The 114304-nt window shown below is 64.5% G+C and carries 103 protein-coding genes (1 of these 103 cut by a window edge); 57 read left to right on the top strand and 46 right to left on the bottom strand.

Annotation, left to right across the window (positions count from 1 at the left end; translation table 11 throughout):
- A protein-coding gene (gene pdeM, locus K3F49_RS16950; protein WP_234682096.1) for a ligase-associated DNA damage response endonuclease PdeM crosses the window boundary here: on the top strand, positions 1 to 339 show its 3' portion. 333 nt of this gene lie to the left of the window's left edge; 339 of the gene's 672 nt are visible here — the last part of the coding sequence; its start codon lies off the left edge, out of view; it ends in the stop codon at positions 337 to 339.
- Positions 340 to 766: 427 nt separating this feature from the next.
- Here pdeM and K3F49_RS16945 read toward each other — a convergent pair whose 3' ends face one another.
- Positions 767 to 1627, bottom strand: a complete 861-nt coding sequence (locus K3F49_RS16945; RefSeq protein WP_234682513.1) for a LysR family transcriptional regulator — start codon at positions 1625 to 1627, stop codon at positions 767 to 769.
- Positions 1628 to 1736: 109 nt separating this feature from the next.
- Here K3F49_RS16945 and K3F49_RS16940 point away from each other — a divergent pair, with 109 nt between their 5' ends.
- Complete coding sequence (locus K3F49_RS16940) at positions 1737 to 2645, top strand: DMT family transporter (RefSeq protein WP_234682095.1); 909 nt, start codon at positions 1737 to 1739, stop codon at positions 2643 to 2645.
- 40 nt (positions 2646 to 2685) lie between these two features.
- On the top strand, positions 2686 to 3459 hold the full coding sequence (locus K3F49_RS16935) for an MBL fold metallo-hydrolase (RefSeq protein WP_234682094.1): 774 nt from the start codon (positions 2686 to 2688) through the stop codon (positions 3457 to 3459).
- A 135-nt stretch (positions 3460 to 3594) separates the two neighbouring features.
- Here K3F49_RS16935 and K3F49_RS16930 read toward each other — a convergent pair whose 3' ends face one another.
- From K3F49_RS16930 to K3F49_RS16915, 4 genes are all read right to left on the bottom strand, one after another.
- Positions 3595 to 4365: a TIGR02186 family protein gene (locus K3F49_RS16930; RefSeq protein WP_234682093.1), complete on the bottom strand. Its 771-nt coding sequence runs from the start codon at positions 4363 to 4365 to the stop codon at positions 3595 to 3597.
- Positions 4362 to 5279, bottom strand: coding sequence for a sulfite exporter TauE/SafE family protein (locus tag K3F49_RS16925; protein WP_234682092.1), 918 nt, complete (start codon positions 5277 to 5279; stop codon positions 4362 to 4364). The genes K3F49_RS16930 and K3F49_RS16925 overlap by 4 nt, the downstream gene beginning before the upstream one ends.
- Positions 5280 to 5643: 364 nt before the next feature.
- Positions 5644 to 9135 (bottom strand): tetratricopeptide repeat protein, encoded by a 3492-nt coding sequence (locus K3F49_RS16920; protein WP_234682091.1) that lies wholly within the window; start codon positions 9133 to 9135, stop codon positions 5644 to 5646.
- Positions 9136 to 9384: 249 nt separating this feature from the next.
- Positions 9385 to 10311: an alpha/beta hydrolase gene (locus tag K3F49_RS16915; RefSeq protein WP_234682090.1), complete on the bottom strand. Its 927-nt coding sequence runs from the start codon at positions 10309 to 10311 to the stop codon at positions 9385 to 9387.
- Positions 10312 to 10392: 81 nt separating this feature from the next.
- On the opposite strand from K3F49_RS16915, the gene K3F49_RS16910 reads away from it, so the two are divergent.
- A complete protein-coding gene (locus tag K3F49_RS16910; RefSeq protein WP_234682089.1) occupies positions 10393 to 10791 on the top strand; it encodes a MerR family transcriptional regulator in 399 nt (132 codons plus the stop codon).
- Between the two features lie 103 nt (positions 10792 to 10894).
- Here the strand turns inward: K3F49_RS16910 and K3F49_RS16905 are convergent, their stop codons facing one another.
- Positions 10895 to 11485, bottom strand: coding sequence for a PadR family transcriptional regulator (locus K3F49_RS16905; RefSeq protein WP_234682088.1), 591 nt, complete (start codon positions 11483 to 11485; stop codon positions 10895 to 10897).
- A 216-nt stretch (positions 11486 to 11701) separates the two neighbouring features.
- On the opposite strand from K3F49_RS16905, the gene K3F49_RS16900 reads away from it, so the two are divergent.
- Genes K3F49_RS16900 through K3F49_RS16885 form a run of 4 tightly spaced genes read left to right on the top strand, consistent with a single transcriptional unit; the run spans position 11702 to position 17405 of the window.
- Entirely contained in the window at positions 11702 to 12085 is a 384-nt protein-coding gene (locus K3F49_RS16900) for a nuclear transport factor 2 family protein (RefSeq protein WP_234682087.1), read from the top strand.
- A gap of 37 nt (positions 12086 to 12122) precedes the next feature.
- Entirely contained in the window at positions 12123 to 13913 is a 1791-nt protein-coding gene (locus K3F49_RS16895) for an acyl-CoA dehydrogenase C-terminal domain-containing protein (protein WP_234682086.1), read from the top strand.
- Positions 13914 to 13961: 48 nt separating this feature from the next.
- Positions 13962 to 15170 (top strand): acetyl-CoA C-acetyltransferase, encoded by a 1209-nt coding sequence (locus tag K3F49_RS16890; RefSeq protein WP_234682085.1) that lies wholly within the window; start codon positions 13962 to 13964, stop codon positions 15168 to 15170.
- A gap of 18 nt (positions 15171 to 15188) precedes the next feature.
- Positions 15189 to 17405: an FAD-dependent oxidoreductase gene (locus K3F49_RS16885; protein WP_234682084.1), complete on the top strand. Its 2217-nt coding sequence runs from the start codon at positions 15189 to 15191 to the stop codon at positions 17403 to 17405.
- Between the two features lie 447 nt (positions 17406 to 17852).
- Here K3F49_RS16885 and K3F49_RS16880 read toward each other — a convergent pair whose 3' ends face one another.
- Together K3F49_RS16880 and gstA are read right to left on the bottom strand one after the other, a co-directional pair.
- A complete protein-coding gene (locus tag K3F49_RS16880; protein WP_234682083.1) occupies positions 17853 to 18161 on the bottom strand; it encodes a hypothetical protein in 309 nt (102 codons plus the stop codon).
- 224 nt (positions 18162 to 18385) lie between these two features.
- Complete coding sequence (gstA, locus tag K3F49_RS16875) at positions 18386 to 19000, bottom strand: glutathione transferase GstA (protein ID WP_234682082.1); 615 nt, start codon at positions 18998 to 19000, stop codon at positions 18386 to 18388.
- Positions 19001 to 19126: 126 nt separating this feature from the next.
- Between gstA and K3F49_RS16870 the strand changes: the two genes are divergently transcribed.
- The 3 genes from K3F49_RS16870 (at position 19127) to K3F49_RS16860 (ending at position 21796) form a co-directional block, all read left to right on the top strand.
- A complete protein-coding gene (locus K3F49_RS16870; RefSeq protein WP_234682081.1) occupies positions 19127 to 19624 on the top strand; it encodes a MarR family winged helix-turn-helix transcriptional regulator in 498 nt (165 codons plus the stop codon).
- A 99-nt stretch (positions 19625 to 19723) separates the two neighbouring features.
- The gene (locus K3F49_RS16865) at positions 19724 to 21094 is read left to right on the top strand and encodes a glutamate--cysteine ligase (RefSeq protein WP_234682080.1); all 1371 of its coding nucleotides are present in this window, start codon (positions 19724 to 19726) and stop codon (positions 21092 to 21094) included.
- A 111-nt stretch (positions 21095 to 21205) separates the two neighbouring features.
- A complete protein-coding gene (locus K3F49_RS16860; RefSeq protein ID WP_234682079.1) occupies positions 21206 to 21796 on the top strand; it encodes a PAN domain-containing protein in 591 nt (196 codons plus the stop codon).
- Positions 21797 to 21803: 7 nt separating this feature from the next.
- Here the strand turns inward: K3F49_RS16860 and K3F49_RS16855 are convergent, their stop codons facing one another.
- The 4 genes from K3F49_RS16855 to K3F49_RS16840 all read right to left on the bottom strand — a co-directional run bounded on the left by K3F49_RS16855 (position 21804) and on the right by K3F49_RS16840 (position 25343).
- The gene (locus tag K3F49_RS16855; RefSeq protein WP_234682078.1) at positions 21804 to 22370 is read right to left on the bottom strand and encodes a nucleotidyltransferase family protein; all 567 of its coding nucleotides are present in this window, start codon (positions 22368 to 22370) and stop codon (positions 21804 to 21806) included.
- Between the two features lie 125 nt (positions 22371 to 22495).
- Entirely contained in the window at positions 22496 to 23272 is a 777-nt protein-coding gene (gene lepB / locus K3F49_RS16850) for a signal peptidase I (RefSeq protein WP_027533065.1), read from the bottom strand.
- Entirely contained in the window at positions 23269 to 24696 is a 1428-nt protein-coding gene (gene tldD, locus K3F49_RS16845) for a metalloprotease TldD (RefSeq protein ID WP_234682077.1), read from the bottom strand. Before tldD ends, lepB begins: the two co-directional genes overlap by 4 nt.
- Before the next feature lie 113 nt (positions 24697 to 24809).
- Complete coding sequence (locus tag K3F49_RS16840; protein WP_234682076.1) at positions 24810 to 25343, bottom strand: invasion associated locus B family protein; 534 nt, start codon at positions 25341 to 25343, stop codon at positions 24810 to 24812.
- 439 nt (positions 25344 to 25782) lie between these two features.
- Between K3F49_RS16840 and coxB the strand changes: the two genes are divergently transcribed.
- From coxB to K3F49_RS16795, 9 genes are all read left to right on the top strand, one after another.
- A complete protein-coding gene (gene coxB, locus K3F49_RS16835; RefSeq protein ID WP_234682075.1) occupies positions 25783 to 26637 on the top strand; it encodes a cytochrome c oxidase subunit II in 855 nt (284 codons plus the stop codon).
- An 87-nt stretch (positions 26638 to 26724) separates the two neighbouring features.
- Positions 26725 to 28353, top strand: coding sequence for a cytochrome c oxidase subunit I (gene ctaD, locus K3F49_RS16830; protein ID WP_234682074.1), 1629 nt, complete (start codon positions 26725 to 26727; stop codon positions 28351 to 28353).
- Between the two features lie 65 nt (positions 28354 to 28418).
- Complete coding sequence (locus K3F49_RS16825; protein WP_234682073.1) at positions 28419 to 29363, top strand: heme o synthase; 945 nt, start codon at positions 28419 to 28421, stop codon at positions 29361 to 29363.
- Positions 29364 to 29370: 7 nt separating this feature from the next.
- On the top strand, positions 29371 to 29535 hold the full coding sequence (locus tag K3F49_RS16820) for a CoxF protein (RefSeq protein ID WP_148754405.1): 165 nt from the start codon (positions 29371 to 29373) through the stop codon (positions 29533 to 29535).
- 5 nt (positions 29536 to 29540) lie between these two features.
- Positions 29541 to 30188: a cytochrome c oxidase assembly protein gene (locus tag K3F49_RS16815; protein WP_234682072.1), complete on the top strand. Its 648-nt coding sequence runs from the start codon at positions 29541 to 29543 to the stop codon at positions 30186 to 30188.
- 63 nt (positions 30189 to 30251) lie between these two features.
- Complete coding sequence (locus K3F49_RS16810; RefSeq protein ID WP_234682071.1) at positions 30252 to 31148, top strand: cytochrome c oxidase subunit 3; 897 nt, start codon at positions 30252 to 30254, stop codon at positions 31146 to 31148.
- Positions 31149 to 31226: 78 nt separating this feature from the next.
- On the top strand, positions 31227 to 31628 hold the full coding sequence (locus K3F49_RS16805) for a DUF983 domain-containing protein (protein WP_234682070.1): 402 nt from the start codon (positions 31227 to 31229) through the stop codon (positions 31626 to 31628).
- Entirely contained in the window at positions 31625 to 32389 is a 765-nt protein-coding gene (locus K3F49_RS16800) for an SURF1 family protein (protein WP_234682069.1), read from the top strand. Before K3F49_RS16805 ends, K3F49_RS16800 begins: the two co-directional genes overlap by 4 nt.
- 109 nt (positions 32390 to 32498) lie before the next feature.
- A complete protein-coding gene (locus tag K3F49_RS16795; protein ID WP_234682068.1) occupies positions 32499 to 32864 on the top strand; it encodes a nuclear transport factor 2 family protein in 366 nt (121 codons plus the stop codon).
- On the opposite strand, the gene K3F49_RS16790 is transcribed toward K3F49_RS16795, so the two are convergent.
- On the bottom strand, positions 32861 to 34198 hold the full coding sequence (locus tag K3F49_RS16790; protein WP_234682067.1) for a histidine kinase: 1338 nt from the start codon (positions 34196 to 34198) through the stop codon (positions 32861 to 32863). The two genes, K3F49_RS16795 and K3F49_RS16790, sit on opposite strands and share 4 nt — an antisense overlap.
- An 86-nt stretch (positions 34199 to 34284) precedes the next feature.
- Here K3F49_RS16790 and K3F49_RS16785 point away from each other — a divergent pair, with 86 nt between their 5' ends.
- The 5 genes from K3F49_RS16785 (at position 34285) to K3F49_RS16765 (ending at position 39547) form a co-directional block, all read left to right on the top strand.
- On the top strand, positions 34285 to 34929 hold the full coding sequence (locus tag K3F49_RS16785; protein ID WP_234682066.1) for a response regulator transcription factor: 645 nt from the start codon (positions 34285 to 34287) through the stop codon (positions 34927 to 34929).
- Positions 34930 to 35450: 521 nt separating this feature from the next.
- Positions 35451 to 36869 (top strand): threonine synthase, encoded by a 1419-nt coding sequence (gene thrC / locus K3F49_RS16780; protein WP_234682065.1) that lies wholly within the window; start codon positions 35451 to 35453, stop codon positions 36867 to 36869.
- A complete protein-coding gene (locus K3F49_RS16775) occupies positions 36866 to 38155 on the top strand; it encodes a M16 family metallopeptidase (RefSeq protein ID WP_234682064.1) in 1290 nt (429 codons plus the stop codon). The genes thrC and K3F49_RS16775 overlap by 4 nt, the downstream gene beginning before the upstream one ends.
- 39 nt (positions 38156 to 38194) lie before the next feature.
- Positions 38195 to 38782, top strand: a complete 588-nt coding sequence (locus tag K3F49_RS16770) for a GNAT family N-acetyltransferase (protein WP_234682063.1) — start codon at positions 38195 to 38197, stop codon at positions 38780 to 38782.
- Positions 38783 to 38902: 120 nt separating this feature from the next.
- Complete coding sequence (locus tag K3F49_RS16765; RefSeq protein ID WP_234682062.1) at positions 38903 to 39547, top strand: hypothetical protein; 645 nt, start codon at positions 38903 to 38905, stop codon at positions 39545 to 39547.
- A 173-nt stretch (positions 39548 to 39720) separates the two neighbouring features.
- Here the strand turns inward: K3F49_RS16765 and K3F49_RS16760 are convergent, their stop codons facing one another.
- The 6 genes from K3F49_RS16760 to K3F49_RS16735 all read right to left on the bottom strand — a co-directional run bounded on the left by K3F49_RS16760 (position 39721) and on the right by K3F49_RS16735 (position 42764).
- Positions 39721 to 40206, bottom strand: a complete 486-nt coding sequence (locus K3F49_RS16760) for a F0F1 ATP synthase subunit B family protein (RefSeq protein WP_234682061.1) — start codon at positions 40204 to 40206, stop codon at positions 39721 to 39723.
- 5 nt (positions 40207 to 40211) lie between these two features.
- Positions 40212 to 40775, bottom strand: coding sequence for a F0F1 ATP synthase subunit B family protein (locus tag K3F49_RS16755; RefSeq protein WP_234682060.1), 564 nt, complete (start codon positions 40773 to 40775; stop codon positions 40212 to 40214).
- A 60-nt stretch (positions 40776 to 40835) separates the two neighbouring features.
- The gene (locus K3F49_RS16750; protein WP_007599451.1) at positions 40836 to 41066 is read right to left on the bottom strand and encodes a F0F1 ATP synthase subunit C; all 231 of its coding nucleotides are present in this window, start codon (positions 41064 to 41066) and stop codon (positions 40836 to 40838) included.
- Between the two features lie 53 nt (positions 41067 to 41119).
- On the bottom strand, positions 41120 to 41869 hold the full coding sequence (locus K3F49_RS16745; RefSeq protein ID WP_234682059.1) for a F0F1 ATP synthase subunit A: 750 nt from the start codon (positions 41867 to 41869) through the stop codon (positions 41120 to 41122).
- Positions 41870 to 41983: 114 nt separating this feature from the next.
- Entirely contained in the window at positions 41984 to 42355 is a 372-nt protein-coding gene (locus K3F49_RS16740; RefSeq protein WP_234682058.1) for an AtpZ/AtpI family protein, read from the bottom strand.
- A 91-nt stretch (positions 42356 to 42446) separates the two neighbouring features.
- Positions 42447 to 42764 (bottom strand): hypothetical protein, encoded by a 318-nt coding sequence (locus K3F49_RS16735; RefSeq protein WP_234682527.1) that lies wholly within the window; start codon positions 42762 to 42764, stop codon positions 42447 to 42449.
- Here K3F49_RS16735 and K3F49_RS16730 point away from each other — a divergent pair.
- Both K3F49_RS16730 and K3F49_RS16725 read left to right on the top strand, forming a co-directional pair.
- Entirely contained in the window at positions 42742 to 43257 is a 516-nt protein-coding gene (locus K3F49_RS16730; protein ID WP_234682057.1) for a hypothetical protein, read from the top strand. The genes K3F49_RS16735 and K3F49_RS16730 overlap by 23 nt on opposite strands.
- 131 nt (positions 43258 to 43388) lie before the next feature.
- Positions 43389 to 43868: a secondary thiamine-phosphate synthase enzyme YjbQ gene (locus tag K3F49_RS16725; protein ID WP_234682056.1), complete on the top strand. Its 480-nt coding sequence runs from the start codon at positions 43389 to 43391 to the stop codon at positions 43866 to 43868.
- 68 nt (positions 43869 to 43936) lie between these two features.
- On the opposite strand, the gene K3F49_RS16720 is transcribed toward K3F49_RS16725, so the two are convergent.
- Positions 43937 to 45640 (bottom strand): MFS transporter, encoded by a 1704-nt coding sequence (locus tag K3F49_RS16720; RefSeq protein WP_234682055.1) that lies wholly within the window; start codon positions 45638 to 45640, stop codon positions 43937 to 43939.
- Between the two features lie 306 nt (positions 45641 to 45946).
- Here K3F49_RS16720 and K3F49_RS16715 point away from each other — a divergent pair, with 306 nt between their 5' ends.
- The gene (locus tag K3F49_RS16715) at positions 45947 to 46618 is read left to right on the top strand and encodes a response regulator (protein WP_234682054.1); all 672 of its coding nucleotides are present in this window, start codon (positions 45947 to 45949) and stop codon (positions 46616 to 46618) included.
- A gap of 718 nt (positions 46619 to 47336) precedes the next feature.
- Here the strand turns inward: K3F49_RS16715 and K3F49_RS16710 are convergent.
- Positions 47337 to 50168 (bottom strand): ATP-binding protein, encoded by a 2832-nt coding sequence (locus K3F49_RS16710; protein ID WP_234682053.1) that lies wholly within the window; start codon positions 50166 to 50168, stop codon positions 47337 to 47339.
- A 196-nt stretch (positions 50169 to 50364) separates the two neighbouring features.
- Between K3F49_RS16710 and K3F49_RS16705 the strand changes: the two genes are divergently transcribed.
- The 3 genes from K3F49_RS16705 (at position 50365) to K3F49_RS16695 (ending at position 52478) form a co-directional block, all read left to right on the top strand.
- Positions 50365 to 50784, top strand: coding sequence for an organic hydroperoxide resistance protein (locus tag K3F49_RS16705; protein WP_234682052.1), 420 nt, complete (start codon positions 50365 to 50367; stop codon positions 50782 to 50784).
- Positions 50785 to 50817: 33 nt separating this feature from the next.
- Entirely contained in the window at positions 50818 to 51849 is a 1032-nt protein-coding gene (locus K3F49_RS16700) for an alpha/beta fold hydrolase (RefSeq protein WP_234682051.1), read from the top strand.
- Positions 51850 to 51923: 74 nt separating this feature from the next.
- Positions 51924 to 52478: a cytochrome P460 family protein gene (locus K3F49_RS16695; protein ID WP_234682050.1), complete on the top strand. Its 555-nt coding sequence runs from the start codon at positions 51924 to 51926 to the stop codon at positions 52476 to 52478.
- A 39-nt stretch (positions 52479 to 52517) separates the two neighbouring features.
- On the opposite strand, the gene K3F49_RS16690 is transcribed toward K3F49_RS16695, so the two are convergent.
- From K3F49_RS16690 to K3F49_RS16665, 6 genes are all read right to left on the bottom strand, one after another.
- Positions 52518 to 56024: a PAS domain-containing hybrid sensor histidine kinase/response regulator gene (locus tag K3F49_RS16690; protein WP_234682049.1), complete on the bottom strand. Its 3507-nt coding sequence runs from the start codon at positions 56022 to 56024 to the stop codon at positions 52518 to 52520.
- Positions 56025 to 56414: 390 nt separating this feature from the next.
- Positions 56415 to 57644, bottom strand: a complete 1230-nt coding sequence (hemA, locus tag K3F49_RS16685; protein WP_234682048.1) for a 5-aminolevulinate synthase — start codon at positions 57642 to 57644, stop codon at positions 56415 to 56417.
- 216 nt (positions 57645 to 57860) lie between these two features.
- A complete protein-coding gene (locus K3F49_RS16680) occupies positions 57861 to 58922 on the bottom strand; it encodes an MBL fold metallo-hydrolase (RefSeq protein WP_234682047.1) in 1062 nt (353 codons plus the stop codon).
- 137 nt (positions 58923 to 59059) lie between these two features.
- On the bottom strand, positions 59060 to 61201 hold the full coding sequence (locus tag K3F49_RS16675) for a methyl-accepting chemotaxis protein (protein ID WP_234682046.1): 2142 nt from the start codon (positions 61199 to 61201) through the stop codon (positions 59060 to 59062).
- 177 nt (positions 61202 to 61378) lie between these two features.
- The gene (locus K3F49_RS16670; protein WP_234682045.1) at positions 61379 to 62101 is read right to left on the bottom strand and encodes an outer membrane protein; all 723 of its coding nucleotides are present in this window, start codon (positions 62099 to 62101) and stop codon (positions 61379 to 61381) included.
- Positions 62102 to 62322: 221 nt separating this feature from the next.
- Positions 62323 to 62643 (bottom strand): hypothetical protein, encoded by a 321-nt coding sequence (locus K3F49_RS16665; protein ID WP_234682044.1) that lies wholly within the window; start codon positions 62641 to 62643, stop codon positions 62323 to 62325.
- A gap of 196 nt (positions 62644 to 62839) precedes the next feature.
- Between K3F49_RS16665 and K3F49_RS16660 the strand changes: the two genes are divergently transcribed.
- Positions 62840 to 63127 carry a hypothetical protein gene (locus tag K3F49_RS16660; protein WP_234682512.1) on the top strand — a complete coding sequence of 96 codons (288 nt, stop codon included), beginning with the start codon at positions 62840 to 62842 and terminating at the stop codon, positions 63125 to 63127.
- An 85-nt stretch (positions 63128 to 63212) separates the two neighbouring features.
- On the opposite strand, the gene K3F49_RS16655 is transcribed toward K3F49_RS16660, so the two are convergent.
- Positions 63213 to 63422, bottom strand: a complete 210-nt coding sequence (locus K3F49_RS16655; RefSeq protein WP_234682043.1) for a hypothetical protein — start codon at positions 63420 to 63422, stop codon at positions 63213 to 63215.
- Positions 63419 to 63592 (bottom strand): hypothetical protein, encoded by a 174-nt coding sequence (locus tag K3F49_RS16650; RefSeq protein ID WP_234682042.1) that lies wholly within the window; start codon positions 63590 to 63592, stop codon positions 63419 to 63421. Before K3F49_RS16650 ends, K3F49_RS16655 begins: the two co-directional genes overlap by 4 nt.
- A 326-nt stretch (positions 63593 to 63918) precedes the next feature.
- Here K3F49_RS16650 and K3F49_RS39645 point away from each other — a divergent pair, with 326 nt between their 5' ends.
- The gene (locus tag K3F49_RS39645; RefSeq protein ID WP_234682041.1) at positions 63919 to 64191 is read left to right on the top strand and encodes a hypothetical protein; all 273 of its coding nucleotides are present in this window, start codon (positions 63919 to 63921) and stop codon (positions 64189 to 64191) included.
- A gap of 18 nt (positions 64192 to 64209) precedes the next feature.
- Here K3F49_RS39645 and K3F49_RS16640 read toward each other — a convergent pair whose 3' ends face one another.
- The 4 genes from K3F49_RS16640 to K3F49_RS16625 form a co-directional block, all read right to left on the bottom strand.
- On the bottom strand, positions 64210 to 65829 hold the full coding sequence (locus K3F49_RS16640; protein ID WP_234682511.1) for an ABC transporter ATP-binding protein: 1620 nt from the start codon (positions 65827 to 65829) through the stop codon (positions 64210 to 64212).
- Between the two features lie 2 nt (positions 65830 to 65831).
- Entirely contained in the window at positions 65832 to 66671 is an 840-nt protein-coding gene (locus K3F49_RS16635) for an ABC transporter permease (protein WP_234682040.1), read from the bottom strand.
- Positions 66668 to 67639, bottom strand: coding sequence for an ABC transporter permease (locus K3F49_RS16630; RefSeq protein ID WP_234682039.1), 972 nt, complete (start codon positions 67637 to 67639; stop codon positions 66668 to 66670). The genes K3F49_RS16635 and K3F49_RS16630 overlap by 4 nt, the downstream gene beginning before the upstream one ends.
- A gap of 198 nt (positions 67640 to 67837) precedes the next feature.
- Positions 67838 to 69388: an ABC transporter substrate-binding protein gene (locus K3F49_RS16625; protein ID WP_234682038.1), complete on the bottom strand. Its 1551-nt coding sequence runs from the start codon at positions 69386 to 69388 to the stop codon at positions 67838 to 67840.
- Between the two features lie 216 nt (positions 69389 to 69604).
- On the opposite strand from K3F49_RS16625, the gene K3F49_RS16620 reads away from it, so the two are divergent.
- The 4 genes from K3F49_RS16620 (at position 69605) to K3F49_RS16605 (ending at position 72834) form a co-directional block, all read left to right on the top strand.
- Positions 69605 to 70237 carry a TetR/AcrR family transcriptional regulator gene (locus K3F49_RS16620; protein WP_234682037.1) on the top strand — a complete coding sequence of 211 codons (633 nt, stop codon included), beginning with the start codon at positions 69605 to 69607 and terminating at the stop codon, positions 70235 to 70237.
- Between the two features lie 268 nt (positions 70238 to 70505).
- Complete coding sequence (locus K3F49_RS16615) at positions 70506 to 71168, top strand: DUF3313 domain-containing protein (protein WP_234682036.1); 663 nt, start codon at positions 70506 to 70508, stop codon at positions 71166 to 71168.
- A 32-nt stretch (positions 71169 to 71200) separates the two neighbouring features.
- On the top strand, positions 71201 to 71770 hold the full coding sequence (locus K3F49_RS16610; RefSeq protein WP_234682035.1) for a DUF2147 domain-containing protein: 570 nt from the start codon (positions 71201 to 71203) through the stop codon (positions 71768 to 71770).
- Positions 71771 to 71994: 224 nt separating this feature from the next.
- Positions 71995 to 72834 carry an alpha/beta fold hydrolase gene (locus K3F49_RS16605; RefSeq protein WP_234682034.1) on the top strand — a complete coding sequence of 280 codons (840 nt, stop codon included), beginning with the start codon at positions 71995 to 71997 and terminating at the stop codon, positions 72832 to 72834.
- Between the two features lie 6 nt (positions 72835 to 72840).
- On the opposite strand, the gene K3F49_RS16600 is transcribed toward K3F49_RS16605, so the two are convergent.
- Positions 72841 to 74406 (bottom strand): winged helix-turn-helix domain-containing protein, encoded by a 1566-nt coding sequence (locus K3F49_RS16600; protein WP_234682033.1) that lies wholly within the window; start codon positions 74404 to 74406, stop codon positions 72841 to 72843.
- Positions 74407 to 74539: 133 nt separating this feature from the next.
- Between K3F49_RS16600 and mddA the strand changes: the two genes are divergently transcribed.
- Both mddA and K3F49_RS16590 read left to right on the top strand, forming a co-directional pair.
- Positions 74540 to 75328, top strand: a complete 789-nt coding sequence (mddA, locus tag K3F49_RS16595; protein WP_234682032.1) for a methanethiol S-methyltransferase — start codon at positions 74540 to 74542, stop codon at positions 75326 to 75328.
- Positions 75329 to 75434: 106 nt separating this feature from the next.
- A complete protein-coding gene (locus K3F49_RS16590) occupies positions 75435 to 75857 on the top strand; it encodes a GFA family protein (RefSeq protein WP_234682031.1) in 423 nt (140 codons plus the stop codon).
- Positions 75858 to 75912: 55 nt separating this feature from the next.
- On the opposite strand, the gene K3F49_RS16585 is transcribed toward K3F49_RS16590, so the two are convergent.
- Both K3F49_RS16585 and K3F49_RS16580 read right to left on the bottom strand, forming a co-directional pair.
- Entirely contained in the window at positions 75913 to 77478 is a 1566-nt protein-coding gene (locus K3F49_RS16585) for a winged helix-turn-helix domain-containing protein (RefSeq protein ID WP_234682030.1), read from the bottom strand.
- Between the two features lie 213 nt (positions 77479 to 77691).
- Complete coding sequence (locus K3F49_RS16580) at positions 77692 to 77769, bottom strand: BA14K family protein (protein WP_234682510.1); 78 nt, start codon at positions 77767 to 77769, stop codon at positions 77692 to 77694.
- Positions 77770 to 78061: 292 nt separating this feature from the next.
- Between K3F49_RS16580 and pcaB the strand changes: the two genes are divergently transcribed.
- Both pcaB and K3F49_RS16570 read left to right on the top strand, forming a co-directional pair.
- A complete protein-coding gene (gene pcaB / locus K3F49_RS16575; protein WP_234682029.1) occupies positions 78062 to 79423 on the top strand; it encodes a 3-carboxy-cis,cis-muconate cycloisomerase in 1362 nt (453 codons plus the stop codon).
- Between the two features lie 112 nt (positions 79424 to 79535).
- Positions 79536 to 80792 (top strand): aminopeptidase, encoded by a 1257-nt coding sequence (locus K3F49_RS16570; RefSeq protein WP_234682028.1) that lies wholly within the window; start codon positions 79536 to 79538, stop codon positions 80790 to 80792.
- A 10-nt stretch (positions 80793 to 80802) separates the two neighbouring features.
- Here the strand turns inward: K3F49_RS16570 and K3F49_RS16565 are convergent, their stop codons facing one another.
- Positions 80803 to 81354 carry a hypothetical protein gene (locus K3F49_RS16565; RefSeq protein WP_234682027.1) on the bottom strand — a complete coding sequence of 184 codons (552 nt, stop codon included), beginning with the start codon at positions 81352 to 81354 and terminating at the stop codon, positions 80803 to 80805.
- A 235-nt stretch (positions 81355 to 81589) separates the two neighbouring features.
- On the opposite strand from K3F49_RS16565, the gene K3F49_RS16560 reads away from it, so the two are divergent.
- Entirely contained in the window at positions 81590 to 82045 is a 456-nt protein-coding gene (locus tag K3F49_RS16560; RefSeq protein WP_234682026.1) for a cupin domain-containing protein, read from the top strand.
- Positions 82046 to 82119: 74 nt separating this feature from the next.
- Here the strand turns inward: K3F49_RS16560 and K3F49_RS16555 are convergent, their stop codons facing one another.
- The 7 genes from K3F49_RS16555 to K3F49_RS16525 all read right to left on the bottom strand — a co-directional run bounded on the left by K3F49_RS16555 (position 82120) and on the right by K3F49_RS16525 (position 89344).
- On the bottom strand, positions 82120 to 83172 hold the full coding sequence (locus K3F49_RS16555; protein WP_234682025.1) for an amidohydrolase family protein: 1053 nt from the start codon (positions 83170 to 83172) through the stop codon (positions 82120 to 82122).
- Between the two features lie 289 nt (positions 83173 to 83461).
- Positions 83462 to 83983, bottom strand: coding sequence for a hypothetical protein (locus tag K3F49_RS16550; RefSeq protein ID WP_234682024.1), 522 nt, complete (start codon positions 83981 to 83983; stop codon positions 83462 to 83464).
- 65 nt (positions 83984 to 84048) lie between these two features.
- On the bottom strand, positions 84049 to 84864 hold the full coding sequence (locus K3F49_RS16545) for an MBL fold metallo-hydrolase (protein ID WP_234682023.1): 816 nt from the start codon (positions 84862 to 84864) through the stop codon (positions 84049 to 84051).
- A 91-nt stretch (positions 84865 to 84955) separates the two neighbouring features.
- Positions 84956 to 86482: a permease gene (locus tag K3F49_RS16540; RefSeq protein ID WP_234682022.1), complete on the bottom strand. Its 1527-nt coding sequence runs from the start codon at positions 86480 to 86482 to the stop codon at positions 84956 to 84958.
- Positions 86479 to 87228 carry an ABC transporter ATP-binding protein gene (locus K3F49_RS16535; protein WP_234682509.1) on the bottom strand — a complete coding sequence of 250 codons (750 nt, stop codon included), beginning with the start codon at positions 87226 to 87228 and terminating at the stop codon, positions 86479 to 86481. Before K3F49_RS16535 ends, K3F49_RS16540 begins: the two co-directional genes overlap by 4 nt.
- Positions 87229 to 87356: 128 nt before the next feature.
- Positions 87357 to 88499, bottom strand: coding sequence for a lysozyme inhibitor LprI family protein (locus K3F49_RS16530; protein ID WP_346657328.1), 1143 nt, complete (start codon positions 88497 to 88499; stop codon positions 87357 to 87359).
- A 92-nt stretch (positions 88500 to 88591) separates the two neighbouring features.
- Positions 88592 to 89344 (bottom strand): transglutaminase-like cysteine peptidase, encoded by a 753-nt coding sequence (locus K3F49_RS16525; RefSeq protein WP_234682020.1) that lies wholly within the window; start codon positions 89342 to 89344, stop codon positions 88592 to 88594.
- A 619-nt stretch (positions 89345 to 89963) separates the two neighbouring features.
- Here K3F49_RS16525 and K3F49_RS16520 point away from each other — a divergent pair.
- Positions 89964 to 95555, top strand: coding sequence for a VCBS domain-containing protein (locus K3F49_RS16520; RefSeq protein ID WP_249794815.1), 5592 nt, complete (start codon positions 89964 to 89966; stop codon positions 95553 to 95555).
- A gap of 76 nt (positions 95556 to 95631) precedes the next feature.
- Complete coding sequence (locus tag K3F49_RS16515) at positions 95632 to 97863, top strand: CHASE2 domain-containing protein (RefSeq protein WP_234682018.1); 2232 nt, start codon at positions 95632 to 95634, stop codon at positions 97861 to 97863.
- Positions 97864 to 98043: 180 nt separating this feature from the next.
- Here the strand turns inward: K3F49_RS16515 and K3F49_RS16510 are convergent, their stop codons facing one another.
- Positions 98044 to 99639 (bottom strand): ABC transporter substrate-binding protein, encoded by a 1596-nt coding sequence (locus K3F49_RS16510; protein ID WP_234682017.1) that lies wholly within the window; start codon positions 99637 to 99639, stop codon positions 98044 to 98046.
- A 211-nt stretch (positions 99640 to 99850) separates the two neighbouring features.
- On the opposite strand from K3F49_RS16510, the gene K3F49_RS16505 reads away from it, so the two are divergent.
- From K3F49_RS16505 to K3F49_RS16445, 13 genes are all read left to right on the top strand, one after another.
- Positions 99851 to 101509 carry an ABC transporter substrate-binding protein gene (locus K3F49_RS16505; protein ID WP_234682016.1) on the top strand — a complete coding sequence of 553 codons (1659 nt, stop codon included), beginning with the start codon at positions 99851 to 99853 and terminating at the stop codon, positions 101507 to 101509.
- A 189-nt stretch (positions 101510 to 101698) separates the two neighbouring features.
- Entirely contained in the window at positions 101699 to 102652 is a 954-nt protein-coding gene (locus K3F49_RS16500; RefSeq protein ID WP_148755905.1) for an ABC transporter permease, read from the top strand.
- A 4-nt stretch (positions 102653 to 102656) separates the two neighbouring features.
- Complete coding sequence (locus tag K3F49_RS16495; protein WP_234682015.1) at positions 102657 to 103559, top strand: ABC transporter permease; 903 nt, start codon at positions 102657 to 102659, stop codon at positions 103557 to 103559.
- A gap of 3 nt (positions 103560 to 103562) precedes the next feature.
- Positions 103563 to 104612, top strand: a complete 1050-nt coding sequence (locus tag K3F49_RS16490; protein ID WP_234682014.1) for an ABC transporter ATP-binding protein — start codon at positions 103563 to 103565, stop codon at positions 104610 to 104612.
- A gap of 10 nt (positions 104613 to 104622) precedes the next feature.
- Positions 104623 to 104820 carry a hypothetical protein gene (locus K3F49_RS16485; protein WP_234682013.1) on the top strand — a complete coding sequence of 66 codons (198 nt, stop codon included), beginning with the start codon at positions 104623 to 104625 and terminating at the stop codon, positions 104818 to 104820.
- A complete protein-coding gene (locus K3F49_RS16480; protein WP_234682012.1) occupies positions 104817 to 106232 on the top strand; it encodes an amidase in 1416 nt (471 codons plus the stop codon). Before K3F49_RS16485 ends, K3F49_RS16480 begins: the two co-directional genes overlap by 4 nt.
- Positions 106229 to 107203 (top strand): ABC transporter ATP-binding protein, encoded by a 975-nt coding sequence (locus K3F49_RS16475; RefSeq protein WP_234682011.1) that lies wholly within the window; start codon positions 106229 to 106231, stop codon positions 107201 to 107203. Before K3F49_RS16480 ends, K3F49_RS16475 begins: the two co-directional genes overlap by 4 nt.
- A gap of 175 nt (positions 107204 to 107378) precedes the next feature.
- Positions 107379 to 107648 carry a GlsB/YeaQ/YmgE family stress response membrane protein gene (locus tag K3F49_RS16470; protein WP_234682010.1) on the top strand — a complete coding sequence of 90 codons (270 nt, stop codon included), beginning with the start codon at positions 107379 to 107381 and terminating at the stop codon, positions 107646 to 107648.
- A 254-nt stretch (positions 107649 to 107902) separates the two neighbouring features.
- Positions 107903 to 109651 (top strand): type I secretion system permease/ATPase, encoded by a 1749-nt coding sequence (locus tag K3F49_RS16465; RefSeq protein ID WP_234682009.1) that lies wholly within the window; start codon positions 107903 to 107905, stop codon positions 109649 to 109651.
- Positions 109648 to 110982, top strand: coding sequence for an HlyD family type I secretion periplasmic adaptor subunit (locus K3F49_RS16460; protein ID WP_234682008.1), 1335 nt, complete (start codon positions 109648 to 109650; stop codon positions 110980 to 110982). Before K3F49_RS16465 ends, K3F49_RS16460 begins: the two co-directional genes overlap by 4 nt.
- A 163-nt stretch (positions 110983 to 111145) precedes the next feature.
- Positions 111146 to 112615: an AMP nucleosidase gene (locus K3F49_RS16455; protein ID WP_234682007.1), complete on the top strand. Its 1470-nt coding sequence runs from the start codon at positions 111146 to 111148 to the stop codon at positions 112613 to 112615.
- Positions 112616 to 112760: 145 nt separating this feature from the next.
- The gene (locus tag K3F49_RS16450; protein ID WP_234682006.1) at positions 112761 to 113390 is read left to right on the top strand and encodes a tetratricopeptide repeat protein; all 630 of its coding nucleotides are present in this window, start codon (positions 112761 to 112763) and stop codon (positions 113388 to 113390) included.
- A gap of 86 nt (positions 113391 to 113476) precedes the next feature.
- Positions 113477 to 113752 carry a DUF1488 family protein gene (locus K3F49_RS16445; RefSeq protein ID WP_234682005.1) on the top strand — a complete coding sequence of 92 codons (276 nt, stop codon included), beginning with the start codon at positions 113477 to 113479 and terminating at the stop codon, positions 113750 to 113752.
- A gap of 63 nt (positions 113753 to 113815) precedes the next feature.
- Here K3F49_RS16445 and K3F49_RS16440 read toward each other — a convergent pair whose 3' ends face one another.
- Positions 113816 to 114298 (bottom strand): CinA family protein, encoded by a 483-nt coding sequence (locus K3F49_RS16440; RefSeq protein ID WP_234682508.1) that lies wholly within the window; start codon positions 114296 to 114298, stop codon positions 113816 to 113818.
- Positions 114299 to 114304 lie beyond the last annotated feature (6 nt).

The following is a 114304-nucleotide window of genomic DNA, read 5'->3' as shown; positions in this document are numbered from 1 at the left end:
AACCACGATCCGGCGTTGCCGCGCGATCTCGGCGGCACCGTTGCCGATGAGGTCGCGATCGGCCCGATCACGTTCCGCCACGAGCCGACCGGCGCGCATGGCGAGATCGCCGGCCATCTCCATCCCAAGGCCCGCGTCTCCGCGCGCGGCCGCTCGATGGAGCGGCGTTGTTTCGCCAGCGACGGCATGCGCGCGGTAATGCCGGCGTTCGGCGCCTATGCGGGGGGCTTAAGCATCCGCGATGCCGCGTTCGCAAAAATCTTTCCGAAGAACGGTTTTGTCGCGCATCTCCTCGGCGACCGCCGCGTCCACGCGATCGCGGCGTCACGGTGTTATTGAGGAAGCGAGCATGCTGCCCTCGCTTCATGATGATTTCGTTTCATCGTACGAGGTGAACTGCGAAGCCCGGCAGATCAACTTCACACAAGGCCTGATCCGAGAGACGCTGCGAAGCGGGAACAGCGCCCGCGCACCATCGTTTTCAATGGTGTCGAGGGATATCAATTCGAGAACGACGCATTCGGAAATATCATCTTCTCATTGGAGGTCGTCTCCGTCGAGCGTGTGTTCACCGACCATGGCTCCAGAATCGCAGAGTGCTACCGTATGGTGGGCGCCCCAGGGCCATGGGCGGCCGATCTGTCTGCTGCGGCGCAGACGCTCACGGCAAGCGGCGTCAAAGGTTTTGTTTTAAGCTCGTCGTACGGCCTCTCCGGCTGGGTGTTGGCCAAAGAAGCTCTGGTCCAATCCGAGTAGCCGGCGCTCGCTAAGCCGCCTTCGCCTGCACGTTCTCGCAAAACTCCGCGAGCCGATCCGCCAGCCGCAGCGTCGCGGAGCTGGCGTTGGGCGCGGCCATTAGCGCCACTTCGGTGCGGTTGATCGGCGCAAAACCGTCCTTGGCCGTCAGCACGCGATGGTCTGATTGAATCGACATCTCCGACAGGATGCTCAGGCCCATGCCGGCGGCGACCGCGGCCTGGATGCCGGCGAGGCTCGATGACGAGTACGACATGTGCCAGGCGCGGCCGGCGCTTTCCAGCGCATGGATCGCGCCGGCGCGGTAGAGGCAGCCGAGCGGAAAGCCGATCAGCGGCACCGACGGTGCGTTGAAGTCGATCGGATGGCTCTTGCTGGTGACCCAGTGCACCTCCTCGGGCCAGATCGCGATGGCGTCCTTGCCGCCGGCCTCGCGCTTGTAGAGCGCGAGATCGAGCTCGCCGCGCTCGAGATCGCGGGCGAGGTTCTTGCTCTGGTCGGCGCGCACGTCGAGCCGCAGGTTCGGATGCGAGCGTGAGAACGCGCCCAGCAGCTTTGCCAGACGATACGCCGCAAAATCTTCGGGGATGCCGAGCCGGACCGCGCCCCCGTCGGGCTCGCGCAGCACGTCGCGCGCTTCTTCCGCCAGCGACAGCAACCGCCGCGCATAGGACAGCAGCCGCTCGCCGGCTTCGGTCGGGCGCACGTCCTTGCCGTCACGGTGCAGCAGCACCTGGCCGACATCCTCCTCCAGCCGCTTGATCTGCTGGCTGACGGTCGATTGCGTGCGATGGACGCGCTCGCTGGCGCGGGTGAAGCCGCCGGCCTCGACCACCGAGACAAAGCTGCGCAGAAGCTCCAGATCGAGCATACCCGCCTCCATTCGAAAATCCACTGATCGCGAGTTAATCATTTAATTTCCAAATGGCAAGCCGGCTCCCTAGATCGAGGGCTCAGGAAATGCCCCCGAAAGAAACGCCATGTCGCTCGCCCCCTCGATGTCCGTCCCCCGCAGCCGCTTCAACACCCTGCCGCTCGCCATCGGCGTGTTTTGCCTGCTCTGGAGCTATGCCTTCGTCGCCGGCAAGATCGGCGTCACCCATTGTCCGCCGCTGATCCTGCTTGCCGCGCGCTTCTCGCTTGCCGGCATTTTGATCCTCGGTGCCACGGCTACCCGCGGCGACTGGTCGTTGTCGTGGCGCGATGTCCTGATCTTTGCCGTGCTCGGCATTGCCAACAACGCGCTCTATCTCGGGCTCGGCTACACCGGCCTGCAATCGGTCTCCGCCGGCCTCGGCGGCCTGATCGTCTCGGCCAATCCGGTGTTCACGGCCGCGCTCGCCGCACTTCTGCTCGGCGAGGGCATGACCTGGCGCAAGGCGAGCGGCCTTCTGCTCGGAATCATCGGCGTCACTCTGATCGTCTGGCACCGCCTCTCGGTCGGCACCGACAGCTTGCACGGCATCCTCTTCACGCTGGCCTCACTGGCCTCCATCGTCGTCGGCACCATCCTGTTCAAGCTGCTCGCGCCAAGGGGGTCCCTGTGGATCGGCAACGGCGTGCAGAATCTCGCCGCCGGCATCGTGCTGACGCCGGTCGCGCTCACCTTCGCCGACATTCATGCGATCGATGTCACCCCAGGCCTGATCGGCGCCTTCGCGTTCCTCGTGCTCGGCGGCTCGATCCTGGCCTACTGGCTCTGGTTTCATCTCCTGAAAGTGTGTGGCGCCACCGCTGCCAGTGCCTATCATTTCCTGATGCCGCCGCTCGGCATGCTGTTCGCGTATCTCGTGCTCGGCGAACATGTCGAAGCGCGTGACTTGCTGGGGATCATTCTGGTGGCGCTCGGCATTTACCTGGTGACGCGACCCGCCAAATCTGTCGCCTAAGTCTGTCGCATAAGCCCGTCGTATAAGAGGAGTTCCCCTCATGCCTGTTTCCATCACCCTGATCGGCGGCCCCACCGCGCTGATCGAGATCGACGGCTTTCGCCTGCTCACCGATCCCACTTTCGATGCGCCCGGTGCTTACGCGTTGCCGCATGTGAAGCTGGAGAAGACCATCGGTCCCGCGGTAAAGGCCGATGCGATCGGCCCGATCGATGCGGTGCTGCTCAGCCACGACCAGCACTCGGACAATCTCGACAAGTCCGGCCGCGACTATCTGCTCAAGGCGCCGCGTGCACTGACGACCGAGGCCGGCGCAAAACGTCTCGGAGGCCATGTCGAGGGCCTCGCGCCCTGGGCGACCGCGCATCTGAAGGACGACGACGGCAACACGCTGACCATTACCGCCACGCCGGCGCGTCACGGCCCGGCCGGCATCGAGCCGCTGTCGGGCGACGTCATCGGCTTCGTGGTGCAATCGAGCCGCAAGGACACGCGCCCGGTCTATATCAGCGGCGACACCACCTGGTTCGACGGTGTCGCCGAGGTCGCGCGTCGTTTCAAATGCGGCGTGGTGATGCCCTTTGCGGGCGCTGCGCAAACCCGCGGACCGTTCCATCTCACCATGGACACCAACGACACCATCGAGACCGCGCGGGCCTTCCCCGACGCGATGATCGTGCCCGTGCACACCGAGGGCTGGGCGCATTTCCGCCAGAGCAGCGAGGATTTGCGCAAGACTTTCGATGTGCTGGGTTTCGGGACACGGTTGCGGCTGCTGGAGCCCGGCGTGCCGACGGTGGTGGAGGCGCCGTAGCTGAGATGTGGCGCACTCTTTCCTCCTCGTCATGGCCGGGCTTGTCCCGGCCATCCACGTCTTTGTTGCCGCGTGTAAGAACGTGGATGCCCGGGACAAGCCCGGGCATGACGGTGGGGCGGCGGTGTGCCTCCCTCAATCCTTCCGAAACACGATCGACGCCATCCATCCCGTCATCAGCGCCATCGCCGCCGTGACGAGGCCATAGACCAGCCCGTTCTGCCGCGCGGTGTTGGCCACGAACTGCTCGAACCCGACCTTGACGATCTCGAACGCGGTCTCGGTCTTGCCGACGAAGGCGCCGTTCGCGAACAGCTTGATCTCGACCTCATAGGTCCCGATCGGCACCTCCGCCGGCAGCGGGATGCCGGTGCGGAACAGCGTCGGCGTCAGGAACGTCACCGCGCTCGCATCCTCGCGATAGAGCCCGCGCTGGGTGCGCAGGCGGATGAAGGCGGAGCGGAACGCGTCGTTCGGCACCACGTCGGCGTAATCGCCGCTGACGCGCTGGGTCAGCAGCACATTGTTGAGCCCGATCTGCTGCCGCCGTGCGATCTCGGGCGAGGTGATGCCGTCGAACGGGCGGTTGGCGAACAGCGCCAGATAGCTCGGCACCTGCAGGAACTGCCGGTAGTCGGTGTTGATCCAGATGCCGAAGGTGCGCTCCTTGCGCCGCGTCACCATGTCGGCGCGCGGGCCCATCACGGTCACCACGAGGTCGTAAGCCGTGCGGTCGGCGGGCGTGGAGGCATCCTTCTCCACCGAGCCGAACAGCACCAGCTCCTCGCCGGAATAGTTTGGCGTCACCGTGACGCGATGGTTGGAGACCGATACGATCAGCCGCTCGGCCCGCGCGGACGCGCCGAGCAACAGGACGAGGAGAGCCGCAGCGAGCGCACGCATCATCCGCTCACCCCCAGCTCACGGATGGTGAAGAGGTCTTCGGGGCGGATCACCAGCTCGACCGCGAAGCGGACACCGACCGAAAGGATCAGCAGGCCCAACAGCAGCCGCAGCTGCTCGCCGCGGATCTTCTGGCCGGCACGGGCGCCGAATTGCGCGCCGGTGACGCCGCCGACCATCAGGATCAGCGCCAGCACGGCGTCGACGAGGTGATTGGTCACCGCATGCAGCATGGTCGCGAACAGCATGGTGACCAGCGTCAGCACCATCGAGGTCCCGATCACCGTCGAGGTCGGCACCCTCAGGAGATAGATCATGATCGGCACCAGGATGAAGCCGCCGCCGATGCCCATGACCGCGCCGATGAAGCCGATCACGATGCCGATGACGACCACCGGGATGACCGACAGGTAAATCTTCGAGCGCTTGAACCGCATCTTCAGCGGCAGGCCGTGAATCCAGTTGTGCGTGCGCCGTGGCGGCACGGCGCCGCGCCGGGTCCGCATCAGCGCGCGCAGGCCTTCGGAGAACATCAGGCTGCCGACCGTGCTGAGCAGTATCACGTAAGAGAGCGCGATCATCAGATCGAGTTGGCCGAGCGCGCGGAGCTGCGTGAAGGTCCACACCCCCAGCGCCGTTCCGGTCACGCCACCGCACAACAACACGCTGGCCAGCGCCGGATCGATCGCACGCCGCCGCCAATAGGTGAGGGCACCGGAAAACGACGAGGCCGCGATATGGCTCGCGACGGAGGCGACCGCGACGGCGGGCGTGATGCCGATGAAGATCAACAGCGGTGTCATCAGGAAGCCGCCGCCGATCCCGAACATGCCCGAGACGAAGCCGACGGCCGCGCCCATCGCCAGCACCAGGAACACGTTGACCGGAAGATCGGCGATCGGAAGGTAGAGCTGCATCGGACCCTCGCTCCGGCGAGACGGATCGATTTCGCGGAGCGCTCGCAGGAAGGGCATGCCGCGCCCTTCAATAGCGGAATTTGGCGCGGGGCGGGACCGGGAAATTTGGGTGTAGTGAATGGGGCGCGTGGGAGTGACGAGATTGGGCGCGCTCGTTGCGACAACGCAGGTGCGCTCCCTCCCCGCTTGCGGGGGAGGGTCGGGGAGAAGGTATCTCCGCAGTGGGACTCTCCCAGAGGAGAAAAGCCCCCACCCGCCGCGCTCAGGCGCGCAAGTGCGCTGCCGAGCGCGTCGACCTCCCCCGCAAGCGGGAGAGGTGCACCGAGCCCGTGGCTCGACCGATCTGACCTCAGGCTATTTCGATTTAATGCGCCGCTGACGCCGACTTCTTCGTTGCGACCGGCTTCGGCGCGGGCTTTCCGGCAGCCTGCGGTGCGCTGTCCCAGCCGCCGGCGGGGGCCTGGACGTTGACGGCGTCGTCGGGCTGCGGCTCGGCGCTGAAGGTCTGGATCGCGAGCTTGGCGGCGGCGAGCGATTGCGGGTCGAGGCGCTTGGCGACGTCGTCGCGCTTGGTCGCCGCGTCCGCGTCGCCCTGTCCGGCCGCCAGCGTGAACCATTTGTAGGATTCGGCGAGGTTCTGTTCGACGCCAATGCCGCGGGCATAGAGGATGCCGAGGTTGAACTGGCTGTCGGCGACGCCGCGATCGGCCGCTTTTCGGAACCACTGCGCCGCGCTCTTGTAGTTGGCGCCGCGTCCGCCGCCGTCGGCATCGAGCACCGCGAGATTGTGCATCGCCTTGGCGTTGCCGCGCTCGGCGGCCTGCGTGTAGTAGCGGCGGGCGATGTCGGCGTCTTTCTTCACGCCCAGGCCCTTTTCATAGAGCGTGCCGAGACGGAAGGTCGCGGGCACCACGCCGGCCTGTGCCGCGCGATCGTACCACTTCGCCGCTTCGTCGTAATTCGCGGCCACGCCCTTGCCCTCGGCAAAGCGCAGGCCGATCTCGTACGCTGCATTCGCATCGCCCTTCATCGCGGCGGTGCGCAGGCCCGGGCCGGCGATGCCGTCAGGCAGCTTCTCGCTCGGCGGCACCTGGACCGTGCCGAGCCGTGCGTGGCTCGCGCCCGACAGTGCACCGGTGACGTCGCTGGAGCGCGCGGGTGGCGCAACGGCGGGAGCGGGCGGAATTTCGACGGAGGCCGTGCCGGCGGAATTCGTCGCGGGCGCCGGTGCGGCATTGTTCTGCGACTGCTTCCCGATCGGCGTCGGCGAGGTCATCGACGGTGTGACCTGCTCGGGCGCGGCGGGCTTGTTCTCGACCGGCGGCGGCGCCTGCGGCGCGGGCTGGCTCGACGTATTTTCCATCGCCTGCGGTGCCGGCGGTGCGCTGCCGCCTTCGAGCAGGTTCATCGCCATCTTGAAGGTGCCGAGCACGATCACGACCACGCTCGCGCCGACCAGCAGCGAGCGGATTTTTGAGGTGATGGTCGAGGCGCCTTCCTGGCCTTGAACCTTGGCTTGACCTTTGTCCTTGGTGCGGGCGGCGATCGCGGCCTTGACGCCGCGGGCGGGCTTCTCCGGCGGTTGCGCGGCGGCGGCAGCTTGCGCGGCGCGGCGCGCGGCCGCGATGAAGCTCGACGACGACACCGGCTCCTTCGGCGGAGCGGGGATTTCGCTGATCGCGCTCTCGGACGCGGCAATGCGCTCCGACGGCGTGGCGGGACGGCCGTTCGGACGCGTGCCGGGCTCGAGCGGGTGATCCGGCGGCAGCTCGGGCGCGATCGCGGCGCGGGCGGGCGCCGTGTGCGGCTCGAGGATCTCGCTGATCGCGCGCGGCGGAACCGGCGCCGTCGGCACCGGTGGCGGTGCAGCGGGCGCCGCGGCATGGAATTCGCGCGGCGCGGCGACGAAGGTGGAATGCGCGTGCTGCGCGGCGGCCGGATTTTGCAGCTCAGGCTTTGGATCGTATTTCGGCTGCTGTGGCTGCGGCTGTTGCTCGCGCGCCATCGGCGCCGGCTCAGCCGGTGCCGCCATCTGCAGGGGCGCAGCCATCGGCATCGGCGCAGGGGCCGGCGGCGCGGTACGCACCGAACGCAGATCGCCCTCGATCATCGAGAGACGATCGACGACATGGCCGAGCGTGTTGTGCACGGCCTCCAGCGAATCCTGCGTGCTGCGGTTGGTCTCGGCCTGGCTGTAGCGGATGTCGGACAGCTCGCGCTTGACGAGGTCGACCATTCCGGAATCGGGAGACGGGGCCGAGCTTCGGCTCTCGGCGAGCGCGGAATAGGTGGCCTGCTGCCGTTCGAGGTGCCGCAGGATGTCGTGCAGCCCGTCCTCGACACGGCCCAGATTGCTGCCGCGTGAATCCGAATTGTTCTCGATCCGCTCCAGCAGATAGGAGACCCGCTGCTCGAGATGCGCGAAGGTCGAGGCCGAGTCGTTGCCGACCTGCATACGGTCGAAACGGTCGGACAGCGCGCGGATCGCGCCTTCCAGATGTTCGGTGCTCTCGGCGGCTTGCGGCCGCTCGCGCGTTTCTAGCGCAGCGGTGAGCGCGGCGATGCGCTGCTCCAGCACGGCGAAGCTGTCGCCGCGGTCCGAGGGGCGATTGACCTGGTCGACCTTGGACGACAGCAGCTGCACGTCCTCGGAAAGCCGCGCCAGCGCTTCGTTGGAGGCGACGTTCGAGACGATGCCGCGCAATGCCGAGATCGCGCCTTCGAGCTGGCGCACCGTCGAAGGGTCGTCATTGGCGCGCAGGATCAGATCGAGCTTGGCGCCGAGATTGCGGATCGCCTCGTCATAGCCGGTGAGCTGCTCGGCCGGCGTCAGCGTGCGCAGCACCTGCTTGATGTCGGCGAGCGCGCGCTCGATGCCTGAGAGCACCTGGCCGTCGGTGCCGTTGGAGCGGGTCTCGTCGATGCGACGGTGCAGCGAGCGGATCTCGTTCTCGATCGATTCGATCGCGCGGCGCGGCATCGCCTCGGTGATGGCGTTGCGGATCTCGGCGAGCTCGGCACGGAAGCCGTTGATCGCCTGATCGGTATGGTCGGGACGCTGCAGCGACTCGATCTGGCTCGTGATCTTGAGCAGATGGCGTTCGAGCGACGAGAAATCCGGCCCTGACTGCGGTGGCGGCGGAGCATAGGCGGGCGCGGGCGGCGCCATCGGTGGCGCATAGGGAGCTGCGCTCGGCGCGATCGAGGGCGCGGCGCGCGGCGGCACCTGACGCGGTACGAATCCGTCGAGCTCGCTCTGCCGCGCGGTGATCTCGGCGACCGCGACGTCGAACGACGCGGGGCTCAGGGGCGGCGAGCTGCGATAGACCTGGGCTGCGGCACGCTCGACCGCATCGGCCTGGCGCTGCCGCGTCTCGACCGGCGCGGGCCGCGGCGCTTGAGGCTGCTGCGCTTGAGGTTGAGGCTGCGGGGGCCGCGAGATCTGCGACAGGCGGGCATCGAGCCGCGAGATCGCGTCGTTGAGCTGCCGGGCGACGCCCTGCTCGCGCGAGACGTCCTGTCGTGTGGCGTCTTGTCGTGAACCGTCCTGGCGTGAACCGTCCTGGCGCGGCGCGGGCTTTGAAATTCGTTCGATCTGCTGGGTGATCGCGTCGAGCCGCTGATGGATGTCGGCGACGTCGCGGCTCTCCTGGCTCGGCATCGGCGCCGAGCGCGGATCGGGACGCTGCTCCTGACGCTGCTCGTAAGGCCCGCGAAAGTTCGGCGCGGCAGGCTCGCCGAGCGTGGAGTTCAGCCAATCGTTGAGTGACATGCCGGCGCGACGCGCAGCAGCTTCGGCCCGCTCCCTGACGGATGGATCGATGCCGTCAACACTCCACGATACGCGCGAATTCATGACTCTGTCCGGTTCCGACTCCGGCGCCCCACCCGGCGCGTCCAGTCTCCCCACACGTGCCGGTTGTTAAGACAATCGGATTTGGCGCGGGTCGTCTGCCTCGAAAACCGACTTTTTCCTGTTACGGTAAATAACGGGTTAAGGAATGCGTCGCCGGTGTCTTAAAGTTGGGCGGCGGGAACCGGGGGGCCGCCCGGCGCTGCGCTCTTCGAACGCAGCGCCGGGCAGCTCGCTCGGACAACTCGAAGATCAGGCCAGGGCGGCCGCCAAGGCGTCCGCAGCGTCCCGCAATGCTTGCCTGCTGCCGTCGAACGGCCATCGCAGGAATTCATGGATCATTCCGTCGTACCGCCGTACGACGGCTTCGACGCCGGCGTCCTGGAGCCGCTGGCCATATGCTTCTCCCTCGTCGCGCAGGGCGTCGTATTCGGCGGTGATGATGAATGCCCGAGGCACGCCCGCCACGCTCGGCGCAAGCAAGGGCGACACCAGAGGGTCGAGCTTCTCCTCCTCGTTGTTGAGGTACTGGTTCATGAACCAGCCCTGCGTTTCGCGGCTGATGTTGCCCCATTTTCCTGCGAACTCCCGGATCGACACGTTTGTTCGCCGGAAGTCGAGATCGGGATAGATCAGCAGCTGAAGGGCGATCTTGGGCGCACCCGCATCCCTCGCCATCAGTGCGACGACTGCGGCCAAATTCCCTCCTGCGCTGTCTCCGGCGACCGCCAGCCGCGAGGCGTCGCCGCCGATCTCGGTTGCATGCTCGGCGATCCATCGGGTTGCCGCGTAAGCTGCGTTGCGCGCGGCGGGATACTTGTTTTCGGGCGCGAGCGGATAGTTGACCGAAACCACGATGTTCCCTGTGGCGTTCGCTAGGGCGCGTGCGAGTCCGTCATGGGTGTCGAGATCGCCAAGCACGAAGCCTCCGCCGTGAAAGAAGACGATGATGGGACGGACCTTGCCGGGAGCCGGGCGATACACGCGAATGGGACAATCGCCTGCGTCTGTTTGGATCGTGTGATCCTCGACTTGCGCGACCGGTTCGGGCTCGCCCAGAGCGCTGGACATTTGCCGCATTCCGGCGCGCACCTGGTCCGGGGACAGTTTGTGTAGATCGGCGAAGCGCGTTCCAGCGAGCCGCTTGAGGTGCGCTTCGACCTGTGGATGCAATGTCATGACGATGATCTCCGAAATTCAATTGACGTGAGGGCGGGGACCGTGCCACTTGAAGTGCAGTTCAAGTCAAGGGGGCATGGGATGCTGTTGGACATCGCCGAGGTCGCCCGCCGATCGGGGCTCGCGCCCTCCGCGCTCCGGTTCTACGAACGGCGTGGCTTGATCGAATCGAGCGGGCGCAATGGCCTGCGCCGCACTTATGATGCGGGCACGCTGGGCCGGCTGGCTCTCATAAGCTGTGCGAGACTGGCGGGGTTCTCGCTCGCACAAATCGGACGATTTCTCGTTGCGACGCCGAGTGACACCGTGCTGCGCGCGCGAATGGCCGAGCGAGCCGAGGAACTCGATCAGGAGATTTCCCGCCTGACCCGCATGCGTGACAGCCTCAGGCACGCTGCGATCTGCACGCACACGCCGCTGGTCGAGTGCCCCGAGTTCAAGGCCCGCATCGAGGGAATCGACCCTTCGCGGACGCCGTGACCCGCGCCGTCGGCCCGATCGGTTGGCGGCCCGGATGTCCGGGATTCAAATCAGGTCTGGGCCCGCCGGGCTGCCTTCGGCGGTGTCTCAGCAAGTCGGATGATTAGCCCTTACCCTCACGCTTGCTGTCCTCGATCGGCAACACAATGGCCTTGCCGCTCATCGTCGACAGCGCCTCGAGCGCCTCTTCGCAAAAGTCCGCGACCATCTGCTCGTGCCGCGCGCCGAGGCGGAGCAGCAGCAGATTGCCGAGGTCGAGCACATCAGATGCCGTCCCTTCGGGAAAACGCTTCTTCAGGATCCGCTCGTAGTTCTCGTGCCGGTCACGGTGATGCTCCAGGCGGTCCATCAGATCGGTGCGGATCGGCTCGATGTCGATGCTGTCGAGGGCATGCAGCCGGACCAGCAGGTCGTCCTTGATCGAGGGCGGGGTGCTCGGCCGCGCGGCCCAGTGCCGCAGCGCTGTTCGTCCTTCCGGAGTGAGCGTATAAATGAGCTTGTTGGGCTTGCCGGACTGGACGACCTCACGGCCCTGGATGTAGCCGCGGTCGCGCAGCTTGGAGAGTTCGCGATAGATCTGCTGGTGGTCGGCCTTCCAAAAGAAGCCGATCGAGGAATCGAATGTCTTGGCGAGCTCGTAGCCCGTCATCGGACGTTCCGTCAGGCATGCGAGGATCGCGTCGCCCAGCGCCATGTGACCTGCCTCCCTGTGACCTTAACCTAGCAGCTTGACTTTATGCGCATCGACGCATATGCGTCAATGTGCATATGGGGTGGTCCCGAGTCGGGCTCGGAACCGACCAGAAAGCCCAGCGGAATCAACCTCCTCGCTACTGTGCATGGGGTTGTTTCCGAGTTTTTGCCAAGATCTTTGATTCAAGGCCTTTGATCCACGGGAGGGACCCTGACAATGACCGGCCTCGACTCCTGGTACGCCTTCATGAAGTCCCACGACCGCAACGCGCTCTGGGACCTGCTCCATCCTGACGCCGTGTTCGAAAGCCCTGTCGTGCATTCGCCGCAGCGCGGGCGCGACATCACCTTCAAATATCTCGCCAGCGCCGAGAAGGTGCTCGGCGGTCCCGGCTTCAGCTATGTCGGCGAGTGGACAAGCGCCGACGGCGCCGTGCTCGAATTCAAGAACGTCATCGACGGCATCGAGATCAACGGCGTCGACATCATTGCCTTCGATGCCGAGGGACGAATCACAAATTTCAAGGTGATGGTGCGTCCGCTCAAGGCCATCAACATGCTGCACCGCCTGATGGCGGAGCAGCTCGCCGCCCAATCGTAGATTTCCCCATTTCCGAGCGCCATGCCGGGAGACCGCAATGCCGATCTATAAAGCCCCCGTCGAAGACGTGAACTTCCTGCTCAACGACGTCTTCCAGATCGACCGCTACGACAATCTCGCCGGCTTCTCCGACGCGTCGAGCGACGTACGCGAGGCCATCTTGGGCGAAGCCGCCAAGCTCGCCGAAGAGGTGCTGCAGCCGCTCAATCGCGTCGGCGATCTCGAAGGCTGCAAGCGCGCCGAGGACGGCAGCGTCACCACCCCGAAGGGCTTCAAGGACGCCTTCAAGCAGGTGGCCGAGGGCGGCTGGCTCGGTCTGTCGGCTCCGACCGAGTTCGGCGGCCAGGGCCTGCCGGTGACGCTGAGCCAGGCGGTCAACGAATTCCAGATCTCCGCCAACATGGCGTTCTCGATGTATGGCGGCCTCACCATGGGCGCGACCGCGGCGCTGATCGTTCATGGCTCGCCGGAGCAGAAGCAGACCTACGTGCCGAAGATGGTGGCGGGCGAATGGACCGGCACCATGAATCTGACCGAACCGCAGTGCGGCACCGACCTCGGCATGCTCCGCACCAAGGCGGTGCGCCAGGCCGACGGCAGCTTCAAGATCACGGGCACCAAGATCTTCATCTCGGCCGGCGAGCATGACCTCGCTCCGAACATCATCCACCTCGTGCTCGCCCGCATCGAGGGCGCACCTGCGGGCATCAAGGGCGTCTCGCTGTTCGTGGTGCCGAAATTCCTGGTGAATGCCGACGGTTCGGTGGGCGCCCGCAATGGCGTCGTCTGCGGCTCGATCGAGCACAAGATGGGCATCCACGGCAATTCGACCTGCGTGATGAACTACGACAGCGCCACCGGCTGGCTGATCGGCGAAGAGAACAAGGGCATGCAGGGCATGTTCGTGATGATGAACGAGGCCCGCCTCGGCGTCGCGGTTCAGGGTCTCGCGCAGTCCGAGGTCGCCTATCAGAACGCGGTCGCCTATGCCCGCGAGCGCATCCAGGGTCGTTCGCTGACCGGCGTGAAGGCGCCGGACAAGCCGGCCGACCCGATCATCGTGCATCCCGACGTGCGCCGGACGCTGCTGTCGATCCGCGCCTTCAACGAGGCCGCGCGCGCCTTCGTGATGTGGACCGCGCTGAAGAGCGACGTCGCCCATCGCTCCGAGGATCCGAAGGATCGCCAGGCCGCCGACGATCACATGGGCTTGATGACGCCGGTGCTGAAAGGCTTCCTCACCGAGTACGGTTTTGCCAACGCGGTGCAGGCGCAGCAGATGTATGGCGGTCACGGCTACATCGCCGAGCAGGGCATGGAGCAGTTCGTGCGCGATGCCCGCATCGCCATGATCTACGAAGGCGCCAACGGCATCCAGGCGCTCGACCTCGTCGGCCGCAAGCTGCCGCGCGACGGCGGCCGCGCCATCATGGCGTTCTTCGGCGAGGTCATGGCCTTCGCCAAGGAGAACGGCGGCGACGAGGCGCTGAAGCCTTTCATCACCCCGCTCTCGGCCTCGCTCGGCCATCTGCAGCAGGCCACGACCTGGCTGATGCAGAACGCGATGGCGAAGCCCGACAATGCCGGCGCCGCTGCGACCGACTATCTGCATCTCTTCGGCTTCGTCGCGCTTGGCTATATGTGGGCGAAGATGGCGAAGGTGACGAATGCCAAGATTGCCGCCAGCGGGGCGACGCCCTATCTCTCGACCAAGCTCGTGACCGGCCGTTTCTTCATGGAGCGGATGCTGCCGGAAACCGCGGCCAATCTCGCGCGCATCCAGTCCGGCTGCGCCACCATCATGGAACTGCCGGCGGAAGCGTTCTGAGCCTGCTTCCGCACTATCAAGATTCGAACAACAGATCAGGAGGGCGTCATGCCTGAGGCATTCATCTACGATCACGTTCGCACCCCCCGCGGCCGCGGCAAGGCGGACGGCGCGCTGCACGAAGTCACCGCCCTGGCGCTCGCCACCGTGCCGCTGAAGGCGCTGAAGGACCGCAACAATTTGCCGGAAGATTCCGTCGATGACGTCATTCTCGGCGTGGTCGATCCGGTCGGTGAGGCCGGCTCCGACATCGCGCGCTTTGCCGCGCTCAAGGCAGGTCTCGGTGAAGCCGTCCCCGGCGTGCAGATCAGCCGCTTCTGTGCCTCCGGCCTCGACGCCGTGAACTTTGCGGCCGCGCAGGTGATGAGCGGCCAGCATGAACTCGTGATCGGCGGCGGCGCCGAATCGATGAGCCGCGTCGGCATCGGCGCCTCCGGCGGCGCCTGGCCGATGGATCCCTCGATGGCGGTCCCAGCTTATTTCATGCCGCAGGGCGTTTCGGCTGACCTGATCGCCACCAAATACGGCTTCTCGCGCGACGACGTCGACGCCTACGCGGTGCAGAGCCAGCAACGCGCGGCGAAGTCCTGGGATGAAGGCCGCTTCAACAAGTCGGTCGTGCCGGTGAAGGACATCAACGGCCTCACCATCCTCGCCAAGGACGAGCACATGCGTCCTTCGACGACGATGCAGTCGCTGGCGCAGCTGCAGCCGTCGTTCACGATGATGGCGCAGATGGGCGGCTTTGACGGTGTCGCGGTGCAGTCGCATCCCGAGATCGAGCGCGTCAACTATGTGCATCACGCCGGCAATTCGTCGGGTATCGTTGATGGCGCCGGCGCCGTCCTGCTCGGCAGCAAGGACGCGGGCGCGAAGTATGGCCTCAAGCCGCGCGCAAAAATCCGCGCGTTTGCCAACATCGGCTCGGAGCCGGCGATGATGCTGACTGGTCCGGTTGACGTCACCGAAAAGCTGTTCGCGCGTTCCGGCATGAAGAAGTCGGATATCGACCTGTTTGAGCTCAACGAGGCCTTCGCCTCCGTGGTGCTGCGCTACATCCAGGCCTTCGACATCGACAACGCCAAGATCAACGTCAATGGCGGCGCCATCGCGCTCGGCCATCCCCTTGGCGCCACCGGCGCGATGATTTTGGGCACCGTGCTCGACGAGCTCGAGCGCACCAACAAGTCCACCGCCCTGGTGACGCTGTGCATCGGCGGCGGCATGGGCACCGCGACCATCATCGAGCGCGTCTAAGGGTAGGGAGCAACCAACATGGCTTACAAGAACTTCAAGGTTGAGACCGATTCCGACGGCATCGCGCTCATCACCTGGGACATCCCGGGCCGTTCGATGAATGTGCTCGACGAGACCTCGACCAGCGAGCTCGACGCAATCGTCAAGGCGACCACGGCTGACGCCGCAGTGAAGGGCGTCGTCATCACCTCCGCCAAGGACGCGTTCTGCGCCGGCGCCGATCTGTCCATGCTCGAAGGCATGAACCAGGCCTACGCAAAGGTCTTCAAGGAGCAGGGCGAGACCGCGGCGAACCAGATGCTGTTCGAGCAGAGCCGCCGCTTCTCGCAGGTGCTTCGCTCGATCGAGACGTCAGGCAAGCCGTGGGCGGCCGCGATCAACGGCCTCGCGCTCGGCGGTGGCTTCGAGATCACGCTGTGCTGCCACTATCGCGTGGCTGCGGAGAATCCCAAGACGCGCCTCGGCCTGCCCGAGGTCAAGGTCGGCTTGTTCCCCGGCGCCGGCGGCACGCAGCGCGTGCCGCGGTTGGTGCCGCCGCAGGACGCCATGACGATTTTGCTCAAAGGCGACCCTGTTACGATCGAGAAGGCCAAGCAGCTCAATCTGATCCACGCCATCGTTCCGGCCGCCGACCTCGTCAAGGCGGCGAAGGACTGGATCAAGGGCGGCGGCAAGGCGGTTGCGCCCTGGGACGAGAAGGGTTTCAAGCTGCCCGGCGGCCCCGTGTTCTCCAAGGCCGGCATGATGATGTTCCCGGCCGGCAACGCGATCTATCGCCGCGAGACCTACGACAACTATCCGGCCGCACGCGCAATCATGAGCTGCGTCTATGAAGGCCTGCAGTTGCCGATCGACGCCGCGCTTCGCGTCGAGTCGCGCTATTTCACTTCAGTGCTTCGCTCGAAGGAAGCGGCCGCGATGATCCGCAGCCTGTTCCTGTCGATGCAGGAGCTGAACAAGGGCGCGCGCCGTCCGAAGGACGTGCCCGCAACCAAGGTGAAGAAGATCGCCGTGATCGGCGCCGGCTTCATGGGTGCGAGCGTCGGCTACGTCTCGGCTCGCGCCGGCCTCGACGTCGTGCTGATCGATCGCGACCAGGAAAGCGCCGACAAGGGCAAGGCGCATGCGCAGAAGGTGATTGAGGACCAGATCAAGAAGGGCCGCGCCAAGCCGACCGACGCCGAGGCGCTGCTCGCACGCATCACGCCGACGGCGGACTATGCTGCGCTGAAGGACGTCGACCTCGTCATCGAGGCCGTGTTCGAGGACCGCAAGGTCAAGGCGGAGACCTTTGCCAAGGCGCAGGAGTATCTGAAGGCCGACGTGATCTTCGCGTCGAACACCTCGACGCTGCCGATCACCTCGCTGGCCGAGGGCTTCAAGGACCAGGGCAAGTTCGTCGGCATCCATTTCTTCTCGCCCGTCGAGAAGATGATGCTTGTGGAGATCATCAAGGGCAAGAACACCGGCGATCTCGCGCTCGCGACCGCGCTCGATTACGTTCGCCAGATCGGCAAGACGCCGATCGTCGTCAACGACAGCCGCGGCTTCTTCGCCAACCGCTGCGTCGGCCGCTACGTCGCCGAGGGCAATGAGATGTTTCTCGAAGGCGTGCCGCCGGCGATGATCGAGAACTGCGCCAAGATGGCCGGCATGCCGGTCGGCCCGCTCTCACTCTCGGACGAAGTCGCGCTCGACCTCGGGCTCAAGATCATGAAGGCGACCGAAGCCGATCTCGGTCCCAACGCCATCAACCCCGATCAGAAGAAGCTGATGGTGGAGCTGGTCGAGAACCAGGGCCGGCTCGGCCGCAAGAACAGCAAGGGTTTTTACGACTATCCCGAGAAGGGCAAGGGTCAGAAGAGCCTGTGGCCGGGCTTGTCCGCGCTGCAGCCGAAGCAGCTCGATCCTGACGCGCTCGACGTCGAGGAGCTGAAGCAGCGCTTCCTGGTAGTGCAGGCGGTAGAAGCCGCGCGTACGGTGGAGGATCACGTCATCACCGATCCGCGCGAGGCGGATGTCGGCTCGATCCTCGGCTTCGGCTTCGCGCCGTTCACCGGCGGCACGCTGTCCTACATCGACTTCATGGGCACGCAGAAGTTCGTCGAACTCTGCCACAAGCTCGAGGCGAAATACGGCTCGCGCTTCACGCCGCCGAAGCTTCTCGAGGAGATGGCCGCGAAGGGTGAAACGTTCTACGGCCGGTTTGCACCGAAGAAGGCAGCTGCTGCCTGATCGATCGCGTTCGCTTGAAACAAGAAGGCCGGATCGTCGATCCGGCCTTCTTTGTTTTCCTGCGACATCATCACGGTTACGTCAGATTGGTTCCCACGTTGTGGAACCGCCCACAAAATCCGGCTAGGAACCGTGCCTGAGTCTCGCTGCCCTTTGTCGCGCAATTGTCATATGCGCGACAAAGCGGCGCCGTTCTTTTGCTCGGCCTTGGCATCACTCTTGCTCACCAGTCGGGTGACGAACCCTGGGACACTTGCCGCTCCATCGGCAAGTTGAAGACGAAATAAGAAAGTATCCTTGATGAACTCTTTGGTGCTGCGAAAGACCGCGCTCGGTCGCGATGTCGCTGCGAAACATGCTGTCGCGTCCACGACCGGCCGCCTCTCGCCGCAACAGAAGCCGGCGCGCCTGCGGCGCAGGGGGCCCGGGCTTTGGGCGGCGTTGGCGTTACTTGTGCTCGCGGCGGATTTTCTGCTCGCCCACCTCGCCTGGCTCGCCGTCGACTTCGTCATGCGGTGATACGTCCCGCGCATACCGCAGATAGGTTGTCGCGAAGTAGGCGAGCTGGGAGACGGCAAGACAGATGGCAATGACGGTCACGCCCGCCATCATTCCGAACGCGTAAGCGCGAAGAATGATCGCCGCGACAACTGCGATTAAGGGCGAAAGCACGACCAGCGCCCAGATCCTGAAAAAACAACCTGTCGCTATTCCCACCACTACGCTTGCAACGATCAGGACGAAGGCAATCGTCAAGTTCAACCCCGATGCGAGTCCGAATAGTCTTTGATCAATCACGCTCGCCCGCTTTGCGGGTGGTGACAAGACAGCACCACTTACATTCCGCGAACAGTAGTTCATAAGTCTAATGGGAGGTACGATGGTCCGGCGAAGGAGCGTCGCGCCGGCGTCGCCTTACAGCCAATAAGAAAGGCCGGATCGTCGATCCGGCCTTTTGGCTCGCTGCATGTTGCGAGCGTTCACGCGGCCTGCGCCAGCCCTTCCTTCTTCAAGGCCTCCTGCACTTTCGGCCGGGCGGCGACGCGGGCCTTGTAGGCGGTGAGGTGGGGCATCGCCGAGAGGTCAAACTTCATCCGGTCGCCCCAGGTCAGCATCGTGAAGAGATAGCCGTCGGCGACCGAGAACTGCTTGCCCATGAGGTAATCGCGGCCGGCGAGCTCGCCGTCGATGTGCTTCAGCTTGCCCATGACGCGGTCCTTGAAGAACGCCTTGGCTTCGTCGTTGAGCGCCGGCGCGAACAGCGGGCCGAAGCTCTTGTGCACCTCGGAGGTAAGGAAGTTCAGCCATTCGAGCAGCTTGTAGCGCTCGGAACTGTCGCGCGCGGGCGCCAAGGCCTTGGCCGGGGCCTTGTCGGCGATCATCTGGACAATGACCGGGCCTTCGGTCACGATCTCGCCGCTGTCGAGGCCCAGCGCAGGGACCTGACCCTTCGGATTGACCTTCAGATAGTCCTCACCGTTCTCGAGCTTCTTGGCCCGGATATCGACCTTGACGAGCTCGTAGGGCAGGTCGGCCTCCAGGAGCGCGATATGGGGGGACAGCGAGCAGGCGCCGGGCGAGTAATACAGTTTCATGGAATTTCCTCCTCTTGACGCTTGGTTGGGGCGAAAGAACGCCTACATGCACCTGCATGCAATAGTCAAGATTGATGCAGGTGCATCGAGTGGGGTAAGAAGCGGACGACGAAGTTGAGCGGCACCATGAAACGCAAACCATCGACCGAGGCAACCAGTGCCTGGATCCGCCTGATGCGGGTGCAGAGCCGAGTGCTCGACTGCGTCGAGCAGGACCTCAAGAAGGCAGGGTTCCCGCCACTGGCCTGGTACGACGCGCTCCTCGAATTGTCGCGCGCGCCGAGCGGAGAGCTGCGCCCGGTGGAACTCGAGCGGCAGATGCTGATCCCGCAATACTCCACCTCGCGCCTGATCGACCGCCTGGTCGACGAGGGGCTAGCCTGCCGGCGCGAATGCAAGATCGACAAGCGCGGCCAGTTCGTCGAGATCACAGAGGCCGGCCGCGAGTTGCAGAAGCGGATGTGGGGCGCCTATTCGGCTGCGATCGAGAAATATGTCGGCTCGAAACTCTCCGATGCCGATGCCGTCAAGCTCAGCGGTCTGCTCGACCGCCTGGGCTGCGCGTGCGGCGAGATGAAACTGCCGCCCGTCGTCAACGTCAACGAAACCTCGCCGTCGCGATGACCGCGCGGCAAACCAGCACGTCCGCGCGCCCGGTGGGTTCGCGGACCATCCCCGTCACCCGCGCGCATTCGATCGAAGCGCTTCTGATTAGAGTTTGATATGGCGCGAGACCAGATCGATATGACGCCGCTGCAATCGCGCGACGAGCTCGTTGCGTGGTTCGAGGCCGGCTGCAAGGACCCGTCCGAATTCCGCATGGGCACTGAGCACGAGAAGACGCCGTTCACGCTCGAAGGCCACCGACCGGTGCCGTACGAGGGCCCGCGCGGCATCGGCGCTCTGCTCGAAGGCATGAAGCTCCTACTTGGCTGGGAGCCGATCATGGAGAAGGGCAACATCATCGGCCTGTACGACGTCACCGGCGGCGGCGCGATTTCGCTCGAGCCGGGCGGACAGTTCGAGCTGTCCGGCGCGCCGGTCGAGAACGTGCATCAGACCCAGAGCGAGCTGATGGCGCATCTGGCGCAGGTGCGCGAGATCGCGACCCCGCTCGGCATCGGTTTTCTCGGGCTCGGCATGACGCCGTCCTGGTCGCGCGCCGACATTCCGGTGATGCCCAAGGGCCGCTACAAGATCATGACCAATTACATGCCGAAGGTCGGCCAATACGGCCTCGACATGATGTACCGGACCTGCACGGTGCAGACCAATCTCGACTTCTCGTCCGAAGCCGACATGGTCAAGAAGCTGCGCGTCTCGCTGGCGCTGCAGCCGGTCGCGACCGCTTTGTTCGCCAATTCGCCGTTCACCGAAGGCAAGCCGAACGGCTTCCTGTCCTTCCGCTCCGAGATCTGGCGCGACACCGACAATGCGCGTTCGGGCATGATGCCGTGGGCGTTCGAGGACGGCATGGGTTTTGAGCGCTATGTCGACTATGCGCTCGATGTGCCCATGTATTTCGTCAAGCGCGGCGACGATTACATCGACGTGTCGGGCTCCTCGTTCCGCGCCTTCTTCGACGGCCGCAACAACAATCTGCCCGGCGAGCGTCCGACGCTGTCGGACTGGGCCAACCATCTCTCGACGATTTTCCCGGAAGTGCGGCTCAAGCGTTACCTCGAAATGCGCGGCTCCGATGGCGGCCCGTGGGGCCGTCTGCCGGCACTGTCGGCGTTCTGGGCCGGGCTGTTCTATGACGACGTCTCGCTCGACGCCGCCTGGGACCTGGTGAAGCACTGGACCGCGCCCGAGCGTCAGGCCCTGCGCGACGATGTGCCGCGCTTCGGCTTCAAGGCGCGGATCAAGGACCGTTATCTGTTCGAGATCGCCAAGGAGTGCCTCGTTCTGGCACATGCGGGCCTGCGTCGCCGCGGCCGCATCGACGCGATCGGCCGCGACGAAACGCGGCATCTGGAGCCGCTCGACCGCATCATCGATTCCGGCCGAACCCCGGCCGAAGAGATGCTCGAGAAGTTCAACGGCGCCTGGAAGGGCTCGGTGGAACCGGCCTATGCGGAATACGCGTTCTAGTTATATCGGCCACGATCAGGATTTGAGCTGTTCATCGCCCATACAGGTTTGCGGCGATCAAATGACCGGCCGAAAAACCTGAGCGCCGTCAATAACTCGAAAGCTGTTCGGATGTGGAAGGGCCGCCTGCCTGGGGCCGTCATGGCCAAGGTCTTGGCAAAGGTCTTGGCATGCGTCGTGACTTGCGCCACGCTGCTGTTGCTCGCTTTTGCGAGCGGGCCTGCGCGCGCCCAGACGGCGTTCGACCGGCCTGGCGGCGATTATTTCAACACGCCGGTCACGTCAGGTGATCCCGAGGATTGCGCGCTGCTCTGCGAGCGCGATCGCAAATGCCGCTCCTGGAGCTTCAGCTATCCCGACATCGACGGCGCCGCTGCGGTGTGCTGGCTCAAGAATACCGTGCCGCCGCGGGTGCCGGGTAGTTGCTGTATCTCCGGCGTGCGCGGCGCCGGCGTGATCGAGCCGCGCGTCGAGGGAGTGGAGACCTCGATCGACCGCCCCGGCGGCGATCTGCGCAATTTCGACCTCAAGGAAGGCGAAGGCGAGGAGGCCTGCAAGGCCGCCTGCACCGCCGACAACAAATGCCGCGCCTTCACCTATGCCCGTCCCGGCTATACGGGCCGCGAAGCGCGCTGTTTCCTGAAAAAGGACATCAAGCCGCCGCGGCGGAAGGCGGGGTTCACGTCGGGTGTTGTGAGGTAGGTTCGGATCACTCGGCGGCAATCACCGTGATCTCCGGCCACAACGCTTTCCATCGCGCCGCCTTCGCGGCGTAGTTCGCCGCAGAAAAATTCAGAGCCGGATTGGGCCGCACGATCAATCCCGCGACGTCGTTGAACCCATGCGGCGCGTAAACCTCATGGCCGTCGTCCGCGCGCATCACGCCGATTTGCGTGTTCTGGGTGAGGAAGCGGTCGATGCCGTCAGTCGCGCGCGTCAAGGGCGGATAGGGCAGGGCGTGCTTGGCCGGGTACCACAGGTGCACGCGTGCCTGATTGCGGGTCTCGATCTTGACTCCGAGATGCCCGAGTCGAGCTTGCACCTTGCGGATCACGGAGTCTTCCGCTTCCCAGGAAGTATTGGGATCGAAATAGAACACGTCGTAATCGGCGATGCCATGATCGATGGCGCGGCCGGTGAGCACGTTCCAAACCGTTTGCACCAGGCATCCCGAGACCAGCCACGCATCAGGCAGCGCGAGGCGGTGGAGCTCGTCGATGATCGCAACGTTGATCGGGTTCTTCAGCGCCAACGCGAGGAAGCGCGCCTCATCCATTGTGCCACTCACGCGCACTTGCGCGCATCATAATCCGTTCGCGCGGCCTTCGATGCCAGCGCGCGCCAGCGCCGCCGCAGAAGCGGCTCGACGGTCGCGCGCCTGGCCTTGGTCATGAGATCGGCTCAGTGCACGGCGGTGAAGAACCGGGCGAGGCGGAAGCCGGAGAGCCAGGTCCACACCGGCTGGCCGCGCATGCCGAGATCCCAGGAGCCGAGCACGGCATCGGCACGACCGACCAGATTGTCGACCGGCAGCAGGCCGACGCCGCCGGAGCGCAGCGGGACGCGGCTGTCGGCCGAGTTGTCGCGGTTGTCGCCAAGCACGAACAGATGTCCGGCCGGCACCGTCACTTCCTGGGTGTTGTCGAGCGGACCGTTGTCGCGCATCTTGAAGATCAGGTGCTTGACGCCGTTCGGCAGTGTCTCGACATAGCGGTAGGCGGGCTCGCTGCCGCCATTGTCGTCCTCGGCGGCACCAACGCCATCCGGCTTGAGCTCGGCGGGGCGATCGTTGATGAAGAGCTGCCCCTGTCGCATCTGGATGCGATCGCCGGGCAGGCCCACGACGCGCTTGACCCAGGCCTGCGAGCGGTCGCCGGGCCAGCGGAAGACCACGACATCGCCAGCCTTCGGCGTCTCAGCGAAGACGCGGCCGGTTTCCGGCAGGTTGATCTGGATCGGCAGCGACGAGGTGCCGTAGCCATAGGGGAATTTCGAAGCCAGCAGGGCGTCGCCGATCAACAGCGTCGGCTCCATCGAGCCCGACGGCACGTAGAACGGTTCGGCCAGCGCGCCCTTGGCGATGAAGACGGCGGCGACGATGCCGGCGAGCTGCACGAGCTGACCGCCCCAACCGCTGCTCTTCCGCTTGGTGCTGACAGTTACTTTCTCAACGCTCATGCGCCCGTTCCACCCACCGTAATGCGTTCCATCAGCAGCGACGGCTGGCCGACGCCGACCGGCACGCCCTGGCCGTTCTTGCCGCAGGTGCCGATGCCGGTATCGAGCGCGAGATCGTTGCCGATCATACGGATGCGATGCAGGTCGGTCGGCCCGTTGCCGATCAGCATGGCGCCCTTCAGCGGCGCGCCGATCTTGCCGTTCTCGATCTTGTAGGCCTCGGTGCACTGGAAGACGTATTTGCCCGAGGTGATGTCGACCTGTCCGCCGCCGAAATTCGCGGCAAACACGCCGTTCTTCACCGACGCGAGAATCTCGGCCGGATCGCGCTCGCCTGCGAGCATGTAGGTGTTGGTCATGCGCGGCATCGGCACATGGGCATAGCCCTGGCGCCGGCCGTTGCCGGTCGGCTTCATGTTCATCAGGCGCGCATTCTGGCGGTCCTGCATGTAGCCGACCAGGATGCCGTCCTCGATCAGCACGGTGCGATTGGTCGGCGTGCCCTCGTCGTCGATCGACAGCGAGCCACGGCGCGAGGCAATGGTGCCGTCGTCGACCACGGTCACGCCCTTGGCCGCGACTTGCTGGCCCATCAGCCCGGCAAACGCAGACGTCTTCTTGCGGTTGAAGTCGCCCTCGAGGCCGTGACCGACCGCTTCATGCAGCATCACGCCGGGCCAGCCGGCGCCGAGCACGACGTCCATCTCGCCGGCAGGGGCGGGAATCGATTCCAGATTGACCAAAGCCTCACGCAGCGCGCCGTCGGCGGCGTCGCGCCAGTTTTTGCTCTCGATGAATTCGGCGTAGCCGGCGCGGCCGCCATAACCCTTGCTGCCGCTTTCCTGGCGGTCGCCCTGGCCGGCGACGACGGAGACGTTGACGCGCACCAGCGGCCGGATGTCGCGATAGCTCTCGCCGTCGGGCCGCAGGATCTCGACGACCTGCCAGGTCGCGCCCAGGCTGACGCTGACCTGCCGCACCCGCGGATCCTTGTCGCGCAGATAGGCGTCGATTTCGGCGAGCAGCTTGACCTTGGTCTCGAAGCCCGGCGCATCCAGTGGATTGTCGTCACTATAAAGCCGCACATTGGTATGCGCCGGCGGGGCTGCAAAGCTGCCGGAATAGCCGCCGCGGACGGCGGCCACCGCGTCGGCGGCGCGAATCAGCGCCGGCAGCGACACGTCGGAGGAATGTGCATAGCCAACGGCGTCGTCCTTGACCGCGCGCAGGCCAAACCCTTGCGAGGTGTCGTAGGTCGCCTGCTTCAGCCGCCCATTGTCGAACATCAGCGCTTCGGTCTGGCTGTATTCCAGGAACAATTCGCCGTCGTCGGCGCCGGCAAGGCCGCGCGCGAGTTCGTTGCGAACCTGGTCGCGGTCGAGATTGGCGCGGTCGAGCAGGGAGGTTGTGGCAGGATTTGTCATGCGTCCGTCCATTATCGGGGGATGTGAGGCAAGATAATGGTTTCGGAACGGTTCCGCGAGGGCGCGCCGCGTCACATTACGGAAACAATAGATTCACCAGCGACTTTCAGCGCCTAAGGCAGCTTGTCATATCCCTCGCCGAGCCCGTTCAGGCTGAGCGGGAAGCCGATGCCTTCCTCAGGCGTCTCGAAGATGATGAAGGTCGCGGTCTTGGCGCTGCGGAGCTGACCAAGCAGCTTGTCGTCCATGACGACCTCGGCGACGCAGCCATTGGGCAGGCAGCGGACGAAGCCGGCGCGGCCGACGTCCTGGTTGTCGAGCTTCAGCCCCAGGCCCGAGGGTAGCAGCACGCCCAAAGGGGCGACCACCCGCATCAGGCGGCTCTTCTGGTCGGCGGTCTTGAGCACGATCACGGTGAGGCCGGCGTTGGAGCGGTCTTCCGCCACCACGCTCTGGATCAGGGCGCATTGCTCGGCCTGGGCGCCCGGTGGAGTGTCGCAGCGGATCTGCCAGTCGCCATGGACGGAGCGCACCGCGCCCTGCGCATGGGCTAGGCCCGGCAATGCAAGGAGAAGGGCGGCGGACAGCAGGCCGATCAGGACCGTGAAGCGGTTAGCCGGCCTTGCCATGCATCTCGAAAGCCCCATCGGGGTCGGTCCCTCTGCTCGCGCGCGCTGGTGGACTGATACGGCAATGACGGCGTCTTGAAGGCAATTCCCAAGCAAATCCCGCGCCGCCTTGGCCCGCCATCGCCGGCACGAATCAGGTTCCTGCGCAACTGTCCGCCAGTGCCTACCGCCGGCAATTCAGCTGTCAAGCCGCGGCATCCCGGGAAACGGTATTTTTGTCTGATCTTGCTGGGAAATATCTTGCGGGTGATGGCTGACAGTGGGGGCCGAAGACTGCATTGCGATAGATCAAGAATTATGGTTTGAGAGGCTTGATTTCGGCGTTTGAGCGATCTGGCCCCAATTCCTCTTAGAGGTATTCTTGCGCGGCGGTTTGTCGGACGGGCGGGTCGAATAAGCATTTCCCGGACATACGGGAATGCACCTGGGGTGATTTCGTAAGGGGAGCGCGAGCGGCATGAGGATGTCGAAGAGTCGGGTGGGCCGGCATTTGCTGGGATTGGCCACCATCGCCTTGGTGGCCGCTGGCATCACGTTGGCGACGGGCGGCGCGGCATTTGCCGAGCTCGGGCAGCCGGAGCCGTGGGAATGGCATCTCCAGGCCTCCGGGTCTCCGGTGATGGACAATATCGTCTGGTTTCACGACTTCTTGTCCGTACTGATCATCGTGATCACACTGTTCGTGCTGGCGCTGCTCGTGGTCGTGGTGGTGAAGTTCAATTCGAAGGCCAATCCGGTGCCGTCGCGAACCACCCACAACACGCTGATCGAGGTGGTGTGGACCCTGGTACCGGTGCTGATCCTGGTCGGCATCGCGGTGCCGTCGTTCCGCCTGCTGTTCCTCGAGCTCGACGTGCCGAAGGCGGATCTGACCATCAAGGCCACCGGCAAGCAGTGGTACTGGTCCTACGCCTATCCGGATAACGGCAAGTTCGAGTTCGACTCGCTGATGGCCCAGGACAAGCAGCCCCGCCTGCTCGGCGTCGACAACGAGATGGTGGTGCCGGTCAACAAGGTGATTCGTGTTCAGGTCACCGGCGCCGACGTCATCCACGCGTTCGCGCTGCCGGCTTTCGGCGTCAAGATCGACGCCATTCCGGGGCGGCTGAACGAGACCTGGTTCAAGGCCACCAAGACCGGCATGTTCTATGGCCAGTGCTCGGAGCTCTGCGGCAAGGACCACGCCTTCATGCCGATCGCGATTCGCGTCGTGAACGACCAGGAGTTCGCCTCCTGGGTCGAATCGGCAAAGAAAAAATATGCGAGCGGCGGCACCAGCATTTTCGCCTCCGCAGCCGGCCCGACGCAGTAAGCGCCGGGCGACGGCTTGACGGACTGAAAGCGACATAAAGGGCGGGACCTCCAAAGGTCCGAATGGGACGCAAGGCAGGATTTGAAAATGGCAACCAGCGCAGCGGCACACGGCGATCACGCGCAAGACCACGGACATGACCACGAGCACGCCCATCCGACCGGATGGCGTCGTTACGTGTATTCGACGAACCACAAGGACATCGGCACGATGTACCTGATCTTCGCGGTCATCGCCGGCATCATCGGTGCCGCGATGTCGATCGCGATCCGTGCCGAATTGATGTATCCGGGCGTGCAGATATTCCACGAGACGCACACCTATAACGTGTTCGTGACCTCGCACGGCCTGATCATGATCTTCTTCATGGTCATGCCCGCGATGATCGGCGGCTTCGGCAACTGGTTCGTGCCGCTGATGATCGGCGCGCCGGACATGGCGTTCCCGCGCATGAACAACATCTCGTTCTGGCTGCTGCCGGCCTCCTTCGCCCTGCTCGTGATGTCGACCTTCGTCGAGGGCGAGCCCGGCGCGAACGGCGTCGGTGCCGGCTGGACCATGTATGTGCCGCTGTCGAGCACCGGTCACCCGGGCCCGGCCGTCGACTTCGCGATCCTCTCGCTCCATCTGGCGGGCGCCTCGTCGATCCTCGGCGCGATCAACTTCATCACCACGATCTTCAACATGCGCGCGCCGGGCATGACCCTGCACAAGATGCCGCTGTTCGTGTGGTCGATCCTGGTAACGGTGTTCCTGCTGCTGTTGTCGCTGCCGGTTCTCGCCGGTGCGATCACCATGCTGCTCACCGACCGCAATTTCGGCACGACGTTCTTCGCGCCCGATGGCGGCGGCGACCCCGTGCTGTTTCAGCATCTGTTCTGGTTCTTCGGTCACCCCGAGGTGTACATCCTGATCCTGCCCGGCTTCGGCATGATCAGCCAGATCGTCTCGACCTTCTCGCGCAAGCCCGTGTTCGGCTATCTCGGCATGGCCTACGCCATGGTCGCGATCGGTGGCATCGGCTTCGTGGTGTGGGCGCATCACATGTACACGGTCGGCATGTCGTCGGCGACGCAGGCCTATTTCGTCGCCGCCACGATGGTGATCGCGGTTCCGACCGGCGTGAAGATCTTCTCCTGGATCGCGACGATGTGGGGCGGCTCGATCGATTTCCGTGCCCCGATGATCTGGGCGGTGGGCTTCATCTTCCTGTTCACGGTCGGCGGCGTCACCGGCGTCGTGCTGGCGAACGCCGGCGTCGATCGCGTGCTGCAGGAGACCTACTACGTCGTCGCCCACTTCCACTACGTGCTGTCGCTTGGCGCGGTGTTCGCGATCTTCGCCGGCTGGTACTACTGGTTCCCGAAGATGACGGGCTACATGTACAACGAGACGCTGGCCAAGGCGCACTTCTGGTTCACCTTCGTCGGCGTCAACCTGGTGTTCTTTCCGCAGCACTTCCTCGGCCTGTCGGGCATGCCGCGCCGCTATGTCGACTATCCGGATGCGTTCGCCGGCTGGAACCTCGTCTCCTCGCTCGGCTCCTACATCTCCGGCTTCGGCGTGCTGATCTTCCTCTACTGCGTGTTCGACGCCTTCATGAAGAAGGTCCCGGCGGGCGACAATCCGTGGGGTGCAGGCGCGACCACGCTGGAGTGGACGCTGTCCTCGCCGCCGCCCTTCCACCAGTTCGAAGTGCTGCCCCGCGTGCAGTAAGCGACAAAACTTCCGCGGCGCTCGTGACGGGCGCCGCGGCTCTACAAAGAAACGAGTAGGTTTAAGTGTCCGTCCTCGATCAGAACGCCGTCGACATCAATCCCCGCATCTCCGAGGCGGAGGTCGGTGATTACCTCGCGCTGCTCAAGCCGCGGGTGATGTCGCTCGTGATCTTCACCGCGCTGGTCGGGATGGCGATGGCGCCGGGACGCTTCCACTGGGTGCTCGCGATCACCTCGCTGCTCTGCATCGCGGTCGGCGCCGGCGCCTCCGGCGCGCTCAACATGGCGCTCGAGGGTGACATCGACGCCAAGATGTCGCGCACAGCCAACCGCCCGATCCCGCGCGGCCGCATCACCCGGCCCGAGGCAATGGCGTTCGGCATGACGCTCGCCTTCTTCTCGGTGATGACGCTCGGCATTCTCGTCAACTGGATCGCGGGCGCGCTGCTCGCCTTCACCATCTTCTTCTACGTCGTGATCTACACGATGGGCCTGAAGCGCTGGACCGCGCAGAACATCGTGATCGGCGGCGCCGCCGGCGCGCTGCCGCCGGTGGTGGCGTGGGCGTCCGTCACCGGTACGGTCGACGTCGAGCCGTTGCTGCTGTTCGCCATCATCTTCTTCTGGACGCCGCCGCACTTCTGGGCGCTGGCGCTGTTCCGCTCCGACGACTATGCCCGCGCCGGCATTCCGATGCTGCCCAATGTCGCCGGCCCCGATGCGACCCGTCTCCAGATCTTGCTCTACACCATCGTGCTGATCGCAGTGGCTGCCGCGCCCTGGGCGCTCGGCTATTTCGACGCCACCTACGGCGTGACCTCGCTGGTGCTCGGCGCCGGCATGCTGGTGCTCGCGATCAACGTGTATGTGCGCCGCGAACGCAGCCAGTCGCTGCGCGCGACGCGAAAACTGTTTGCCTTCTCGATCCTGTATCTGTTCGCGCTGTTCGCGACCCTGCTGGCCGAGGTCGTCTACCGGGCGCTTGCTCCCATGGTTGGGGGCGCATGAGGCAGGAATGGCTGACAAACCCGAGCCAGATGGAATCGTCCTCACCGAGGCGCAAAAGAAGAGCCGCCGTCAGCGTTCGATTGCGATCGCGCTTGCGCTCGGCGTTCTCGTCATCCTGTTTTTCGCTGTCACCATGGTCAAGGGACCGGCGGTTCTAGTTCGGCCAATGTGAGAGAGATGGATCGAGAGCCGACCATATCGCAGGACGTGACCTCAAAGCCGGTGCGCCGTGGTTTGGGTCGCGACGCATTGGTCGCCTCGATCTGCGGCGGCGTCGTCGCGCTCATGGTCGGCGCGTCCTACGCAGCGGTGCCGTTCTACAACTGGTTCTGCCGCGCCACCGGCTTCAACGGCACGACTCAGGTCGCGACCTCGGCGCCAGCCACCGGCCCGATCGCACGCAAGATCGCGGTACGCTTCGATGCCAACGTCGCGCCCGGTCTGCCCTGGAAGTTCGAGCCGGAGCAGACCGAGGTCGAGGTCAATATCGGCCAGGTCACCACGATCTACTACACCGTGACCAACCAGGCCGCGCGCACCACCTCCGGGCAAGCCGCCTACAACGTCGCGCCGCTGACGGTCGGCTCCTATTTCCAGAAGATCAACTGCTTCTGCTTCACCGAGCAGACCATGGCGCCCGGCGAGAAGCGCGAGATGCCCGTGGTGTTCTACGTCGATCCGTCGATCGTCGACGACCACGACAATGACGGGCTCGGCACCATCACGCTGTCCTACACGTTCTATCAGGTGAAGGATCCGGTGGTGAAGCCGCTCGCATTCGGCGATGACGACAAACGCAAGGGAAATCTCCAGCCGCCGGGTTGACGCTCAGGGTTGGAATAAGGGGATAAGTGCCGGACAGGCACGGGATTGAGGAGACAGACCGTAATGGCTACCGCGCAAGGCAAGCATCACGACTACCACTTGGTCGATCCGTCCCCCTGGCCGGTGGTCGGCTCCATCTCGGCCTTCGTCATGGCGGTCGGCGCGATCACCTGGATGCACCACATGGTCTCGGCCGCGCCGATCATCTTCGGTATCGGCACCGTCGGCGTGCTCTACACCATGGCGAGCTGGTGGGGCGACGTGATCAAGGAAGCCCAGTACAAGGGCGACCATACCCGGGTCGTACAGATCAGCCATCGCTACGGCATGATCCTGTTCATCGCCTCCGAGGTGATGTTCTTCGTTGCCTGGTTCTGGGCCTATTTCAACGCCGCGCTGTTCCCGGCCGACGCCGTCCACGCCACCCGCGACGCCGTGTTCGGCTGCGGCCTTGGCACCGCGGCCGGCGCGTGCACCGTGCCGGGCACCTGGCCGCCGCATGGCATCGAGACTTTCGATCCCTGGCATCTGCCGCTGCTGAACACGCTGATCCTGCTCACCTCCGGCACCACGGTCACCTGGGCGCATCACGCGCTGCTCGAGAACGACCGCCAGGGCCTGAAATACGGCCTGATCCTCACCGTCCTCCTGGGCGCGACCTTCACCTGCGTGCAGGCCTATGAGTACAGCCACGCGGCGTTCTCGTTCGGCGGCAACGTCTACGGCGCGACCTTCTTCATGGCGACCGGCTTCCACGGTTTCCACGTGCTGGTCGGCACCATCTTCCTGCTGGTCTGTCTGTTCCGCGCCTATGCCGGCCATTTTACGCCGACGCAGCACCTCGGCTTCGAGTTCGCGGCCTGGTACTGGCACTTCGTCGACGTGGTGTGGCTGTTCCTGTTCCTGTGCATCTACGTCTGGGGCCACGGCGCCGAGGCTATGGCCCACGGCGCACACTGAGCCGCGGTCAATCGATCTGGAAAGGGCGGCCGCAGGGCCGCCCTTTTGCTTTCCGAAACTGTGATAGAGTTGCGCGTCATGAACGAACCTGCCGGCACTCCCGAGTCCCAGCCCACGGTCCTGCAAAGCGCACTGCGCGGGCTCGCCTGTAAATGCCCGCGCTGCGGTGAAGGCAAGCTCTATGCGGGCTTCCTGACGCTCGCGCCATCCTGTGACGTCTGCGGTCTCGACTACGCCTTCATCGATGCCGGTGACGGTCCGGCGATCTTCATCATCATGCTGGCCGGCGCGATCGTGGTCGGTTGCGCGCTCGTCGTCGAGGTCAAATATCAGCCACCATACTGGCTGCATGCAGTGCTGTGGCTGCCGTTGATCCTCGCAACCACGCTTCTCCCACTACGCTCCATGAAATCGCTGCTGATCGCGCTGCAATTCCACCACAAGGCAGCACCTGGCCGACTGGTCGACCGCGCGAAATGAGCGAGCCTGCGCGCAAGCCTCGCGTGGCCGGCTTTGCGCTGTTCACGCTTCTGCTGACCGCGGCCTTCGTCGCGCTCGGTGTCTGGCAATTGCAGCGACGCACCGCCAAGCACGAACTGATCGCCGCACTCACCGAGCGCCTCGCGGCCGCGCCGATCGCGCTGCCGCCGCCTGCGCAATGGGCGGCGCTGACGCCTGCGCGCGACGAGTTTCGCCGCGTCAGCTTCACGGCGACCTATGCGGCTTCGCCGGATGCGATGGTCTACTCGTCCGGCTCCGCCGTGCGCAGGGATGCCTCCGGCCCCGGCACCTGGGCATTCCTGCCGGCGCGGCTGCCGAGCGGCGAGATCGTCGTGATCGATGCGGGGTTCGTCGAGAACACGATGCAGGAGCGCAGCGTCGAGGATCGCGCGGTGAAGAAGCTCGTCACCGGCGCGCCGGTCGCGCTCACCGGCTATCTGCGGTTTCCGGAAGCACCGGGATGGCTGACGCCGGCCGAGAACCTGGACAAGCGGCTGTGGTTCGCGCGCGATCATCTGGCAATCGCAAGCGCGCTTCATTGGGGCGCTGTCGCGCCGTTCTACGTCGACCTCGAGCAGCCGGCTCCCGAGAACAACATTCCACGTCCGGGGCCGCTGGACGTGAATTTGAAAGATGACCATCTGCAATACGCGATCACCTGGTTCGCGCTCGCAGGCGCGGTGCTGATCGCCTTTGTGGTTTGGGTCAGGGGACGGCGAAAGAGCGAAGCGAGTCCGTAGGTTCCCGGTGGGGACCCGGAATCGCCCGGGCTTTATTATTCAGCACATATTCACGAGGGTGGTCCTAAGCCGACCTGAAATATTTTCCGCGGCAAACAGGATTGCTGGCGTGGGCGATTTCGATCAGATGGGACTTGTCGTCGATTGGGTGGATGCCTGCCGCAGGGGCGACCTTGCGATGCTGCTCGACCTCTATGCCGACGATGCCGAGCTGGAATGCACGTGCAACGGCACGCATCTCTATCGCGGCCGGCGCGAGCTCGAAACCTATTGGGGACCGAAACTCAGCGCCTTCTCCTCGGCTGGCTTCGGGCTGGAGGAGATCCATCCCGCGCAGAACGGCATCGATCTCGAATATTCCGTCGCGGGCGCGCTGCGCGTCCGCGCCACGTTCCGCTTCAGCGCGGAAGGCAAGATCTACAGCACGCAGTGCGAGCCGGCGCAGCAGGGCTCGCACGATTGCGGTGCGTGCTAGCCTGTGATCGGGGCGTGGACTTCCCCGAGTGGAAGGCGGCAGCGCACATAGGTTCGTTCGTCCGCCCGCAGCAGTGACAGGGATCCGCTGAGCGCCCGAACGCGCTCGTGCATGCCGGTCAGGCCTCGGCCGAAGACATTGTCGGCGGGAAAGCCGCTGCCATCGTCGGAGACGTCGATCGCGAGGACATCGCCGGCAATCGCGGTCTCCACATGGGCGTTGCGTGCTCCGGCGTGGCGCAGCACGTTGGTCAAGGTCTCCTGGATGACGCGGTAGACGGTCTGGGCCAGCGGTCCATCGATCTCGTTGAGACCGGGATCGATCGCGGCGGTGAGGCCGATATGCGGCGCTTGCCTGCGAAAGTTCCGGAGCAGTGTCTGCACGCTGGCCTCAAGCCCCAATTCCTCGATGTAGAGCGGCCGCAGCCGGTCGAGGATGCGGCGGTTGGTTTGCTGGAGCGCCTCGACCGATCGCATCACCTCCTGCACGGACTTGCCGAGATTTCCCGTCTGTGGTGCGGCCTCGCTCAGCGCGATCGTGCCGGCGCGGATGCTGAACAGCAGCGGGCCAAGTTCGTCGTGCAGCTCGCGGGCGAGATCGCGCCGCTCATTGTCCTGCAGCGACACCAGGCGGTGCAGTAGATCGCGATTGTCCTGGCTCAATTGCGCGAGCGTCGCTGCCAGCGCATTGGCCTCCTCGCAGCTCTGCCGGATTTCCGGCGGGCCTGCGACCGGGATCGGCATCGCATAATCGCCTTGCCGAATACGGGTGAGGCCTGCGCCGAGATTTTGCAGGGGCCGTAGCGCCGATCCTGCGAACAGATAGGCGATCGTTCCGGTCAGCACCATCAGCACCGCAATGAGGCTCGTCAGTGCCAGAAAGCCGATCCACTTCTCGAACAGGTCGGCCGACATGTCGGGCACGAACACGATGTCGCCAATGTGCCTGCCGTCGATGACGACGGGAGACGCCGCGTTCATGTCGGGGATGGCGATCAGGTCCACGAACCATTGCGGCACGCCATGCATATCCCGCAGGCCCTCCCGCACAAGAGGCGAGGGACCCGCCTCCACGGGTCGGAATTGGATATCAGAGGCGGTGCCCAAAGAATTGACAAAGGCGTCAAGCACCTTCCGCGGATTGTCTGACGCGCTCAGGGCGCTGTTGAGCGCGACAGCGACGGTTTGGGTCGAGCGTCGACCGGGCTCGTTCTCGTCGGCCAGTTGGCCGCCCGCGAAGGTCTGGAGCAGCACGCCGCCCATCGCCAGCGCGGCAATAAAGCTCACGCCGAGCGGAAGAAACAGCTGGGTCCTGAACGAGAGTCGGTGCCACATTAGGTCAATTCTAACGCGCATTGGCGGGATTTTCTCTTTCCATTTGTTCCCGCCGGTCTATGAGTCAGAAAACAAGAGAGCGCGCGATGCAAGATACCGCCAAGCCGGCGACCAGGGTCCTGATCGTCGACGATCATCCCGTGGTGCTGTCCGGTTGCCGCACCCTTTTCGCATCCGATCATTCGATCCGGATCGACGAGGCGAGCGACGCCAAATCAGGCCATCGCGCCTATGTCAGCAAGCGGCCCGACGTGACCGTGATCGACATCAGCCTGCCCGATGTCTCGGGCTTCGAGCTGATGCGCCGGATCCGCAAGGACGATCCGGACGCCAAGATCATCATGTTCAGCATGAACGATGACCCGGCCTTCGTGGTGCGCGCCGTGGACCTCGGGGCGCAGGGCTATGTCTCCAAGGGCGACGATCCCCGGATCCTGCTCAAGGCCGTGCGCAAGGTGGTCGCGGGCGATAACTTCATTTCGCCGCAGCTCGCGGAGGCCGTGACGTTCTCGGGCGCTGCGATCAAGGCCAATCCGGCCTCGCAGATGACGCCGCGGGAGCTCGAAATTCTCCGCCTGCTCGGGCGCGGCGACAAGATCGTCGAGGTCGCCGAGGCGCTCGGCATCTCCTACAAGACCGTCGCCAACACCACGTCCCTGCTCAAGCAGAAGCTGGGGGCCAAGAACCACTCCGACCTGATCCGGATCGCGGTGGAAATTGGGATGAACTGACACCGTCAGGGACCGAACCGGTTGCTCCAGGATGCAGCCGGTTCGGCCGACGGATCGGCCCAGCCGCGCATCCGGGCAATGCGTGGACGACGGCTGAAACCTTCCGCCGACACAATGGGCCGACGCGACGTTCGTTCCGTCGTGCGCGTCTATTCGGGAAAAAGAGGCAACAGGACCGAGCGCCGAGCGGCCTGATCGATGGCCCCGCGGGGACATATCGGGAAAAACAGGAACATTCGGCGTTGCGCGCCGTTTTTCTTCTTGACGATTTCGTGACAGGCGACGAAAGCTCGCTCGACTTTTGGGGCCGACCCCCGACACGGAAACCGGGTCTGCACACATCAACGACAGACCTTCCAAGAGAAGGGCTGCGGCATCCGCCGCAGCCCTTTTTCGTTGGGCATGGTGCGGCCCCGGAAAACACTCTATGGTGCCGCGAGCCGCTGGCTGTGAACTAGGAACATCGTGAAATCAAAGGCTTAAGGCCCGGACTCAGGTCGGGCCGGCCTTTGGAGGGCAGTTTGACTCGTTATATCTCGACCCGGGGCGAGGCCCCTGAGCTTGGCTTCTGCGACGTGATGCTGACGGGGCTTGCCCGCGACGGCGGCCTGTATGTCCCGGTGACTTGGCCGCAACTCCCGGTCGAGACCATCGCCGGCTTTTTCGGCCGCCCCTATTGGGAGGTCGCGGTCGACGTGATCCGTCCCTTCGTCGGCGGCGAAATTTCCGACGCCGACCTCGGTCGCATGGCGAACGAGGCCTATGCCACCTTCCGTCATCCGGCCGTGGTGCCGCTGCGCCAGATGTCGCCGCATCAATTCGTGCTGGAGCTGTTCCACGGTCCGACGCTCGCCTTCAAGGACGTGGCGATGCAGCTGATCTCGCGTCTGATGGACCATGTGCTGGCCAAGCGCGGCCAGCGCACCACCATCGTGGTCGCGACCTCCGGCGACACCGGCGGCGCGGCTGTCGATGCGTTCGCGGGGCTGGAGAATGTCGATCTCGTCGTGCTGTTCCCGCACAAGCGCATCTCCGAGGTGCAGCAGCGCATGATGACGACGACGGGCGCAGCCAACGTCCACGCGCTCGCCATCGAGGGCAATTTCGACGACTGCCAGGCGCTCGTGAAGGGGATGTTCAACAACCATCGCTTCCGCGATGCGACCTCGCTGTCCGGCGTCAATTCCATCAACTGGGCCCGCATCGTCGCCCAGGTGGTTTATTATTTCACCTCCGCAGTCGCCGCCGGCGCGCCGGCACGTGCGGTGGATTTCATCGTGCCGACCGGCAATTTCGGCGATATTTTTGCAGGCTACGTTGCCAAGCGCATGGGGCTTCCCGTGCGAACGCTGCGCATTGCCGCCAACGTCAATGACATTCTCGCCCGCACGCTCAAGACCGGCATCTACGAGGTGCGCGAGGTGCACGCCACCGCCTCGCCCTCGATGGACATCCAGATCTCCTCGAATTTCGAGCGGCTGCTGTTCGAAGCCGGCAAGCGCGACGCAGCCGGTGTGCGCCGGTTGATGGATTCGCTGAAACAGTCGGGCCGCTTTGTCCTGCCTGACGCCACGCTCGCTGCGATCCGTGAAGAATTCGACGCCGGCCGCGCCGACGAGACCGAAACCGCGGCTGCGATCCGCGCCGCCTGGCGCGAGGCCGGCGAGCTTGTCGATCCCCACACCGCCGTGGCGCTCGCGGTCGCCGATCGCGACACCACCGACACGACCGTGCCCAACATCGTACTCTCGACCGCGCATCCGGCCAAATTCCCTGATGCCGTGGATGCGGCCTGCGGCCAGCGGCCGCAACTGCCGGCGTGGCTCGACGGTCTCATGACCAAATCCGAACATATGAAGGTCATGAAGAACGATCAGGCCGAGGTGGAGCGGTTCGTGCTGTCGGTCAGCCGTGCCGCGAAACAGGGAGTTGCCGGATGAGCGTCGAAATCTCCAAGCTTGCCTCCGGCCTGACCGTCGTCACCGACAACATGCCGCATCTGGAGACCGCCGCGCTCGGCGTCTGGGCCGGCGTCGGCGGCCGCGACGAGAAACCGAATGAGCATGGCATCTCGCATCTGCTCGAGCACATGGCGTTCAAGGGCACGACCGGGCGCTCCTCGCGCGAGATCGTCGAGGAAATCGAGGCGGTCGGCGGCGACCTCAATGCCGGCACCTCGACCGAGACCACGTCCTATTATGCCCGCGTGATGAAGGCCGACGTGCCACTGGCGCTCGACGTGCTTGCCGACATCCTGGCCAACCCCGCCTTCGAGCCCGATGAGCTCGAGCGCGAGAAGAACGTCATCGTGCAGGAGATCGGCGCGGCCCAGGACACGCCCGACGACGTCGTGTTCGAGCATCTCAACGAGCTCTGCTATCCCGACCAGCCGATGGGCCGCTCGCTGCTCGGCACCGCCAAGACCCTGCGCGCCTTCAACCGCGACTCGCTGCGCGACTATCTGTCGACGCATTACCGCGGGCCCGACATGGTGGTGGCGGCGGCCGGTGCCGTCGATCACAAGCAGGTCGTCGCCGAGGTCGAGAAGCGCTTTGCGAGCTTTGACGCGACGCCGGGGCCGAAGCCGCAGGCCGCCCAGTTCGGCAAGGGCGGCGCCAAGGTCGTGCATCGCGAGCTCGAGCAGGCCCATCTGACGCTGGCGCTGGAAGGCGTGCCGCAGACCGACCTGTCGCTGTTCTCGCTCCAGGTCTTCACCAACATCCTCGGCGGCGGAATGTCGTCGCGGCTGTTCCAGGAAGTCCGCGAGAAGCGCGGCCTCTGCTACTCGATCTACTCGTTCCACGCGCCCTATACCGACACCGGTTTCTTCGGCCTTTACACCGGCACCGATCCCGCCGACGCGCCGGAGATGATGGAGGTCGTGGTCGACATCATGAATGATTCGGTCGAGACCCTGACCGAGGCCGAGATCGCCCGCGCCAAGGCGCAGATGAAGGCGGGCCTGCTGATGGCGCTGGAGAGCTGCTCCTCGCGCGCCGAGCAACTCGCCCGGCACGTGTTGGCCTATGGCCGGCCGCAGACGGTGCAGGAGCTGGTGGCCCGGATCGACGCCGTGAGTGTCGAATCGACCCGAGATGCGGCGCGTGCACTGCTTTCGCGCAGCCGCCCTGCAGTAGTTGCATTGGGCAGCGGCAGGGGTCTGGACACGGCGGTGTCTTTTGCGGAAGGATTGACGAAGGCGCGCGCCAAGGCGCGGCTGCACTAGGAGCCGCGCAACGAGCGCCCCGTCCCGGGAAGCATCACCATGGCCCTCTTTCGCCTGCCATCCAGCGGACCTGCTGCTCTCGCCCCCCGCGGCAACGGGTTGTTGCTGCGGGCGCCGCAGATGTCGGATTTCCTGCAATGGGCGCATCTGCGCGAGACCAGCCGCGATTACTTGACGCCGTGGGAGCCGATCTGGCCGTCGGACGACCTGACCCGGTCCGGCTTCCGCCGCCGCCTGCGCCGCTATTCCGAGGACATCGCGGCGGACCGCTCCTATCCCTTTCTGATCTTCCGCGAGCTCGACGGCGCCATGGTCGGCGGCATCACGCTCGCCAATGTCCGGCGCGGCATCGTCCAGGCCGGCACCATCGGCTATTGGGTCGGCCAGCCCCACACCCATCGCGGCTACATGACCGCGGCGCTGCGGGTGCTGCTGCCGACGCTGTTCGGCGAGCTCAACCTGCACCGGGTCGAGGCCGCCTGCATCCCCACCAATGCGCCGTCGATCCGGGTGCTGGAGAAGTGCGGCTTCTCGCGCGAGGGGCTGGCGCGCCGCTATCTCTGCATCAACGGGGTCTGGCAGGACCATCTGCTGTTCGGCCTGCTGCACGAGGACTTCCGGGGCTGAGGCGGGTCTTCCATACGGCCAAAGTCCAGTTTTTTCCTGCCTTGGGATCGCCGATTTTGGCGATATAACCCGCACCACGCCGGCAATCGGCCGGGATGTTGTCATGGAGTACAGGCGTTCATGAACGAGCTTCGCTCATTGCGGAAAGCGCTGCGGCGGGGTCCGGTGATTGCGCTGGCGCTGTCGGTGTCATTCGCTTCCGTGTCGCCGGTCGCTGCGCAGTCGCTGACCGATCGCTTCAAGAGCCTGTTCGGCGGCAAATCCGACGAGCCGGCCAAGCCGGCGCCCGCGCCGGGCCAGCCGGCGGCCGATGACGACATCGATTGCCCGCAGGTCACGGTGCGCGCCGGAGCGTCCACTTACGGGGTCGGGGCGACAGGCAAGCCAGCCGTCGGCAACGATGTCCGCTTCCAGGCCTCGATCACCAAAATGGCGCGCGAATGCGTCCGCAACGGTGGCGAGATCACCGCGCGCATCGGCATCCAGGGCCGGGTCATCGCCGGCCCCGCGGGCGCGCCCAACACGGTCGAGGTGCCCCTGCGCGTCGCCGTGGTGCAGGGTGGCGTCGGCGAGAAGGTGATCGCCTCGAAGGCCTACCGGACCACGGTCGAGATGTCCGAAGGCGGCAGCGTGCCCTTCACCTTCGTTGCCGAGGACCTGTCCTACCCGGTGCCGTCGGCCGCAGCCGCCGATTCCTACATCTTCTACGTCGGCTTCGACCCGCAGGCCCTGTCGCCCGAGCCGAAAGCGCGGAAGAAGAAGTAAGGCACGCTTTCAGCCGTCATGGCCGGGCTTGTCCCGGCCATCCACGTTCTTTTTGGCGGCCAAGGCGTGGATGCCCGGGACGAGCCCGGGCATGACGATGAGGAAGCATCACGCACAAAACAAAAAAGCCGGCGCTCATCGCGCCGGCTTTTTGATGGGTGAGGCGTCTGCCCTCAGTTCAGCTTCTGGCGAACCTCGGTAATGCCCTTGGCGAGCAGATCGTCGGCGACCTGGCCCTTGACCGACTGCGACAGGATCGTGGAGGCGGCCTGGACGGCGGCTTCCGCGGCTGCGGCGCGAACATCGGCCACCGCCTGGGCCTCGGCGAGCGCGATCTTGCTCTCCGCGGTCTTGGTGCGGCGGGCGACGAAGTCTTCCACCTTGGCCTTGGCCTCGGTCGCGATGCGCTCGGCTTCACTCCTGGCGTTGGCGATGATGTCGGCAGCCTCGCGCTCGGCCGTGGCACTGCGCGCCTTGTAGTCGGCGAGCACCTTGGCGGCTTCCTGCTTCAGGCGGGTCGCGTCGTCGAGCTCGGCCTTGATGCGGTCGGCGCGATGGTCGAGCGCAGCCATCGCCTTCTTGAAGACCCCGAGATAGCCGAACACGACCATCAGAATCACGAAGGCGACGGCGACCCAGAATTCAGGTTCGAAGAACATATCGACTAACCCTTCAAGGACGCATCAACGGCGGCATTGACCGACGCCGCGTCCGGAACCACGCCGGTGAGCTGCTGCACGATGGTGCCTGCCGCATCGGCCGCGATGCCGCGGACGTTGCTCATGGCGGTCGCGCGGGTCGAGGCGATGGTCTTCTCCGCCTCGGCGAGCTTGGCCGCCAGCTGCTCTTCCAGCGCCTTGCGCTCGGCTTCCGCCTGCGCATTCGCCTTGTCGCGGGATTCGTTGCCGATCGCCTGTGCCCGCGAACGCGCCGAAGCAAGCTCGCCTTCATAGGCCTTCAGCGCCGCGTCGGACTGATCCTTCAGCGTCTGCGCTTCGGCGAGGTCACCCTCGATCTTGTTCTGACGCGCTTCGATCGCACCGCCGACCTTCGGCAGTGCGAGCTTGGACACGATCACGTAAAGCACGACGAAGAAGATCGCGAGCGACACCAGCTGCGAAGCGAAGGTGCTGCTCTCGAACGGCGGAAAACCGCCACCGTGACCGCCTTCGGTCTCGGTGTGGGCGCCCGCCGCCGGACTTTTCGCCCCGCCATGACTCTCAGCCATGGAGTTCTCCTGTTGCTGTCATGCGCGCCGCTTCGGTTGAAGCGGCGCGAAAATTCGTCCTCAGAGCGGAACGAACAGCAGCAGCAGTGCGATCAGCAGCGAGAAAATGCCGAGCGCTTCGGTCACGGCGAAGCCGAAGATCAGGTTGCCGAACTGGCCCTGAGCAGCCGACGGGTTGCGAACGGCTGCGGCGAGGTAGTTGCCGAAGATCACGCCCACGCCGACGCCTGCGCCGCCCATGCCGATGCATGCGATGCCCGCGCCGATAAGTTTTGCTGCTGCCGGATCCATTTTAGACTCCTTGGAAGAAAGATTGGGTTTTGGGTGGAAATTCCCCGGACCGCTTAGTGTCCCGGATGAATGGCGTCGTTGAGGTAGATGCAGGTCAGGATCGCAAACACATAGGCTTGCAGGAACGCGACCAGGATCTCGAGAGCGTACAGCGCGATCGTGAGCGCCAGCGGCAGCACGCCGCCGACCCAGCCCAGCGCGCCGAGCGAGAAGCCGAGCATGGCGACGAAGCCCGCGAACACTTTCAGCGCGATGTGGCCGGCCAGCATGTTGGCGAACAGACGGACGCTGTGGGAGACCGGCCGCAGGAAGAACGACAGGATCTCGATGAACATCACCAGCGGCAGGATGTAGCCGGGGACGCCGTGGGGCACGAAGATCGAGAAGAATTTCAGGCCGTTCTTGGCGACGCCGTAGATCAGGACGGTGAAGAAGACCAGGAGCGCAAGCGCTGCCGTCACGATCAGATGGCTCGAGATCGTGAAGGTGTAGGGGATGATGCCGACCAGGTTCGAGACGCACAGGAACATGAACAGCGAGAAGATCAGCGGGAAGAACTTCATGCCTTCCGAGCCGGCCGTCGAACGGATGGTCGAGGCGATGAACTCGTAGGAGATTTCGGCGACCGACTGAAGGCGCCCGGGAACCAGCTGCGTACCGCTGGCAAGCATCAGGAACGAGATGATCGCCACTGCCACCAGCATGTAGAGCGATGAATTGGTGAACGCGATCGTGTGATTGCCGATATGGCCGATCGTGAAGAGAGGCTCGATGTTGAACTGGTGGATCGGATCGATTTTCATCGGCGCGGCATCTCTTGGTCTGCCGGGCGATGCCGGCTGGTCTCGGTCTACCGGCCGGGCCGGCCCGCACCGGCGAAGCCGGCGCGAAAATTCCTCTCCTCGTGTCGGATCAGCTTACGAACCACCGCGCCTTTGACCCGCGCCCGCCGTTCTCACCACATTCACCACGCCGGCCACGAAGCCCAGCAGCATGAACACGATAAATCCGAAGGGCGACGTCGACAGCAAGCGGTCGAAACCCCAGCCAATCCCCGCTCCGACAACGACACCGGCGACCAACTCGGAGGATAACCGGAAACCAAGCGCCATCGCCGAAGCTCTGGCCGCTCTGTCTTCTCCGTCACCTGCGGGTTGCTCGGTCTTGACGTGGCGGCCGCGAAATTCGGACAACCGCTGTTCAAGATTTCCGAGCCGTTCGGAAAGCGCAGCTTCCTCGGGCGATCTATCGCGATCTCCATTCTCGCCGTGTCCCGTGTCTTGAGCCATGCCACGAAGACCAGAAACGCTGCGGTTGAATGGAAACTACGCCCGCCACCCTCAAAAGCCGCGCGGACCATACTGACCGCTCATAATCAAGTCAAGCCAAGTCACGATCGCGTCGTGTTCGTTTATCTATTTGATTTACCTGATGATATTGCCTTGCGCGCCAGCGCTGCACACAGCGTGACGCCGCACCGCAGCAGGTCTCCGCGCGATCCGCCGATATGGCCGACATTTCGCCGCGGCTTTCGGGATCAAAGCGGGCGTCGCCATCGTTGATTCCACGGATGCGGTTTTTGGCAGCGGATTCGAGCGAGCGGGCGGTGCGCCGTCGCCCGCCCGGGTGTAGAATTCCGGGAGGTGCCAGCTTTCGCGGCGTGGCGGAGAGCGCGATGAGACCGGCGAAATCATCCACAAGATCATGGTGTGTTGCGGCAATCGTTGCGGTGACGACGGTCAGCAGCGGACTGGTTGCGGCGCAATCAGCACCGGACGGCGAAAACGGCCGCTACAGCATGACGCCGATCCCCGAGGGCGTGTTGCGGCTCGACACCCGCACCGGCACGGTCTCGACCTGTACCAGGAACGGCACCGGCTGGGCCTGCTACGCCGTGCCCGACGAGCGCTCCGCGCTCGATGCCGAGATCGGCCGGCTCCAGGCCGAGGTAGAAAAGCTGAAGGGGCAGGCCACCGGTCCGACCGTCTCCGGCAAGATCGATGAGGCGCTGCCGAAATCCGATTCCCTGAAGAAGGGCGAGCCAAAGGTCGCCGAGGGCGACCGCAAGCTCGAGATCCCGCTGCCGAGCGACCAGGACATGGACCGCGTGATGTCGTTCCTGGAAAAGGCGTGGCGCCGGCTGATCGACATGGCCAACCGCGTGCAGAAGGACGTGTCGGGGAAGATCTAACGCACGACGCGGTGCCGTAGGGAGCAAAGTGAAGCGTGCCCACCAATGCACGCATCGGCATCGAGAGGGTGGGCACGGCGCACCGCGCCTTTGCCCGCCCCACGGCAGCTTTTCGGAGGTGATAGAGATTCATGACCTCAGTCACATCGCAGACGCGCTCCGCACCATCGACGGTGCGCGCCACGAGCGTCAGCACCGCGACGCTGATGGTGCAGACTTCCGGCTGCGGCTTCATCGACCTCACGGCCGAGGCCGCGCGGTTCATCGCCGACGTTCATGCGCGGGATGGCGCCCTGACGCTGTTCATCCGTCACACCTCGGCGTCCCTGACGATCCAGGAGAATGCCGACCCTTCCGTGCTCGTCGATCTCACCACAGTGCTCGCGCGGCTCGCGCCGGACGATGAGGATGCAGGCTGGACTCACGACACCGAGGGCCCGGACGATATGCCGGCGCACGTCAAGACGATGCTGACGGGGACCTCGCTCCAGGTGCCGGTGCTGGGTGGCGCGCTCGCGCTGGGCACGTGGCAGGCGATCTATCTGATCGAGCACCGCGCGCGCCCGCATCGGCGCGAGGTCGTGCTGCAGTTTATAGGCAGCAACCAATAAAGCCTCAAAAGCAAACCGGCCGCGGATCGCTCCGCGGCCGGTTGTTTTGTCAGCGTCGTGCGACGCGACTACATCTTGGTGATGTCGACATCCTTCGTCTCGGGGACGAAGAAGAAGCCGACCACGGCCGTGATCAACGCGAAGATCACCGGGTACCACAGGCCGGAGTAGATATCGCCGGTCGAGGCGGTGATCGCGAAGGCGGTCGCCGGCAGCAAGCCACCGAACCAGCCGTTGCCGATGTGATAGGGCAACGACATCGAGGTGTAGCGGATGCGGGTCGGGAACAGTTCGACCAGCATCGCCGCGATCGGGCCGTACACCATGGTGACGTAGATCACGAGGATGAACAGCAGCCCGATGAGGGCCGACACCTGCGGACGGAAGATGTCGAACGGGTTCGACATCTTCACGATGCCCGCGTCACCCGCCTTCGGATAGCCCGCCGCCTGGGTCGCCGCGGTGATCGCGGGGTTCGACGTCTTGGCGTCCGTGTAGGGCACTTCCTTGTCGTTGACGAGGATCTTCACCGCGCCCGCCGGTCCCGGAACCGTCGTGTACTTCACCGACGACTGGGCGAGGAAGGCGCGTGCCGTGTCGCAAGGCGCGGTGAAGACGCGGGTGCCGACCGGGTTGAACAGATCGCCGCAGCCTGCGGGATCCGCCACCACCTGCACCTTGACCGTCTCGTAGGCCTTTTCCAGCGCCGGATTGGCGTTGCTCGAGATCATCTTGAAGATCGGGAACAGGGTCAGTGCGCCGATCAGGCAGCCGGCCAGGATGATCGGCTTGCGGCCGATCCGGTCGGACAGTGCGCCGAACACCAGGAAGAAGCCGGTGCCGAGCAGCAGCGACCATGCGATCAGGAGGTTGGCGGTGTAACCGTCGACCTTCAGGATCGATTGCAGGAAGAACAGCGCGTAGAACTGGCCCGTGTACCAGATCACCGCCTGGCCCATGGTCAGGCCGAACAGCGCCAGGATCACGATCTTGGCGTTGCTCCAGGTGGCGAAGGCTTCGGTCAGCGGCGCCTTGGAGCCCTTGCCCTCGTCCTTCATGCGCTGGAACACCGGCGATTCGTTCAGGCGCAGACGGATCCAGACCGAGATGCCGAGCAACGCGACCGACACCAGGAACGGAATGCGCCAGCCGCCCCAATAGGAGCCGGGGGCACCGGCAAAGGCGGCCTCGCCGGTCGCCGAGCGGGTGAACAGGATCACCAGCAGCGACAGGAACAGGCCGAGTGTCGCGGTGGTCTGAATGAAGGAGGTGTAGTAGCCGCGCTTGTTTTGCGGCGCATGTTCGGCGACGTAGGTCGCCGCACCGCCGTACTCGCCACCGAGCGCGAGGCCCTGCAGCAGGCGCAGGCCGATCAGGATGATCGGGGCGGCGATGCCGATTTGGGCCGCGCCGGGCAACAGGCCGACGATGAAGGTCGACAGGCCCATGATCAGGATGGTGACGAGGAAGGTGTATTTGCGGCCGACGATGTCGCCGACGCGGCCGAACACGATCGCGCCGAACGGGCGGACCAGGAAGCCTGCCGCGAAGGCCAGCAGCGCGAAGATGTCGCGCGTAGCCTGGTCGAACATCGGCTTGCCGTCGGCGCCGGCAATGGTGAAGAACTGCGTGCCGATGATGCCGGCCAGCGATCCGTAGAGATAGAAGTCGTACCACTCGAAGACGGTGCCGAGGGACGATGCGAGGATGACGAACCGCTCATCCTTCGTCATGCCGCCGGATCGTACCGACGTTGCAGCTATTGTGGACATCGTGAATGCGCTCCCCGAATCTCGTTTCCTCGCGTCCCGGCTGTCCGGGCATGCCGGATCAATCTGGGTCTTGCCCCCAAGGTAACATCGGCGTGAAACTGGCCCCAATACGACTTTCGGCCTTGCGCACTGACATGCAACTGACGGTGTGGATGGATAGTGCCGCGCCGCGGCGGACGGCTTGCGGATTAACCCCTTTCCCGCAAAGGAATAATGTGCCCTTGCATGCCACGGCCGGTCGGGGAAGAATTGACCATTGCGCCGGTCCGGACTACTGGCGCTGACGTGAACGACAGCATGAGATCGATGAGCGCTCCCTCCACCCATCTGGTCATCGCCGATGACCATCCGCTGTTCCGCGATGCGCTGCGGCAGGCGGTGGCCGGCGTCCTGAGCACGGCAAAGATCGACGAGGCCGGGTCGTTCGAGGATCTGACGAAACTGCTGGAACAGACCTCCGACGTCGACCTGGTCCTGCTCGACCTCTCGATGCCCGGCATCTCCGGCTTCTCAGGCCTGATCTATCTGCGCGCGCAATATCCGGCGATCCCGGTGGTGATCGTCTCGGCCTCCGATGACAGCGCCACGATCCGCCGCTCGCTCGATTTCGGCGCCTCCGGTTTCATCCCGAAGCGGTTCGGCGTCGAAACGCTGCGCGACGCCATCCTCAAGGTCATGGAAGGCGATGTCTGGGTTCCCGCCGATACCGACCTGTCGGCCGCGGCCGACCCCGACATGACGCGCCTGCGCGACCGCCTGGTGACGCTGACGCCGCAGCAGGTGCGCGTGCTGATGATGTTGTCGGAAGGATTGCTGAACAAGCAGATCGCCTACGAGCTCGGCGTCTCCGAGGCGACCATCAAGGCGCATGTCTCGGCCATCCTGCAAAAGCTCGGCGTCGAGAGCCGGACCCAGGCGGTGATCGCCGCCGCGAAGATCGCGGGCGGCCAGTGGAAGCAAGGCACGCCGACGGGGTAGTCCGGGCACAATCGCTTGCGCTGCCCGGCGGGCAAAACACGCCATCGCTGGGTCAACAGGTCTGGCACAAAATATTCCACTTTACCGAAATTCGGATTTGTCGTATGTGTCGCCCATCCTGATCCGGCGAAAAGGGGCGGTCGTACGTCGTCACGAGCCGCGGATCGGGCTGCGGTGGACGCTGGCAGCGCCGTCGCGGATGCGAGTGCAGGGCGGGGCGATGGATTGAGCCGAACCCCGTGAGTGTCTCGCAAGCCGCGTTGTACGAACGGCGCTTGATGTCCGGCGAAGCCTTTTGGCGAAGCCGGAAAGTCCGCGTACGGCAAAACCGTGTGGTCCCGGCCGTCGTCGCTACGGCCAAGTCTTGCGGATGCGGCATTGGCGCCAACCGGCGCGGTGCCGGTGACTTCCGTGAGGTGAGGGAGGCCAGAAGGAATTCGGCTCCCGGGAGAGCACGGCATAAGCCGTCCGACCATCGCGCAGGGAAGGCCGTGTGTTCGGCTTCACCTGTATGCCGCTGTGCAATTCTTTTGCGCTACATGCGCACAGCGGACCGTGGGTGCGAGGTCAGCACCCGGCCTTCCCTGCGCCCTTTGTTTGAAGAGGGCGTGAAACGAAGAGCAAAACTCGGGCGAAACGCGCCGCGAGAAGGCGAAGGCGCGTCTGTTGTTTGAAATGTGAATCGGAGCATGCTGCTGCGCGTCCGGGACACGAGAGACTACAAGCTCTCCAAGATCTCGGTGGCTGCTTTGATATCCGCCGTCTCGGAACCTTCGGCAAAACCTGCGAGCGCCGATTGGAGCAATCGCATGGCTTCGCCGCGGTCGGCGGCAAGCTTGGCGAGATCGATCGCAGCGCGCAGCTCCCAGGCCTTCGCTCCCGTGCGGCGGCCCAGTTCCAGCGCTTCCCTGATTTGCCGTTCCGCTTCCTCGATGTTCGGCTGCGGCCGGGACAGCAGGACCTTGCCCTTCATGCGCAGCAGCTCGGGCATGTACAGATGATCGCCACTCTGTTCGACGAGACGGATCGCGTCGTCGATCAAATGCGCGCTCTGCTCGATCTGTCCAAGCGCAAGGTGGCCGTGCACCAGCGCGATGTCGAAGGTGGTGGTGAGCAACTCGTAGCCGGACTCGTGGAGTTCCTGCAGGCAGCGTCTGATCGTCTCGACGCCGCTCGCGGCGTCGCCGCGCCGGATCGCGAGCTCGCCTTTGACGCCTCGGCCGACCGCGAGATAAGGCCCCATCGAGCGCGATTCGGCATGAGCAATGAAGCGATCGACATTATCGTCCGCGGCGGCGAGGTCACCGGTCCAGAGATCGATCGAGACCGCCCAGATCAGGGCGATGCAGAGCGTGATCGGATGATCCATCTGCGCGGCCTCAGCGACCGTCTGCTGCGCCAGTTGCCGTGCCTGCGCCGGCCGGCCCTGCAGCCACAGCTCGCGCGCCAGCGAGATGCCGGCCCGGTTGCGGTGGTCGAAGCCATAGACCGTGCTGATTCGTTCCGTGCCGGGACCGCGCCAGGCCGCCTCCAGCGTCTTCAGCGCGCCGCGATGCTCGCCGCCCAGATGCAGCGAGACGCCGAGCAGCGACTGCGCGAGAGCGAGCGAGGCGGGATCGCCGAGTGCTTCGGCGACGACGAGGCTCTGTTGCGCATAGCCGAGCGCGGCCCCGAACTGACCGACGCGCTCGTGGAAGATGTGCATCCGGCCTAGCAATTGGAGCTGGTTCGGCGCATCGCCGAGCGTTTCCGCGATTGCAAAGGCTCGGGTCAGGGCGTTGCGCGCGGCTTCGCTGCCACCGCGCGTGAACATCAGGGTCAATCCTAGCGCGGCTTGCAGATGCATTTCTTCAGCACTGCCGCGCGAGGCGGAATCGATCGCCGCCAGGGCTCGCTCGGACCATCGCCGGCATTCGGTCAGCAATGACATCGCGAGGAAAATGGGCGCCGCCGCAGCGGCGAGCGCAATGCCGATGCTGACATCGCCGGTAGGACCAAAGCACCAGTCGAGCGCGGCGCGCACATTGTGAAGCGCCGAGAAATGGATGGCGCGCTCATCGGCGCTCGGCACCGTCGCCCATTTGGTGCCGGCCTGTTGCAGCCATCGCCGGTAATAGCTGGCGTGGCGGCCGGCGAGGGCCGATCCGTCGTCCTCGATCGCGAGCAGATAGGCGCGCGTCGTGTCGAGCAGACGATAGCGCATCATGGCGCCGATCGGTCGCGGCGCGACCATCGATTTGGCGACGAGGCTGTCGATGGCGTCGAACAGAAGCCCGCGGTCGACCTGCTCGTCGGGCACGACCTCGAGTGCGGCGTCGATGGTGAAATGGCCGGCGAAGACCGCGAGCCTGCGCAGCACGAGGCGTTCGAGCTCGGACAGCAGACCGTAGCTCCAGTCCAGCGTGGCCTGCAACGTCTTCTGCCGCGGCGGCGCGGTGCGCTGACCCTGCCAGAGCAGATTGAGGCGCTCGTCAAGCAGCGCTGCGGTCTGCTCCAGGCCATAGGCTTCGACCCGGCCGGCGGCGAGCTCGATCGCGAGCGCCATGCCGTCGAGCTTGCGGCAGATCCCGGCCGCAATGACGGCATTGGAATTGTCGAGCGCGATCTGGGCGCCGCTGGCCTTTGCGCGTTCGAGGAAGAGCTCGAGTGCGGGATAGGTCCGGGCGACCGCGGCCGTCAGCTCGGAATCATCGGGCGGAACGCCAAGCGGCGCCAGCCGGTAGACTTGCTCACCCTCGACGCGCAGCGCCTCGCGGCTCGTGGCGAGGATGTGGACCTGCGGCGCCGCCTGAAAAATCTCCGCCGCGAGTGGTGCTGCCGCCGCGATCACATGCTCGCAATTGTCCAGCACCAGCAACATGCGCTTGTCGTGCAGATGCGCGAGCAAGGCCGGCATCGGATCGTCGGTCTGGACCGGCAGTCCGAGCATCAGCAGCAGTGAGGTGATCACGAGATCGGGATCGCTGACCGCGGCAAGGTCAACGAAGTGTGCGGCCTCGGCAAATGTCGCGAGCAGATCATGCGCGATCGCGACAGCAACAGCGGTCTTGCCGACGCCGCCCGGGCCCACGATTGTGACGAAGCGGGACGTGATCAGCTTGTCCGATACGGTGGCGACCGCGTCGGCACGTCCGACCATCCGCTGCAATCGGTTGGGTAGTTTTACGAGTGGCAATTCCGCCTGCGGTGCGCGGCGTCGCTCTGCCTCAACACCGGCTTGCGAGATCGGCGCCACGAAACAATAGCCGCGGCCCGACAGCGTCGTGATGTAGCGGGCGCCGTCCTTGCCGTCGCCGAGCGCCTTCCGCAGCGCTGCGATGTGGAAGCGCAGGTTGGTTTCCTCGACGCTCATACCGGGCCATACCAGGCCCATCAGGTCCCATTTGCTGACGACCTCGTTCGGCCGCGACATCAGTGCGATCAGCGTATCGAAACTCTTGGCGCCCATCGGCAGCACGACGCCGTCGCGCGTCACCAGCCTCTCATGCGGCGTCACGGTGAATGGCCCGAACGACAATGTTGCTGCCGCAGGCCCGGCCGGATCGGTCATCACGAAATCTTGCCCATTTGCAGAACCGGATAGCCAGCGCGCAGCGATCCGGCAAGGCCGACTTTGCATCGGCATCAGACCGCGTTTGCAGGGCTCGTAACGCGGTTCCCCGTGGGCCTCACAACTTCTCACAACACTAAACGGGTATCCCGGCGTGGGCGCTGATAGTCAGTTTCGTGACGGCAAGGAGACTCTCATGAGCCAAACTGAAAAATTGCTCTACACGGCCCGAACCCACACCGCCGGGGGACGTCACGAAGGTATGTCCCGCAGCTCGGATGGCCGCCTCGACGTGCGGCTGTCGCCGCCGAGCGGCGCGGGCATCGGCACCAATCCCGAGCAATTATTCGCGGCCGGCTGGTCTGCATGTTTCGAAGGCGCGATGGAGATCGCAGCCCGTAAGCGGAAAATCGTGCTTCCAAGCAAAAGCGCGATCGACGCGGAAATCGATCTCGTCCTCGACGCGGGCGCCTACGCGCTCCGAGCGCGCCTCGGTGTCAGCCTGCCCGGCCTCGATCGCGATGTCGCGCGCGACCTCATCAATGAGGCGCACCAGACCTGTCCCTATTCCAAGGCCGTTCGCGGCAACATCGACGTCACCGTCGACCTGATCTGACGATTCCGACAACCATCAACGAGGCAAGAGATCATGACACAGATTATCGACCAGCATCGCCGCCAGTTCCTCGGTGTCGCAGTTGGGACCGTCGCCGTCGGCCTCAGCGTGATCGAGCTCGCGCGCGCCGAAACCGAGACGCCGCGGCCTGCCGCAACCAACGCATCGTTCGGCACGATCAAACAGATCAATGCCGGCGTGCTGAATGTCGGCTATGCCGAAGCCGGCCCCGCGACCGGCCCGGTGGCGATCCTGCTCCACGGCTGGCCCTACGACATTCACAGCTTCGTCGATGTCGCGCCGATCCTGGCGCAGGCCGGCTATCGCGTCATCATCCCCTATCTGCGCGGCTATGGCTCGACGCACTTCCTCTCCAGCGAGACGTTGCGCAACGGCGAGCCGGGCGCGCTGGCCTCCGACATCATCGCGCTGATGGATGCACTCGACATCAAGAAGGCCGTCCTTGCCGGTTTCGACTGGGGCGCGCGCACCGCCGACATCATCGCGGCGTTGTGGCCGGAGCGCTGTCGCGCGCTGGTGTCGGTGAGCGGCTATCTGATTTCCAGTCAGGCATCGGGCAACGCGCCGCTGCCGCCGGCGGCCGAGCTGCAATGGTGGTACCAGTTCTATTTCGCGACCGAGCGCGGCCGCGCCGGCTACGAGAAGTACACGCATGATTTCGCAAAGCTGATCTGGAAGCTGGCCTCGCCGCAGTGGAAGTTCGACGACGCCACCTTCGATCGCAGTGCGAAGGCCTTCGAGAACAAGGATCATGTCGCGATCACGATCCACAACTACCGCTGGCGGCTCGGGCTCGCCAAGGGCGAGACGAAGTACGAGGAGATCGAGAAGAAGCTAGCGGCTACTCCCATCATCAGCGTGCCGACCATCACGATGGAAGGCGACGCGAACGGCGCGCCGCACCCCGATCCCAGCGCCTACGCCAAGAGATTCTCCGGCCGCTACGACTATCGCCTGATCACCGGCGGCATCGGCCACAATTTGCCGCAGGAGGCACCGCAAGCCTTTGCCAAGGCCGTCATCGATGCCGACGGCGGCGCCTGAGCTGCTCGTTCAATGCCTCGGTCCGGCGCTGGCCGGACCGAGGATGCACCGCGATCCCAGCTTGAAGAAGTGCCATGCCGTCAATTGAACCTGAAAAGAAAAAGTTCTCCTACGCCACGGTCATCACGCTGGCCGTGCTCCTGCTCGTCGCTCTGCTCACGTGCGTGCCGTACCTGGCCTCGATCGCGCTGGCGGAAGGACCTGTGGTGACAGATGCGTCGCCAATCTTCGGCGTCACGATTCCTGTGAACTACAAGCAGTGGGAGCTGATCGCGCCGGCCGAGGAGGCCGCACCCCTGAATGAGCTGCGTGCCGTCGTCGGCAACCAGACCGCAATCGATGCCTATCAGGACGGCAAGCTGCCATTCCCCGACGGCACCATTCTGGTGAAGCGCGCCTGGAAGCGCACGCAATCGCCCGACTTCGCCTCTGCGACCATTCCCGGCACTGCCACCACGGTCCAGGTCATGGTCAAGGATTCGAAAAAGTATGCCGCGACCGGCGGCTGGGGCTTCGGCCGCTTCATCAACGGCAAGCCGGTGAACGAGGCGCAGCACCGCACCTGCTTTGCCTGCCATGAGGCCCGCGCGAAGGGCCATGATTACGTCTTCACGCGGCTTGCGCCCTAAGTTGGGAAGACGCACCCGGCCTTCGCTGGCAACGCCGCTTCACTCCGCCGCGACCATCTGCTGCGTCCGCCATTGCCCGAGCAAGGCGCGCAGCGACGCCGGCTTCACCGGCTTGTTCAGCACCGCGATCTTCTCGTCGCGCGCAGCACTCTGCACGGCAGGGCTGCGGTCGGCGGTGATCAGGATCGCGGGGATGTCGCCGAAGCGGCGGCGGATGTCGCGGATGGCGGCGATGCCGTTGCCGCGGTCGAGGTGATAGTCGACGAGCAAGCCGGTCACGCGTTTGCCGACGGCCTCGATTGCGGCGATGGCGCCTTCGGGATCGGCGACCGCGATCACCTCGGCGTCCCAGGCCTTCAACAGCGTCCGCATGCCGTCGAGGATCGCGGCGTCGTTCTCGATGCAGACGATCAGCGCGCCGGAGATCGGCGTACGCGCCAGCGGCGTTGCGCTGGTCACCGCCGCCGTGAGCGTCACGGCTTTCGCCGTCGGGACCGTGACGGAGAACAGCGAGCCGCCGCTGGCATTGGCGTCGATGGCGATGTCATGCTTGAGCACGCGCGCCAGCCGCTCGACGATCGAGAGACCCAGCCCCAGCCCGCGCGCGATCCGCGCGCCCTGCTCGAGGCGGTGGAATTCCTTGAAGATCTCGGCGCGCTTGACCGTGGGGATGCCGACGCCGGTGTCGTAGACGCAGATCCTGAGCGAGGGGTCTTGGCGGCGGCAGCCGACCAGCACGCGCCCGCGCGGCGTATATTTGATCGCGTTCGAGATCAGGTTCTGCAGCAGACGCCGCAGCAGCAGCCGGTCGGACTCGACCGGCAGCGAGCAGGGCACGAAGGTGAGGTCGAGGCCCTTGGCGCGCGCGATCGGCGCGAACTCGATCTCCAGCGAGCGCATCAGATCGGCCATCTTGAAGCTCGAGATCGAGGTCGTCATCGCGCCAGCATCGAGCCTGGAGATGTCGAGCAGCGCGCCGAGGATTTCCTCGATGGCTTGCAGCGATTCGTCGATATTCTCGACCAGCCGTGTCTCCTCGCCGCTGTGCTGGCGCTCGACCAGGCTCGTGACATAGAGCCGGGCCGCGTTCAGCGGCTGGAGAATGTCGTGGCTGGCGGCCGCGAGGAAGCGCGTCTTGGAGATGCTGGCGTCCTCCGCGCTGCTCTTGGCCAGCGCCAGCTCGGAGTTCAGCCGGGTCAGCTCCTCGGTGCGGTCGCGCACCCGCTTCTCCAGCGTCGCATTGGCGCGCTCCAGCGCTTCCGCAGCCTCGAAGGTCGGCGTGACATCGGTGAAGGTGATGACGAAGCCGCCGCCGGGCATGCGGTTGGTGAGCACCTCGATCACCATGTGGCGTTCCGGCAGGCGTTCGAGATAGGGCTCGCTGTCGGTGGTGTAGGCCACGAGCCGCTGCTCGATCATCGCCTCGCGGTCAGCCTGATCCGCGGGATCGCTGACGCCCATGAACTCCAGGATCTCGCGGAGCGGGGTGCCGAACTGGATGAAATGCGGGGGCACGTTGAGGAGATCGCCGAACTGCCGGTTGGAGCAGATCAGCTGCAGATCGACGTCGAACACCGCGATGCCCTGGCGCACATGGTTGAGCGCGGTCTGGAGGATCTCGCGGTTGAAATGCAGTGCTGCGTGGGAATCGTCGAGCAGTTTCAGCGCGGCCCTCGCAGACACGGTTCGCTTGCGCAGCAGCAGCGACATCACGAGGCGCGAGGACGCAGCCCCGATCGACGAGGCGATCAGGTGCTCGGCGTGCTGCAGCAGCTCGAAATCGGCGGGGGCTCCCGACTCCAGCCGCATGTTGCGCCGTGCCGAGAACGCCTCGAACGAATGCCGGGCACGATCGGGCCCGAGATATTGCGCGACTGTGGTCTGGATGTCCTGCACCGTGATGGTGGTGCGCCAGCGCCGGAAATTCGGAGCGATGGGCGCGAGCGTGTTCGGTACGAACAGATCGGCCTGCACCAGCTCGATGGACGAGGGCCGCCGCGCCAGCGACAGCAGCACGTAAGTGAGGATGTTGAGCGAGAGCGACCAGACCACGCCATGCATCAGCGGCGGCAGGTCGGCGCCGAACAGCGCCTGCGGCCGCAGCGCCTCGATGCCGAACGGGCCGTGCTGGAGCAACATTATCCCTGCGGTCGAGGAATCCATGAAGCTCGGGACGAACAACGTGTAGAGCCATACGGCGAAACCGACCATCATGCCGCCGATGGCGCCGCGCGCGGTGGCGCGCCGCCACAACAGGCCACCGAAGAAGGCGGGCGCGAGCTGCGCGATGGCGGCAAAGGACAACAGCCCGATCGCTGCGAGCTGGGTGTTGCCGAGCGCGCGATAGTAGAAATAGGCCATCACCATGATGGCGAAGATCGCAAGCCGCCGCGAGCGCAGCAGGAAGTCGCCGAAATCGGTGGCCCCCGTGCGGCCCTCGGGCCGTCGTTGCAGCACCAGCGGCACCACGAGGTCGTTGGACACCATGATGGAGAGCGCGACGCATTCGACGATCACCATCGCGGTCGCGGCCGACAGGCCGCCGACGAACACGGCGACGCTGAGCAGTCCCGCGCCGCCCTCCATCGGCAGGGCCAGCACGTACATGTCGGGGTCGACCGCGCCGAACGGGAAGCTGACGAGGCCGGCGAGCGCGATCGGGATCACGAACACGTTGATGGCGACGAGATAGAGCGGGAACAGCCAGCGCGCGCGGCTGACCTCGGCGTCCGAGGAATTCTCGACCACGCTGACATGAAACTGGCGCGGCAGCAGCATGATCGCGCACAGCGACAGCAGCGTCATGGTGAGAAAATTGCCGATCGACGGCGAATAGTCGATGGCGCGCACCGCTTCCGGCGTCTTCATCGCGCGCTCGATCAATTCGTGCGGCGAGAACATCCAGAAGGTGACGAAGATGCCGGCGGTGAGGAAGGCGACCAGCTTGATAATGGATTCGGTCGCGACCGCCAGCATCAGGCCGTGCTGATGCTCGGTGGCGTCGGTCTGCCGGGTGCCGAACAGCACGGCGAAGGCGGCCATCGCCAGCGTCACCATCAGCGCCATGTCGCCGAGGATCGGGATGTGGGAGAACGCCTGGTCCTCGCTCAGGATGACTTCGAGCGAGGAGGCGACCGCCTTGAGCTGGAGGGCGATGTAGGGCACCGAGCCGATGATCGCGATCAGCGCCACGGTTGCCGCCACCGCCTGGCTCTTGCCGTAGCGTGCGCCGATGAAGTCGGCGATCGAGGTGATGTTGTGGGCTTTCGCAAGCTGGATCACGCGGCGGAGCACGCCGGCGCCAAGGCCGATCATCAGGATCGGGCCGACATAGATCGCGAGGAAGTCGGTCGAGGTGCGGGTGGCGAAGCCGACCGAGCCGAAGAAGGTCCAGGAGGTGCAGTAGATCGCCAGCGACAGCGGATAGATCAGCCCGGACGCGCGGCCGCGTCCGGCCGGCGAGCGGCGATCGCCGTGGCTCGCCACCAGGAACAGGAAGCCGATATAGCCGAAGGCGGCAGCGATCACGCCCCAATCGTGCAACATGGCGAGCGTGCTTCTCCCATGGCGCGGCAGCGCCCGATCTTCCTAAGCGCGAGGATCGCGCCCGCTCTCATTTTCCCTGCAAATCTAGCGCGTTGGCCGGGGCGAGGCGACAGCGAAATGCCGGATGCGGGCGGGAACTGGGGTTGTCGTTAAGGTGCGTTGCTCCCCGAGGAGTCCCCGTGTGGCACCCCCCTCCCTGACCCTCCCCCACAAGGGGGGAGGGAACGGAGAGAGTGTCGATTGTTGCGGCGGAGACAAGACAGAGTTGGGAGGCAGGTCAACGTGAGACGGGCACACCTGTCTCGCTCCCTCCCCCCTTGCGGGGGAGAGTTGGGGAGGGGGGTAGCTCCGGGCTCGATAGAAAGTTGGTTCGAAGAAGAGGCGAACAGCCTACTCCGCCGCCAGCGACTTCTCGCTGAGCGGCAGGCCGAGGCGGTCCCACACCTGCAACAGCGCTTCGGCGAGCTGATCGATCAGGCCGTCGTCGTGATAGGGCGAAGGCGTGATGCGCAGGCGCTCGGTGCCCTTGGCGACGGTCGGATAGTTGATCGGCTGGATGTAGATGCCGTGATCCTCGAGCAGCATATCCGAGGCCTGCTTGCACTTCTCGGGATTGCCGACGAACAGCGGCACGATGTGGGTGTCGTTCGACATCACGGGCAGGCCGGCGGCGTTGAGGATTGCCTTGACGCGGGCGGCGCGGTCCTGGTGGCGCTCGCGCTCCCAGCTCGAGCTCTTAAGGTGCTTGATCGCGGCGGTCGCGGCCGAGCAGATCGCCGGCGGCAGCGCAGTGGTGAAGATGAAGCCCGGCGCGTAGGAACGCACGGCGTCGATGATCTGGCCGTTGGCGGCGATGTAGCCGCCGAGGCAGCCGAACGCCTTGGCCAGCGTGCCCTCGAGAATGTCGATGCGATGCATGACGCCGTCACGCTCGGCGATACCGCCGCCGCGCGGGCCGTACATGCCGACGGCATGAACCTCGTCGACATAGGTCATCGCGTTATATTTTTCGGCGAGATCGCAGATTTTGGCGAGCGGGGCGACGTCGCCGTCCATGGAATAAAGGCTCTCGCAGGCGATCAGCTTGGGCCGGTTCGCACCCGCCTCCTTCAACAGCGCTTCGAGATCGGCGAGATCGTTGTGGCGGAACACTTGCCGTTCGCAGCCGGACTGGCGGATGCCCTCGATCATCGAATTGTGGTTGAGCTCGTCCGACAGGATCAGGCAGTTCGGAATGAGCTTTGCGATGGTGGCGATGCCGGTCTGGTTCGAGACATAGCCCGAGGTGAACAGCAGCGCCGCTTCCTTGCCGTGGAGGTCGGCGAGCTCGGCCTCGAGCTGCACCAGCGGATGATGCGTGCCGGCGATGTTGCGGGTGCCGCCTGCGCCGGTGCCGACGCGGGTTGCGGTCTCGACCATGGCGCCGACCACCTTCGGGTGCTGGCCCATGCCGAGGTAATCGTTGGAGCACCAGATCACGACGTCGCGTTTGCCCTTCGGTGAATGCCAGACCGCATGCGGGAACCGGCCGGCCGTGCGCTCCAGATCGGCGAACACGCGATAGCGGCGCTCGGTGTGGAGGCGATCGAGGGCGGAATTGAAAAACTGGGCGTAATCCATCGGTGCAACCTGAGACGGAACTGACCAAAAAGAGCGCATATCCTTAGAGCTTTTCCAGCTCCAATGTCTATGCGCTATCCCACATTTGGGCGTGAGGGGCATTTGGGCAAAATGCCCTACCGTGCGATTTGACACTTGATCCCGATCAAGTCCGCGCGACCTCTGATGCTGCCCTGCAGCATCCGCCGAAATGCCGATGTTAGCCGGTACTTGCCCTCAGGTCGTCCTGAACTGGAGCACGCCGTCCTTGGTGTCGGCGGTCAGCCTGCCCTCGACGATCATGTAGTTGACGTGGGCAACGAGCTCGCCGGCGGCAAAGCCCATCTGGTGCTCGTCGAGCACGTGCTTGTTGAACACGACTGGCACCAGCGCGCGCGAGGTCTGCGGCACCTCGCGGCAGGCTTCCGCGATCAGGCGGCAACGCTCCTCATGGTGGTCGGCGAGCTGCTTGATACGCGTCTTCAGTCCGTAGAACGGCACGCCGTGACCGGGCAGCACCAGCAAGTCATAGGGCAGGGTGGTGGTGAGGCTCGCGAGCGAGGCGAGATATTCGCCGAGCGAGTTCTGGTCGGGCTCGACTGCCCACACGCTGACGTTCGGCGAGATCTTGCTCAGCACCTGGTCGGCGGAGAGGAACAGCTTGTCGTCGGCGCAATACAGCATCACCTGGTCGAGCGCATGCCCGCCGCCTGTGATCACCTTGAAGCGGCGCGTGCCGATCACGACCTCGTCGCCATGCGAGATGCGGCGGTAGGACGGCGGCAGTACCGAGACCCGCTTGAGATAATCCTGGCCGCGGCCGAGCAGCTTTTCGGTGAGCGACTCGTCCATGCCGTGGCGGCGGAAGAACAGCCGCTGCGCTTCGCGCCGCTCTTCGGTGCCGCGATTCTGGTGATAGACCGATTGCAGATATTCCACCTGCGACATCACCAGCGGACAGTTGAACCGCTCGACGATCCACCCGGCAAGGCCGACATGATCGGGGTGCGAGTGGGTGACGATGAGGCGCGTGATGTTGACGCCCTTCAGCGGGCCCTCGAACAGTTTTGTCCAGGCCTCGATCGTCTCCTCGTTGCCGAAGCCGGCATCGACCATCGCATAGCCGTCGCCGTCGGCGAGCAGATATATGTTCACATGGTTGAGGCGGAACGGCAGCTTCAGCCGCGCCCACAACACGCCGGGCCTGACCTCGACCACCTCTTCGGGGCCGGGATGCTGTTCCCAAGGATAGCGGAGCGCCTCCGCGGAGGACTGCACGGTGTCGATTTTTGCGTTCATGCTACCGGCTTAAACCCAGCGCGGGCGGGGCGCCAGCCGAAAAAGAACACGCGGCGCGCCTGCATGGCGGTCATTCCGCGTAGTTTTTCCGTAGCCCGGATTACGCTTCGCTCGATCCGGGCTACGGGACGGCGTCCTTATGCCGCCCGCATGTTGTTGAGGAACGCGTCGATCTCTCCGCGCAGCATGTCGGCCTCGCGACGGAGGGCATCCGATGCACTCAGCACTTCGGTCGCTGCCGCACCGGCCTCGGCCGACGCGGTGGAGACGCCGACGATGTTGCTGGAGACCTCGCTGGTGCCGCCGGCCGCATGCTGGATGTTGCGGGCGATCTCGCGAGTCGCCGCGCCCTGCTCCTCGACCGCAGCTGCGATCGTGGTGGTGACGTTGTCGATCTCGCCGATGATCCGGCCGATGCCCTGGATGGCGCCGACGGCCGAGGTCGTGACCTGCTGCATGCTGGCGATCTGGGTGCGGATCTCTTCCGTCGCCTTCGCGGTCTGGCTGGCGAGGCTCTTCACCTCGGAGGCAACCACCGCAAAGCCGCGGCCGGCTTCGCCCGCGCGCGCGGCCTCGATGGTGGCGTTGAGCGCGAGCAGATTGGTCTGCGACGCGATGGTCTGGATCAGGTCGACCACGACGCTGATGCGGCTTGCGCTGTCGGCAAGGCTCTGCACCGTGGCGTCGGTGGCACCTGCCTCTTCGACCGCCTTCTTGGCGATCGCCGCCGAGGTAACGACCTGCTTGCTGATCTCCTCGATCGAGGACGAGAGCTGCTCGGTGCCCGACGACACGGTCTGCACGTTCACCGAGGTCTCTTCGGCGGCCGAGGCGACCGCGTTGACCAGCGCGTTGGACTGATCGGCTGTCGTCGACATGCTCTGCGCGGTCGACTGCATCGAATTGGCCGATTGCGCGAGATTGTCGAGCGCGGAACGCACCGTGCCCTCGAACTCGGCGATCTTCGCCTCCATCTGCGCGGCACGTTCGGCCTTGACGACACGATCCTTGTCCTGCTCGCCCGCAAGCGCCCGGGCTTCGATCATGCTGTCGCGGAACACCGTGAGCGTTTCCTTCATCGCGCCGATCTCGTCGTTCTGACGGGAGCGGACGATCTCGGTGTCGAGGTCTCCGGCCGAGAGCAGCTGCATGGCGCGCTGAAGCTCACGGATGCGGCGCAGGATGTTGCGGCCGACATAGAGCCAGACGAACAGCGCCGAGCCGATCAAGGTAAGCCCGCCCAGAGCCAGCATTGCGGTGGTGGCAAGCGAGATCTCCTGGCGCGCCTGGAAGGTCGACGCGTTAGTCTCTTTCTGCACGCCGTCGACGAGCTGCTGCACGCTGATGCCGAGTCCGACATTGAGCTTGCGGGTCTCGTCCAGGATGGTCTGGCCGTAGTCGATGGAATCGAGCTCCTTCTGGCGGATCTTGAACACGCCGGTCTTGCCCTCGCCGAAGGCGAACAGCTTCTGCACGGCGTCGCGCACGGCCTGCGTCGAGGGAATGTTCGGGAGGTCCTCGAGGTTCGACTTGACGCGGTCGCGGGTCGTCTTGAATTCCTTCTCGATCGCCTCGAGCGTATCGCTGCTGTTGGCGGAGAGCGCAGCCATCATGTCGGCGGCCATCAGATTGCCATTGGCGGAGACGGTTGAGACCTGGGAGACGGTGCGGGCAGCTTCGGTCGCATCATCGGCCGACACTTCCGCGGCACCAAGGATGGCGTTGAGGCGGGTTTGCGCATCCAGCATTGCCGGGCCGGCAGCGCCGACGAAAGCGAGCTGGGCCTTGCGCAGCGCTTCATACTGCTTGTCGTGCAGCGCGCCGGTATCGAGCCGTTCGCGGGCCGCCGAGACCAGGCTCTGCGTGGCTTCGTCGATGCTCTTGGCGGTGTCGCGGAGCGCGTTCGCAGTCTGTTGGTCGGCACCGAGCTCGATGATCTCGCCGAGCTTGGCCATGGCGAGCTGCTGGATGTCCTTCACGCTCTTGGTGCGCTCCTTCAGCGCATCATCACTGGGTGAAGCGAGCAAACCCGGGCCCTGTGCTGCGAGCGTCGCACTCTGCGAGGCAAGCTGAAGGCTGGCGGAGAGGCGCGGGATGTCGCGGCCGCTCAAATCCATCATGGTCGAGCCCAGATGGTTGAACACGAAGCCGGCGCCGGCTGCGATCAGGAGGCCCATGCCCGCGATCACGGCGAATGCCGCCAACAGGCTGCCGCGCAGGCCCCATTTCGGCATTTTGAAACGAGGTTTGAAACGGCCAACGCTGAGACGGATCGCCATCGAAATTCCCCCACACCCGTAATCTTATATTTTCGCAGCCGAGTATCCTTGGCGCGGGTTAAAAAATCGCAAGTTGCACAATTGCTTGGCAAGTTCCGCAGAGCGAAAAAGGAAAGGGCCGGCAGTGCTGCCGGCCCATGATAGCGAAACGGATTTCGAAGGGATTGTCGGGCGCGATCAGTAGCGCGCGACCATCGGGCTCGCCCAGTTGAAGCGATAGTTGACGCCCGCCTTGAAGGTGTGGTCGTCGGTGGTGAAGTTGCCGGTGCCGACCAGCGGACCCGCGGTGAAGTGCGCGTCGCCGAAATTGTAGTACTGGTACTCGGCCTTGGCCGACCAGTTCGGCGCGAACATGTATTCGAGGCCGGCGCCGACGGTGTAGCCGTTGCGGTGATCGCCGGCGATGATGAAGCCGGTCGGAACGCCGCCCACCGTCACCTTCTCGTTGTTGTCGGAATAAGCGTAGCCGCCCTTCACGTAGAGCAGGCCCGGGCCCCAGGTGTAGCCGACGCGACCGGTGATCGAGCCGAGGCCGCGCTGGTCGTTGGTGTAGGCCACGCCGCCCGGAAACACCGCGCCGACGCTGCCGGAGAGCCAGGAATACTGAGCTTCGGCACCGACCACGAAGTTCGGGTTGAACTGCCAGTCCGCACCAGCCTGCAGACCGCCGAGGAAACGGCCGTTGCCGTTGTTGCCGGTGGAGAGGCCGTTGAAATTGTTGTCGCTCGAGAACGCGCCGCCGAGATGCGCGCCGATGTAGAAGCCGGTCCAGTTGTAGATCGGCGCGGCGTAGGCCGGTGCCTTGTTGTAATAGGGGCGGGCGCCGAGATCGGCACCAAGGGCCGGGGCAGCCGCGCTCACCGCGAGCAGCGCAACGGTCGCAAACAGAATCTTCTTCATAGTCTCGAACTCCAACACTAAGGTCCCCGGCAGGCGCGCTGTCCGCGCCGCGTTGGTTTTGCAGATAGCTCGCTTTTGACGAAAATGCTGTCACATCCGTGGCACAGCGGCGCCCAACCTAACTTATTGGGCGCCAAATGATTTTCGTGCTTAATGTCGGCTTAAGAAGTGCTGAAGGAAGGCTTAACTCGCGCGTTGCGGTAACCTGCGCGCGCCTCTCGTTAACCAAGACGCCGCAACACCTCGTTGCGCATCTGCGCACGGAAGGCCGTGCGCTTCGCTGGCCGGTCCTCCACGCGCACGTCGTGGCGATCGAAGACGTCGAACTTTTCCAGGATCGGGTAGCGCTCGCTCGCCATCGCGAGCACGCGCAGCACCTTGGTCGCGGCCAGCGTCGGCCCGCTCACCTCCCAGCGCCGGATCGTGTCGGCACCGCCCTTCTCCGGCAGGGCACAGAGTTTCGCCATGTCGGCCGCGGTGAGCTTGCGCGCGATGGCGTCGGAGAGGTCGGCGCGGAGTTGCTTCAGTTCGGGGCCGGTCATGCTGTCTGCGTCCACGGAAGGCAGTGAAAGCAATGCAGTAGCGCTGATTCGGGTCCATCCGAAGGCGGAGATCGCGCTCGCGAGGACGTGTCGCCGGGGCACCTTCGCGCGCAACCTGTTATGGCCGGGAGCCTATGGACATTTTTCGATGAATGAACAGATGCACTGTGGGACCGCAGCGACGAAGGGACCTGCCATGACAAGCATCAAACCTGCCATTGCCGCACTCATCACGATTGCCCTGCTTTCCGCTCCTTTTGCAGCTGAAGCGAAGAAGCACAGATCCGGCCGGCATTACACGACCGACGTGATGGCTCCAGCCTATGGAAGCTCCGGCGTGACCGCGACCTCGCCGAGGCCGACTTACGGGTCATCAGGACAGACGGTCGGCACGGTCACGGCGCCGTCGATCGGAACATATAATTGGCCGTCGGTCGGCGTGACCAATTCGGTTCCGACTTGGAGCAATACCAATCCCAAGTGAGATCAAGCGCCGCTGCGCTGCGCGTCAGGCTTCCGCGCCGCCGATCGGAAACACGAGGCAGGTCGTCGTTGTGTCGCTGGTGGCCTCACGCGCCCCGGCGGCCCTGCTGGCCGATCACGCAGCGCCATGCCGCCAGCCGCTCGGCCGGATGCTGGTTCATCCATTCGGCAAGCTGCGGCGCGCCCATCATGCAGGACTGCATCGAGACCTCGGCGAAGTCCGACGTCGTGACGATCTGCTCGTGGCAATTTCCGGGAGTCGAGAGACTGCAGAGCACTGCGATGATCTTGATCACGCCAGATTCCCCACATCGCTGCCAGCCGCACGGCTGATCGTCGCCGTGTCCTGCTGCTCGCTGGCCGGATCGGCCGGCGGGAAAATGCTGTCGTAGATCGCGCGGGCCTCCTGAATCAGGCGAATGCGCTCGCGCTCGGATTTCGAAACAAACTGAATAATCTGGCCCATGTCGGCCTCCAAAGATCGGCAAATCCACCATCAGATGATGGCAATCATTCAATCCGGATATGGTGTGCCGGCTTCAGCTTTGCAGCTGTGCGGGCGGTCACGAGGGATAAAAAGCCCGTGACTGGCCTGTTCCCCGGGGCGGATCGGCATACCGAAGCGATGGGCCGACCTTTGCAACCTCGCTTCGCGAAGTGTTGAGCGCCGCAATGGGATGGTGTTGCGGCACATTTTGGCGCGCGTGGCGTTTTTAAGGTTGCTCAGTGCACGAGCGGTTCGAGGAGTGAACGGCCGAGGCGGCTGAGGGACCGACCCAGGAAGGATCAGCCATGAAAAGAATAAGAACCTGCATTGCCGCCGTCATTGCACTCGGATTGGTGGCAGCGCCATTCGCTGCAAGCGCGCAGACGTCCGCGGCGGGCACACCGAACACGAGCGGACGTTCCGGGGCGCCAGCAACGCAAGGCAGCACGACTTATGGAAGTTCGGGACAGACCGTCGGGACCGTTACGGCTCCATCGATCGGATCCTACAACCGGCCATCGGTCGGTGTGACAAACTCGGTCCCGACCTGGAACAACACCAACCCGCCGGCCAAGTAGCAACCGCGATCGGTCGCCTCACGCCGCCGGCGCACGTTCCTTCTGTCCCGGCACGGCCGCGAGCAACTCGCGCGTATAGGGATGTTCCGGTGCGGCGAAGAGCTGCGCGGTCGACTTCAGCTCGACGATGGCGCCACGCTGCATCACCGCGATGCGGTCGCAGATCTGGGCGGCCACGCGCAGATCGTGGGTGATGAACAGCATCGAGAGGCCGAGGCGCGCCTTGAGGTCTTCGAGCAGCCGCAGCACCTGCGCCTGCACGGAGACGTCGAGCGCGGAGACGGCTTCATCGGCGACGATGATTTCGGGCTCGAGCGCGAGCGCGCGCGCAATGCCGATGCGCTGGCGTTGGCCGCCGGAGAATTCATGCGGATAGCGCTCGAGTGCGCCGGCGTCCAAGCCGACCATCTTGAGGAGATCGCGGGCGCGGGCGAATGCGACCTTCGGATCAGTGCCGGCCGCGATCGGGCCGTCGGCAATGATGTGGCCGATCTTGCGGCGCGGATTGAGCGAGGCGAACGGATCCTGAAAAATCATCTGGATGCGATGGCGTTCGGCGCGCAGCGCCTTGCCGGAAAGCTGCGTGAGATCGGTGTCGCCGATCCGCACCGTACCGCGATCGGCCTCGATCAGCCGCATGACGAGTCGCGCCACCGACGATTTGCCGGAGCCGGACTCGCCGACGAGGCCGAGCGTCTCTCCTTTGAGGATATTGAAGTTCACCGCGCGCGCGGCCTCGACGCGACGGTCCTCGCGAAACCAGCCGCCCGATGTGACGTAGGTCTTGTCCAGCCCGATCACCTCGACGGCTCTGGCCTGATCGTCGAGGGCGGCGCGGGCGGGCGGGTGCATCGACGGCACGGCCGCAAGCAGCGCCTTGGTGTAATCGTGCTGTGGTTCGTTGAAGACGGTCGCGGCAGGGCCTTCCTCGACGACTTTGCCGTGCCGGAGCACCACGACCTGGTCGGCGATGTCGGCGACGACGCCAAAATCATGGGTGATGAACATCACCGCCATGTTGCGATTGCGCTGGAGGTTGCGGATCAATTTCAGGATCTGCGCCTGCGTGGTGACGTCGAGCGCGGTGGTCGGTTCGTCCGCGACCAGCACGCCGGGCTCGAGCGCGAGCGCCATCGCGATCATGGCGCGCTGGCGCTGACCGCCCGAAAGCTGGTGCGGATAGGCGCGCACGATGCGCTCGGGGTCGGGCAGGCCGACTTCGCGCGCCAGCGACAAGGCCTTTGCACGTCGCTCTCTTGGCGAGAGCAGGCCGTGGGCCTCGAACATCTCCGCCATCTGGTCGCCGATCCGCATCAACGGATTGAGCGCGGTCATCGGCTCCTGGAAGATCATCGCGAAGCGGCGGCCGCGCAAATCGCGCCAGCCGTCATCATCGAGCTTGAGCAGGTCGCGGCCCTCGAAGTGGATCTCGCCCGAGGTGACGCTCACCGTATCCGGCAGGAGACCCATCAGCGCATGGGCGCACATCGACTTGCCGGAGCCGGATTCGCCGACGACGCAGACGATCTTGCCGGGCCGCAAATCGAGCGACACGCCGTCGACGGCGAACGGACGCTCGGCTCCCTTGGGCAGCGCGATCCGCAAGTTCCTGATGGAGACGGCGGGCGGGGCGGTCATCATCAGCGTCCTTCCCGCGACAGGCGCGGATTGAGCGCGTCGTTGAGGCCTTCGCCGATCAGGTTGAGCCCGAGCACCGAGATCAGGATCGCGACGCCGGGAAACACCGTGATCCACCAGGCCTGCCGGATCACGGTGCGCCCGGCGCCGACCATGTAGCCCCAGGAGATCAGGTTGGGATCGCCCAGCCCAAGGAAGGACAGCGAGGATTCCAGGAGGATTGCGGTCGCCACCATCAGCGAGGCCAGCACGATCACCGGCGACAGCGCGTTGGGCAGGATCTCGCGCAGGATGATCCAGGTGTTGCTCTGTCCGGTGACGACGGCGGCCTGGACATATTCGCGCGTGCGCAGCGACAGCACCTCGCCGCGGACGAGGCGCGCGACCGGCGGCCAGCTCACCACGGCGATCGAGGCCACGATCGAGTAGATCGACGGCTGCAGGATCGCGACCAGCACGATCGCGAGCGCGAAGCTTGGAATGGTCTGGAAGAATTCGGTGAAGCGCATCAGCGCGTCGTCGACCTTGCCGCCGAAATAGCCGGCCATGGCGCCGATGGGAACGCCGACGACCAGCGCGACCAGCGTCGAGACGAGACCGACCAGCAGGGACACGCGTGCGCCAAAGATCATGCCGGCGAACACGTCGCGGCCGAGCGCGTCGGTGCCGAGCGGCACGGTCGAGAGCGTGAAGGGCGGCAGGAACGGCCGCTGCACCATGCGCCAGGGCGAGTTCGGGAACAGCAACGGCCCGAACACCGCAACCGAGACGGCAAGCAGAAGGATGACGAGCCCGGCGACGCCGCTCGGGCTCTTCAGCATCGATGTCCAGAACTGTTTCATGCGGCGAATTCGATGCGTGGGTCGACCAGGCGATAGACGAGGTCTGTAATGAGGTTGAAGATCAGCACCATGACCGAGCAGGTCACGAAGACGCCGAGCAGCAGGTTGTAGTCGCGCTGCAGCAGCGCGTCGTACATCAGCCGCCCGATGCCGGGCCAGGCGAACACGGTCTCGGTGATGACGGCGCCGCCGATCAGCGTGCCCGCATGCACGCCGGCGAGCGTCACGACGGGCAACAGCGCGTTGCGCAGCACATGGCGGCGCTGGATCACCGCGTCGGACAGGCCCTTGGCGCGCGCGGTCTTGACGAAGTCGAGCCGCTTCACCTCCAGCATCGAGGCACGCGTCATGCGGGTGTAGGTCGCCATGAAGAACAGGCCGAGCGTCATCGCCGGCATGATCAGGTGCCTTGCGACGTCGACCACATGGGCAAGGCCGGTGAGGTTGGCGCCGACCGTCTCGTAACCGAAGCTCGGCAGCCAGTCGACCGTGACCGAGAACAGCAGGATTCCCATCAGCGCCACCCAGAAGATCGGCATGGCGTAGAAGATCAACGCGAAGATGGTGATGGCGGTGTCGAGGAAGGTTCCGGCGAAGCGGGCGGCGAAGGTGCCGAACAGAACCCCGAGTGCGAGCGAGATCGCGAAGGCGGTCAGTGTCAACAACAGCGTTGCCGGCAGCCGTTCGAGGATCAATTTCGACACCGGCGCCTGCTGGCGGAAGGAGAAGCCGAGGTCGAGCGTCGCGATGCCCTTGACATAGATGAAGAGCTGTTCGGGCAGCGGCTTGTCGAGCCCGAATTTCTCCCGGAGCTGCTTAACGAAGACCTGGTCGCTCGCTCCGGCCTCGCCCGCCATCACGACAGCGGGGTCGCCGGGCGCAAGCCGGATCAGGAAGAAATTGAGAACGATGATCGCAAGCAGGACGATCACGCCCTTCACGACACGCTGAGCGACGAAGGAGAGCATCTTAGGAGGCGATCAGATCAGGTTGAACGCAGCGACAATCACGATGCGCTCCCTCTCCCGCTTGCGGGAGAGGGCAGGGGAGAGGGTATTTCCGCAAAGAGGACGCCAAGAGGAGAGAGCCCTCACCCGCTACGCGCTTCGCACGTAGCGACCTCTCCCGCAAGCGGGAGAGGTAAGTGGAGTTCGGGGCGCCTGCACTCACTTGTCGAGCCATGCATCCTTGAAGCCGTCATTGACCCCGATGCCGGTGGTGATCAGGTTCTTGACCTTGCAGCGGGTGATGGTCGGGAATTGCAGCTCGAGCATCCAGGCCACCGGCACGTCCTCGACCAGGATCTTCTGCGCCTTCGCGTAGATTTCCTTGCGCTTGGAGTCGGGCGTTGCGACCGCGCCGTCGGCGAACAGCTTGTCGATCTCGGGGTTGGAGTAGCCCTCGACATTGTTGAACACCTGTCCCTTGGCGATCGCGCTGGAGACGTAGTTGCGGCCGACACCGAGCGCGGGATCGCCGTACTGGTAGAGATAGGTGAAGGCGATGTCGTAATCCCAGTCGCCGATCTTCTGGTTGCCGCCGGCAACGTCGGTCGAGATCGTCTCGATGTTCATGCCGACGTCCATGAGGTTCTGCTTCACGGCTTCACCCCAGCGCTGCCAGGTCTCGCCATAGGCGAGCGGCAGCAGGCGGATCTTCTCGCCCTTGTAGCCGGCCTCCTTCAGCAGCGCCTTGGCCTTGGCAGGGTCGTAGGCGTATTTCGGCACGTCGTCGGTGTAGTACTTGATGGTCGAGGCCGAGGGACCGGTCGCGACCTTGCCGAGCCCGTTCCAGATCACGTCCTTGGCGAAATCGCGGTCGATTGCGTACATGATCGCCTGACGCACGCGCTTGTCGGCCAGCGGCCCCTGGCGGTTGTTCAGCCACAGCCAGGCCAGCGGCGAGAAGAATTCCCAGCCCGCACCGGTGACACAAGTGTCCTTCAGCTTGGACAGCCGCGGCACGTCGAAATTCTCGACCGAGCCGCCGGGCAGCACGTCGACCTTGCCGGTCTCGTAGGCCACCGAACGCGCGGCGGCGTCGGGGATGATCTGCCAGTAGATCTCGTCGATATAGGGCTTGCCCTTCTCGTAATAATTCGGGTTCTTGACCAGCCGAATGAACGAGCCCTTCTGCCATTCCTTGAACATGAAGGGGCCGGTGCCAACCGGCGCGTTGTTGTAGGGATTGGTCTTCCAGTCGGTGCCGTCATAGAGATGTTTTGGCACCATCGGCATCGAGCCGACCTCGAAGATGCCGAGGAACGGGCCGAATGGCTGCTTCAGCGTGAAGACAACGGTGTAATCGTCGGGCGCCTCGACCTTGTCGACTTGGGCGAGGTTGTTGCGGGCGCGCGCGTGCGTCTGCTTCAGCATCTCGACCGAGAACAGCACGTCGGCCGCGGTGAAGGGCTTGCCGTCATGCCAGGTGACGCCCTTTCTGAGCTTGAAGGTGTAGGTCTTGGCGTCTTCGCTGACGCTCCAGCTCTCGGCGAGTTCCGGAAGCGGCTCGAGCTTGGGGCTATAGCGCAGCAGGCCTTCGAAGATGTTGCCCGACACCATCTGGGTCGGACCGTTCTGGATCATCGCAAGCATCAGGCCGGGCGGCTCGGGCTGGATCACTGCATTGATGACACCCCCCGTCTTTGGCTCTTGCGCCAGTGCCGAGGCCGTGAGGCCGCAAGCCAGGAGGAGACCAAGCAACACTCGTTTCGACATCTCGTATCTTTCTCAAGCGAGACCAGCCGTCACCGCTCTGCAACGTCCTCGCGCGCAAAGCGACGGCTGCCCCATCCCAGTCCCCATCCACCATCGAGGCTCACACAGTCTCATTCCGCGCCGCAAGATGAAAGTCTCGACAGTGTTCGCACAAAAAATGTACAGCGCGTCCTGTTTTCACTTGATTCATTGTCTTGTCACGGAGACAAGTCGGCCATGGACAACGCCACACGCTCCGAACGATCCCGCAATGCTGCGCTCGATGCCGCGTTCGCCATCATCGCGCGTGACGGACCCGGCCGGTTGACGCTTGATGCGATCGCGCGCGAGAGCGGCCTGAGCAAGGGCGGCGTGATGCACCAGTTCCGCACCAAGGAGGCGGTGCTGAAGGCGCTGCTCGAGCGGCAGATGGCGCATTTCGAGCAGTTCTCGACGCCTTATCGCGCGAAGGCACGCGCGGAGTCCGAAAACCCGGAGCTCGCCACCGAGATCGCGACGGTGCGGGAGGCTACCAATACGCCGAATTCGGCAGCGCTCGCGCTGCTGGCCGCGATGGTCGAGAATCCGGACCTGATGGCGATGCCGCGCGCGAGCGACGAGAAGACGATCGCGGCGATCAAGGCCGAGGCCAAGGATCCGGATCTCGCTATGCTGCGCTGGGCTGCGGCACGTGGCCTCCTGCTCGGCGAGCTGTTCGGCATGTCGCCGCTGGCCAAGGCGGAGCGCGAGCGTCTGTTCGTGCGCCTGCTCGACGACAGCCAGTGGCGGGCGCTGGAAAAGCCGGGATCGCGTGGCGCGAAGGTTGGTCCATCGGCGGCGAAGGCTGCAAGCCCGCGCAAGCGCGCCTGATTCATCGTTAGCGAATTCCTGCTGATCGCCGCCTAAGGCCGCGCCTGCGGCCAAATGGGTCAGCTCGCCGTTTTCGCACTTTACAAACCGTCCGGTCGGTTTTATAAATCGAAACACTGGGACGGCCCGAGGTTTCCGAATTGGCCCCGGACGAAGCCATGGGCCGGCGATGGTGAGCGCCGCAGCCGTGTTTGGTCCCGAACACGGCTGCGGTCCCCATCGCCTTTCCTAAAAATGGCCTTTTGAAAAGCCGCTAGAGGAGTCTGGAATGGATCGCTCGATCGCCCTGCGCGGTCTGGGAACGCTGATGCTTGGCACGGCCGTGGCCGGCTGCGCCTCGGTCGCGCCCGTGCCCTATTCGGAGCTGGCGTCGTCCGCCTACATGGCGCCCGACAAGTCGGATGCCTCTGGCCGCGTGCCCTATCGCTATTCCACGCCGGTCGACTGGCGCGCCTTTAACAAGGTGATCATCGAGCCCGTCGTGGTCTACCGCGGCAAGGACCACCAGTTTGGCGAGATGTCCGACAAGGACAAGGCGACGCTCGCCGCCTATATGCAGACCCGTTTCGCCGAGCGGCTGCGCGGTCGCTTCGCTCTCGTGCGCGAGCGTGGACCGCAGACGCTGCGGATCAGGCTGACGCTCACCGGCGCCGTCACCAACACGCCGGTGCTCGGAACGCTCTCCCGCTTCGACATGGCGGGCGCCGTCTACAACGGCGTCCAGGCCGCGCGCGACGGCGAGGGCGCACTGACCGGCTCGGTCATCTATGGCGTCGAAATCTTCGACGCGTCGACCTCACGCCTGCTGTCGGCCTACGTCACCAAGCAATACCCGGGTGCCTACGACATCAAAGCCAGCGTTGGCGCGCTCGCGGCTGCCAATGCCGGTATCGACAAGGGCGCCGATGCGCTGATGGCGCAATTGAACTGACGCCGCGATCCTCTCAACGAAAGGTGCCGCTGATGAATTTTCTCGTTCGCTTCGTGCTGCGCGTCGCCGTCACCATCGTGATGATGGTCCTTGGCGGTCGCGTCGGCGCCGTCACGCCCAACGATCCCAGCGGTACTTGGCTGGTCGAGGATGGCCGCGCCCGCATCAGGCTCGAGCGTTGCGGCCCGTCGCGCGACCGCATCTGTGGCTTCATCGTCTGGATGAGGGAGCCGGCCGACAAGCGCGGCCAGCCTTATCGCGACAAGGAAAATCCCGACCCCGACAAGCGCGCCCGCACGCTGCTCGGCCACCAGTTGATCATGGGCCTGCAGGCGACGTCCGATGGCCGGTTCGCCGGCGACATCTACAATGCCGAGGACGGCAAGTTCTATTCGGTCTCGCTGTGGCGCGAATCCGCCGACCGCCTCAAGCTCAAGGGATGTCTGATCAAGCTGTTGTGCCAGACCCAGACCTGGCAGCAGACCCTCGACGCTCAGCCCGGCCAGCTGATCGGCCTCACCGGCGATCTCAATGGTCCCCGTGCCGACAAGGAATGGGCGCAAGTGTCGCCGCCGAAGCCGATTCAGGCCAAGGCGAAGTAGGGAGGCGCCCTTCGCCAGGTCGATGATGTGTCCCGCGTCGTCGCCGCGAATTCCGTCATTGCTGAGCGTAGCGAAGCAATCCAGCGTCTTCCCGCGGCGGGATTCTGGATTGCTTCGCTGCGCTCGCAATGACGAGGTGGAGACAGCTGTGCGCAACGGTGGCGTCGTCTTGCGCGGCGTGGCAGATTGCTCGCGATCACGATCGAGAACCAGAGTGGGGCAGTATGAGCGATCAGCCATTTCCAGGTCCGGACCTGCGTCCGTTGCGTCTGCAGCTGGGCGCGCAGACCATTGCGGGATTTGAAAGCGCGGGCACGGGACGCCCGATTCTGCTGATCCATGGCAATTCCTCCTCGTCCAGGATCTGGCAGAAGCAGTTGCAGGGGCCGCTCGGCGCCAAATACCGCGTGATCGCGATCGATCTGCCCGGCCATGGCGCCTCGTCGCCGCCGGCCCATCCGGAGAAGGATTATTCCGGCCATGGCTATGCCGCGGCGATCACGGCTGCTGCCCGCGCGCTCGATCTCACGAACGCAATCATCGTCGGCTGGAGCCTCGGAGGCCATGCGGTGCTGAACGCGGCTGCGTCGCTGCCGATGGCGGCCGGGCTGATGATCTTCGGGACGCCACCGGTAGGCCACGGGCCTGCGGGCTTTGCCGGCTTCAAGAACTTGTCGCCCACCGCGTTCACGGCCGCGCCGACCGAACCAGAGATCGAGGAGTGGATGCATACGGCCTTTGCGCCGGGCTACGCGCCGATCCCCGGTTTCATGCAGGACGATTTCCGCAGGACCGACGGCAATGCGCGCGCCTGTCTCGGCGCCGTCGCGCAAAGCGGCGGCCTCGCCGACGAAACCGAGATCGTGCGCAATCTGAAGATTCCGCTGGCGATCGTGCAGGGCGCGGAAGAGCAGATCGTCGATCTCGGCTGGCTGCAGCGCCTGGCTGCGCCGACCCTGTGGCGCGGTGCGGTGCAGGTCGTCGACGGCGCCGGCCACTCCACGCAATGGGAGAAGCCGGAGCCCTTCAACGCGCTGCTCGACGCATTTGCGTCGGGTGCGTGACCGTCCTCAGTTCAGTCCCGCGCGACGAAATCCTTCCAGATAGTGCTCGCGGTCCGCGTTATTGGCCCACGGCAGCTGCGTTGCGATCCAGTCCAGTGAGATATTGGGCTGGGTGCGGCGCAGCTCTCCCAGCGCCATATCCGCAAGCGCGCCGTTGCCAGTCATGCCGGCGGAGACGGCGAGCACGCGATAGGCGCCGGTGAGATCGCCGCGATGGCGGATCGCCTCACGCGCTAGCGCGATGGCCTCGTCGTACTGCCGCTCAGTGAAGCGCGCGTAGCCGGCGATGCCGTAATAGATCGCCAGCGACGGATCGCGCGGCGAGAGCCTGATCGCCTTTTGCGCTGCCTCGAACGAATCGCCGGGTCGTCCGGCATAGGACAGCGCCAGCGCGTAATAGCCCTGTGCCAGCGAGAAGTTCGGGTTGAGCGCGAGCGCCTGCTCGAACTCGGACAGCGCGTCCGCAAGCCGGCTGGTCGAGAAGCAGACGCTGCCGAGGGCGGCATGGGCCCAGGCATTCTCATGGTCGCAGCGCATCGCGGCGAGCGCGGCATTCTCCGCGATCGGCGCCGTCGTTGCGAGCTCCGCCCAGCCCAGATGCACGCCGAACATGTGGCTTGCCGCCAGCACCGCCAGCGCCTGGCCATAATCCGGATCGATCGCGATCGCGCGTTCGAGCAGATTCTGTGCTGCGGCGTGGTCCTGCGGCGTGATCCGCCAGTAATGCGACAGCGCCTGCATCAGCAGGTCCCAGGCATCCAGGCTCGATGGTAGCTTGCGATGCGTACGAAAATTCTCCGCGGCATGGATCTGCGGCTCGATCGCTGCGACGATCCGCTCGGTGATCTCGTCCTGCACGGCGAAGACGTCGACCAGATCGCGGTCGTAGCGCTCGGCCCAGAGATGGCCGCCGGTGGTGGCGTCGTTGAGCTGTGCGGTGATGCGGACGCGGTTGTTCACCTTGCGCACGCTGCCCTCGACGATGTAGCGGACGCCGAGCTCCTCGGCGATCTGCTTGAGGTGGACCGCGCGCCCCTTGTAGGTGAAGGACGAGTTGCGGGCGATCACGACGAACCAGCGCTGCTTCGACAACGCGGTGAGAATGTCCTCGCTGATCCCGTCGCCGAAATATTCCTGGGCGGGATCGCCGCTCATGTTCTCGAAGGCGAGCACGGCGATACCCGGACGGTCGGCCGCGACGCGCGGGGAACCCGGTGCGACCTCGGCCGGCACAGGGCTGGCCGGAACAGGCTTTTCTGCCACTTCTTCCCGGACTTCACCCACGAAACGAAAGCCCTTGCGCGGTATCGTCTTGATCAGCCGCTGCGTCGCGCCGTCGTCGCCGAGCGCCTTGCGCGCGGCGTTGATCCGGCTGTTCAGCGCGGAATCCGACACGATGCGGTCGCTCCAGATCTCGCTGATCAGATCGTCCTTGCTGACGACGCGGGCGCGTTCCGCGACGAGGTAGAGCAGCAGATCGAACACCTGCGGCTGCAGCGGCACGGTCGTCCCGGCGCAGGTCAGCTCGCGCAGATCGCCGTCGAGCACGTTGTTTTCAAAGAGGAATCGCACGTTTCTGTCGTCTCAAGCAAAAATCAAAGTCGTCTCAGGCGAAAATAAACCGTCCGTGAAAGTCTTCCGTCGTCCGGTCCGGCATGGTGCGGAGACCAAACAGTGCCGATGCCTCGGCACAACGGAGCTTTCTATGACCCAACTCGATCATCAGGTTCATTCCATCGGCCCGGAGATTGCGGGCTCACGTGTTTTCAAGTTCATCGCCTTTCTTTACGGAATTGCGGCGTATCTCGTTTTTTTCGTTACGATTGTCTACGCGATCGGCTTCGTGATGGGTCTGGTCGTGCCGAAGACCATCGACACCGGGCCGGACACACCGACCGCCGAAGCGGTGGTCATCAATCTGCTGCTGATGACGCTGTTCGCCGTTCAACACAGCGTGATGGCGCGCCAGCGCTTCAAGGCGTGGTGGACGCAATTCGTCCCCAAGCCGGTCGAGCGCTCGACCTATGTGCTGTTCGCGAGCCTGTCATTGCTCCTCCTGTTCTGGCAGTGGCGTCCGTTGCCGTCGGTCATATGGGACGTCGCCAATCCGGATCTTGCCGTGACGCTGGTCACGCTGTCGCTCGCGGGCTGGGTGCTGGTGTTCACCTCGACCTTCATCATCAATCATTTCGAATTGTTCGGATTGCATCAGGTGACCAACCATCTCGTCGGCAAGGAGGCCGCGCCGCCGCGGTTCAAGACGCCGCTGCTCTACAAATTCGTCCGTCATCCGATCTATCTCGGCTTCATCATCGCCTTTTGGGCGGCCCCGACCATGACCGCAGGCCATCTGCTGTTTGCGGCCGTGACCACGGCCTACATCTTCGTCGGTATCGCGCTGGAGGAGCACGATCTCGTCGATCTCTTTGGCGACGATTACCGGCAATACAAACAACGGGTGTCGATGCTTATTCCCTGGCGCCGGTCAGTCTAGCCGCAGCGCGCTCCGTCGCGCGTCCGCCAATCGGAGGACGCGCGACGGGACTTTATTTGCAATCCAAGGATTTCAATCCCAATTTCCATCTCAGGAGACAACCAAGATGAAACATGTCGGACACTGCTTTTGCGGCGCGGTCACGATCGAGGTCACGGGCGAACCCGCGGCGATGGGCTATTGCCACTGCCGTTCCTGCCGATCGTGGTCGGGCGGGCCGGTCAACGCCTTCAGCCTGTGGAAGCCGGAAGCCGTGCGCATCAGCGAAGGCGGGCAGAACGTCGAGACCTTCGTCAAGACGCCGCTCAGCCAGCGCAAATACTGCAAGAAGTGCGGCGGTCATGTCATGACCAATCACCCGCCGCTCAACTTGATCGACGTCTTCACGGCGACTATCCCGACGCTCGCCTTCAGCCCCGGCGTCCACGTCAACTATTCCGAGACGGTGCTGCCGATGCGCGACGGCCTGCCCAAGCTGAAGGATTTTCCCGCCGAGTTCGGCGGCAGCGGCGAGATGATGCAGGAGTAGGGTGCGCTGCTCTTCCCTCTCCCCTTGTGGGAGAGGGTGCACCGACAATGCGGCGTTACCTCATCCCCGCGCGCCGAAATCCTTCGAGATAATGCGCCCGGTCCTCTTCGCGCAGCATCGGCAGCTCGCGCATGAGCCAGGCAAGCGAGATGCCGGGCTGGGTCCGGCGCAATCCTTCGAGCGCGGAAGCGGCAAGTGCGGGATCGCCGGACATGCCGGCGGCCGCCGTGAGCACGCGATGCGCGCCGACGAAATCGGCGCGCTGCCGCATCGATTCCCGTGCCATCTGCATGGCGTCTTCGTAATTGCGGCCGATGAACTGGGCGTAGCCGGCGACGCCGCAATAGATCGCCGCGAGCGGATCGCGCGGGCTGAGCTGCAGCGCGCGGCGTGCAGCCGCATCGCCGTCCTGCCATCGTCCGGTATAGCACAGCGTGACGCCGTAGAACGCGTGCGCCATCGCGAAATTCGGATTGAGCTTCAGGGCCAGCTCGAACTCCGCCAGCGCGTCGTCGAAGCGGCGCCGGAACAGATAGGTATAAGCGAGACCGTGATGGGCCCAGGCGTCGTCGCGATCGGCCTCCACCGCGGCAAGTGCTGCGCGTTCGGCAACCGGGACAGTCGCGGCCATATCGGCCCAGCCCATATGCGCACCAAAAATGTGGCTGGTCGCGAGCAGGCCCAGCGCCTTGCCATAGGCGGGGTCGATGGCGATCGCCTGCTCCAGCAGTGCCTGCGCCGACGCATTGTCCTCGCGCGTGATATGCCAGTAATGCGACAGCGCGCGCATCACGAAGTCCCAGGCATCGAGACTGCCCGGCGGCTTCTGCTGGGCGCGAAAATTTTCGGCGGCGTAGAGCTGCGGTTCGATCGCGGCGACGATGGCTTCGGTGATCTCATCCTGCACGGCGAAGATGTCGGCAAGCTCGCGGTCGTAGCGCTCGGCCCAGAGATGGCCGCCGGTCGAGACGTCGTTGAGCTGGGCGGAGATGCGCACGCGATCGCCGCTTCGCCGCACGCTGCCCTCGAGCACATAGCGAACGCCGAGTTCGCGCGCGATCTCGTGGAGGTGGACGGCGCGGCCCTTGTAGACGAAGGAGGAGTTGCGCGCGACGACGAAGAACCAGCGCAGCTTCGACAATGCGGTAATGATGTCTTCGCTGATCCCGTCGGAGAAATAGTCCTGCTCGCGGTCGCCGCTCATATTGGTAAAGGGCAGCACGGCGATCGCCGGGCGGTCGGGCAGCGCAGGCGTTGCGTGCGACGTTGTGACGCTGCGGCGCGGTTCCACCGTTGCCGTTGCCCTGGCGGACTTGGTTTCGACATCGCCGACGAAGCGAAAGCCTTTTCGCGCGATAGTGCGGATCAAGGCCTGGTTCGCGCCGCTGTCGCCGATCGCCTTGCGCGCGGCATTGATCCGGCTGGTCAATGTCGATTCCGACACGCTGCGGCCGTGCCAGATCTTGTCGATCAGCTCGTCCTTGCTGACGACCCGGTCGCGGTTCTCCATCAGATGGACGACGAGGTCGAAGACCTGCGGTTCCACGGAAACGGGAACCTGCTCGCGGCTGAGCTCGCGCAAGTCGGTGTCGAGAAGGTGGTCCCGGAACAGAAACTGCACGTCGAAAACTCGGGCCTCGCAACAACTTCAGGCAATGATGAAATCAAAATGGATTTCGCCTCGAAGTCTGTGAGTCCGCGGGAGGGTCTGCTTGGTTCATTGCAGCTGCCGGATGGCTGCTATGTGATTTGCGCGGAGGAATGCATCCTGAGTTAGACAGTTTTGGTTCCGATTGTCGCGGCACCCGGGCGATCCGGATGCCGCGGCTGAGCATCACGGGCAGGGATGGCGCCGGCCGTCGTTGCCGAGATACATGCCCGTGTTCGGATTGTAGGATTTGCAGCGCTGCATGCAGTACTGCGCGTCGCCTTCCGGCGGCGGTCAAGCTCCAGCAACGACGCGAAACGATTTCAACATTGTGGTCTCGCCGTCATGCGGCCGCTCCCGGGCCGCGTGACAAGTGATAGTGCAGTCGGAGCAGCGCGCTGAATTAAAGTTTGGACAGGAATTTATCGCCGTCATCCTGAGGCGCCGAAGCCATCGCACACACATCGAACTTGTGACGAACGGCGAATGTCCATTGCCGAACACTGCTGCCCGCGTAAGCTACTCCACACAAAATAACAGCCGCAAAGAAACGCCCATGCCCGCCTTTCCCGCCGCGACCACCGTGCTCGACTCCATGCTGTTTCGCGATGCCTTCGGCACGCCCGCGATGCGCGAGGTGTTTTCTGACATCGCGCTGGTTGCGCGCTATGCCGAGGTCGAGGTGGCGCTGGCAAAGGCGGAGGCGCGATGCGGCGTGATTCCGCATGAGGCCGCCGATGAGATCGCGGCGCGGACGGATGTCACGGCACTCGACTTCGGTCTGCTGCGGCAGGAAACCGACATCGTCGGCTATCCGATCCTCCCTTTGGTGCATCAGATGGTGAAGCAATGCGGCGAAGCTGGCCGCTACGTGCATTGGGGCGCGACCACGCAGGACATCATGGACACCGCCGTGGTCCTTCAGTTGTGCGCCGCATTCGAGATCATCGAACGCGATATCGCAGAGCTCCGAAAAATCCTTGCCGAGCTCTCGCGGCGTCATCGCGATACGCCGATGGCCGGCCGCACCCACCTCCAGCAGGCACTGCCCGTGACCTTCGGCTACAAGACCGCGATCTGGCTCGCGATGTTCGACCGCCACGCCGAGCGCCTTGAGCAATTGAAGCCGCGGGTTCTCGTCGGCCAGTTTGCCGGCGCCGCCGGCACGCTGGCCTCGCTCGGCGACAAGGGGTTCGAGGTGCAGGAGGCGCTCTGCGCCGAGCTGAAGCTCGGCGTTCCCGCCTCGACCTGGCACGTCGCGCGCGACGGCTTTGCCGAAGCCGTGAATTTCCTCGCGCTCGTCACCGGCTCGCTCGGCAAGGTCGCGCTCGACATCATGATCATGGCCTCGACCGAATTCGCCGAGGTCTACGAGCCTTTCGTCAAGGGCCGCGGCGCCTCCTCGACCATGCCGCAGAAGCGCAACCCGATCTCCTCCGAGCTGATGCTCGCAGCAAGCAAGGCGGTGCGCCAGCACGCAGGCCTGATGCTCGACGCCATGGTGCAAGATTTCGAGCGCGCCACCGGTCCGTGGCACGCCGAATGGATGGCGATCCCGGAAAGCTTCGTGCTGACCGCCGGTGCGCTTCATCAGGCGAAGTTTGCGCTCGCCGGTCTCATCGTGGACGAGACAAAGATGAACGACAACCTCGCCCTTAGCCGCGGTCTGATTGTGGCCGAAGCGGTCATGATGGGACTGGCGCCACAGATGGGTCGGCAGGATGCGCACGACGTGGTCTACGACGCCTGCCGGATCGCCAACGAGAGGGGCATCAGCCTCGCCGACGCGCTGTCGGCCGATCCGCGCGTCACCGCCCGAATCGATCGCGCGACCATCGAGGCCCTCACCTCACCGAAAAATTACCTTGGCCTTGCGCCTGATATGGTCGATCGGGTGCTGAAATCGGCAACGCGTTGAAAACCAAACTGCGTGAAATCCCGTATCTTTCACGTCTCGCAAGACGCTCGCACACTTGTGTCTGGTGATGCTAGACTTAGATTGAACGAGAGATTCCGACAGAGGGCCCGGCATGACCGATCAACGCAATTCCGCCACTCCCATCGATCCCGTAAAACTCGATCGGCTGGCCGAGGTGGCGGTGAAGGTGGGACTGGGCTTGCGGCCGGGACAGGACCTTCTCTTGACGGCGCCTGCGATCGCGCTGCCGCTGGTTCGCCGGATCGCTGCGCACGCCTACAAGGCCGGTGCCGGCATCGTGACGCCGATCCTCTCCGACGAGGAGATGACGCTGGCGCGCTATCGCCACGGCCACGACAATAGCTTTGATCGCGCCGCCAACTGGCTCTACGAGGGCATGGCGAAGGCGTTCTCCAACAACACCGCGCGTCTCGCCATCGTCGGCGACAATCCGATGCTGCTGTCGGGCGAAGATGCGTCCAAGGTCGCGCGCGCCAGCAAGGCCAATTCCATGGCGTATCAGCCGGCGCTGGAAAAGATCGTTAATTTCGACACCAACTGGAACATCATCGCCTATCCGAGCCCATCCTGGGCGAAGCAGGTGTTTCCGAACGATTCCGAGGAGGTTGCGGTCGGCAAGCTTGCGGACGCGATTTTCGCGGCGTCACGCGTCGATCGCGAAGACGCGACGGCCAATTGGGCAAGCCACAATGCGGTGCTGCGCGAGCGCACCAACTGGCTCAACGGCCAGCGTTTTCGCGCGCTGCAATATTCAGGACCCGGCACCGATCTCACCATCGGCTTGGCTGATGGCCACGAGTGGGAGGGCGGTGCCTCGCTCTCCAAGAACGGCATCAGCTGCAATGCCAACATCCCGACCGAAGAGGTCTTCACCACGCCGCATTGCCGGCGGGTCTACGGCCACGTCGTGAGCTCGAAGCCGCTGTCCTACCAGGGCACACTGATCGACAACATCGCGGTGCGCTTCGAGGACGGCAGGATCGTCGATGCCAAGGCTTCGCGCGGCGCGGAGGTGCTGAACAAGGTGCTCGACACCGACGAGGGCGCACGCCGGCTCGGCGAAGTGGCGCTGGTGCCGCATTCCTCGCCGATCTCGCAGAGCGGGTTGTTGTTCTACAACACGCTCTTCGACGAGAACGCAGCATCCCACATCGCGCTCGGCCAGTGCTACTCGAAGTGCTTCATCAACGGCGCGCAGCTCACCCCGCAGCAGATCGCAGCCCAAGGCGGCAACCAGAGCCTGATCCATATCGACTGGATGATCGGCTCGGCCGAGACCGACATCGACGGCATTCTGGCCGACGGCAGCAAGGTGCCCGTGTTCCGCAAGGGCGAGTGGGCGAAGTAACTATCTCTTCCTAAGCCGCCGCGTCGCGCAGCATCGGATTGTTGTCGATGCTGAAGCGGTTGAACAGCGTCGTGGACGGGCTGCCGTCGGTGGCCCGCACGATGGCGTCGGAAGCCGCGACCGCCTCGTAGAGCGCGCCGACCGGATCGGCCGGGTCCGGCAGGTCGAGGTGCATGCGGATTTCCTCTCTCGCCTCGTTGATGTCGTCCTCGTCGCGTGTCGCCTCCAGCGCATCCGCCGCGCGTCGCATCTCGTGGAGATCGCCGCCGGCGGAGAATTTGAGGATGTCGAGCCAATAGGGGTGGGCGACGACGAGCTGGATGAACGCGTCGAAATTGTCGGCGATAACGCCTGCGCGTCCTTCCGATGAGACGTAGAGCACATTTTGCGACGGCAGCAGCACAAAGGCGCCGCCTGAGCCGTCAGTGCCGATCTGCCGGGGGCTTTCGACGCCGTCGATCGTGAACCAGCGCTCCTCGTCCGGCGCGAACGAGACATCGAGGCTGCCGAGCCAGGCGACGATCTCGCCTTGGGCTGTCAGAACCTCCGGGGTCAGGGGCATCGATAGGGCTCCTTCTAGGTCGTTCCGCGCACTTTGTCGCACCCCGGAAAGGATGGGTTCATGTGCGCGAATTTGCAGGGAAATCTCGACGTTAACCGCTTCGCATCTGCAACTTGCGGCTGATTGTCGGGGCCTGCGTAAGGAAGAATTAAAAGCCGGCTACTAGCGTTCCCAACATCTTTCGAAACAATCCGGGATTAAGCCCGGTTAATCATACTACCTTCTGGGGAAGCAGATGTCGCGGGCATTGATTGAAATTGGTAGTTGCAACGTGGATCTGGAGCTGCGGCCGATCGAGCCGACCTGGATCATCGAGGGCAACCCGGTCTCGCGCTCCCACATCCTGTCGACCAGCTCGGACGGCACTTCGTCGACCATCATCTGGTCCTGCACCGAAGGTCGCTTCAACTGGTACTATGATTTCGACGAGACCATCATGATCCTGGAAGGATCGATCGTGCTCGAAAGCGACGGCATGCCGCCAAAGCGCTACGGCGTCGGCGACGTCATCTTCTTCCGCGATGGCGCGCATGCCAAATGGCATGTCGAAGGCCACGTCAAGAAGATCGCCTTCTGCCGCAAGACCAACCCGGCCGTCATCGGCTTCATGGTCCGCGTCGTCAACAAGCTCAAGCGGATGTTCCTCTCGCCCGGCGAGCGCCGTCCTGCGACGCTGATGGGTGCCGGCTAATCCTTTTTACGGACGCTTCCCAGCGGCCACGACGGAAGAGGGGGCGGGACCAACATCCCGGCCCCTCTTTCGCGTCATGACGGCAGTTCGAGCCGGTAGACATCGGTCGCCGTCTGCGAGAACAGCGCCGTCTTCTCGGCTTCGCTCATTGGTGCTGCAATGCGCTTGAAGGCATTGAAGATCACCTGGTAGCTGCACTGGCCCTTGTCCGGCGGAAAATTGCTTTCGAACATCGCGCGTCTCACGCCGAACGCCTCGATGCAGGTTTCGACATAAGGCTTCCACGCCGCGGCCAGCTCCTCGGATGACGGCGGTTGGGCGCGGAGATGGAAGTCGTAGCCGAGCAGGCACATCGCAAGGCCGCCGAGCTTCACCACCACGTTCTCGCATTTCGCGATCTCCTGGATCGAGGCGCGCCATTGCGGAAACACTTCTTCGCGCCGTCCGGCAAAACGACCGACGCCGGCCGGGCCGCCGCAATGATCGAGCACGATTTTGGTGTTCGGAAAGGCGTGCGCCAGCTCGGTCAGCTCGCCGATCTGCGGATGAAACAGCCAGGCATCGAAGCTGAGGTTCAGGGGTGCAAGGCAGGCAAAGCCTTTGCGGAAGGTCGGATCCTGCAACAATCCCTTCGGCCGGTTCGCATACATGCCGGCAACGACGGGATCCGGGTCCCAGGCGGATGAATGCCGGATGCCGCGGAAGCGGCCGTTGCCGGCGGCGATCTCCGCCTCCAGCACCGGCTTGGCCGCATCACCGAGCAGCAGGTTTGCATGGCTGACGATGCCGGCGCAGATCGCGGCCTTGCCGTAGCCGCCGCTCGCGCTCATCGCGGCGACGCCGTTGGCGAACTCGACCTCACCGACGGGCCGGAACGCCTCGGGCCCGTGTGCGCGATACATCGAGCGGCAGTCGACATAGACGGTGGCGATGATGTTGTGGCCGGAAGCGATGTCATCAGCCATCTCCTCGATCAGATAGCGATGGCCACGATTCCAGAGATGATGATGCGGATCGACGATCGGCCGCGCGGGATCGAGGATCTCCTCCTGATATTGCGCGAGCCAGTCCTCGCGCGGTTCGACGAATAGCCCGCTGGTGTTGGCGGGCAGATCGCTTGCAGCCATCGACGTTCGCTCCCTCTGTTTTTTGTCGCGGGAGCCTAACATCTCATCGCGTCACGCAGCAGCGCGCCTTGCTCAGAGCACCATGGCAGCGGCGGAGGAGGTGCGCTCCCTCTCCCGCTTGCGAGGGAGGGCTGGGGTGGGTGTCTCCGCGTCGGGATTGTTTGAGGTTTACGGAGAATGCCCCAGCGTGGAGAGAGCCCCCACCCGTCGCTTCGCGCCGACCTCCCCCGCAAACGGGAGAGGTTGCAGCGAATCCTGAGCCCGATTGTCCAATCAAGATCAGTTCGGCTCACCCCTTGCGCCGCTGCGCCCTCACATCCACCACCAGCCGCCAATCAGCGGCGGCGGTGGGCTTGACCTCGCCGAGCCAGTGAAAGGAATCGTCTGTGATTTCAACGAAACTCCAGCGCGTGAGCTCGCCGCTTTCGGTCGTGCCTTCCTGCACGATGTCCTCGCCGCGCGGACGGCCGATCTGCTGACGGAACACGCTGCGCGCCGGATCGAACCAGGAAATCCGCCACGCGGAAATGGAGGGATCATAGACCCGCAGCGTCGTGCCGTACCAATTGCCGGCGATCGGAAAGGCGGTCGCGCCCGCGGGGCGGGGAATGATCCAGACGTCCTGGACCGCGCGTCCTTCCAGCACCCAGCCGAAGTGAATCTCGCCGGGTGCGGCGTGTTTCGTTCCGTCTGTGCCGTGGGCGGTAATCTCGGCGTCCCAGTCGCCGACGAAGCGGCCATAGAGCTGAAGCGCCGCCGCATGCTCGGGGTTGGGCCCGTCCGCGTGAAGCAATCTCGCAAAGTCGGTCATGTCGATCTCCTGTCGTCGAGAGATCAGCACGATTGGCAGACAGCCGACTTGGAGAAAATTGCGCGTCAGACGCCGTCGAGGATGATCACCGTCGGCGTCGTTGGCAGCGTATCCCGCGACATTCGCAGGGAGCGCTCGGCGCGGCGGTCGATCTCGAACTGCTGGCCGATGCGGCGCATGAACGCGTCGAGCGGGGTGGCGAAACGGTGCATCGGCAGCACCACGGAGGCACGCAGGCGCCTGGTGATCTCCGAGACGCCGTCGAGCGACATGGTGTAGGTGCCGTCTATCGGCACCATCACGATGTCGAGCCGCCCGATCTGTGCGAAATGGCTGTCGTCGAGCTTGTGATGGAGATGACCGAGATGGCCGATGCAGAGGCCGGCGACCTCGAAGATGAAGATCGAATTGCCGTCGCGGATCATGTCGGTGCCGGAATCGTCACCAAAGTAGCGGCGGATGTCGGTCGTGACGTTGCGGATGAAGGTGTCGCCGATCCGTTCCGACACGATCGCCGGCTTGCCGTCCTCGCCCCAGCCATGCAGCACGTGGGGAATGCGCTCGTCGGGATTGAGCGAATAGTGGGTGCTGTGCGCCCGGTTCATGGTGACGACGTCAGGCAGCCGGCCGACCTGATAGGCGCCGCTATAGTCGGTCGCGATGCGCACCCCGCCCGGCGTGTCGATGAAATAGGTGGAGTGGCCGGCATAGGTGATCTCGACCTCGGCCGCGGCGGTCGCCTGCCGGAATGCGACCGGCATCGTGCGGGGCGCAGCGTTCGCCATCGCCAGGCATTCGCTGCGTTGAGGTGGCTGCTGGGCGAGGGCAGGTGAGAGACACGCGCCTAATAGCGCAAATGCCGCTGAAATGAATCGCCACATATCCAGTCCCCGATGACCTCAGAGGAAGTCTAGCGTGCAATGCAGCGCGTGGCCAACAGGACGCGATCAACAGCGCGTCAGTGTCGCACCTTCACTCCCGGCGCGGGCTGAACTTCCAGGTCATCGCCACCAGGCTCGCGGTGATCAGGCCGCTGACGATACCGGCGGTCGGGAGCGTCAGCAGCAGTGCGGCGGTCGCGGCCCAGCCGATCGAGGAGAAGGCTTCGGCGAAGGTCGCAAGCCGCGACGAGGTCTGGCGGCGGCGGAATTGGCTGCGCCGGGCCTGGACCCGGAACCAGAGCTGGATCGCGGTGGCCGAGGCCGCACTGATGATGATCGTGGCGGCCGTGACCGCAGCCTGGAACGGCGAGGCAAAAACCAGCACCGCAACCAGCGGACTGAAGATGACGGCGATGGCGATCAGCACCACCTCGATCTTGGCGCGGATGACGCTCGTGGCAGCGAGCGGCGCGGTTGCAACCAGATCGGGAGCGTCCTCGCCGGAGATCGTCAGCCAGGCGAGCCCGCCTGCGAGCTGACCTGCGGCCATCACGATGACGGGCGAGATCAGCGTCAGCGCCGCAGAACTATCGGCAAAGCTGCGCCACAGCAGCAACGCCGGCGGCACCAGATAGAGCAGCTGCATCAGGGTCTGCGAGATCAACCAGGGATCGCGACAGAGCAGCACGAACTCCTTGCGCCGCAGCGCCTGCTGCCGCGATCCGCCGCGAAACGGGCGTTCCTTCGCGCGCCTGCGGCTGGATGTGCCGTAGGCCGCAGCGTCGATCGCGGTGTCGGCGAAGCGGCCCGAGAAGATCGCCATCACGCATCCGAGCAGCACCAGCCCGAGTGCGAGGAGCAATAGCAGCGCCTCGCTGTCACCCATGGTCGCCCGCGCGGGCCACCACCAGATGCTGTCGATGTCGGGCGCGTGGGCGGCGAGGGTGCCTGACGTCAGGATGGTGAAGCGCGACAGGGTGCCGTAGGAGATGATCGCCGCGACCTGGAGCGCGATGACGAAGCCCGCGCCGATAATCGCAGCCAGGATCTGGGCCACGAAGCGCGTGCGTGCCGGGCCGATCAGGCGAAACAGCAGGATGGTGACGGCAATCGCGATCGCCGCGGCCGACAGGCCCATCGCGATCACGACGCCGAAGGCGGCGAGCCACCGCGCTCCGCCGCCGATCACCAGCACGTCGATGAAGGGCGTCGAGAACAACAGCGCCATCGCCGTGACGGTGAGCGCGATCGCGGCGATGCGCACCGAGAACAGATTGGCGAGCGTCGCCGGTGAGGACATGATGAGATCGAGATCCGCGCGGGCGTAAAATACCCGTGTCACCGATTCGATCGCTTGCGACAGCATCAAGGTCCAGGCGAGAAAGATCGTCGCCGAGATCACGATCAGCGACGATTTGTCCAGCGGCAGCTGCAGATTGGCGAAGCGGCCGATCACCGCCCAGGCCGGCACATGCAGCAGCGCGGCGAAGAACAGCAGGCCGATCATTGCGACGCGGGCGCGCCTGCGCCGGCCACCCGTCATCATGGCGAACCATTCGCGCCAGGCGAGCCGAAGCTCGTGACGGGCAAACCACGAAAGAGCGGTCGCCGAGCTCATGCGGCTTCCTGGAGCGTCACCAGAGCGATGAAGAGGTCTTCCAGGCTGGTGTCGGCATGGCCGTTCTGCTGGCGCAACTCGGTCAGCGTGCCCTCGGCGACCAGGCGACCCGCGGCGATCACGCCGATGCGGTCGGCCATGCGCTCGGCCACCTCGAGAATATGCGTGGTCATGATGATGGTGCAGCCGGCCTGAACGCGCTCGCTCAACAGGCCCTTCACATGGCGGGCGGAGACGGCGTCGAGGCCCGTCAGCGGCTCGTCGAGAATGATGAGGCGGGGATCGTGCACCAGCGCACCGGCAAGCGCCACCTTCTGGCGCATGCCCTTGGAGAACCCTTCGCAGCGTTCGTGGCGGTGCGGCTCGAGCCCGAGCGAGCTCAGGAGTTCCTCGGCGACCGGCTTCGAGGTGGACGGCGCGATGCCCCAGAGGCCGGCGACGAATTCGAGATATTCGAGCGGGGTGAGCTTGTCATAGATCATGGGCTCGTCGGAGACCCACGCCATCACCTGCTTGGCCGCGACCGGATTTCGAAGCGCATCGATCCCGAAGATCGAAACGCCGCCGTCGTCGGGCCGCAACAGGCCTGCAACCATGCGCAAAGTGGTGGTCTTGCCGGCGCCATTGGGGCCGACCAGCGCGTAGAATTCGCCGGCATGGATGGTGAGATCGAGGCTATCGACCGCCAAACGGTCAAAACGCTTGGTTAACCCTCGGACTTCGAGCGCCGAGCTGTCCGGCTTCATGACGGCCACACCATCCGGTTTTGCATTGGTCGCGACCATGACCCGAAGATGTTTCGGCACGGTGAATAGCGCTGCTGCAAATGCGGTCATTCAAAGATGGGTGCGCCTCAGCGTTCCGTAAAGAGAGCTCAAGATCCCCCGCCCGCGGTACCCGAGTTCACCGGCGCCAGCTCGTCTTCGCGGCAGCGCCAGCCGTCGGCGGCTTTCACGAAAGCAAAGGTCCGCTGGATTCGCAGGCGGCGGGTGACGTTGAAGGCTGCCGCGGCGCGCTCCTTGTTGGCGGCTCCCGGTTGCGGGCGGCCGGTGCTGGGGTCCCAGCAGGTGCCGGTGCAGGTCGATGCGACCTTGCTGCAGGCAGTGAACGGCGCCAGCACGACCATCTCGATCTCGCCGGTGACCTGCGCTTCCTGATCCGTCACCTGGCTGTCGAGCGCGTAGACGCGGTTGATGCGGAGGAAGTTGCCGCACGAATTGGCGGCGTGGATGCGCGCGGCGCAGAAATCGACGGCGTCGGTGTCGGGCTCCTTGGCTGCGACCTGCCGGCCGAACACCTTGTTCGGATCGCCCTTGGCGGCCGCGATCTCGTCGCTCCTGCGCTTCAGATGGTCGGCGAGGCAATCCTCCGCGGGGCCGAGCTCCTGCGGCGGCACGTTCTCCTTGCCGACCAGGTTGCACTTGCGATCGCGCTCTCGGGTCCAGCGGCCGTATTCGGCGAAGGCAAAGCGCGCGGCGGTCGGGTCCAGTCTGCCGATCAGGCCGAGCACCTGGCTGTTCAGCTCGGTCTCGGTGAGCGCCAGCGCCGGGTCTGCGCAGATCAGCGCGCCGGCCGCGGTGTTGGCCGCGAGACAGTCGAAATCCGGATCGCGCACGATCGTGGCGCGATCCTCGGTCACCTTGAGAAGGCAGGCCTTCACACGGTCGAACTCATCGGCGCGGATCGCGGTCTGGCCAACGATGCCGCAGCCGAGATTGCGCTGGCGGATCCAGATCGCGTTCTCTTCGATGGCAGGCAGGCGATCGGGCAGGCGGGCAAGCCGCGCCTCGATGGCGGTAGAGAGTTTCTCGGCCGCGGCAGACAGCTCGGGATCACCGCAGAACAATTGATTGCCGGGGTCACGGATCTGCTGGCAGTTATTCCTGGCGAACAGCGGCAGCCTGTCGGCAACGGACCGGTCGGATGCCCTGGATTGCGCGAAGCTCGATGCCGCCGGTAATGCCAGCATTACCGGTAATGCCAGCAGCGCAAGCACAGTCAGCACGATCAACCGCATTCCCATTGTCCCCAGCATGCCCGTGGCCATGGCCATGCTAGCGTCCCGGATCGCGTGGCGATATGGATTTGTGGCGGGTGGTTACACCAAGATCACCGCGCCTCGGCCTCGGCCGATACCATGGACACCCGCTGGCTCTCGCCCCGCACGGGTTCGCCGGCATATTTCAGCACGGCGGATTGGTAGAGCACGTAGAGCGGCTGGTAGTTGCGCGCGTCGTCATCCTCGACCATGGCCATGCGGCGATTGTCCAGCATCAGCCAGTGGCCGTCGAGCTTTGCCGAAGCAACCGCATGACCTTCGCCATTGCGGGTGTCGCGCAGCACGACGAGGCGGAGGTCCTCAGCGGCGACACCGGCAAGCCGCAACGCGGCCAGCTTGGCAATGGCGTAATCCTCGCAATCACCGGCACCACGCTGAAAGGTATCGAGCGGCGAGCTCCAGACGTCCTCGGCGCCGTCATTTTCGGCGCGGATGGCGAGGTTGATGGCACGGTTGGTCTCGCCGAGCAGTGCGCGGCCGTCGCGGGTGCGGGCCTGGTCGACGATGGCGAGCAGTTTCAGCGCCGCGGGCGAGGCGCAATTGTCGCGGTCGCCGTCGCACAGCGCGAGCTGCACCATGTCGTCGTCGAGCTTCTCTTTCAGCGCGAACCATTTCTGCCGCAAACCACCGGTGGAAATGGCGAAGGCGAACACGCCGAACGGCTCGGCCGATTTGCGCACGAGCATGCCTGCGCCCGGCGACAGCAATGTGCCGGCACGAAGGTCGGCGGCCGATCCGAACAGGATCAATCCGCACAGGACAAGGATAGCGCGCCAGGCGCGCGAGCGAGCAGCGGTCTCCATCTGACATCCCCTTATCCGGCTTCGCCAGGTCCCCCTCGACCTCAACGTGCCGGGCTTGTTGCTTTCGCGGAGATAGTGCGAGACGGGCCGTTTTGTTCTGCTTAACGCGCTTGGGCGGGGCGCCGAAACCGAGGGACAGGCTGAACCTGGCTCGGCCAAATTGCGTAAAATTTTACGATTCGCCGGTTGGGACGAGCTTCGCCTGCCGCGAAAACGAGCGAACTACGGGCAGAAGTTGTCGGTAGGCCGATTCTTCGCCTATGGCTAACGACCCGCTATTTCACGAGTTCTGTTAAATGGGTCACAGATTTAACTCCGTATTTGCCGCAGGATGTTCCGGGGCACTGCGAAGAAAAGATGACACAAGTATCTGCTGTCAAATCAGTACGGCTGAATACTTTGGATGACTGGAAATGTGCGCAATAAGCCGGATTCGACTTCAAAATATTCAGAATAATACCTCAGATTATCTAAGAATGTCGCTGCAGGCATAGTCGTGCGCGGCCAAGTGATGCGAAATCACACAAGCAATAGACGGTTTCGCTAAGGACTCGGTAATGCTATGCAAGCTTAGGCGGTGGCTACTTACTTAGATTTTAACCCTTTTTACGGTGCCCGGTTGAATTACGCTGGCAAATTTGACGCCGCGCTCTCTTTTGATGGCCAATCGAATGGCCACCATGTCGATTCATTCATAGCCAAAGCGCATGGCCACGTGCCCGAAGGCGCGGTCGTCGTTGCCGACCCCAATCTGATCTTCAATGGCGAGTTCAAGCGCACGGGTGTTGATCTCGTGCTGTCGCACGACGGCCATGAGTTCGTCGTTCACGATTATTTCAGGGGCGACAAGCGCGCGGCGATCGCCTCGCCGGACGGCGCCCATCTCACCGGCGACATCGTCAGCGCGCTCACGGGTTACGTCCAGTATGCGCAGGCCGCGCCCGGTGCCGCCGCGGCGCAGGTCATCGGCCATGTCACCAAGCTGACCGGCAGCGCGACCGCGATCCGCAACGGCGTCTCGGTCATCCTGAACAACGGCGACAACGTCGAGAAGGGCGACGTGGTCTCGACCGGTTCGGATTCGACGCTTGGCGTCACCTTCATCGACGGCACCGTGTTCGGCCTGTCTTCGAACGCGCGGATGGTGCTGAACGAGATGGTTTACGACCCCAACGGGTCGAACAATTCCTCGCTGCTCAGCCTGGTCGCGGGCACCATCACCTTCGTTGCCGGCGAAACCGCCAAGCACGGCGACATGAAGATCGATACGCCGGTCGCCACCATGGGCATCCGCGGCACGGCGGTGCTGACGGAGATCAATTTCGTCATTCCGTCCGGTGGCGGCGATCCGCAACCGCAGGCCAACTTCCAGGTGCTGGTCGAGCCGAACGGTACCACCGGCTCATATATCCTGTTCGACAAGCTGACCCTGCTGCCGATCGCGACGGTCAACCAGGCCGGCCAGATGATCCAGATCAGCGGCGGCAACGTCTCGATCACCAATGGGCTGCTGTCGCCGGACGTTCAGAAGCTGATCACGGACGTGTTCACGCTGAAGTTCACCGACAACAACACCAACACCAAGCTCACCACCAACTTCACCGACACGATCACGCAGAACGGCAACATCGTCCTGATCAAGACGGACACTGGTGCCACAGCGACCGCGACCTTTACCCACACCGTCAACAATGGCGCCGGCTCGGGGCAAGGCGGAGGGGATAAGGCGGCTGACCGTATTCCCGGACCGCCGCTGGCGCGGAGCCTCGATCTCAACGGGAACGTCACGTCGGCGTTCAAGCTGACCGAGCACGCGAATGCGACCGCCGACCGCGCGGACACGACCGGCGGCACCGTCGATGCTGACACGGTGTCCGGCCGGATCACTTTCGTCGATCAGAATCTCGGCGACCGGCCGACGGTTTCGGTGACTCTCGCTCAAGCGCCGAACTTCGTCTACGTGAACGCGGGCCAGCAGGACGTCACCGGCTCGCTCACCGCGCTGCAGAAGCAGGACATCGCGGCGACGCAGATCCAGATCAGCGTCGCCCCGGAAGCTGCCAACAGCAACAACGGTTCGGCAGTCTGGACCTACACGATTCCCGACCACGTCTTCGACTTCCTGGCGGCCGGCGAAACGCTGACGCTGACCTACATGGTCCGCATCGACGACAATTTCTCGGTCAACCCCGAAACCGCGTTCATCCCGATCACCATCACCATCACAGGCACCAACGACAAGCCCACCGTGGTGACGTCGGGCGGCACCGTTATCGAGAAGGTCGGGACCGGCAACACCGCGCTAGACACCATGACCGGTACGGTCACGTTCACCGACGTCGATCTGACGGATCGGCCGATCGTCGGCGCGGCGCTCTCGACCACCCAGCCGTTCAAATATCTCGATGCGCATGGTCACGATATCACGGCATCGTTGACGCCGCAGCAACTCGCCGCGGTCGCCGCCGTCGAGGTGCCGTTGACCGTGGTGCAGGGCGCCGCAAACAGCAACAACGGTTCGGCCACCTGGACCTACAGCGTTGCCGATCATTTGTTCGATTTCCTCGCCGACGGCGAGACGCTGGTCCTCAATTATGTGATCCAGGTCGATGACGGGCATGGCGGCGTTGTCAGTACGCCGATCACCGTGTCCATCAACGGCGCCGACGTCAGCGTCGAGGGCACCAACGACGTGCCGACGATCGTTACGGCGTCGACGACCCCGACCGGTGCGATCAAGGAAGATGCTGCGGCGACTCTGACGGCTGGCGGCACCATCACCTTCAACGATCCCGATCTCACGGACACGCACACCGCGAGCTTCGTCTTGAAGTCGACGACGTCGAGCGCGCATCTGCCCGGCTTTGGCGACGGCACCTCCCATATCGGCACTTTCGCCCTCGCGGCGGTGAGCGAGAGTCCCGGCGTCAGCACGATCGGGTCCGTGGGCTGGAGCTTTACGCTCGATGACAACGACCCGGTGTTGCAATCGCTGGCCGAGGGCCAGACCCTCACCGAGGTGTACACCGTCACCGTCGATGATCATCACGGCGGAACGGTCACCCAGGATGTGACGGTCGTCATCACCGGAACCAACGATGCGCCGACCGTCACCAGCAGTTCTGCTACGGCGATGGGCAAGGTCACCGAGGATGCCGCGACGCCGACGCTGTCGACCGGCGGCACGCTGGCGATCCAGGACCTTGACCTGATCGACACCCACACGGCGCAGGCGGTGTTCAAGTCGTCGGTGTCGAGCGCGCATCTGCCCGGTTTCAGCGACGGTACGGCTCTCGGCACCTTCACGATCGATTCGTCGGTGACCGAGTCCAACAGCGACACCGACAACGGTTCCACGCTCGGTTGGCATTTTGTACTCAACGACAACGACCCGGTGCTGCAATCGTTGGCCGAGGGCCAGACCATCACCCAGGTCTACACCGTCACCTTTACCGACAACCACGGCGCAACGGTCTCGCAGGACGTCACCGTCACGATCAACGGCACCAACGACGCGCCGACCATTACCAGCACCGCTGCGGCGGCTTCTGGAGCGGTGACTGAGGATACGAGCGCGACGCTGTCGATCTGTGGCACGCTGGAGATCCAGGATCTGGATCTGATCGACACCCATACGGCGCAAGCGGTGTTCAAATCGTCGACGTCGGATGCGCATCTGCCCGGTTTCAGCGACGGTACGTCTCTCGGCACCTTCACGATCGATTCGTCGCTGACCGAGTCCAACAGCGACACCGACAACGGTGCCACGCTCGGTTGGCACTTCAGCCTCGACAACAGTAATGCGGTGCTGCAATCGCTGGCCCAGGGCCAGTCCATCACCGAAATCTACACCGTCACCTTCACCGACGATCATGGCGCAACGGTCTCGCAGGACGTCACCGTGACGATCAACGGCGCCAATGATGCGCCGACCATCACCAGCAATGCCGCAGCCGCTGCGGGAACTGTCACCGAGGATGCGGGTGCGACGCTGTCGACCAGTGGGATGCTGGCGATCGAGGACCTCGACCTGATCGATAACCACACGGCGCAAGCGGTGTTCAAGTCATCGACGTCGAGTGCGCATCTGCCCGGTTTCAGCAACGGTACATCTCTCGGCACCTTCACGATCGATTCGTCGGTGACCGAGTCCAACAGCGACACCGACAGCGGTGCCACGCTCGGTTGGCACTTCAGCCTCGACAATAGCAATGCGGTGCTGCAATCGCTGGCACAGGGCCAGTCCATCACCGAAATCTACACCGTCACCTTTACCGACAACCACGGCGCAACGGTCTCGCAGGACGTTACCGTGACCATCAACGGGGCCAATGATGCGCCGACGGTGACCAGCAATGCTGCGGCTGCATCGGGCACAGTGACCGAGGATACCAGCGCGACTTTGTCGATCGGTGGCATGCTGGAGATCCAGGATCTGGATCTGATCGACACCCATACGGCGCAAGCGGTGTTCAAATCGTCGACGTCGAGCGCGCACCTGCCGGGGTTCAGCGACGGCACATCTCTCGGCACCTTCACGATCGATCCGGCGGTGACGGAGCTCAGCACCGACGCCAACAATGGTGCCGCGCTCGGTTGGCACTTCAGCCTCGACAACAGTAATGCGGTGCTGCAATCGCTGGCCCAAGGTCAGTCCATCACCGAGGTCTACACCGTCACCTTTACCGACAGTCACGGCGCAACGGTCTCGCAGGACGTCACTGTCACGATCAACGGTGCCAACGACGCGCCGACCATCACGAGCGATGCCGCGGCGGCAGCGGGGGCCGTGACGGAGGACGCCGCCACGCCGACGCTCTCGACCGATGGCACGCTGGCGGTCCAAGACCTCGACCTGATCGACACCCACACCGCGCAGGCGGTGTTCAAGTCGTCATCCGTCAGCTCGGATCTGCCGGGCTTCGGCAGTAGTTCGCATATCGGTACTTTCACCATCGACAGTTCGGTGGCCGAATCCGGCAGCGACACCAGCAACGGTGCGACGCTGGGCTGGCATTTCACACTCGACAACACCAACCCAACGCTACAATCGCTGGCCCAGGGTCAGGCGATCACTCAGATCTATACGGTCACGTTTGACGATCACCACGGCGGCACGGTTACTCAGGACGTTGCCGTCACGATCACCGGCACCAACGACGCGCCGAAGGTCATGGTCGAGGCGGGCGATAGTGCCGGCGACAACCTGCCCGAAACCAACGCGGCGCTGAGCAGCCACGGTACGTTGACGGTGTCGGATGTCGATGCCACCGATCACGTGACGGTCTCCGCCACCGGCGTCGCCGTCAAGCTCGACGGCAATTTGCAGGCGGACGGGTTCGACGGATTGTGGGCCTCCGATCTGATGAACTATCTCAAGGTGCAGTCGGGCGACATTCTCGACGGCACCGCGACGCACGCGCAGTTCTCATGGGACTTCAATTCCGGCGGCCAGGCCTTCGACTTCCTCGCCGCGGGGCATACGCTGTCGCTGCAATACACCATCGTGCCTGACGACGGCCACACGGCGACCGGCACCGGCAATGGCGTGGTCACGATCAACATTGCCGGCAGCAACGACGCGCCGGTGATCAACGTCGACCAGATCAGTGTCACGCAGAACAGCGACGAGCAGGTGATCGTGCACGGCCTCTCGGTTACCGATGCCGACGCCAATGAAACGTTCACGATCGCTGCCGCCACCGAGGATCCGAGTAGCAACGTGAGCCCGTCATCGGCGACCGGTTCTTTGGCCGTCATCAATTCGACATTGCAGACGGTGACCTACAACGAAGGCCGCGGAGAGCCTTCCACGGATAAGGTCACGCTCAAAGTGACCGACGGCCACGGCGCGACCGATACGGTCAACCTGATTTTCAATCTCGCCGAAAGCGCGTACGATCACGAGAGCCTCACCGGCACGACCGGCAAGGACGTGTTCTTCGGGACCGGCTATCAGGAACAGTTCGTGTTCGCGGCCAATTCGAACCACGACATGATCGTGAATTTCACGCCCAATCAGGACCACATCGACCTGACCAGCGTCGTGGCGGCCGATATCGACGCTGCATGGATCGCGCAGCACGTGGCGGCTTCGTCGACCAATCCTGCGGATACCCTGATCACGATCGATGCCGCCGACACGATCCTCCTGAAGGGTGTCAACGCCCTCAATCTCCACGCGAGCGACTTCATCGTTCATCCCGGGTAACCGCTCGGACGACGCCGATCGTCTGCACGTGCGTTCGGCGCTGCCATTGACCGGCAATGCGTGATATTCAATCGACATGAAACGTCTCAGAATCCTGCGTCGGTGGTTCACGCGAAAGTTCGGCCTTGCGCGGCTGCTCTGCCTTGCGCTGCTGGTCGTCTTCGCCGGCTTGCGCGTCTGGGATCCGCCGCCGGTGCAGGAATTGCGGCTGCGCACCTTCGACCTGTTCCAGCTGATCGATCCCCGCCACAAGACGGTGCGGCCGGTCACCATCGTCGATATCGACGACAGGAGCCTCGCCAGGTTCGGCCAATGGCCGTGGTCGCGCATGCGGATCGCGGACCTGATTATCAACCTCACCAATAGCGGTGCGGTGGCGATCGGCTTCGACGTCGTGTTCTCGGAACCAGATCGGCTCAATCCGGATCTGGTCGCCAACCAGATGCGCTATCTGGACGACGCCACGCGGATGAAGCTGCGCGAGCTGCCGAGCAACGACCAGATCCTCTCGGAAGCGATCAAGCACTCGCGCGTGGTGCTGGGCGAAACCGGCCAGCCCGCGGTCGGGTCCGAGCTCGACAAGACGTTGCCCTTCACTGGCGTGGCGACGGTCGGCGAGGAGAACGCCGAAAAATTCCTGTTCGAATTCCCCGGCCTGCTGCGCAACGTGCCCGTCATCGAACAGGTCGCGGCCGGCCGCGGCTTGTTCTCGATCCGGACCGAGCGCGACGGCTTGATCCGCCGCGTGCCGATGATCATGCGCGCCCAGGGCAACATCATGCCCTCGCTCAGTCTCGAGATCCTGAGGGTCGTCACGGGCACGCCGACGCTGCTGATTCGCACCGACAAGACCGGCATCCGCGCCATCCGCCTCAAGGGCGTCGAGATCCCGACCGACAAGAACGGCCAGCTTTGGGTGCATTACGCCCGCCGCGATCCCTCGATCTATGTTTCGGCCGCCGACGTGCTCGACAATGCCGTGCCGCCCGGCAAGGTCGCCGGCAAGCTGGTGCTGATCGGCACCTCCGCCGCCGGGCTGAACGACCTCAAGACCACGCCGGTGTCCCCGAACATGCCGGGTGTCGAGATCCACGCCCAGGTGCTCGAAAGCGTGCTGAGCGGCGCGGTGATCTCGCAGCCGAACTACGCGCTCGGCGTCGAGCTGCTCGCCGCGCTCATCATCGGCATCCTCGTCATCATCTTCACGCCGAATCTCGGCCCCGTCCGGCTGGTGCTGGCGGGCGCGATGTTTGCCGCGGTCCTGATAGGCACGTCCTGGTTCTTCTACTGGCAGTACCGTTACCTCATCGACTTCACCTATCCGTTGCTGTCGACCACCGCGATCTACCTGACCTTCATCTTCTCGAGCTTCGTGCGTGAGCAGCGGCAGCGCGTACAGATCCGCGGCATATTTGCGCAATATATGTCGCCGGTGCTGGTCGAGCAGCTCGCGCAATCGCCGGAGAAAGTCGTGCTCGGCGGCGAGGAGCGCGAGTTGACGATCATGTTCTCGGACGTGCGCGGCTTCACCTCCATCTCGGAAAGCTATAAGCACGATCCGCAAGGCCTGATCACGCTGATGAACCGCTTCCTGACGCCCCTTACCGACGTGATCATCGAGGAGAAGGGTTACGTCGACAAGTACATGGGCGACGCCATCATGGCGTTCTGGAATGCGCCGCTCGACGATGCCGAGCACCAGGTCAACGCCTGCGAGGCCGCGGTCCGGATGCTCGAGAAGATCGACGTCGTCAACAAGGAGCGCGAGCAGGAAGCCGCCGATGGCGGCCATATCTATATCCCGCTCAATGTCGGCATCGGTCTCAACACCGGCATCGGCGTGGTCGGTAATATGGGCTCCGATCTGAAGAAGAATTATTCGGTGCTCGGCGACAGCGTGAACCTGGCGTCACGCCTGGAAGGCCAGACCAAGGAATACGGCTTTCCGATCATCGTCGGCTCCCACACGGCGCTCGCGGCCAAGGACAAGTTCGCGATCCTCGAGCTCGACTTCATCATGGTCAAGGGCAAGAGCGAGCCGGAGGTAATCTATGCCATCGCCGGCCGCGAGGACGTGATGCAGTCGGCCGCGTTCCAGCGCCTGCGCAACATTACCATCGAGATGCTCGGCTGCTACCGCAACCGCAACTGGCAGGGCGCACTCGATGCCATCGAACGCGGCCGCCGCAGCGAGGACGCCGACACGCTGGACAAGCTGTTCAAGCTGTACGAAGCGCGGATCAAGGAGTTCAAAGTCAATCCGCCCGGGGAAGGGTGGACGGGCGCGTATGTGCTGCTGACGAAGTAGGCATATGAGCGGGTGGGCTCCGCAGTCGCCCACACACTCCGTCATTGCGAGCGGAGCGAAGCAATCCAGAAATGCATCCGCGGAGACACTCTGGATTGCTTCGCTCCGCTCGCAATGACGAGTTTGTTGAGGCGTTTGCGTGCAATAGTTCTCTGCGGTCGTCCCGGCGAAGGTCGCCCCTCACTCCACCCCGATCGTCGTCAGGTCCTGGAACCAGTGCTGCGCCTGCACGAACTGCTTCACCTTCGGCGACAGCGCGTGCGGGTTGGTGTCGTGGACGACCCAGACCAGCGCGGCGTCGTCGACGATCAGGGCATGCGCCTGCGCGATCAGATCGTCCTGCTTGGCGGTGTCGAAGGTCTGCTTGGCCTCGTTGATCAACGCGTCGACCTTCGGGTTCTTGTAGCCGCCCCAGTTGACGCCGACCGGCGCGATCTGGTCGGAGGCGAAGAAGCGGACGATGGCGTAGAGCGGGTCGGAGGTGACATAGGCGATGTTGTTGGCGGTGATGCCGGCGTTCATCTCGTCGGCCGCGCCCTTGCGCCAGTGTGTATAAAGCGTCTCGAGCTCGACCACCTTGAAGTCGATGTCGATGCCGATCTCCTTGAAACTCTGCTGCAAGAATTCGTTCATCGGCAGCGACAGCATCTGGCCGGTGCCGCCCTGCGCGATGATGAAGGTGGCCTTCAGCGGCTTCGCCTTGGAGTAGCCGGCCTCCTCGACCAGCTTCTTGGCGGCGGCGAGATCATATTTGATGTCGAAGCTCGGCTTGCCGAACCACGGGCTCGACGGGTCGACCTGGCCCTTGGCGGGCTTGGCGAGGCCGTTCATCAGGCCGACGACTTCGTCGCGGTTGATCGCGAGGTTGAGCGCCTTGCGCAGCCGGATGTCGGTCCAGGGCGAGCCCGGCAGCACGCTGAGATGATAATTCCAGACATGCGGGGTAACGTTGTCGACGATCTTCATGCCGGCGGCCTTCAGCTGCGGCACGGCATCGGGTGCCGGCGTCTCGATCAGATCGACCTGGCCGGCGAGCAGCGCATTGGTGCGCGTCAGCGCCTCCGGCATCGGCACCAGCACGATCTTGTCGACCTTTGGAATACGCTTGGCGTTCCAATAGTCCGGATTCTTGCTGAGCTCGGCGAGCTCGCGCGGCACCAGTTTTGTCAGCTTGAACGGGCCGGTGCCCGAAGGCTGGCTTGCGAACTTGTCCCAGTCCTTGCCGAGCTTTTCATACTGCGTCGGGCTCGACACCAGGAACCACAGCATCTGATAGGGGAAGAAGGAGTCCACCGTCTTGGTCGTGATCTCCACAGTGGAGTCATCGATCTTGGCGTAGCTCGCGACCGAGGGCAGGCGGGTCTTCACCTGCGCGCTCTGCCGCTTGTCGAATTGCGGCGCCTTGTCGTTGAGCACCTTGTCGAGATTCCAGATCACTGCGTCGGCATTGAACTCGCTGCCGTCGTGAAACTTCACGCCCTTGCGCAAGCTGAAGCGCCATTTGGTCTTGTCGGTGTCATCCACCTTCCAATCGGTGGCGAGGCCCGGCACCAGCTTGCCCGGGCGATCGGCGACGTCCATTTCCCACGCCACCAGCGGATCGTAGATCGTATAGGCCGTGAACTGGTAGGCGCCTGCGCCGCGATCGGGCTGGCCGGTCGTCAGCGGAATGTCCGCCATGGAGATGCCGTAGCGCAGCACCGTTTCAGCGCGCGCCGGGATTGCGAATGACGCCAGCGCAAGCACCGCGAGACAGGTCGATAGTCGAATACGCATGGCCCAAAGCTCCCAAGAAAACTCAAGCGAAAATCAGGGCCAAACCTGCAATCTTGATGCCAGAATAGGCAGCGCGATGCCTAAGCACACGCGCGATCACAAGGACTTGTCGTCGCAGGGGCAATTTGCAGAATAAGTTTCCCCATTGGCATAGCCATTGCATACGTTTGCATCAAAATTAGTCATCGAAAGCCGGAAAAGGACAGACGTAATGCTTATCAAGACAACAACACGCGCGGCACTGATCGCGGCGCTGGCCCTGACGACTGCGGCTGCGTGGCCGCGCGCGGCCAGCGCGGAATCCGTGTTGCGCATCGGCATGACGGCTGCCGATATTCCGCGCACGCTCGGTCAGCCCGATCAGGGCTTTGAAGGCAACCGCTTCACGGGCGTCACCATGTATGACGCGCTGACCGGATGGGATCTGTCGTCGGCCGACAAGGCCAGCGTGGTGATCCCCGGCCTTGCCACCGAGTGGAAGGTCGACGATGCCGACAAGACCAAATGGACCTTCAAGCTGCGTCCCGGCGTCACCTTCCATGATGGCACGCCGTTCAATGCCGACGCGGTGGTGTGGAACGTCGACAAGGTCCTGAAGCAGGACGCGCCACAATTCGACGCCAGCCAGGTCGGCGTCACCGCATCGCGCATGCCGACGCTGGCCTCCGCCAAGAAGATCGACGACATGACGGTCGAGCTCACCACCAAGGAGCCTGACAGCTTCCTGCCGATCAACCTCACCAACCTGTTCATGGCGAGCCCGGCGAAGTGGCAGCACTTCTATGACAAGGCGGAAGGCGCCGGCGCCAAGGCGAAATCGCAGGCCGCCTGGACTTCCTTTGCCAAGGACGCCGCGGGCACCGGCCCGTGGAAGATGGCGAGCTTCACCCCGCGCGAGCGGCTCGAGCTGGTCAAGAATGCGGATTACTGGGACAAGGCCCGCGTGCCCAAGATCGACAAGATGGTGCTCGTGCCGATGCCGGAAGCCAACGCGCGCACCGCCGCGCTGCTCTCGGGACAGGTCGACTGGGTCGAGGCGCCGGCGCCGGACGCACTGCCCGAGCTGAAGCAACGCGGCTTCAAGCTCTATGCCAACGAGCAGCCGCACGTCTGGCCCTGGCAGTTCTCACGCGTCGAAGGCTCACCCTGGAACGACATCCGCGTCCGCAAGGCCGCCAACCTCTGCGTCGATCGCGAAGGTCTCAAGGACGGACTGCTTGCGGGGCTCATGGTGCCCGCGACCGGCACGTTCGAGCCCGGCCATCCCTGGCGCGGCAAGCCGACCTTCGAGATCAAGTACGACAAGCCGGCTGCCCAAAAGCTGATGCAGGAAGCAGGTTTTGGTCCGAACAAGAAGCTGACGGTGAAGGTCCAGACGTCGGCATCAGGATCTGGCCAGATGCAGCCGCTGCCAATGAACGAATATCTCCAGCAGGCGCTCGCCGAATGCTATTTCGACGTGCAGCTCGACGTCATCGAGTGGAATACGCTGTTCACCAACTGGCGCCGCGGTGCCAAGGATCCGTCAGCCAACGGCTCCAACGCGACCAACGTCACCTATGCGGCGATGGACCCGTTCTTTGCGCTGGTGCGCTTCCTGCAGTCGAGCATGGCGCCGCCGGTCTCGAACAATTGGGGCTTTATCAACAATCCCAAATTCGACGAGCTGGTGAAAAAGGCGCGGCAGACCTTTGACCCCGCCGCGCGCGATGCCGCGCTCGCCGAACTGCACGCGGCCTCCGTCGACGACGCGGCCTTCCTTTACGTCGCCCACGACGTCGGCCCGCGCGCCATGAGCCCGAAAGTCACCGGCGTCGTCCAGCCGAAGAGCTGGTTCATCGACTTCTCGCTGGTGTCGATGACGCCGTAAGGCGGGCACGCTGGTAAGGCTCCCCTCCCCCTTGCGGGGAAGGGTTGGGGAAGGGGGTTCACACGGGCGGTCCCTCTGTGGCTACCCCTCTCCCTAACCCTCCCCCGCAAGGGGGAAGGGAACCTTCGCAGCGTGCGTTCCTTACGGTAGCCCGCCACGTCATCGTGTGAGTTCACTTCAGGTAAGTCAGTGCTCGCCTACATCGCCAGACGCATTGTCTACGTCATCCCGATCGTCATCAGCGTGGCCCTGGTGTGCTTTCTGCTCGTGCACATCACGCCGGGCGATCCGCTGGTCGCGGTGCTGCCGGCCGATGCCTCGCAGGAGCTCGCGGCGCAGCTGCGCGCCGCCTATGGTTTTGACCGGCCGCTGCCGGTGCAGTTCGGCCTGTGGCTGCTGCGCGCGCTGCATGGCGATCTCGGCAATTCCATTGCGACGGGCCGTCCCGTACTCGCGGAAGTCATGCGCGCGGTCGGCAACACCGTTACGCTGGCAATTGCGGCCGCCATCATCGGCTTCACCATGGGCATCCTGCTCGGCCTGATCGCCGGCTATTTCCGCGAGACCTGGATCGACAAGCTCGCGACCTCCTTTGCCATCGCCGGCGTCTCGGTGCCGCATTACTGGCTCGGCATGGTGCTCGTCATCATCTTCTCGGTGGAGCTGAACTGGCTGCCCGCGGTCGGCGCCGGGCCAAACGGCTCCAGCTCCTGGGCCTGGGACTGGGCGCACCTGAAATATCTCGTGTTGCCGGCGATTACGACGTCGGTGATCCCGATGGGCATCGTCACCCGCACCGTGCGCGCGCTCACCGGCGATATTCTCTCGCAGGATTTCGTCGAGGCGTTGCGCGCCAAGGGCCTGCATGAAACCGGCGTGTTCCGTCACGTCATCAAGAACGCCGCGCCGACCGCGCTCGCGGTGATGGGGCTTCAGCTCGGCTACATGCTCGGCGGCTCGATCCTGATCGAGACCGTATTCTCCTGGCCGGGCTCGGGCTTCCTGCTCAACTCCGCGATCTTCCAGCGCGACCTGCCGCTGCTGCAGGGCACGATCCTGGTGCTGGCGCTGTTCTTCGTCTTCCTCAATCTGCTGGTCGACATCGCGCAAGCCGCGATCGATCCGCGCATCAAGCGGGGCTAGCGGGATGAGCGAGCTTCCGTTGTCCGCCACCGCCGACGCCGCGCTGCAGGCCGCGCCTGCCTCCAAGGCACGCGGCTATTGGGCCACCGTTGGCCGGCGTATCCTGCGCGACAAGGTCAGCATGGCCTGCGCGCTGGTGCTGCTGCTGATCTTCCTCTCCGCGATCCTTGCGCCGTGGCTGGGTCTCGAAGACCCCTACAAGGGCTCGATGATCCGCCGCCTGCGCCACATCGGCACGGCAGGCTATCCGCTCGGCACCGACGAGCTCGGCCGCGACATGCTGGCGCGGCTGATCTATGGCGGCCGGTTGTCGCTGGTCATCGGCATTTTGCCCGTCATCCTCGCCTTCTGCATCGGCACTTCGCTCGGTCTCGTCGCCGGCTATGTCGGCGGCAAGCTCAACACCGCGATCATGCGCACGATCGACGTATTCTACGCTTTCCCGTCCGTGCTGCTGGCGATTGCAATCTCAGGCGCGCTCGGCGCCGGCATCCTCAATTCCATCGTGTCGCTGACCGTCGTGTTCGTGCCGCAGATCACCCGCGTCGCCGAAAGCGTCACCACCGGCGTGCGCAACATGGATTTCGTCGAAGCCGCGCGCGCCTCCGGCGCCGGACCCTTCACCATCATGCGCGTGCACATCCTCGGCAACGTGCTGGGTTCGATCTTCGTCTATGCGACGAGCCTGATCTCGGTCTCGATGATTTTGGCGGCCGGTCTCTCCTTCCTGGGCCTGGGGACAAAACCGCCGGAACCGGAATGGGGGCTGATGCTGAACACGCTTCGCACCGCGATCTACGTCAATCCCTGGGTCGCGGCATTGCCGGGCGCGATGATCTTTGCGGTCTCGATCTGCTTCAACCTGCTCTCGGACGGCCTGCGCAGCGCCATGGACATCAGGAATTAGGCCATGAGCGAGACCAACACTTCCGTTGCCATGCTGGAGCCGGTCGAGGACTTCGGCGGCGTCGCGCAGCCGCTGCTCCAGGTCAACGGGCTGACGAAGCATTTTCCGGTGCGTGGCGGGCTGTTCGCCGCGAAGCGGACCGTGCGCGCGGTCGACAATGTCTCCTTTTCCGTTGCGAAGGGCGAGACCGTCGGCATTGTCGGCGAGTCCGGCTGCGGCAAGTCCACCACCGCGCGCCTGCTGATGCATCTGATGCCGCGCGACACCGGCGACATCATCTATGACGGCATGACCATCGGGCAGTCGCTGTCGCTGCGCGAACTGCGCCGCGGCATGCAGATGGTGTTTCAGGATTCCTATGCCTCGCTCAATCCGCGCCTGACAATCGAGGAATCAATTGCGTTCGGTCCGAAGGTCCACGGCATGGCCGACAGCGCGGCGCGGGCGCTGGCGCGCGAGCTGCTCGGCAAGGTCGGCCTGGTGCCTGCAAACTTCGCCAACCGCTATCCGCACGAGATTTCCGGCGGCCAGCGCCAGCGCGTCAACATCGCGCGGGCCCTCGCTCTGTCGCCGCGGCTGGTGATTTTGGACGAAGCCGTCTCCGCGCTCGACAAATCCGTCGAGGCGCAGGTGCTCAACCTGCTGGCCGATCTCAAGCGCGAGTTCGGCCTGACCTATCTCTTCATCAGCCACGACCTCAATGTCGTCCGCTACATCTCGGACCGCGTGCTGGTGATGTATCTCGGCGAGGTCGTCGAGCTCGGCCCGGTCGACCAGGTGTGGGACCAGCCCGCGCATCCCTATACGCGCGCGCTGCTGGCTGCGATGCCGTCTTCAGATCCGGATCGCCGCACCGAAAAGCCGCCGATCTCCGGCGATCCGCCCAATCCGATCGATCCGCCTCCGGGCTGCCGCTTCCACACGCGTTGCGCCTTTGCGGAGCCGCTCTGCGCAAATGCTGCACCAAAGCTCACTGCCGTGGATAAGATGGGCCACGAGGCCGCGTGCTACATGGCCATTCCGGGTTCAGGCCATAGCCGCTCGCGCCCATAGAGGAAACCGCATGACGAGACCAACGACAAAAGAAATCCAGGCGACGGCGCAAGTCGCCGGCGTCCCCGTGAACGAGGAGATCGCGACACGCATCTCCAATTCCATCGGGCCCGCCTTTGAAGGCTTTGCGGCCATCGCCGGCACGCTGCCGTTCGACCTCGAGCCCGCGCTCTATCCGCTGGCGCAGACGCATAAGGTGTCGAAATGAGCACCGAACCTGCCCTGATGACGCTCACCGAGGTCGCGCGTGCGATCGCGATGAAGCAGGTGTCCTCGCATGAGGTGACGCGCGCGCTGCTGCATCGCATCGCGCAATGGCAGCCGCATCTCAACGCTTTCATGTCGATCGAGTCGGAAGCTGCGTTGAAGGCGGCAGATACGGCCGACGCCGAACTCGCCAAGGGCGCGGTGCGCGGTCCGCTGCACGGCGTGCCGCTCGCGCACAAGGACATGTATTACGACGCAGGCCACGTCGCGACCTGTGGCTCGCTGATCCGTCGCGATTTCGTTCCGACGGTGACATCCACCGCCTTGCAGCGCTTGAAGGATGCCGGCCAGGTCCGGCTCGGCACGCTGCATCTGGCCGAATTCGCCTATGGTCCGACCGGCCACAACGCCCATTACGGCCCGGTGCGCAATCCCTGGAACGTCGCGCATATCACCGGCGGTTCGTCCTCGGGCTCCGGCTCGTCGGTCGCGGCGCGGCTGACTTATGCGGCGCTCGGCTCGGACACCGGCGGCTCGATCCGCATGCCCGCTCATTTCTGCGGGGTCACGGGATTGAAGACCACGGTAGGCCGCGTCAGCCGCGCCGGCGCGATGCCGCTGTCGCAATCGCTCGACACGGTCGGCCCGCTCGCACGCACCGCGGAAGACTGCGCGCTGCTGCTGGCGCTGATGGCCGGTCCGGACCCCGAGGATTCGACCACAAGCCATGAGCCGTTGTCGGACTATGTCGCGGCGACCAAGGGCTCGCTCAAGGGCCTCAGGATCGGCGTGCCTGCGTCGTTCTATGTCGACGATCTCGACAGCGAGGTCGCGCGCGTGCTGGACGAGACCATCGCGGTGCTCAAGCGCGAGGGCGCCTACATCCTCACGGTCGAGCTGCCGAACCAGCGGCAATTGTCCGCCGCAAGCCAGCTCGTGCTCGCGGCTGAAGCTGCCGCCTTTCACAAGCGCTGGATGATCGAGCGGCCGCAAGACTATGGCTCGCAGACGCTGATGCGGCTGCAGAACGGCCTCGCCGTTCCCGCCATCACCTACCTCGAGGCGATGCGCTGGCGTGGCCCGGCGCTCGCCGCGCACAATGCGGCCGCCGCAGGCGTCGACGCGATCATCGCACCGGCCTCGCCTGTGCCGGCGCCGACGATTGAAGAGAGCGACGTCGGCGGCGGGCCGAACGCACCGGCGCTGTTGCAGCGGCTGACGCTGTTCACCCGTCCGGTGAATTTTCTGGGCCTGCCGTCGCTCACCGTCCCCTCCGGCTTCACCAGCAGCGGCCTGCCGATCGGCATGCAGCTGATCGGTCGCTCCTTCGATGAAGCGACCTTGCTGACCATCGGCGCCGCCTTCCAGCGCGTCACCGATTATCACGATCGGGTACCCAAACTGCCGTCATGACAAAACTCGTCGAGATCTCAGGCCTCAACATTCGCTTCACCGGAGAGCGCACGGTCTATGCCGTGAACGATCTCAATCTCTCGCTCGGTGACGGCGAGGTGTTGGGCCTGCTCGGCGAGTCCGGTTCGGGCAAGAGCGTGACCCTGCGCGCGCTGATGCGGCTGCTGCCGAAGAAGCGCACGCAGATTTCGGGGACGGTCAACGTCATGCGCCGCGACGTGCTCGCCATGAACGACGAAGAGCTGTCGTCGTTCCGCGGTCAAACCGTCTCGATGATCTTTCAGGAGCCGGCACTGGCGCTCGACCCGGTTTACACCATCGGCGCGCAGATCGCCGAAAGCGTCGTGCGCCACGAAGGCAAATCATATGCGGAAGGCAGGGCGCGGGCGCTGGAGATGCTCGAAATCGTGCGCATCCCGTCCGCAAAGCGGCGGCTGGATGCCTATCCGCACGAAATGTCCGGCGGCATGCGCCAGCGCGCGATGATTGCGCTCGCGCTCGCCTGCCGGCCAAAAATCCTGCTCGCGGACGAGCCGACCACCGCGCTCGATGCCACCGTGCAGATCCAGATCCTGCTGCTACTGCGCGAGCTGCAACGCGAGTTCGGCATGTCCGTCATCTTCGTCACCCACGATATCGGCGTCGCCACCGAGATCTGCGACCGCGTCGCGGTGATGTATGCCGGCCAGATCGTGGAGCAGGGCAGCCTGCGCGACATCGTCCGCAGCCCGGTCCACCCCTACGCAAAAGGCCTGCTCGCCTCGACCATCCACGGCGCCAGGCGCGGGCAGCGGCTGGAGACCATCCCCGGCACCCCGCCGTCGTTGTCCGAGAAGCCCCACAACTGCTCCTTCGCCCCCCGCTGCAAGCTCGCCGAGCCGCGCTGTGTCGAGCAGCTGCCGCCGAATGTGGAAGTCGGCCTCGGTCGGGCGGCGAGGTGTGTGCTGGCCGAGCCGGTGACCGCGTCGTAGACCGGCGCGCTCAATCCACCCCGCGCACCGCGCCCGGGCCAGTTCTACTGTGCATGGGGTTGTTTTCGACTTTTTTTGTCGGCGCAGGCGCAACCCGATCGCGGGAACCGCATTCAGACCCCGTTCATCCCGGTTCCCGTTCCATGCGGACTGCTAAAGGAGAGGGACCTGACTCATGTACATTTCGAATGAAGGCCTGCTCGTCATCCTTTTCGTCGGCCTGGTGGCCGGCTGGCTTGCCGGGAAGGTCGTGCGGGGGAGCGGTTTCGGCATCATCGGTGACATCGTGATCGGCATCGCCGGCGCCTTTGTCGCGAGTTTCCTGTTCCCGAAGCTCGGCATTCATATCGGCACCGGGCTGGTCTCGGAGATCGTCTATTCCGCGATCGGCGCCGTCATCCTGCTACTGGTGGTGCGGCTAGTGCGCGGCGGCGGCCGGTTCTAGCGGGTTCGATTGATCGGAACCGAGCGCCTCTCCCCGTGACTTGGGGCGAGGCGCTTGTCTTTGCTATAAAAAGCCGCAAAGACTGTGAAATACCGGACTTGCGGATCGGGCCGTTCGGGGTAGATGTGGCAAGGGCCCGGATTAATTCGATTGCATTGCACGCGGGGAGAACTCGATATTAATCCAGGGCGCGTACGCCTCGATTTGCCTTTTTTATCAGGGGTTCTGCCCCTTACCCGAAAGAGATCAGACTGATGGCAGCCGTTCCCGGCCTCCGCCGTTCAGAGCTCGGTGACGCGCTGCGTGCCTGCCGCACAGCGTTCCTCGGCGTCGGCTTCATGAGCTGCATGATCAACCTGCTCTATCTGACCGGGTCGATCTTCATGCTGGAGGTCTACGACCGGGTGCTGCCGAGCCGCAGCATCCCGACACTCGTCGGCCTGATCGTCCTCGCCGGCGGTCTCTATGTGGCACAGGGCGTGCTCGACATGATCCGCAGCCGCATCCTGGGACGGGTCGGAACCGCGCTCGACGAGGCCCTGAACAAGCGCGTGTTCGACACCATCGTGCGCCTGCCGCTTTTGGTCGGCAACCGCAACGAAGGGCTGCAGCCGCTGCGCGACCTCGACAATGTCCGCTCGTTCCTCGGCGGCATGGGTCCGAGCGCGTTCTTCGACCTGCCCTGGCTGCCGCTCTATCTCGCCATCTGTTTCGCCTTCCATGTCATGATCGGTGTGACCGCGCTGATTGGCGCGATCATCCTGGTCAGCCTGACCCTGGTCACCGAATATCTGTCCCGCCAGCCGGCGAAGGAGGCGATGGGCCTTGCTGCCCAGCGCAACGATCTCGCCCAATCCAGCCGCCGCAATGCCGAAGTGCTGGTGTCGATGGGCATGGCCGGCCGGCTGAACGCGCGCTGGAGCGAGGCCAACGAAAAATACCTCGCCGGCAATCAGCGTGCGAGCGACGTCGCCGGCGGCCTCGGCGCGATCGCCAAAGTGCTGCGCATGATGCTGCAATCGGCGGTGCTCGCGGTCGGCGCCTATCTCGTCATCCACCAGGAGGCGACCGCCGGCATCATCATTGCGGGCTCGATCCTCTCGGCCCGCGCACTGGCGCCGGTCGATCTCGCGATCGCGCACTGGAAATCCTTCGTCGCGGCGCGCCAGAGCTGGCACCGCCTCAGCCGCCTGCTTGAGCAGATGCCGGCGCAGGCGGCGCCGACCCAGTTACAGGCGCCCACCAGCCGGCTCTCGGTCGAAGGCGTCGCCATGGTGGCCCCGGGCGACCAGCGCCTGATCGTGCAGGACGTCAATTTTGTGCTCGAAGCCGGCAACGGCCTCGGCGTGATCGGGCCGAGCGGCTCCGGCAAATCCTCGCTGATCCGCGCGCTGGTCGGCGTCTGGTATCCGGTCCGCGGCAAGGTTCGGCTCGACGGCGCGGCGCTCGACCAATGGGCGTCCGACATGCTCGGCCGCTACATCGGCTATCTGCCGCAGGACGTCGAGCTGTTCGGCGGCACCATCGCGCAGAACATCAGCCGATTTGATCCGGAGGCGACGTCCGACGCCATCATCTCCGCGGCCAAGGAAGCCGGCGTGCACGAGATGATCATCAAGATGCGCGAGGGTTACAACACGCAGGTCGGCGAGCAGGGCACGTCGCTTTCCGCAGGCCAGGCCCAGCGCGTGGCACTGGCACGCGCGCTCTACGGCAATCCGTTCCTGATCGTGCTGGACGAGCCGAACTCCAATCTCGATACCGAAGGCGACGAGGCGCTGACCCGTGCGATCCGCAGCGCCCGCGAGCGCGGCGCCATCGTCATCGTGGTGGCGCACCGGCCCATCGGCGTCGAGGCGGTCGACCAGATCCTGGTGCTCCGTGATGGCCGCATGCAGGCCTTCGGTCCGAAGGAGCAGGTGCTCGCCCAGGTGCTGCAGCCCCGCGTCGCGCCGCCGACGCCGATCAAGATCGTCAGCGAAGGCGGAGTGGCCAAACCATGAGCACGATGACGGTTGGCGGCCCAAAGCCCGCCGCGAACAGGACCGTACAGGAGTCGATCCGCTTCCACCTGATCCTCGGGATCTCGATCGTGCTGGTCCTCGGCCTCGGCCTCGGCGGCTGGGCCTCGACGGTGCTGATCTCCGGCGCGCTGATCGCGCCGGGCCAGATCGTGGTCGAATCCAACGTCAAGAAGGTGCAGCACCCGACCGGCGGCGTGGTCGGCGAGGTGCGCGCACGCGACGGCGACGTGGTCAAGGCCGGCGATATCGTGGTGCGGCTCGACGACACCGTCACCAAGGCCAATCTCGCCATCGTCACCAAGAATCTCGACGCCGCGCAGGCGCGTGCGGCACGGCTGCAAGCCGAACAGCGCGGTCTCGACAAGATTGAATTCCCGGCATCGCTGCTCGATCGCGGCGACGATCCCGACGTCAAGGTGCTGCTCTCTGCCGAAACCAAGCTGTTCGACGTCCGCGTCAACGGCCGTGCCGGCCAGAAGGCGCAGCTGCGCGAGCGCATCCAGCAGCTCAACGAGGAGATCGAGGGTCTTTCCGCGCAGGAGAGAGCCAAGGACAAGGAGATCGCGCTGGTGCAGCAGGAGCTCATCGGTGTGCGCGATCTCTATGACAAGCATCTGGTGCAGATCTCGCGTCTGACCACGCTGGAGCGCGACTCTGCCCGCCTCAACGGCGAGCGCGCGCAGTACATTGCCTCGCGGGCGCAGGCCAAGGGCAAGATCACCGAGACCGAGCTTCAGATCATCCAGGTCGACAAGGACATGGTGAGCGAAGTCTCCAAGGATTTGCGCGAGACCAACGACAAGAGCGGCGAGCTGATCGAGCGCAAGGTCGCGGCCGAGGACCAGCTCCGTCGCGTCGACATTCGCGCGCCGCAGGACGGCATGGTGCTGCAATCGACGGTGCACACCGTCGGCGGCGTCGTCACCGCCGGCGATGCGCTGATGCTGATCGTGCCGCAGGCCGACGACCTCCAGGTCGAGGCCAAGGTCAATCCGGTCGATATCGACAAGCTGCAGATCGGCCAGAAGACGCTGCTGCGCCTCTCCGCCTTCAACCAGCGCACCACGCCCGAGCTCACCGGCGTCGTCAGCCGCGTCTCGCCCGACGTCACCACCGACCAGCGCACGGGCCAGAGCTACTACACCATCCGCGTCTCGCTGTCGGCGGAAGAGGTCGCCAAGCTCGGCGACTCCAAGCTGATCCCCGGCATGCCGGTGGAAGCGTTCGTCCAGACCGGCGACCGCACCATGCTGTCGTACCTCCTGAAACCGCTGCACGACCAGTTCATGCGGGCGTTCCGCGAGAAGTGACGCGTAAAAGGGCGTCATCCTTCGCCGTCATTGCGAGCGCAGCGAAGCAATCCAGTCTGTCTCCGCGGCGGGATTTCTGGTTTGCTTCGCTGCGCTCGCAATGACGGAGAGACTCGTTTCTTGCTATAGTTCGACTCAAGCCCAGCAACCCGGCGTTCGAACCATGCAAACCCTGCCCTCCATCGCCACAAAATCCTTCACCGACGCGGGCCTCGCGGTGGGCCGTCTCGAAGAAATCTACGACCGCAACACCAAATTCCTGCGCGACCGGTTCGAAGCCTATGTCACAGGTGAGGCGATCACGACGCGCGTGCGGGCCTATTATCCCTTCGTCCGCCTCACCACCGCGACGCATGCGCGGCTGGATTCGCGTCTCGCCTATGGGTTCGTCGCTGGACCCGGCGTGCACGAGACCAGCGTGACGCGGCCGGATCTGTTTCGCGCCTATCTCACCGAGCAGATCGGCCTCCTGATCCAGAACCACGGCGTACCCGTCGAGATCGGCGAGTCCACCGAGCCGATCCCGATCCACTTCGCCTATCGCCGCGACATCAACATCGAAGCCGCCATCAGCACCAGCGAGAATTCGGCCGTCACGCGATCGCTGCGCGATGCGTTCGACGTGCCAGATCTCGCCACCATGGACGATGCGATCGCCGACGGCACGTTCGAGCTTAAGGCGGGCGTACCCGAGCCGCTGTCGCTGTTTCGCGCGGCCCGCGTCGACTACTCGCTGCGCCGGCTCTATCACTACACCGGCACCGATCCCGAGCATTTCCAGAACTTTGTCATTTTCACCAACTACCAGTTCTACGTCGACGCCTTCGCGCAGATGTGTCAGCAGCGGCTTCAGTCCGGCGAGGCCGGTCTCGAAGCTTTCGTCGCGCCCGGCAACGTGATCACGCGCAGCGGCGGCGCGACGATCGGCGACACGCCCGCGCGTATTCCGCAGATGCCGGCCTTCCATCTGGTCATGCCCGGCTATCGCGGCATCACCCTGATCAATATCGGCACCGGTCCGTCCAACGCGCGCAACGTCACCGATCATGTCGCGGTGCTGCGGCCGCATGCCTGGCTGATGCTCGGGCATTGCGCCGGCTTGCGCAACACGCAGCGGCTCGGCGACTACGTGCTCGCGCATGGCTATGTACGCGAGGACCATGTGCTCGATCGCGAGCTGCCGCTGTGGGTGCCGATCCCGGCGCTGGCCGAGATGCAGGTCGCGCTGGAGCAGGCGGTCGAGGACGTCACCGGCCTGGAAGGTTTCGAGCTCAAGCGCCTGATGCGCACGGGCACGGTCGCCAGCGTCGACAACCGCAATTGGGAGATCTCCGGGCCCGAGGTCATTCGCCGCATGTCGCAATCGCGCGCCGTCGCGCTCGACATGGAATCGGCCGCGATCGCCGCCAACGGTTACCGCTTCCGCGTGCCCTATGGCACTTTGCTCTGCGTCTCCGACAAGCCGCTGCATGGCGAGATCAAGCTCGCCGGCATGGCCAGCGAATTCTACCGCCGCCGCGTCGGCCAGCATCTCGAGATAGGCCTCAAGGCGCTGGAGCGGCTCAAGCAGCAGGAATCGGAGCGGTTGCATTCGCGCAAGCTCCGCAGCTTCGCCGAAGTCGCGTTCCAATAGGCCGGCCGAAGCTGCCTGAACAACGGCAGCACAGCTGTCGTGCCGAGTGCCTGATGTGCTCGCGCGCGTGTCCCGGGAATATTCCGGCCGAGACAGGGTTATCATCTCGTCCGGGGCGTCTTCGTAGACATCAGGAGACCACACAATGGTCAGTCCGATCACCAGGCGTGCCGTTCGCGGCGTGTATCTTGCGGCGTTCGTTGCCGCAACCGGATCTGTACCTGTCTTGGCGGCAGGCGGAGGTGGTGGGGGAGGCGGCGGAGGCGGTGGGGGCGGCATGGACCCCTTCGCGCGCCCCTCTTCCAGCCAGAGCACGCCGGCCCCGACCTACCCGAGCCGCTCCGGCACCAAAGCCACCCAGAAGGGCAAGAAGGCCAACAACCAGTCGAGTATCGATGATCCGGCTTTTGCCGCAGGCTATCGCGTGGCGTATGACACCATCTACGAGCGCAACGACTACACGACCGCGATCGCGCAGTTGAAGACACTTGGTCATGACGACAATGCGAATGTCGCGAACCTGATCGGTTACTCCTACCGCAAGCTCGGTGACTACAAGCAGTCGCAAGTCTGGTACGAGCACGCACTGAAGATCGATCCAAACCACGTGTTGACCTGGCAATATTATGGTCTATGGCAGCTCGAACAGGGCAATCGCGAGCAAGCGATGTTTCATCTCGGCCGGATTGCAGCCATTTGCGGGACGGATTGCGCGGAGTACAAATCGTTGGCCGCGGCGCTGGAGAAGCCGACCGGGACTGCGCTCGCGTATTAGGGGGCCGCGGCTGGTCTTGCGGCCAAGGTGACAAGCCGCCGGATTTTTTGCATTGTCCCGTTCGGGGGTACGAACGGGACAATGGGATGCCGCTGGCGCGCGACAAGATCATCGGCCACGACCTCGAACGTCTGGCTTTCCGCTTCACCATGACGAGTGACGAGGACGTCGTGCATTGCCAGATCAGCGATGCCGCGATGGACGAGCTTGCGGGCATGCAGGGTACCGAGAGCAGCGCCCGCCAGGCGCAATTCATGTCGCTGCGCGAGACGATCGAGCGCCTGGCCTCGGACCTCTACGACGAGGCGCCGCGATTCAAGGGCTACGTGGTGCGGATCTTTACGCGGCATTTGGGAAGGTGAGGCCACTTACATCGGTGTCATCGCCCGCGAAGGCGGGCGATCTAGCACTCTGCGAGAGGCAGCTCACCCCTCCAGCTTCCTCAGCAGCAATTTCAGCGCCGCCGCCGCGAACACCTGCATGTTGGCGAATCGGTCGCTGCTGCCCGTCTCCAGTGTCATCACCTCAGCCGCGGGCCCCGCAACCGCCATGCAGCTATGGCCGGCAGCGTCGCCATAGCGGTTGCCGGTCGGGCCGGCTGCGCCTGTCTCGGACAGGCCCCAGTCGGAGCTGAAGCGGCCGCGCATCTGTTCGGCCAGAAGTTTCGCGTAGGGCTCCGAGGAGGAACGAAAGGCCTTCATTCCTTCGTCCGAAATATCCATCAGCACGCGCCTGGCGTCGCGGGTGTAGACCACCGCGCCGCCGAGGAAATAGGCGGAGGCACCGGGCACCGCGAGCAGGCTCGCCGCGATCAGGCCTCCGGTCGAGGATTCCGCGACCGCAATGGTCTGCTTGCGCGCGATCAGTTTTGCCGCGACCTGTTCCGCAATGCCGACGAGCTCTTTCATCCCTGA

This window comes from Bradyrhizobium monzae, assembly GCF_021458635.1.
GTDB lineage: Bacteria > Pseudomonadota > Alphaproteobacteria > Rhizobiales > Xanthobacteraceae > Bradyrhizobium.
This window is presented reverse-complemented; position numbering and strand designations above follow the sequence as displayed.

Bases quoted from the DNA above. Each gene is read 5' to 3' on its own strand.
- K3F49_RS16945 (WP_234682513.1), bottom strand. From the start codon at position 1,627: ATGCTCGATCTGGAGCTTCTGCGCAGCTTTGTCTCGGTGGTCGAGGCC.
- K3F49_RS16940 (WP_234682095.1), top strand. From the start codon at position 1,737: ATGTCGCTCGCCCCCTCGATGTCCGTCCCCCGCAGCCGCTTCAACACC.
- K3F49_RS16935 (WP_234682094.1), top strand. From the start codon at position 2,686: ATGCCTGTTTCCATCACCCTGATCGGCGGCCCCACCGCGCTGATCGAG.
- K3F49_RS16930 (WP_234682093.1), bottom strand. From the start codon at position 4,365: ATGATGCGTGCGCTCGCTGCGGCTCTCCTCGTCCTGTTGCTCGGCGCG.
- K3F49_RS16925 (WP_234682092.1), bottom strand. From the start codon at position 5,279: ATGCAGCTCTACCTTCCGATCGCCGATCTTCCGGTCAACGTGTTCCTG.
- K3F49_RS16920 (WP_234682091.1), bottom strand. From the start codon at position 9,135: ATGAATTCGCGCGTATCGTGGAGTGTTGACGGCATCGATCCATCCGTC.
- K3F49_RS16915 (WP_234682090.1), bottom strand. From the start codon at position 10,311: ATGACATTGCATCCACAGGTCGAAGCGCACCTCAAGCGGCTCGCTGGA.
- K3F49_RS16910 (WP_234682089.1), top strand. From the start codon at position 10,393: ATGCTGTTGGACATCGCCGAGGTCGCCCGCCGATCGGGGCTCGCGCCC.
- K3F49_RS16905 (WP_234682088.1), bottom strand. From the start codon at position 11,485: ATGGCGCTGGGCGACGCGATCCTCGCATGCCTGACGGAACGTCCGATG.
- K3F49_RS16900 (WP_234682087.1), top strand. From the start codon at position 11,702: ATGACCGGCCTCGACTCCTGGTACGCCTTCATGAAGTCCCACGACCGC.
- K3F49_RS16895 (WP_234682086.1), top strand. From the start codon at position 12,123: ATGCCGATCTATAAAGCCCCCGTCGAAGACGTGAACTTCCTGCTCAAC.
- K3F49_RS16890 (WP_234682085.1), top strand. From the start codon at position 13,962: ATGCCTGAGGCATTCATCTACGATCACGTTCGCACCCCCCGCGGCCGC.
- K3F49_RS16885 (WP_234682084.1), top strand. From the start codon at position 15,189: ATGGCTTACAAGAACTTCAAGGTTGAGACCGATTCCGACGGCATCGCG.
- gstA (WP_234682082.1), bottom strand. From the start codon at position 19,000: ATGAAACTGTATTACTCGCCCGGCGCCTGCTCGCTGTCCCCCCATATC.
- K3F49_RS16870 (WP_234682081.1), top strand. From the start codon at position 19,127: ATGAAACGCAAACCATCGACCGAGGCAACCAGTGCCTGGATCCGCCTG.
- K3F49_RS16865 (WP_234682080.1), top strand. From the start codon at position 19,724: ATGGCGCGAGACCAGATCGATATGACGCCGCTGCAATCGCGCGACGAG.
- K3F49_RS16860 (WP_234682079.1), top strand. From the start codon at position 21,206: ATGTGGAAGGGCCGCCTGCCTGGGGCCGTCATGGCCAAGGTCTTGGCA.
- K3F49_RS16855 (WP_234682078.1), bottom strand. From the start codon at position 22,370: ATGGATGAGGCGCGCTTCCTCGCGTTGGCGCTGAAGAACCCGATCAAC.
- lepB (WP_027533065.1), bottom strand. From the start codon at position 23,272: ATGAGCGTTGAGAAAGTAACTGTCAGCACCAAGCGGAAGAGCAGCGGT.
- tldD (WP_234682077.1), bottom strand. From the start codon at position 24,696: ATGACAAATCCTGCCACAACCTCCCTGCTCGACCGCGCCAATCTCGAC.
- K3F49_RS16840 (WP_234682076.1), bottom strand. From the start codon at position 25,343: ATGGGGCTTTCGAGATGCATGGCAAGGCCGGCTAACCGCTTCACGGTC.
- coxB (WP_234682075.1), top strand. From the start codon at position 25,783: ATGAGGATGTCGAAGAGTCGGGTGGGCCGGCATTTGCTGGGATTGGCC.
- ctaD (WP_234682074.1), top strand. From the start codon at position 26,725: ATGGCAACCAGCGCAGCGGCACACGGCGATCACGCGCAAGACCACGGA.
- K3F49_RS16820 (WP_148754405.1), top strand. From the start codon at position 29,371: ATGGCTGACAAACCCGAGCCAGATGGAATCGTCCTCACCGAGGCGCAA.
- K3F49_RS16815 (WP_234682072.1), top strand. From the start codon at position 29,541: ATGGATCGAGAGCCGACCATATCGCAGGACGTGACCTCAAAGCCGGTG.
- K3F49_RS16810 (WP_234682071.1), top strand. From the start codon at position 30,252: ATGGCTACCGCGCAAGGCAAGCATCACGACTACCACTTGGTCGATCCG.
- K3F49_RS16805 (WP_234682070.1), top strand. From the start codon at position 31,227: ATGAACGAACCTGCCGGCACTCCCGAGTCCCAGCCCACGGTCCTGCAA.
- K3F49_RS16800 (WP_234682069.1), top strand. From the start codon at position 31,625: ATGAGCGAGCCTGCGCGCAAGCCTCGCGTGGCCGGCTTTGCGCTGTTC.
- K3F49_RS16790 (WP_234682067.1), bottom strand. From the start codon at position 34,198: ATGTGGCACCGACTCTCGTTCAGGACCCAGCTGTTTCTTCCGCTCGGC.
- K3F49_RS16785 (WP_234682066.1), top strand. From the start codon at position 34,285: ATGCAAGATACCGCCAAGCCGGCGACCAGGGTCCTGATCGTCGACGAT.
- K3F49_RS16775 (WP_234682064.1), top strand. From the start codon at position 36,866: ATGAGCGTCGAAATCTCCAAGCTTGCCTCCGGCCTGACCGTCGTCACC.
- K3F49_RS16770 (WP_234682063.1), top strand. From the start codon at position 38,195: ATGGCCCTCTTTCGCCTGCCATCCAGCGGACCTGCTGCTCTCGCCCCC.
- K3F49_RS16765 (WP_234682062.1), top strand. From the start codon at position 38,903: ATGAACGAGCTTCGCTCATTGCGGAAAGCGCTGCGGCGGGGTCCGGTG.
- K3F49_RS16760 (WP_234682061.1), bottom strand. From the start codon at position 40,206: ATGTTCTTCGAACCTGAATTCTGGGTCGCCGTCGCCTTCGTGATTCTG.
- K3F49_RS16755 (WP_234682060.1), bottom strand. From the start codon at position 40,775: ATGGCTGAGAGTCATGGCGGGGCGAAAAGTCCGGCGGCGGGCGCCCAC.
- K3F49_RS16750 (WP_007599451.1), bottom strand. From the start codon at position 41,066: ATGGATCCGGCAGCAGCAAAACTTATCGGCGCGGGCATCGCATGCATC.
- K3F49_RS16745 (WP_234682059.1), bottom strand. From the start codon at position 41,869: ATGAAAATCGATCCGATCCACCAGTTCAACATCGAGCCTCTCTTCACG.
- K3F49_RS16740 (WP_234682058.1), bottom strand. From the start codon at position 42,355: ATGGCTCAAGACACGGGACACGGCGAGAATGGAGATCGCGATAGATCG.
- K3F49_RS16730 (WP_234682057.1), top strand. From the start codon at position 42,742: ATGAGACCGGCGAAATCATCCACAAGATCATGGTGTGTTGCGGCAATC.
- K3F49_RS16725 (WP_234682056.1), top strand. From the start codon at position 43,389: ATGACCTCAGTCACATCGCAGACGCGCTCCGCACCATCGACGGTGCGC.
- K3F49_RS16720 (WP_234682055.1), bottom strand. From the start codon at position 45,640: ATGTCCACAATAGCTGCAACGTCGGTACGATCCGGCGGCATGACGAAG.
- K3F49_RS16715 (WP_234682054.1), top strand. From the start codon at position 45,947: ATGAGCGCTCCCTCCACCCATCTGGTCATCGCCGATGACCATCCGCTG.
- K3F49_RS16710 (WP_234682053.1), bottom strand. From the start codon at position 50,168: ATGACCGATCCGGCCGGGCCTGCGGCAGCAACATTGTCGTTCGGGCCA.
- K3F49_RS16705 (WP_234682052.1), top strand. From the start codon at position 50,365: ATGAGCCAAACTGAAAAATTGCTCTACACGGCCCGAACCCACACCGCC.
- K3F49_RS16700 (WP_234682051.1), top strand. From the start codon at position 50,818: ATGACACAGATTATCGACCAGCATCGCCGCCAGTTCCTCGGTGTCGCA.
- K3F49_RS16695 (WP_234682050.1), top strand. From the start codon at position 51,924: ATGCCGTCAATTGAACCTGAAAAGAAAAAGTTCTCCTACGCCACGGTC.
- K3F49_RS16690 (WP_234682049.1), bottom strand. From the start codon at position 56,024: ATGTTGCACGATTGGGGCGTGATCGCTGCCGCCTTCGGCTATATCGGC.
- hemA (WP_234682048.1), bottom strand. From the start codon at position 57,644: ATGGATTACGCCCAGTTTTTCAATTCCGCCCTCGATCGCCTCCACACC.
- K3F49_RS16680 (WP_234682047.1), bottom strand. From the start codon at position 58,922: ATGAACGCAAAAATCGACACCGTGCAGTCCTCCGCGGAGGCGCTCCGC.
- K3F49_RS16675 (WP_234682046.1), bottom strand. From the start codon at position 61,201: ATGGCGATCCGTCTCAGCGTTGGCCGTTTCAAACCTCGTTTCAAAATG.
- K3F49_RS16670 (WP_234682045.1), bottom strand. From the start codon at position 62,101: ATGAAGAAGATTCTGTTTGCGACCGTTGCGCTGCTCGCGGTGAGCGCG.
- K3F49_RS16665 (WP_234682044.1), bottom strand. From the start codon at position 62,643: ATGACCGGCCCCGAACTGAAGCAACTCCGCGCCGACCTCTCCGACGCC.
- K3F49_RS16660 (WP_234682512.1), top strand. From the start codon at position 62,840: ATGACAAGCATCAAACCTGCCATTGCCGCACTCATCACGATTGCCCTG.
- K3F49_RS16650 (WP_234682042.1), bottom strand. From the start codon at position 63,592: ATGGGCCAGATTATTCAGTTTGTTTCGAAATCCGAGCGCGAGCGCATT.
- K3F49_RS39645 (WP_234682041.1), top strand. From the start codon at position 63,919: ATGAAAAGAATAAGAACCTGCATTGCCGCCGTCATTGCACTCGGATTG.
- K3F49_RS16640 (WP_234682511.1), bottom strand. From the start codon at position 65,829: ATGACCGCCCCGCCCGCCGTCTCCATCAGGAACTTGCGGATCGCGCTG.
- K3F49_RS16635 (WP_234682040.1), bottom strand. From the start codon at position 66,671: ATGAAACAGTTCTGGACATCGATGCTGAAGAGCCCGAGCGGCGTCGCC.
- K3F49_RS16630 (WP_234682039.1), bottom strand. From the start codon at position 67,639: ATGCTCTCCTTCGTCGCTCAGCGTGTCGTGAAGGGCGTGATCGTCCTG.
- K3F49_RS16625 (WP_234682038.1), bottom strand. From the start codon at position 69,388: ATGTCGAAACGAGTGTTGCTTGGTCTCCTCCTGGCTTGCGGCCTCACG.
- K3F49_RS16620 (WP_234682037.1), top strand. From the start codon at position 69,605: ATGGACAACGCCACACGCTCCGAACGATCCCGCAATGCTGCGCTCGAT.
- K3F49_RS16615 (WP_234682036.1), top strand. From the start codon at position 70,506: ATGGATCGCTCGATCGCCCTGCGCGGTCTGGGAACGCTGATGCTTGGC.
- K3F49_RS16610 (WP_234682035.1), top strand. From the start codon at position 71,201: ATGAATTTTCTCGTTCGCTTCGTGCTGCGCGTCGCCGTCACCATCGTG.
- K3F49_RS16605 (WP_234682034.1), top strand. From the start codon at position 71,995: ATGAGCGATCAGCCATTTCCAGGTCCGGACCTGCGTCCGTTGCGTCTG.
- mddA (WP_234682032.1), top strand. From the start codon at position 74,540: ATGACCCAACTCGATCATCAGGTTCATTCCATCGGCCCGGAGATTGCG.
- K3F49_RS16590 (WP_234682031.1), top strand. From the start codon at position 75,435: ATGAAACATGTCGGACACTGCTTTTGCGGCGCGGTCACGATCGAGGTC.
- K3F49_RS16580 (WP_234682510.1), bottom strand. From the start codon at position 77,769: ATGCAGCGCTGCAAATCCTACAATCCGAACACGGGCATGTATCTCGGC.
- pcaB (WP_234682029.1), top strand. From the start codon at position 78,062: ATGCCCGCCTTTCCCGCCGCGACCACCGTGCTCGACTCCATGCTGTTT.
- K3F49_RS16570 (WP_234682028.1), top strand. From the start codon at position 79,536: ATGACCGATCAACGCAATTCCGCCACTCCCATCGATCCCGTAAAACTC.
- K3F49_RS16565 (WP_234682027.1), bottom strand. From the start codon at position 81,354: ATGCCCCTGACCCCGGAGGTTCTGACAGCCCAAGGCGAGATCGTCGCC.
- K3F49_RS16560 (WP_234682026.1), top strand. From the start codon at position 81,590: ATGTCGCGGGCATTGATTGAAATTGGTAGTTGCAACGTGGATCTGGAG.
- K3F49_RS16555 (WP_234682025.1), bottom strand. From the start codon at position 83,172: ATGGCTGCAAGCGATCTGCCCGCCAACACCAGCGGGCTATTCGTCGAA.
- K3F49_RS16550 (WP_234682024.1), bottom strand. From the start codon at position 83,983: ATGACCGACTTTGCGAGATTGCTTCACGCGGACGGGCCCAACCCCGAG.
- K3F49_RS16545 (WP_234682023.1), bottom strand. From the start codon at position 84,864: ATGTGGCGATTCATTTCAGCGGCATTTGCGCTATTAGGCGCGTGTCTC.
- K3F49_RS16540 (WP_234682022.1), bottom strand. From the start codon at position 86,482: ATGAGCTCGGCGACCGCTCTTTCGTGGTTTGCCCGTCACGAGCTTCGG.
- K3F49_RS16535 (WP_234682509.1), bottom strand. From the start codon at position 87,228: ATGAAGCCGGACAGCTCGGCGCTCGAAGTCCGAGGGTTAACCAAGCGT.
- K3F49_RS16530 (WP_346657328.1), bottom strand. From the start codon at position 88,499: ATGCGGTTGATCGTGCTGACTGTGCTTGCGCTGCTGGCATTACCGGTA.
- K3F49_RS16525 (WP_234682020.1), bottom strand. From the start codon at position 89,344: ATGGAGACCGCTGCTCGCTCGCGCGCCTGGCGCGCTATCCTTGTCCTG.
- K3F49_RS16515 (WP_234682018.1), top strand. From the start codon at position 95,632: ATGAAACGTCTCAGAATCCTGCGTCGGTGGTTCACGCGAAAGTTCGGC.
- K3F49_RS16510 (WP_234682017.1), bottom strand. From the start codon at position 99,639: ATGCGTATTCGACTATCGACCTGTCTCGCGGTGCTTGCGCTGGCGTCA.
- K3F49_RS16505 (WP_234682016.1), top strand. From the start codon at position 99,851: ATGCTTATCAAGACAACAACACGCGCGGCACTGATCGCGGCGCTGGCC.
- K3F49_RS16495 (WP_234682015.1), top strand. From the start codon at position 102,657: ATGAGCGAGCTTCCGTTGTCCGCCACCGCCGACGCCGCGCTGCAGGCC.
- K3F49_RS16490 (WP_234682014.1), top strand. From the start codon at position 103,563: ATGAGCGAGACCAACACTTCCGTTGCCATGCTGGAGCCGGTCGAGGAC.
- K3F49_RS16485 (WP_234682013.1), top strand. From the start codon at position 104,623: ATGACGAGACCAACGACAAAAGAAATCCAGGCGACGGCGCAAGTCGCC.
- K3F49_RS16480 (WP_234682012.1), top strand. From the start codon at position 104,817: ATGAGCACCGAACCTGCCCTGATGACGCTCACCGAGGTCGCGCGTGCG.
- K3F49_RS16475 (WP_234682011.1), top strand. From the start codon at position 106,229: ATGACAAAACTCGTCGAGATCTCAGGCCTCAACATTCGCTTCACCGGA.
- K3F49_RS16470 (WP_234682010.1), top strand. From the start codon at position 107,379: ATGTACATTTCGAATGAAGGCCTGCTCGTCATCCTTTTCGTCGGCCTG.
- K3F49_RS16465 (WP_234682009.1), top strand. From the start codon at position 107,903: ATGGCAGCCGTTCCCGGCCTCCGCCGTTCAGAGCTCGGTGACGCGCTG.
- K3F49_RS16460 (WP_234682008.1), top strand. From the start codon at position 109,648: ATGAGCACGATGACGGTTGGCGGCCCAAAGCCCGCCGCGAACAGGACC.
- K3F49_RS16455 (WP_234682007.1), top strand. From the start codon at position 111,146: ATGCAAACCCTGCCCTCCATCGCCACAAAATCCTTCACCGACGCGGGC.
- K3F49_RS16450 (WP_234682006.1), top strand. From the start codon at position 112,761: ATGGTCAGTCCGATCACCAGGCGTGCCGTTCGCGGCGTGTATCTTGCG.
- K3F49_RS16445 (WP_234682005.1), top strand. From the start codon at position 113,477: ATGCCGCTGGCGCGCGACAAGATCATCGGCCACGACCTCGAACGTCTG.
- K3F49_RS16440 (WP_234682508.1), bottom strand. From the start codon at position 114,298: ATGAAAGAGCTCGTCGGCATTGCGGAACAGGTCGCGGCAAAACTGATC.